At 73.9% G+C, this 113189-nt stretch carries 109 protein-coding genes and 1 pseudogene (2 of these 110 cut by a window edge); 70 read left to right on the top strand and 40 right to left on the bottom strand.

The window, feature by feature from the left end; all coding sequences use genetic code 11:
* From ABGB06_RS07595 to ABGB06_RS07530, 14 genes are all read left to right on the top strand, one after another.
* Window positions 1-210 carry the 3' portion of a gas vesicle protein gene (locus ABGB06_RS07595; RefSeq protein ID WP_347586521.1) on the top strand. Its footprint begins 99 nt before the window's first position, so only the last 210 of its 309 coding nucleotides appear in the window; the start codon falls outside the window, past its left edge; the stop codon is at window positions 208-210.
* Window positions 211-244: 34 nt separating this feature from the next.
* Complete coding sequence (gene gvpJ, locus ABGB06_RS07590; protein ID WP_347586519.1) at window positions 245-760, top strand: gas vesicle protein GvpJ; 516 nt, start codon at window positions 245-247, stop codon at window positions 758-760.
* A gap of 3 nt (window positions 761-763) precedes the next feature.
* Entirely contained in the window at window positions 764-1549 is a 786-nt protein-coding gene (locus ABGB06_RS07585) for a GvpL/GvpF family gas vesicle protein (protein WP_347586517.1), read from the top strand.
* A gap of 9 nt (window positions 1550-1558) precedes the next feature.
* The gene (locus ABGB06_RS07580) at window positions 1559-1828 is read left to right on the top strand and encodes a gas vesicle protein GvpG (RefSeq protein WP_347586515.1); all 270 of its coding nucleotides are present in this window, start codon (window positions 1559-1561) and stop codon (window positions 1826-1828) included.
* 9 nt (window positions 1829-1837) lie between these two features.
* Window positions 1838-2428, top strand: a complete 591-nt coding sequence (locus tag ABGB06_RS07575) for a hypothetical protein (RefSeq protein WP_347586513.1) — start codon at window positions 1838-1840, stop codon at window positions 2426-2428.
* 6 nt (window positions 2429-2434) lie between these two features.
* On the top strand, window positions 2435-3382 hold the full coding sequence (locus tag ABGB06_RS07570) for an SRPBCC family protein (protein ID WP_347586511.1): 948 nt from the start codon (window positions 2435-2437) through the stop codon (window positions 3380-3382).
* A 17-nt stretch (window positions 3383-3399) separates the two neighbouring features.
* Window positions 3400-3714, top strand: coding sequence for a gas vesicle protein (locus ABGB06_RS07565; RefSeq protein ID WP_347586615.1), 315 nt, complete (start codon window positions 3400-3402; stop codon window positions 3712-3714).
* On the top strand, window positions 3711-4580 hold the full coding sequence (locus ABGB06_RS07560; protein WP_347586509.1) for a GvpL/GvpF family gas vesicle protein: 870 nt from the start codon (window positions 3711-3713) through the stop codon (window positions 4578-4580). Before ABGB06_RS07565 ends, ABGB06_RS07560 begins: the two co-directional genes overlap by 4 nt.
* Complete coding sequence (locus ABGB06_RS07555; RefSeq protein WP_347586507.1) at window positions 4567-4797, top strand: gas vesicle protein; 231 nt, start codon at window positions 4567-4569, stop codon at window positions 4795-4797. The genes ABGB06_RS07560 and ABGB06_RS07555 overlap by 14 nt, the downstream gene beginning before the upstream one ends.
* Window positions 4794-5102: a gas vesicle protein K gene (locus ABGB06_RS07550; protein ID WP_347586505.1), complete on the top strand. Its 309-nt coding sequence runs from the start codon at window positions 4794-4796 to the stop codon at window positions 5100-5102. The genes ABGB06_RS07555 and ABGB06_RS07550 overlap by 4 nt, the downstream gene beginning before the upstream one ends.
* Window positions 5103-5231: 129 nt before the next feature.
* A complete protein-coding gene (gene lanKC / locus ABGB06_RS07545; protein WP_347586503.1) occupies window positions 5232-7964 on the top strand; it encodes a class III lanthionine synthetase LanKC in 2733 nt (910 codons plus the stop codon).
* Window positions 7965-8062: 98 nt separating this feature from the next.
* Window positions 8063-8209, top strand: coding sequence for a SapB/AmfS family lanthipeptide (locus tag ABGB06_RS07540; protein ID WP_347586501.1), 147 nt, complete (start codon window positions 8063-8065; stop codon window positions 8207-8209).
* Window positions 8210-8324: 115 nt separating this feature from the next.
* Window positions 8325-10016, top strand: a complete 1692-nt coding sequence (locus tag ABGB06_RS07535; RefSeq protein ID WP_347586613.1) for an ABC transporter ATP-binding protein — start codon at window positions 8325-8327, stop codon at window positions 10014-10016.
* Window positions 10013-12331 (top strand): ATP-binding cassette domain-containing protein, encoded by a 2319-nt coding sequence (locus tag ABGB06_RS07530; protein ID WP_347586499.1) that lies wholly within the window; start codon window positions 10013-10015, stop codon window positions 12329-12331. The genes ABGB06_RS07535 and ABGB06_RS07530 overlap by 4 nt, the downstream gene beginning before the upstream one ends.
* On the opposite strand, the pseudogene ABGB06_RS07525 reads toward ABGB06_RS07530, so the two are convergent.
* From ABGB06_RS07525 to ABGB06_RS07515, 3 genes and pseudogenes are all read right to left on the bottom strand, one after another.
* Window positions 12254-12742, bottom strand: a pseudogene (locus ABGB06_RS07525) (response regulator transcription factor); the annotation flags it as partial. The gene ABGB06_RS07530 and the pseudogene ABGB06_RS07525 sit on opposite strands and share 78 nt — an antisense overlap.
* Before the next feature lie 367 nt (window positions 12743-13109).
* Window positions 13110-13352, bottom strand: coding sequence for a DUF6411 family protein (locus ABGB06_RS07520; RefSeq protein WP_347586497.1), 243 nt, complete (start codon window positions 13350-13352; stop codon window positions 13110-13112).
* 77 nt (window positions 13353-13429) lie between these two features.
* Window positions 13430-14503 carry a glutamate--cysteine ligase gene (locus tag ABGB06_RS07515; RefSeq protein ID WP_347586495.1) on the bottom strand — a complete coding sequence of 358 codons (1074 nt, stop codon included), beginning with the start codon at window positions 14501-14503 and terminating at the stop codon, window positions 13430-13432.
* Between the two features lie 378 nt (window positions 14504-14881).
* On the opposite strand from ABGB06_RS07515, the gene ABGB06_RS07510 reads away from it, so the two are divergent.
* Both ABGB06_RS07510 and ABGB06_RS07505 read left to right on the top strand, forming a co-directional pair.
* A complete protein-coding gene (locus tag ABGB06_RS07510; protein ID WP_347586493.1) occupies window positions 14882-15715 on the top strand; it encodes an alpha/beta hydrolase in 834 nt (277 codons plus the stop codon).
* A gap of 106 nt (window positions 15716-15821) precedes the next feature.
* Window positions 15822-16439 (top strand): SAM-dependent methyltransferase, encoded by a 618-nt coding sequence (locus ABGB06_RS07505; protein ID WP_347586491.1) that lies wholly within the window; start codon window positions 15822-15824, stop codon window positions 16437-16439.
* Window positions 16440-16502: 63 nt separating this feature from the next.
* Here the strand turns inward: ABGB06_RS07505 and ABGB06_RS07500 are convergent, their stop codons facing one another.
* From ABGB06_RS07500 to ABGB06_RS07485, 4 genes are all read right to left on the bottom strand, one after another.
* Entirely contained in the window at window positions 16503-17735 is a 1233-nt protein-coding gene (locus ABGB06_RS07500; protein WP_347586489.1) for a HAMP domain-containing sensor histidine kinase, read from the bottom strand.
* A complete protein-coding gene (locus tag ABGB06_RS07495; protein WP_347586487.1) occupies window positions 17732-18388 on the bottom strand; it encodes a response regulator transcription factor in 657 nt (218 codons plus the stop codon). Before ABGB06_RS07495 ends, ABGB06_RS07500 begins: the two co-directional genes overlap by 4 nt.
* A 327-nt stretch (window positions 18389-18715) precedes the next feature.
* Window positions 18716-19192 carry an MSMEG_6728 family protein gene (locus tag ABGB06_RS07490; RefSeq protein ID WP_347586485.1) on the bottom strand — a complete coding sequence of 159 codons (477 nt, stop codon included), beginning with the start codon at window positions 19190-19192 and terminating at the stop codon, window positions 18716-18718.
* An 8-nt stretch (window positions 19193-19200) separates the two neighbouring features.
* Window positions 19201-20526: a PP2C family protein-serine/threonine phosphatase gene (locus ABGB06_RS07485; protein WP_347586483.1), complete on the bottom strand. Its 1326-nt coding sequence runs from the start codon at window positions 20524-20526 to the stop codon at window positions 19201-19203.
* Between the two features lie 142 nt (window positions 20527-20668).
* Between ABGB06_RS07485 and gndA the strand changes: the two genes are divergently transcribed.
* The 8 genes from gndA to ABGB06_RS07445 all read left to right on the top strand — a co-directional run bounded on the left by gndA (window position 20669) and on the right by ABGB06_RS07445 (window position 28961).
* On the top strand, window positions 20669-22120 hold the full coding sequence (gene gndA, locus ABGB06_RS07480; RefSeq protein ID WP_347586481.1) for an NADP-dependent phosphogluconate dehydrogenase: 1452 nt from the start codon (window positions 20669-20671) through the stop codon (window positions 22118-22120).
* Window positions 22121-22310: 190 nt separating this feature from the next.
* Complete coding sequence (locus tag ABGB06_RS07475; RefSeq protein ID WP_347586480.1) at window positions 22311-22454, top strand: hypothetical protein; 144 nt, start codon at window positions 22311-22313, stop codon at window positions 22452-22454.
* 160 nt (window positions 22455-22614) lie between these two features.
* Window positions 22615-23367, top strand: coding sequence for a hypothetical protein (locus ABGB06_RS07470; protein ID WP_347586478.1), 753 nt, complete (start codon window positions 22615-22617; stop codon window positions 23365-23367).
* A complete protein-coding gene (locus ABGB06_RS07465; RefSeq protein ID WP_347586476.1) occupies window positions 23364-24287 on the top strand; it encodes a hypothetical protein in 924 nt (307 codons plus the stop codon). The genes ABGB06_RS07470 and ABGB06_RS07465 overlap by 4 nt, the downstream gene beginning before the upstream one ends.
* 704 nt (window positions 24288-24991) lie before the next feature.
* Entirely contained in the window at window positions 24992-26119 is a 1128-nt protein-coding gene (locus tag ABGB06_RS07460; RefSeq protein WP_347586474.1) for a serine hydrolase domain-containing protein, read from the top strand.
* Between the two features lie 59 nt (window positions 26120-26178).
* Window positions 26179-26442, top strand: a complete 264-nt coding sequence (locus tag ABGB06_RS07455) for a GlsB/YeaQ/YmgE family stress response membrane protein (RefSeq protein ID WP_347586472.1) — start codon at window positions 26179-26181, stop codon at window positions 26440-26442.
* A 132-nt stretch (window positions 26443-26574) separates the two neighbouring features.
* Window positions 26575-27573 carry a glycosyltransferase family 2 protein gene (locus tag ABGB06_RS07450; RefSeq protein ID WP_347586470.1) on the top strand — a complete coding sequence of 333 codons (999 nt, stop codon included), beginning with the start codon at window positions 26575-26577 and terminating at the stop codon, window positions 27571-27573.
* Entirely contained in the window at window positions 27573-28961 is a 1389-nt protein-coding gene (locus tag ABGB06_RS07445; RefSeq protein ID WP_347586468.1) for a polysialyltransferase family glycosyltransferase, read from the top strand. The genes ABGB06_RS07450 and ABGB06_RS07445 overlap by 1 nt, the downstream gene beginning before the upstream one ends.
* 93 nt (window positions 28962-29054) lie before the next feature.
* Here ABGB06_RS07445 and ABGB06_RS07440 read toward each other — a convergent pair whose 3' ends face one another.
* On the bottom strand, window positions 29055-30062 hold the full coding sequence (locus ABGB06_RS07440; RefSeq protein ID WP_347586466.1) for a sulfotransferase: 1008 nt from the start codon (window positions 30060-30062) through the stop codon (window positions 29055-29057).
* A gap of 149 nt (window positions 30063-30211) precedes the next feature.
* On the opposite strand from ABGB06_RS07440, the gene ABGB06_RS07435 reads away from it, so the two are divergent.
* Window positions 30212-30994, top strand: a complete 783-nt coding sequence (locus tag ABGB06_RS07435; RefSeq protein ID WP_347586464.1) for an SGNH/GDSL hydrolase family protein — start codon at window positions 30212-30214, stop codon at window positions 30992-30994.
* Window positions 30995-31038: 44 nt separating this feature from the next.
* Here the strand turns inward: ABGB06_RS07435 and ABGB06_RS07430 are convergent, their stop codons facing one another.
* From ABGB06_RS07430 to ABGB06_RS07390, 9 genes are all read right to left on the bottom strand, one after another.
* A complete protein-coding gene (locus tag ABGB06_RS07430; RefSeq protein ID WP_347586462.1) occupies window positions 31039-32094 on the bottom strand; it encodes a tartrate dehydrogenase in 1056 nt (351 codons plus the stop codon).
* Window positions 32095-32172: 78 nt separating this feature from the next.
* Window positions 32173-32853, bottom strand: a complete 681-nt coding sequence (locus ABGB06_RS07425; RefSeq protein WP_347586460.1) for a dual specificity protein phosphatase family protein — start codon at window positions 32851-32853, stop codon at window positions 32173-32175.
* 198 nt (window positions 32854-33051) lie between these two features.
* Window positions 33052-33315, bottom strand: coding sequence for a hypothetical protein (locus tag ABGB06_RS07420; protein WP_347586458.1), 264 nt, complete (start codon window positions 33313-33315; stop codon window positions 33052-33054).
* A gap of 60 nt (window positions 33316-33375) precedes the next feature.
* The gene (locus tag ABGB06_RS07415; protein WP_347586456.1) at window positions 33376-34050 is read right to left on the bottom strand and encodes an HAD family hydrolase; all 675 of its coding nucleotides are present in this window, start codon (window positions 34048-34050) and stop codon (window positions 33376-33378) included.
* A 48-nt stretch (window positions 34051-34098) separates the two neighbouring features.
* Window positions 34099-35346: a cation:proton antiporter gene (locus ABGB06_RS07410; protein ID WP_347586454.1), complete on the bottom strand. Its 1248-nt coding sequence runs from the start codon at window positions 35344-35346 to the stop codon at window positions 34099-34101.
* Window positions 35347-35585: 239 nt separating this feature from the next.
* Window positions 35586-36197 (bottom strand): response regulator transcription factor, encoded by a 612-nt coding sequence (locus tag ABGB06_RS07405; RefSeq protein ID WP_347586452.1) that lies wholly within the window; start codon window positions 36195-36197, stop codon window positions 35586-35588.
* Between the two features lie 295 nt (window positions 36198-36492).
* On the bottom strand, window positions 36493-36717 hold the full coding sequence (locus ABGB06_RS07400; protein WP_347586451.1) for a hypothetical protein: 225 nt from the start codon (window positions 36715-36717) through the stop codon (window positions 36493-36495).
* Between the two features lie 132 nt (window positions 36718-36849).
* Window positions 36850-37029 (bottom strand): hypothetical protein, encoded by a 180-nt coding sequence (locus ABGB06_RS07395; protein ID WP_347586450.1) that lies wholly within the window; start codon window positions 37027-37029, stop codon window positions 36850-36852.
* A 200-nt stretch (window positions 37030-37229) separates the two neighbouring features.
* Window positions 37230-39653, bottom strand: coding sequence for a D-alanyl-D-alanine carboxypeptidase (locus ABGB06_RS07390; RefSeq protein WP_347586449.1), 2424 nt, complete (start codon window positions 39651-39653; stop codon window positions 37230-37232).
* A 233-nt stretch (window positions 39654-39886) separates the two neighbouring features.
* On the opposite strand from ABGB06_RS07390, the gene ABGB06_RS07385 reads away from it, so the two are divergent.
* From ABGB06_RS07385 to ABGB06_RS07375, 3 genes are all read left to right on the top strand, one after another.
* Window positions 39887-40681: a GPP34 family phosphoprotein gene (locus ABGB06_RS07385; RefSeq protein ID WP_347586447.1), complete on the top strand. Its 795-nt coding sequence runs from the start codon at window positions 39887-39889 to the stop codon at window positions 40679-40681.
* 304 nt (window positions 40682-40985) lie between these two features.
* A complete protein-coding gene (locus ABGB06_RS07380; protein WP_347586446.1) occupies window positions 40986-41912 on the top strand; it encodes a helix-turn-helix transcriptional regulator in 927 nt (308 codons plus the stop codon).
* Between the two features lie 139 nt (window positions 41913-42051).
* Window positions 42052-42261 (top strand): DUF397 domain-containing protein, encoded by a 210-nt coding sequence (locus ABGB06_RS07375; protein WP_347586445.1) that lies wholly within the window; start codon window positions 42052-42054, stop codon window positions 42259-42261.
* Between the two features lie 39 nt (window positions 42262-42300).
* On the opposite strand, the gene ABGB06_RS07370 is transcribed toward ABGB06_RS07375, so the two are convergent.
* The 3 genes from ABGB06_RS07370 to ABGB06_RS07360 all read right to left on the bottom strand — a co-directional run bounded on the left by ABGB06_RS07370 (window position 42301) and on the right by ABGB06_RS07360 (window position 44605).
* The gene (locus tag ABGB06_RS07370) at window positions 42301-42795 is read right to left on the bottom strand and encodes a nucleoside deaminase (RefSeq protein ID WP_347586444.1); all 495 of its coding nucleotides are present in this window, start codon (window positions 42793-42795) and stop codon (window positions 42301-42303) included.
* Between the two features lie 82 nt (window positions 42796-42877).
* Entirely contained in the window at window positions 42878-43567 is a 690-nt protein-coding gene (locus ABGB06_RS07365) for an endonuclease V (RefSeq protein ID WP_347586443.1), read from the bottom strand.
* 153 nt (window positions 43568-43720) lie between these two features.
* Window positions 43721-44605: a GNAT family N-acetyltransferase gene (locus ABGB06_RS07360; protein ID WP_347586442.1), complete on the bottom strand. Its 885-nt coding sequence runs from the start codon at window positions 44603-44605 to the stop codon at window positions 43721-43723.
* A 137-nt stretch (window positions 44606-44742) separates the two neighbouring features.
* Here ABGB06_RS07360 and ABGB06_RS07355 point away from each other — a divergent pair, with 137 nt between their 5' ends.
* Entirely contained in the window at window positions 44743-44991 is a 249-nt protein-coding gene (locus ABGB06_RS07355) for a hypothetical protein (RefSeq protein ID WP_347586621.1), read from the top strand.
* A 40-nt stretch (window positions 44992-45031) separates the two neighbouring features.
* Here the strand turns inward: ABGB06_RS07355 and ABGB06_RS07350 are convergent, their stop codons facing one another.
* Window positions 45032-45991 carry an inositol monophosphatase gene (locus tag ABGB06_RS07350; protein ID WP_347586441.1) on the bottom strand — a complete coding sequence of 320 codons (960 nt, stop codon included), beginning with the start codon at window positions 45989-45991 and terminating at the stop codon, window positions 45032-45034.
* A gap of 195 nt (window positions 45992-46186) precedes the next feature.
* On the opposite strand from ABGB06_RS07350, the gene ABGB06_RS07345 reads away from it, so the two are divergent.
* Complete coding sequence (locus ABGB06_RS07345) at window positions 46187-47257, top strand: LLM class flavin-dependent oxidoreductase (protein ID WP_347586439.1); 1071 nt, start codon at window positions 46187-46189, stop codon at window positions 47255-47257.
* A gap of 112 nt (window positions 47258-47369) precedes the next feature.
* Window positions 47370-47774, top strand: coding sequence for a hypothetical protein (locus tag ABGB06_RS07340; protein ID WP_347586437.1), 405 nt, complete (start codon window positions 47370-47372; stop codon window positions 47772-47774).
* Window positions 47775-47813: 39 nt separating this feature from the next.
* Here ABGB06_RS07340 and xth read toward each other — a convergent pair whose 3' ends face one another.
* A complete protein-coding gene (gene xth, locus ABGB06_RS07335; RefSeq protein WP_347586436.1) occupies window positions 47814-48626 on the bottom strand; it encodes an exodeoxyribonuclease III in 813 nt (270 codons plus the stop codon).
* A 127-nt stretch (window positions 48627-48753) separates the two neighbouring features.
* Between xth and ABGB06_RS07330 the strand changes: the two genes are divergently transcribed.
* Together ABGB06_RS07330 and ABGB06_RS07325 are read left to right on the top strand one after the other, a co-directional pair.
* Window positions 48754-50130, top strand: a complete 1377-nt coding sequence (locus ABGB06_RS07330) for a serine hydrolase (protein ID WP_347586434.1) — start codon at window positions 48754-48756, stop codon at window positions 50128-50130.
* Between the two features lie 83 nt (window positions 50131-50213).
* Entirely contained in the window at window positions 50214-50681 is a 468-nt protein-coding gene (locus tag ABGB06_RS07325; protein WP_347586432.1) for a GNAT family N-acetyltransferase, read from the top strand.
* A 17-nt stretch (window positions 50682-50698) separates the two neighbouring features.
* Here ABGB06_RS07325 and ABGB06_RS07320 read toward each other — a convergent pair whose 3' ends face one another.
* On the bottom strand, window positions 50699-51034 hold the full coding sequence (locus ABGB06_RS07320; RefSeq protein WP_347586430.1) for a glyoxalase superfamily protein: 336 nt from the start codon (window positions 51032-51034) through the stop codon (window positions 50699-50701).
* Window positions 51035-51076: 42 nt separating this feature from the next.
* Here ABGB06_RS07320 and ABGB06_RS07315 point away from each other — a divergent pair, with 42 nt between their 5' ends.
* Window positions 51077-51739 (top strand): class I SAM-dependent methyltransferase, encoded by a 663-nt coding sequence (locus ABGB06_RS07315; RefSeq protein WP_347586428.1) that lies wholly within the window; start codon window positions 51077-51079, stop codon window positions 51737-51739.
* A 42-nt stretch (window positions 51740-51781) separates the two neighbouring features.
* On the opposite strand, the gene ABGB06_RS07310 is transcribed toward ABGB06_RS07315, so the two are convergent.
* Window positions 51782-53236 carry a BNR repeat-containing protein gene (locus tag ABGB06_RS07310; RefSeq protein ID WP_347586426.1) on the bottom strand — a complete coding sequence of 485 codons (1455 nt, stop codon included), beginning with the start codon at window positions 53234-53236 and terminating at the stop codon, window positions 51782-51784.
* A gap of 363 nt (window positions 53237-53599) precedes the next feature.
* On the bottom strand, window positions 53600-53956 hold the full coding sequence (locus ABGB06_RS07305) for a GNAT family N-acetyltransferase (RefSeq protein WP_347586611.1): 357 nt from the start codon (window positions 53954-53956) through the stop codon (window positions 53600-53602).
* Between the two features lie 240 nt (window positions 53957-54196).
* On the opposite strand from ABGB06_RS07305, the gene ABGB06_RS07300 reads away from it, so the two are divergent.
* Window positions 54197-54697 carry a GNAT family N-acetyltransferase gene (locus tag ABGB06_RS07300; protein WP_347586424.1) on the top strand — a complete coding sequence of 167 codons (501 nt, stop codon included), beginning with the start codon at window positions 54197-54199 and terminating at the stop codon, window positions 54695-54697.
* Here the strand turns inward: ABGB06_RS07300 and ABGB06_RS07295 are convergent.
* Window positions 54679-55818, bottom strand: coding sequence for an ABC transporter permease (locus tag ABGB06_RS07295; RefSeq protein ID WP_347586422.1), 1140 nt, complete (start codon window positions 55816-55818; stop codon window positions 54679-54681). The genes ABGB06_RS07300 and ABGB06_RS07295 overlap by 19 nt on opposite strands.
* A 148-nt stretch (window positions 55819-55966) precedes the next feature.
* Between ABGB06_RS07295 and ABGB06_RS07290 the strand changes: the two genes are divergently transcribed.
* Genes ABGB06_RS07290 through ABGB06_RS07275 form a run of 4 tightly spaced genes read left to right on the top strand, consistent with a single transcriptional unit; the run spans window position 55967 to window position 60086 of the window.
* Entirely contained in the window at window positions 55967-56578 is a 612-nt protein-coding gene (locus ABGB06_RS07290) for a TetR/AcrR family transcriptional regulator (RefSeq protein WP_347586420.1), read from the top strand.
* 22 nt (window positions 56579-56600) lie between these two features.
* Window positions 56601-58097 (top strand): NAD(P)/FAD-dependent oxidoreductase, encoded by a 1497-nt coding sequence (locus ABGB06_RS07285; RefSeq protein WP_347586418.1) that lies wholly within the window; start codon window positions 56601-56603, stop codon window positions 58095-58097.
* Window positions 58094-59107 (top strand): alpha/beta hydrolase, encoded by a 1014-nt coding sequence (locus tag ABGB06_RS07280; RefSeq protein WP_347586416.1) that lies wholly within the window; start codon window positions 58094-58096, stop codon window positions 59105-59107. Before ABGB06_RS07285 ends, ABGB06_RS07280 begins: the two co-directional genes overlap by 4 nt.
* Window positions 59108-59132: 25 nt before the next feature.
* The gene (locus ABGB06_RS07275) at window positions 59133-60086 is read left to right on the top strand and encodes an SDR family oxidoreductase (protein WP_347586414.1); all 954 of its coding nucleotides are present in this window, start codon (window positions 59133-59135) and stop codon (window positions 60084-60086) included.
* Here the strand turns inward: ABGB06_RS07275 and ABGB06_RS07270 are convergent.
* On the bottom strand, window positions 60074-60598 hold the full coding sequence (locus tag ABGB06_RS07270) for a pyridoxamine 5'-phosphate oxidase family protein (RefSeq protein ID WP_347586412.1): 525 nt from the start codon (window positions 60596-60598) through the stop codon (window positions 60074-60076). The genes ABGB06_RS07275 and ABGB06_RS07270 overlap by 13 nt on opposite strands.
* A 143-nt stretch (window positions 60599-60741) precedes the next feature.
* On the opposite strand from ABGB06_RS07270, the gene ABGB06_RS07265 reads away from it, so the two are divergent.
* Window positions 60742-61866, top strand: coding sequence for a DUF4037 domain-containing protein (locus ABGB06_RS07265; RefSeq protein WP_347586410.1), 1125 nt, complete (start codon window positions 60742-60744; stop codon window positions 61864-61866).
* Window positions 61867-61939: 73 nt separating this feature from the next.
* On the opposite strand, the gene ABGB06_RS07260 is transcribed toward ABGB06_RS07265, so the two are convergent.
* The 3 genes from ABGB06_RS07260 to ABGB06_RS07250 all read right to left on the bottom strand — a co-directional run bounded on the left by ABGB06_RS07260 (window position 61940) and on the right by ABGB06_RS07250 (window position 66700).
* Window positions 61940-62479 carry a cupin domain-containing protein gene (locus ABGB06_RS07260; protein ID WP_347586408.1) on the bottom strand — a complete coding sequence of 180 codons (540 nt, stop codon included), beginning with the start codon at window positions 62477-62479 and terminating at the stop codon, window positions 61940-61942.
* A 156-nt stretch (window positions 62480-62635) separates the two neighbouring features.
* On the bottom strand, window positions 62636-62833 hold the full coding sequence (locus tag ABGB06_RS07255; protein ID WP_347586406.1) for a hypothetical protein: 198 nt from the start codon (window positions 62831-62833) through the stop codon (window positions 62636-62638).
* Between the two features lie 93 nt (window positions 62834-62926).
* Window positions 62927-66700, bottom strand: coding sequence for a S41 family peptidase (locus tag ABGB06_RS07250; protein ID WP_347586404.1), 3774 nt, complete (start codon window positions 66698-66700; stop codon window positions 62927-62929).
* 248 nt (window positions 66701-66948) lie between these two features.
* On the opposite strand from ABGB06_RS07250, the gene ABGB06_RS07245 reads away from it, so the two are divergent.
* From ABGB06_RS07245 to ABGB06_RS07230, 4 genes are all read left to right on the top strand, one after another.
* Window positions 66949-69210, top strand: coding sequence for an MMPL family transporter (locus ABGB06_RS07245; protein ID WP_347586402.1), 2262 nt, complete (start codon window positions 66949-66951; stop codon window positions 69208-69210).
* Between the two features lie 141 nt (window positions 69211-69351).
* Window positions 69352-70446: an energy-coupling factor ABC transporter permease gene (locus tag ABGB06_RS07240; protein WP_347586400.1), complete on the top strand. Its 1095-nt coding sequence runs from the start codon at window positions 69352-69354 to the stop codon at window positions 70444-70446.
* Between the two features lie 166 nt (window positions 70447-70612).
* A complete protein-coding gene (gene cbiQ, locus ABGB06_RS07235; protein ID WP_347586398.1) occupies window positions 70613-71362 on the top strand; it encodes a cobalt ECF transporter T component CbiQ in 750 nt (249 codons plus the stop codon).
* Window positions 71350-72138 carry an ABC transporter ATP-binding protein gene (locus tag ABGB06_RS07230; protein ID WP_347586396.1) on the top strand — a complete coding sequence of 263 codons (789 nt, stop codon included), beginning with the start codon at window positions 71350-71352 and terminating at the stop codon, window positions 72136-72138. The genes cbiQ and ABGB06_RS07230 overlap by 13 nt, the downstream gene beginning before the upstream one ends.
* A 64-nt stretch (window positions 72139-72202) precedes the next feature.
* Here the strand turns inward: ABGB06_RS07230 and ABGB06_RS07225 are convergent, their stop codons facing one another.
* From ABGB06_RS07225 to ABGB06_RS07215, 3 genes are all read right to left on the bottom strand, one after another.
* Complete coding sequence (locus tag ABGB06_RS07225) at window positions 72203-73147, bottom strand: ribose-phosphate pyrophosphokinase (protein WP_347586394.1); 945 nt, start codon at window positions 73145-73147, stop codon at window positions 72203-72205.
* 46 nt (window positions 73148-73193) lie between these two features.
* Window positions 73194-74888: a penicillin-binding transpeptidase domain-containing protein gene (locus ABGB06_RS07220; RefSeq protein ID WP_347586392.1), complete on the bottom strand. Its 1695-nt coding sequence runs from the start codon at window positions 74886-74888 to the stop codon at window positions 73194-73196.
* A 98-nt stretch (window positions 74889-74986) separates the two neighbouring features.
* Window positions 74987-76714 carry a phospholipid carrier-dependent glycosyltransferase gene (locus ABGB06_RS07215; protein WP_347586390.1) on the bottom strand — a complete coding sequence of 576 codons (1728 nt, stop codon included), beginning with the start codon at window positions 76712-76714 and terminating at the stop codon, window positions 74987-74989.
* A 61-nt stretch (window positions 76715-76775) separates the two neighbouring features.
* Between ABGB06_RS07215 and rsmI the strand changes: the two genes are divergently transcribed.
* From rsmI to ABGB06_RS07150, 13 genes are all read left to right on the top strand, one after another.
* The gene (gene rsmI / locus ABGB06_RS07210; RefSeq protein ID WP_347586388.1) at window positions 76776-77789 is read left to right on the top strand and encodes a 16S rRNA (cytidine(1402)-2'-O)-methyltransferase; all 1014 of its coding nucleotides are present in this window, start codon (window positions 76776-76778) and stop codon (window positions 77787-77789) included.
* Window positions 77790-77862: 73 nt separating this feature from the next.
* Entirely contained in the window at window positions 77863-78129 is a 267-nt protein-coding gene (locus tag ABGB06_RS07205; protein ID WP_347586386.1) for a hypothetical protein, read from the top strand.
* Window positions 78130-78190: 61 nt separating this feature from the next.
* A complete protein-coding gene (locus ABGB06_RS07200) occupies window positions 78191-79051 on the top strand; it encodes a TatD family hydrolase (protein ID WP_347586384.1) in 861 nt (286 codons plus the stop codon).
* A gap of 86 nt (window positions 79052-79137) precedes the next feature.
* The gene (gene rsmA / locus ABGB06_RS07195) at window positions 79138-79995 is read left to right on the top strand and encodes a 16S rRNA (adenine(1518)-N(6)/adenine(1519)-N(6))-dimethyltransferase RsmA (protein ID WP_347586382.1); all 858 of its coding nucleotides are present in this window, start codon (window positions 79138-79140) and stop codon (window positions 79993-79995) included.
* Between the two features lie 551 nt (window positions 79996-80546).
* Entirely contained in the window at window positions 80547-81467 is a 921-nt protein-coding gene (locus ABGB06_RS07190) for a 4-(cytidine 5'-diphospho)-2-C-methyl-D-erythritol kinase (RefSeq protein WP_347586380.1), read from the top strand.
* On the top strand, window positions 81460-83292 hold the full coding sequence (locus tag ABGB06_RS07185; protein ID WP_347586379.1) for an ABC-F family ATP-binding cassette domain-containing protein: 1833 nt from the start codon (window positions 81460-81462) through the stop codon (window positions 83290-83292). Before ABGB06_RS07190 ends, ABGB06_RS07185 begins: the two co-directional genes overlap by 8 nt.
* A 239-nt stretch (window positions 83293-83531) precedes the next feature.
* A complete protein-coding gene (locus ABGB06_RS07180) occupies window positions 83532-85490 on the top strand; it encodes a PQQ-binding-like beta-propeller repeat protein (protein WP_347586377.1) in 1959 nt (652 codons plus the stop codon).
* A 36-nt stretch (window positions 85491-85526) separates the two neighbouring features.
* Window positions 85527-86258: a response regulator transcription factor gene (locus tag ABGB06_RS07175; RefSeq protein ID WP_347586375.1), complete on the top strand. Its 732-nt coding sequence runs from the start codon at window positions 85527-85529 to the stop codon at window positions 86256-86258.
* A 110-nt stretch (window positions 86259-86368) separates the two neighbouring features.
* Window positions 86369-87430, top strand: a complete 1062-nt coding sequence (gene galT / locus ABGB06_RS07170) for a galactose-1-phosphate uridylyltransferase (protein ID WP_347586373.1) — start codon at window positions 86369-86371, stop codon at window positions 87428-87430.
* Window positions 87427-88425 (top strand): UDP-glucose 4-epimerase GalE, encoded by a 999-nt coding sequence (gene galE / locus ABGB06_RS07165; protein ID WP_347586372.1) that lies wholly within the window; start codon window positions 87427-87429, stop codon window positions 88423-88425. Before galT ends, galE begins: the two co-directional genes overlap by 4 nt.
* The gene (gene galK / locus ABGB06_RS07160; RefSeq protein WP_347586370.1) at window positions 88422-89627 is read left to right on the top strand and encodes a galactokinase; all 1206 of its coding nucleotides are present in this window, start codon (window positions 88422-88424) and stop codon (window positions 89625-89627) included. The genes galE and galK overlap by 4 nt, the downstream gene beginning before the upstream one ends.
* A gap of 277 nt (window positions 89628-89904) precedes the next feature.
* On the top strand, window positions 89905-90678 hold the full coding sequence (locus ABGB06_RS07155) for a response regulator transcription factor (protein WP_347586368.1): 774 nt from the start codon (window positions 89905-89907) through the stop codon (window positions 90676-90678).
* Window positions 90679-90794: 116 nt separating this feature from the next.
* Complete coding sequence (locus tag ABGB06_RS07150; RefSeq protein WP_347586366.1) at window positions 90795-93023, top strand: MMPL family transporter; 2229 nt, start codon at window positions 90795-90797, stop codon at window positions 93021-93023.
* A gap of 98 nt (window positions 93024-93121) precedes the next feature.
* Here the strand turns inward: ABGB06_RS07150 and ABGB06_RS07145 are convergent, their stop codons facing one another.
* On the bottom strand, window positions 93122-93958 hold the full coding sequence (locus ABGB06_RS07145) for an undecaprenyl-diphosphate phosphatase (RefSeq protein ID WP_347586364.1): 837 nt from the start codon (window positions 93956-93958) through the stop codon (window positions 93122-93124).
* Between the two features lie 232 nt (window positions 93959-94190).
* Here ABGB06_RS07145 and ABGB06_RS07140 point away from each other — a divergent pair, with 232 nt between their 5' ends.
* The 3 genes from ABGB06_RS07140 to ABGB06_RS07130 all read left to right on the top strand — a co-directional run bounded on the left by ABGB06_RS07140 (window position 94191) and on the right by ABGB06_RS07130 (window position 96556).
* Complete coding sequence (locus tag ABGB06_RS07140; RefSeq protein WP_347586362.1) at window positions 94191-94613, top strand: VOC family protein; 423 nt, start codon at window positions 94191-94193, stop codon at window positions 94611-94613.
* Window positions 94614-94802: 189 nt separating this feature from the next.
* The gene (locus tag ABGB06_RS07135; RefSeq protein ID WP_347586360.1) at window positions 94803-95612 is read left to right on the top strand and encodes a serine protease; all 810 of its coding nucleotides are present in this window, start codon (window positions 94803-94805) and stop codon (window positions 95610-95612) included.
* A 134-nt stretch (window positions 95613-95746) separates the two neighbouring features.
* Entirely contained in the window at window positions 95747-96556 is an 810-nt protein-coding gene (locus ABGB06_RS07130) for an arylamine N-acetyltransferase (protein ID WP_347586358.1), read from the top strand.
* A 19-nt stretch (window positions 96557-96575) separates the two neighbouring features.
* On the opposite strand, the gene ABGB06_RS07125 is transcribed toward ABGB06_RS07130, so the two are convergent.
* Window positions 96576-97385, bottom strand: a complete 810-nt coding sequence (locus tag ABGB06_RS07125; protein WP_347586356.1) for an SAM-dependent methyltransferase — start codon at window positions 97383-97385, stop codon at window positions 96576-96578.
* Between the two features lie 109 nt (window positions 97386-97494).
* Here ABGB06_RS07125 and ABGB06_RS07120 point away from each other — a divergent pair, with 109 nt between their 5' ends.
* The 5 genes from ABGB06_RS07120 (at window position 97495) to ABGB06_RS07100 (ending at window position 102844) form a co-directional block, all read left to right on the top strand.
* Window positions 97495-97896, top strand: coding sequence for a small secreted hydrophilic protein (locus ABGB06_RS07120; RefSeq protein WP_347586354.1), 402 nt, complete (start codon window positions 97495-97497; stop codon window positions 97894-97896).
* Between the two features lie 40 nt (window positions 97897-97936).
* A complete protein-coding gene (locus ABGB06_RS07115; RefSeq protein WP_347586609.1) occupies window positions 97937-99343 on the top strand; it encodes an ATP-binding protein in 1407 nt (468 codons plus the stop codon).
* Window positions 99340-100038, top strand: a complete 699-nt coding sequence (locus ABGB06_RS07110; protein ID WP_347586352.1) for a response regulator transcription factor — start codon at window positions 99340-99342, stop codon at window positions 100036-100038. Before ABGB06_RS07115 ends, ABGB06_RS07110 begins: the two co-directional genes overlap by 4 nt.
* 134 nt (window positions 100039-100172) lie before the next feature.
* Window positions 100173-101588 (top strand): SLC13 family permease, encoded by a 1416-nt coding sequence (locus ABGB06_RS07105; protein WP_347586350.1) that lies wholly within the window; start codon window positions 100173-100175, stop codon window positions 101586-101588.
* Between the two features lie 80 nt (window positions 101589-101668).
* Entirely contained in the window at window positions 101669-102844 is a 1176-nt protein-coding gene (locus ABGB06_RS07100; RefSeq protein ID WP_347586349.1) for a glycerate kinase, read from the top strand.
* Window positions 102845-103017: 173 nt separating this feature from the next.
* On the opposite strand, the gene ABGB06_RS07095 is transcribed toward ABGB06_RS07100, so the two are convergent.
* The gene (locus ABGB06_RS07095) at window positions 103018-103515 is read right to left on the bottom strand and encodes a MarR family transcriptional regulator (RefSeq protein WP_347586607.1); all 498 of its coding nucleotides are present in this window, start codon (window positions 103513-103515) and stop codon (window positions 103018-103020) included.
* Between the two features lie 84 nt (window positions 103516-103599).
* On the opposite strand from ABGB06_RS07095, the gene ABGB06_RS07090 reads away from it, so the two are divergent.
* From ABGB06_RS07090 to ABGB06_RS07080, 3 genes are all read left to right on the top strand, one after another.
* Window positions 103600-104475 (top strand): trans-aconitate 2-methyltransferase, encoded by an 876-nt coding sequence (locus tag ABGB06_RS07090; RefSeq protein WP_347586347.1) that lies wholly within the window; start codon window positions 103600-103602, stop codon window positions 104473-104475.
* Window positions 104472-104858 (top strand): glyoxalase, encoded by a 387-nt coding sequence (locus ABGB06_RS07085; protein ID WP_347586605.1) that lies wholly within the window; start codon window positions 104472-104474, stop codon window positions 104856-104858. Before ABGB06_RS07090 ends, ABGB06_RS07085 begins: the two co-directional genes overlap by 4 nt.
* A 112-nt stretch (window positions 104859-104970) precedes the next feature.
* Window positions 104971-105384: a rodlin gene (locus ABGB06_RS07080; RefSeq protein ID WP_347586345.1), complete on the top strand. Its 414-nt coding sequence runs from the start codon at window positions 104971-104973 to the stop codon at window positions 105382-105384.
* Between the two features lie 146 nt (window positions 105385-105530).
* Here the strand turns inward: ABGB06_RS07080 and ABGB06_RS07075 are convergent, their stop codons facing one another.
* Window positions 105531-106241: a TetR/AcrR family transcriptional regulator gene (locus tag ABGB06_RS07075; protein WP_347586603.1), complete on the bottom strand. Its 711-nt coding sequence runs from the start codon at window positions 106239-106241 to the stop codon at window positions 105531-105533.
* A gap of 64 nt (window positions 106242-106305) precedes the next feature.
* Entirely contained in the window at window positions 106306-107325 is a 1020-nt protein-coding gene (locus tag ABGB06_RS07070) for a fatty acid desaturase (RefSeq protein ID WP_347586601.1), read from the bottom strand.
* Between the two features lie 374 nt (window positions 107326-107699).
* Between ABGB06_RS07070 and ppc the strand changes: the two genes are divergently transcribed.
* Entirely contained in the window at window positions 107700-110459 is a 2760-nt protein-coding gene (ppc, locus tag ABGB06_RS07065; protein WP_347586343.1) for a phosphoenolpyruvate carboxylase, read from the top strand.
* 127 nt (window positions 110460-110586) lie between these two features.
* Window positions 110587-111462, top strand: a complete 876-nt coding sequence (locus ABGB06_RS07060) for a serine protease (protein WP_347586341.1) — start codon at window positions 110587-110589, stop codon at window positions 111460-111462.
* A 100-nt stretch (window positions 111463-111562) separates the two neighbouring features.
* On the opposite strand, the gene ABGB06_RS07055 is transcribed toward ABGB06_RS07060, so the two are convergent.
* Together ABGB06_RS07055 and dnaE are read right to left on the bottom strand one after the other, a co-directional pair.
* Window positions 111563-112222: a helix-turn-helix domain-containing protein gene (locus ABGB06_RS07055; protein WP_347586339.1), complete on the bottom strand. Its 660-nt coding sequence runs from the start codon at window positions 112220-112222 to the stop codon at window positions 111563-111565.
* 25 nt (window positions 112223-112247) lie between these two features.
* On the bottom strand, window positions 112248-113189 hold the end of the coding sequence (gene dnaE, locus ABGB06_RS07050) for a DNA polymerase III subunit alpha (RefSeq protein WP_347586337.1). 2601 nt of this gene lie beyond the right edge of the window; 942 of the gene's 3543 nt are visible here — the last part of the coding sequence; the start codon falls outside the window, past its right edge; it ends in the stop codon at window positions 112248-112250.

Genomic DNA, 113189 nt, shown 5'->3' with positions numbered 1-113189 from the left:
GAGCGGCTCACCGGCCATCCCGTGGACGGCGTCGTCGCGATCTCCCGCGGGGAGGACGGCTGGCGCGTCGAGGTCGACGTGATCGAGGTGGAGCGCATCCCGGACACCACGAGTCTGCTCGCGACCTACCAGGTGGAACTGGACGGGGACGGAAGGCTCGTCGAGTACCACCGGGTGCGCCGTTTCCGTCGCTGCGCGACCGACGACTGACGACTGACGTCAGTCCGCGAAGGAGGCCCCCGCCATGACCGTCACCACGACCTACCGGGACGACGTCGCCTGCGTGCCCCGCGCCGGCACCCTCTACGACGTCATCGACATCATCCTCGACCGTGGCATGGTCATCGACGTCTTCCTGCGGGTCTCGCTGGTGGGCATCGAGATCCTCAAGATCGACGTACGCGTCGTCATCGCCAGCGTCGACACCTACCTGCGGTTCGCCGAGGCCTGCAACCGCGTCGATCTGGAGGCCGACTCCCGCAGCCGCACCGTTCCCGAGCTGTTCAGCGGCTCCGGGCTGGGCGGCGGCGTGGCCAGGGCCGGGGCGAAGCGCGGCCTGAAGAAGGCCGCGGAGAGCACGGGGCGCAAGGCCAAGGAGGCGCTGACCAGCGGCGACTCCGACGACGAGGACCAGGACTGGGACCAGAACTGGGCCGAGGAGGACGAGGGCGACGAGGAGCCCCGCGCCGAGTCCAGGGAACGCAGGGGCCGCGGCGAGCGGTCGGGCAAGCGCTCCGCGCGCCGCTCCCGGGAGGGCTGACCGGTGACCACAGAGTCCAGGAACGCCAGAGACTCCGGGGATGCCCGGCTGTACGTCTACGGCATCGTCCGCGCCGACCACCCGCTTCCGGCCGGCCATCCCGGCGTCGGCTCCCCGCCAGGACGGCTGCGCTCGTTGCCCGCAGGCGCCCTCGCCGCCGTCGTCAGCCGGGCCCCCGAGCGGCTGCTGGCCCGCCGCCGCGACCTGCTGGCGCACCAGCGCAGCCTGCTCGCGCTGGCGGCGGACGGTCCGGTCGCGCCGATGCGGTTCGGGATGATCGCCGCGGACGCCGACGCGGTGCTCGGCGAGCTGGCCGGCGCCGAGGCGGAGCACCTCCGGACGCTGGAACGGCTCGACGGGCGGTGCGAGATGAACCTCAAGGTCTTCCCGCGCGAGGACGCGCTGGCGGATCTGCTGCGCGTCGACCCCCGGCTGCACCGGCTGCGCGCCGCCGCCCGGCGCCGGCCCGGATACGAGTCCAGCGTGCGGCTGGGCGAGGCGATCGCCAGGGGACTGCACCGGTGGGCCGCCGGCGCGGCGGCCGAGGCGCTGCGCACCCTGGCGCCGTTGGCCGACGCGGCCGTCGCCGGCCCCGAGGTGACGGGCTGCGTCCGCAACACCTCCTTTCTGGTGCGGCGGGAGGCGCTCGACGACTTCGTCGCCGAGGCGACGCGCCAGACGGCCGCCGCGAGCCGTCGCGCCGAACTGCGGCTCAGCGGGCCGCTGCCCTGCTTCAGCTTCGTCTCCGCGGCGCGTCAGGACGCGCCCACCCCGACCGGGCGCGGCTGAGGAGACGCCATGGGTCTGTTCTCCGAGCTCCTGTTGCTACCGCTGACCCCGGTGCGCGGCGCCTGCTGGGTGGCCGGCCAGATCGCGGACGCGGCCGAACGCGAGCTCTACGATCCGGCGACGCTGCGCGACCGACTGGCGGCGCTGCACCGGGCGCTGGAGGAGGGCGAGATCGAGCTCGCCGAGTTCGAGCGCGAGGAGGAGTCGTTGCTGCTGCGGATCCAGGAGCGGCAGCTCGCCGCCGGCCAACCCCCATCCGACGAGGTCCGAAAGGTCTGAGAGGCACCGATGGCATCAACGAACGACCGAACGAAGGCGGCGCTGGCGGCCGGCATCGCCAGCGGCTACCTGATGGGGCGGACGCGGAAGGCCAAGCTCGCGTTCGCCCTGGCCACCTTTGTCGTCGGCCGCAGGTTCCGGCTGCATCCGATGGGGGTGGCGGAGGAGGGGATCCACAAGCTCAAGGACAGTGCGCCCGTGTCCAAGCTGGGTGGTCAGCTCGGCGGCCAGCTGCTTCAGGCCGGGCGCACCGCGGCCACCACGGTGGCCAACCGCCGCCTCACCTCCCTCGCCGACACCCTGCAGAGCCGTACGGCGGCGCTCGGCGGCGGACGGCAGGAGGACGGGTCGGAGGAGCCGGAGAAGCCGGACGAGTCCGACGAGGAGGGCTCGGACGAGGGAGAGGGCAAGGGCTCGGAGGAGGGCGGGGACGGGTCGCGGGAGGAGCGACGCTCCGCGCGGTCCGCGGCCAGGTCCCGCAAGGCGGCGAGCTCCGGGAAGTCGGGGCAGTCGGCGAAGTCGGAGGGGTCGGACGGGCGGTCGGACACCGCGAAGAAGAAGGCGGGGTCCTCGGGCTCCCGCTCGGCTGAGCGGAGGTAGCAGGCGATGGCAGAGAAGCAGACTCCCGGCGGCTCCGACCTGCTCTCCCAGAGCGTCGACCGGCTGCGCAAGGAGCTCATGGACTTTGCGGCGGCCCAGATTCAGAAGGCGGTGAGCAACGCCGGCGGGCGGATCACCGAGCAGGTGGGCGAGGCGGCGGGGGGCGCCACGTCGCTGCCGAAGATGGGAGCCAAGATGGTCGGCAAGAACGTCAAGGACAAGGTCGGGGACGCGGCCAAGAAGGTCACCGGCGGTGGCGACGGCGACGGCAAGAAGAAGGGCAAGAGCACCGGCGGCAAGTTCACGACGATCATCGAGACGCTCGACATCGGCATGCCGCTCCGCCTCTGCTACGACCACTGGTGCGAGTTCGAGGGCTTCAGCGACTACATGAAGGGCGTGCAGGGAGTCTCACGCTCCGACGACGTCACCACCGACTGGAAGCTCAAGATCGGTCCCTCCGCGCGGGGCTGGAAGGCCACCGTGCAGGAGCAGGTCCCGGACGACCGGATCGAGTGGTCGTCCGAGGGGGCCCAGGCGAGCACCCGCGGTGTGGTGTCGTTCCACGAGCTGACGCCGAAGCTGACCCGGATCGTGGTGGTGGTCGAGTACTACCCGGCCGGCTTCTTCGAGAAGACCGCCAACCTCTGGCGCGCCCAGGGCCGGCGGCTGCGCCTGGACCTCAAGCACTTCCAGCGGTTCGTCACGCTGATCGCGGACGAGCCACCCGAGGGCTGGCGCGGCGAGATCCGCGACGGCGAGGTGGTGCGCAGCCACGAGGACGCCCTGGCGGAGGAGGAGCGGGGCGGCGACGAGGACCGAGAAGGCGCGGACGAGGACGAGGACGAGTACGACCGCGACGAGGACCGGGACGAGGACGAGGACGAGGAAGGCGAGGGCGAGGAGGAAGAAGAGGAAGAGGACGAGGACTACGAGGAGCGGGGACGCAGGTGACACACGCCGTACAGCCCATCGGCACCATCGACCCCGTGGAGCCGTGCCCGCCGCGCACGGCGACGCTCGCCGACATCCTGGAACGCATCCTCGACAAGGGCATCGTGATCGCGGGCGACATCAAGATCGACCTGCTCGACATCGAGCTCCTGACCATCCGCCTCCGGCTCTTCGTCTCCTCCGTCGACACCGCGCGGAAGGCCGGCATCGACTGGTGGGAGACGGAGCCCTCGCTCTCCACCCGGGCCGCCCGCGACGCGCTGACCGACGAGAACGAGCGGCTGCGCCGGCAGATCGCCGAGCTGGAACGGAAGGAGCCCGAGCAGGCATGACGGAGTCCGCCACCCTGCACAAGCCGGTCCACCCGCGGCCGCCCGAACCCGACGGACCCGCCGTCTGCGTCTTCGCGGTCTGCCCCCGGAACGCCGCGCCCGCGCTCGCCGGCGTCGCCGGGCACGCGGAGGGCATCGGCCCGGTCCGCACCGTGCCGGTGGGCCGGCTCGCCGTCGTCGTCCAGGACGTGCCGGCCGCCGCGTTCAGCCCGGAGGAACTGCGCCGGCGGCTCGCCGAACGGGACGCCCTGGAGCGCCACGCCAGGGCCCACGACGCGGTGGTGGCCGCCGCCGCCGACGCCGGACCCACGGTGCCGCTGCCGCTGGCCACCCTGTACCTCAGCGAGGAACGCGCCTGCCAGGCGGTGGCCAGGGACGCCGAGCGCTTCCTCGCCGTCCTGGCCCGGGTCGCCGGCCGGGCCGAATGGGGCGTCAAGGTGTCGGCCGTCGACCCCGCACCGCCCGCACCCGCGGCGGCGCCCGGATCGCCCGGGTCGGGCACGGCCGCCGCTCCGGTCTCCGGACGCGACTACCTGGACCGGGTGCGGAACCGGCAGCGGGCCAGGGAGGACCTCAGGCGGTCCGCCGTCGTCGCGGCCGAGCGGGTGGACGCGGAACTGCGCCGGATCGCCGCGGCGGCCCGCCGGCTGCGACCGCACGACGGCGGGTCAGGCGAGCCCGAGCGCGGCCGGCAGGTGCTCAACGCCGCCTATCTCGTCGAGACCCACCGGGCCGTGGAACTGGCCGCCCGGGTGGCCGAGTTGCGCCGCGATCCGGAGGTCGGCGGCCGGGTGCGGGTGGAGGTCACCGGGCCGTGGGCGCCGTACTCCTTCGCGGGCGGGAGCGACGCCGATGCCGACGGCTGAGCCGGTCCCCTGGCGGGGCGACGACGAGCTGCACGGGCCGCTCGGCGTGCCCCTGGTCGACCTCCTCGACCGGGTGCTCGCGGCCGGCGTGGTGATCACCGGCGATCTGGTGATCGCCATCGCCGAGGTGCCGCTGGTGCGGCTCTCCCTGCACGCCCTGCTGTCCTCGGTCACCGACCGGGTGCCGGCGCCCTGGGCCGACAGCGGGCCGCTGTGAGCGTCCTGGGGGTACCGGCCGGCCCGCCCTGCCCCGGGCGGGTGGATCTCGACGCGGACACCGTGGGCCGCGATCTCGCCGCGCTGGTGCTGACGGTCATCGAGCTGCTGCGGCAGCTGATGGAGCGCCAGGCGCTGCGCCGGGTGGACTCGGGTGAGCTGCGCGAGGAGCAGGTGGACCGCATCGGCGAGACGCTGATGCGTCTGGACTCCTGCATGCACGAGCTCTGCGAACGGTTCGGCCTGCGCGTCTCCGACCTGAACCTGGACCTCGGGCCACTCGGTTCGCTGCTCCCCAGGGACTAGCGGCCGTTGCTGACACCAGTGTTACTACCGGCTTCAACTATGCGTTCTGCACAATAATCCGGTGACATGCATGACTATCGCCCTGCTCGGCCGCGTGAAATTCTCTTCGCAGTCGCCGAGGGGATGTCGATGGACAAGCGGTACGAGGTCTTCTGTCTTGCCGACAGATACTTCTACGAAACTCCCGACCGCATCGCCACGCGGTCCAACGGGGGAGAGGCCGCGCAGGAGCTGTACGAAACGGCTCGGCGGCCGGTGCCGGACGGCTGGCTGACCCAGCGTTCCGGCGACTGGCTGCATGTCCAGCCGACGGGCGGGGAGATGCTGCTCCAGGGCTGGAAGATCCACGTCTCCGCCTGCCTGGACAACGCCGACGCGATAGCCGCGAAATTATGGGACTATTGTGTTCCCCGGCGCATTCCCTTCAAGTTCGTGCCGAGTAAGCACCTGCTGTACCTGCGGAATTCGAAATACGCGAAGCGCGATAACAGCGGCAAGTTCGCCACCCTCTATCCAAACGGCGAGAAGCAGCTCCGCGACATTCTCGAGGAACTGCACCCGCTGGTGGCCGGCGAGCCAGGCCCGTACATTCTGACCGACCTGCGCTGGCACGAGGGCCCGCTCTTCGTCAGGTACGGCGCCTTCGCCGTCCGGCACTGCGACGACGGCAAGGGCGCGTTGGTCGGCGCCATCGAGGACCCCGAGGGCCGGCTGGTGCCCGACCGCAGGGATCCCAGCTTCAGCCTGCCCGACTGGGTGACGCTGCCGGAGTTCCTGGCGCCGCACCTCGCGGCCCGCAACACCACCACCGTCGCGGACCTGCCGTACCGGATCACCGGGGCGATGCACTTCTCGAACGGCGGCGGCGTCTACGACGCCACGGACACCCGCACCGGCGAGCGGGTCGTGCTCAAGGAGGGCAGACCGCACGCCGGCCTGGCCGCCGACGGCGCCGACGCGGTGGCCCGCCTGGAGCGCGAGAGGGCCGCACTGGAGCGGCTCTCCGGGCTGGGCGTCGCGCCGGAGGTGCGCGACTGGTTCACCCTCGGCGACCACCGCTTCCTGGTGATGGAGCGGCTACCGGGACGGCCGCTCAACTCCTTCTTCGCCGAACGCCACCCGCTGCTCGCGGTCGACCCCGACCCGGACGCCGTCTCGGCCTTCACCCGCTGGGCGCTGACCGTGTACGGCGCCGTGGAACGGGCCGTCGACGCGCTGCACGGGCGCGGGCTGGTCTTCAACGACCTGCACATGTTCAACATCATGGTCGACCCCGACGAGGAGTCGGTCAGGCTGCTCGACTTCGAGGCGGCGGCCTACCTCGGCGACGACCCGGACGCGGGCGCGGACGTCCGGCAGATCGTCGCCCACCCCGGCTTCGTCGCGCCGCCGGACCGTACCGGCTTCGGCATCGACCGCTACGCCCTGGCCTGCCTGCGGCTGGCGCTCTTCCTCCCGATGACGACGCTGCTCGCGGTGGACCGCGGCAAGGCGGCGCATCTGGCCGAGGTGGCCGCCGAGCAGTTCCCCGAGATACCCGCGGACTTCCTCGCCGAGGCGGTCGCCGAGATCGAGCGCGGCGGCCCGACCGACGGCGGGGACGCCGTGACCCCCGTCCCCCCGGCGCCCGACGCGGCGGAGGCCGGTGCCGGCACGGCCGCGCCGGACGCCGGGCGCGACGACCGGGTGCGGGCCGACGACTGGCCGCGCAGCCGGGACGCGATGGTCCGCGCCATCCTCGCCTCGGCGACCCCCGAGCGTGACGACCGCCTGTTCCCCGGCGACGTCTCCCAGTTCGCCCCCGCCGGCGGGCTCTGCCTCGCCTACGGCGCGGCCGGCGTGCTCTACGCGCTGGCCGAGACCGGTGCCGCCCGCTACCCGGAGGGCGAGGAGTGGCTGCTGCGGGGGGCCGGGGCGCCGCCGACGGCGTCGCCGCTCGGCCTCTACGACGGACTGCTCGGCGTGGCCTTCGTGCTGCACCGCCTGGGGCACCACCAGATCGCCCTCGACCTGGTCGACCGGTCGCTGGGCGAGCGCTGGGAGCGGCTGCCCGCCCACCTCTTCGGCGGCCTGGCCGGCGTCGGCCTGGTGTACGACGAACTGGCCGCCGCCGACGGGGACGGCTCCCTGGACAAGAAGGCGGCACGCGCCACCGAGCTCGCCGCGCAGCGCCTCGACGAGCCGCCGCCGGCGCCGGGACGCAAGTGCGCGGGGCTGCTGTACGGCGCCAGCGGCTCGGCCCTGCTGTTCCTGCGGCGCTACGAGCGGACCGGCGACCGCGACCTGCTCGACCTCGCCGCCCGCGCCCTGCGCCGCGACCTGGACCTCTGCGTCACCGGCCGGGACGGCTCGTTGATGGTCGACGAGAAGGTCCGCGCCATGCCGTACCTCGGCGAGGGCAGCGTCGGCATCGCCGCGGTGCTCGACGACTACCTGGCGCACCGGCCCGACGAGGACTTCGCCCGCGCCCGGGAGCAGATCCTGATCGCCGCCCGGTTGCGCTACTACGCCCAGCCTGGTCTGTTCCACGGCCGGGCCGGCATGGTCTGGAACCTGGCCCGCACCGCCCCGCCGGGGGCCACCGACCCGGGGCTGGCCGCGCAGGTGAGGCACATGGACTGGTACGCGATGCCGTACCGCGACGGCCTCGCCTTCCCGGGGAACCAGATGATGCGCCTCTCGATGGACCTCGTCACCGGAACGGCCGGCTGCCTGCTGGCGCTGGGCAGCGCGACCCGGCACCGCGTCGGCGCCGCCGACGGTACGACCCACGAGGAAGGCCCGCCACCGGGCGCCGGGGGCCCGGAAGGCGCCCCCACCGCCCGGCTGCCCTTCCTCCCGCCGCCACCCGTGCGGCCCTGAGACCGGTCCCCACCTGGGGATCGTGCAAGAAGAAATCCACCGGACGCCGGAGACACGTCGTAGTGACGCCCTCCGGCAGAACAGGAAAGGACACCACCATGACCCTTCTCGACCTGCAGACCATGGAGCGCACCGAGGAGTCCCTCACCGGCGGCGGCGACGGTGGCGGCGGCGGCGACACCAGCAGCGTCTCGCTCCTGATCTGCGACACGCACAGCTCGAACAGCTTCCTGGTCTGCCTCTGATCTCCGCTCCGGTGGAGCAGGCGGTCCCGGGCGTCACGCCCGGGACCGCCCCGTCGTAGGACCGCCCTGTCCCAGGGAAGAGGAGACGGACCGCCTCGTGCAGCCGACCGATCGGATGCTGCTGGACGCCGCCCGCCGCAACGCCTCGCGGGTGGCCGCGCTCGCCCTGCTCACGCTGGCCCAGGCCGCCGTCCTGCTGGTGCTGCCCGCCACCCTGGGCCGCGCCGTCGACGCGCTGCTGTCCGTCGACGCCGGGCCCGAGGCCGCCCGGGCCGCCACCCGTTGGACCCTGGTCTGCTGCGGCCTGATCGGCGCCCAGGTGGCGTTCGCTGCCGTCGAGCCCGTGCTGGTCGGCAGCACCGACGCCCGCGCCACCGCCCGCCTCCGGGAGCGCCTGGTGCGCCGGGTGCTGGCCGTCGGCCCGCGAGCCACCGACCGGTTCTCCCGCGGCGACCTGGTCACCCGCGGCACCAGCAACGCCGCCCAGGCCGGCACCGTGCCGGCCGCCGCCGCGAGCGCCGCCACCATCATGCTGACCCCGCTCGGCGGGATCGTCGCCCTGACCCTGATCGACTGGCGGCTCGGGCTCGCCTTCGCGCTCGGCCTGCCGCTGCTCGCGACGCTGCTGCGGGCGTTCACCCGGTCCGCCGCCGACTGCGTCGCCCGCTACCAGACCCTCCAGGCCGACCTCGCGGGCCGGTTCGTCGAGGCGCTCGCCGGCGCCCGCACCATCGCCGCCGCCGGCACCGAGGACCGGGAACGCGCCCGGGTGCTGGCCCCGTTGCCCGGAATGAGCCGGCAGGGCCACCGGATGTGGCGGGTCAACGCCCGCGCCACCGCCCAGGCCGCGCTCCTCGGCCCGCTGCTGCAGCTGTCGGTCGTCGCCGTCGCCGGCCTGCTGCTGGCCGCCGACCAGCTGTCCGTGGGCGGCATGCTCGCCGCCGCCCGCTACGCCGTGATCGCCACCGGCATCGGCACGTTCGTCGGCTTCCTCAACCGGCTGGTGCGCGGCCGTGGCGCCGCCGCCCGGCTCGCCGAGGTGCTCCGGGTGCCGCCCGTGCGGCACGGCGTCCGCACGCTGCCCGCGCCGGGACCCGGCCGCCTGGAGTTCCGCGACGTCACCGCCCGGCGCGGCGACCGCACGGTGCTGCGCGGCCTCGACCTGGTGGTGCCCGGCGGCACCACCGTCGCGGTGGTGGGCCGGTCCGGCGCCGGCAAGTCGCTGCTCGCCGAACTCGCCGGCCGGCTCGCCGACCCCGACTCCGGCGAGGTGACGCTCGACGGCGTGCCCCTCGGCGCCCTGGACCCGGCGGAGCTGCGCCGCGAGGTGGGCTACGCGTTCGAACGCCCCGTGCTGCTGGGCGAGACGCTCGGGGAGGCCATCGGCTACGGACCCCACCCGACCACCCGGAAGCAGATCGTCGCGGCGGCCCGCTCGGCCAGCGCCGACGGTTTCGTCCGCACCCTGCCCGACGGCTACGAAACCCGCTGCGCGGACGCCCCGCTGTCCGGCGGCGAGCTGCAACGGCTCGGCCTGGCCCGGGCGTTCGCGCACGGCGGGCGGCTGCTGATCCTGGACGACGCCACGTCCAGCCTGGACACGGTCACCGAGCTGCGGGTCGGCCGGGCGCTGCTGACCGACTGCGGCGCCCGCACCCGGCTGATCGTCGCGCACCGGCCCGCCACCGCGGCCCGCGCCGACCTGGTGGCCTGGCTGGACGACGGCCGGATCCGCGCGGTCGGCCCGCACCGGGTGCTGTGGCGGCGCGCGGACTACCGCGCCGCCTGGGACGGGGTGGCGGCGTGACCCGCGGCGGACCGCGCCCCGGGCCGGTCGCCGAGGGGCTGCGGTTCCTGCGGCGGCGCCGGGGCGCGGTGGGGGCACTCGCCGCGTTCTCGGCGCTCGCGGCCCTGCAGACGTTCCTGCTCGGCTACGGGCTGGCGCGCGGCCTGGACGACGGCTTCCTCGCCGGGCGGCCGTGGACCGGCCTGGGCTGGCTGGGCGTCGCCGGGCTCGGCGTGCTCGCCGGCTCGGTCGCCATGGGCGGCGTGTACCGGGCCGTGGCGCGGCTGGTGGAACCGCTGCGCGACGCGCTGGTGCGGGAGGTGGCGGGCGGCGGCCTGCGCCGGGCGGTCGCGGGCGGCGCGACGCGCTCCGCGCCGACCGGCACGGCGGTCGTCTCCCGGCTGACCCACCAGGTGGAGATCGCCCGGGACAGCTTCTCCGGCGTGGTGCTGGTGGCCCAGACGTTCCTGGTCAGCCTCGTCGGCACGCTGGCCGGGCTGCTGTGGCTGGCGCCCGGCCTGCTGGTTCTCGTGCTGCCCGCGCTGCTGCTCGGCCTCCTGGTCTTCGCCCTCGCGCTGCGCCCGCTGGCCCGCCGGCAGCGCGCCGTGTTGCGCGCCGACGAGGCGCTCGCCCAGGCGCTGGGCGACACCGCCGCGGGCCTGCGGGACGTCGTCGCCTGCGGTGCGGAGGCCAGGGTCGCGGGCGAGCTGCGGGCACTGATCGACGCGGAGGCGCGCGCGGCCAGGGCGCTGGCCAGATGGGCCGTGACCCGGGTGCTCGCCCTGGCGCTCGGCGGCCACCTGCCGATCGTGCTGCTGCTGTTCCTGGCGCCGTGGCTACTGGACCGTGGTCTGACGGCGGGCGAACTCGTCGGGGCGCTGACGTACCTCACGCAGTCCCTGCTCCCGGCGCTGCGCAGCCTGGTCGACGGGTTCGGCGGGGCGGCGGCCCGGCTCGCGGTGGTCGTCACCTGGCTCCGTGGCGCGCCCGACGGAGGGTCCGGGTCGACGGACCGGACGAGAACAGAAACAGACGGGCCGGGGACGGACGGGGCGCCGAACGGCGCGGCCGAGGAGCCGGCGCGGCTGGTCCGCGGCTGGCACGGTCCGGTCCGGCTGTCCTCCGACCCCCACACGCAGGCGGCGTCGTCCACCGACGGGAACCGTGGGCCGGTACTGCCGGGCTCGGGCGCGGCGACGGTCTCCGGCGGACCGTCGCACGGCGCGGGTGCCCCGGCCCACGGTGGCGGGCGGGCGGCGCCGCCGCAGGAGGCCGGGGCAGTCGGGGCGCCGCCGGCCGGGAGGGCGAGGGCGAACGGGGAGCGCGGCGCGGCCGCTCCCCCGCCGGGCGGGGAGCGGGGGGAGCCGTCGCGCGCGGCGGGGGAGGTCGACGGCGTGCCGCCGCACGCCGGCGCCGCCCCCAGGCCGCGGGACCCGGGCCCACGTCGCCGGGCGGTCGAGGCGGTCGAGGCGGCCGTGTCGTTCCGCGGGGTGAGCTTCGCGTACGGGGGGCGGGCGGATCCCGTGGTGCGCGGCCTGTCGTTGGAGGTGCCGGCCGGCGGGCACTGGGTCGTCGTCGGACCCAGCGGCGTCGGGAAGTCGACGGTGGCCGGGCTGACGGCCGGGCTGCTGCGGCCCACCGCCGGTGCGGTGCTGCTCGGCGGCCGGCCGGTCGCCGGGCGGAACGCCGCCGACCTTGCGCGGCAGCGCACCCTGATCCCGCAGGAGGCGTACGTGTTCTCGGGCACCGTCGCGGACAACCTCGGCTACCTGTGTCCGGGACCCACGCCGCCGGCGGCCGCCCTGCTGTCGGCCGCCGAGTCCGTGGGCGCCGGCGAACTGGTGGATCGACTGGGTGGTCCCGACGGCCGCGTGGACCCTGCCGCCCTGTCCGCCGGGGAACGGCAGCTGCTGGCCCTGGCCCGCGCCCTGCTCGCGCCGGCGCCCGTCGTGCTGCTCGACGAGGCCACCTGCCACCTGGATCCGGCCGCCGAGCGTCATGCCGAGTCGGCGTTCGCCCGCCGGCCCGGCACCACCCTGCTGGTCATCGCGCATCGCGTCAGCTCCGCCCTGCGGGCCGACCACGTGCTGGTGCTCGACGGAACGGAGACGGTGGGGGGTACCCATCGCGAGGTGATGGCCCGCTCCGCGCTCTACCGCGAGCTGGTCGGCGGCTGGTCAGACCCAACCGGCGTGCCGCGCGATGCGGATGGCGTCCAGGCGGTTGCGGGCTCCCGTCTTGCGGATGACGGCGGCGAGGTAGTTCCGCACCGTGCCCTCGGCGAGCAGCAGCCGGCCCGCGATCTCGGCGACCGGCGCGCCGTCGGCCGCGAGTGAAAGAACGTTACGCTCGCGGGCGGTGAGCGGAATCTCCGCCGCCTGGAGAAAGTCGAAGGCGAGCGCGTCGTCGACGAAGCGCTCGCCCCTGGCGACGCGCCTTATGGCGGTGATGAGCCGCTCCGGCGGCGCGTCCTTGCTGACGTAGCCCAGTGCCCTGGCGTCGTAGGCCTCCCGTAACTGTCCCGGTCTGCCGGTCTCGGCGAGCACCAGTAACACCGTGCTGGCCGACGCCTCCTGGCGGACGAGCTTCGCCGCGACGGACAGGGAGACCGGACCGCGATCGTCCGCGTCTATAAGACAGACGTCGTTCCGGCGACACCGCGCTTCCTCGGCCGCGTCGTCCCAGGAGGCTGTCTTCACATCGATGTCCTCCGCGACTCCGACCAGCGACGCCAGCGCCGAGCGCATCAGGCAGGCGTCGTGCACGAGCAGTATCCGGATCACGTGACGTCCTCTCTTGGAGACCTCGTCTATAACTCTTCGAACAGGTCTCTTCACCCAACAGACCATCGTCACGCGTACAAGGGTGTGCGCACGACACGAATCCGGTCGGCGAAGAAGCCTGCGCTGAGGACGGGACGCGTCACCGACCTGCTACGCCACGTCGTTTCCGCTGGTCCCGTCCATGTCCGATTAGCGACGGTCCACACCTGACGACCACGTATCGTTCGCCACTTCGTCACGTCCTTCACCTCTTCGCCCAGCCCTGAGGGCCGGCGCCCGACCGCGCACGCAACGTGACGGTCAGGCGCCGGCCTGTTTCGGTGACGTCGGATCAGAACGGGAACCGCCGGCGGGTGCGGCGGCCGGCCGCGCCGCTCCGGCCGAGCGCGCGCGAACTGCTCCGGAACGGCTTGCTGAACAGCCGCCCCAGCGGGCCTGGCGCCCGGCCCGCGGTTCGGGTGCCGGTCCCGAGCGAGCGTTGCATGCCCCGCTCCGGGTGTCGGGACAACCGGGGCAGCAGGAACGCCAGGATGGCCAGCACCACACAGGCGATCACGATTCCGGCGACGAACATGTCTGACTCCTTCCGTACGAATGTGCTGGGACGGGCACCGGGCGACGACCGCCGCCGGACTTCCCGTCCCGGGCCGCTCACTCCCGGGTCCGGGCCACCGCCTCCCGGATCACCGCGGCCGGCCCCTTGCGCGCGAAGAGCTCGCGCTGCCAACGGGCGCCGCCACCGCCGGACAGCAGCCGTTCCGCGCCCTCGCGGACCGTGTCCAGATCCCCGGTCGCCGCGAGCGCCGGCGCGACGTGCTCGACGAGCGCGCCCACCACCTCGCGGGCCGCCGCCTGGCGGAGCGTGTCCGGATGGACCAGCGACTCCTCCAGGCCCGAGCGGCTGGCGCGCCAGGCGGCCAGCCGAAGCAGCGGGGCGCTGGCGCGCGGCGGCGGCTCGCCGTCCCGCCAGGCGCGGGCGGCCGTCTCGACCAGACCGCGCACCAGCAGCGCGAGCACCGCCGTGTCCCTGGCGTCCGGGCACACGTCGCAGACGCGGATCTCCACCGTCGGATGGGCGGCGGACAGCCGGGCGTCGAAGTAGACCATGCCCTGGTCGAGCAGCGTGCCGCTGGACAGCAGGGACGACACCAGGCCGCGGTAGCCGTCGGCCGAGCCGAAGACCTCCTGCGGCCCGGTACACGGCCAGCGGCCGAAGACCTGGTAGCGGTAGCTGGCGTAGCCCGAGTCCTGGCCCTGCCACACCGGGGAGTTGACACTGAGCGCCAGCAGCGGCGCCAGCCACACCCGGACGCGGTCGAGCACCGCGACGCCCTCGTCGTCGGACTCGACGGCGACGTGCACGTGGCAGCCGCAGGTGAGGGCCTCCTGCGCGGTGAGGCCGAACGCCTCGGCCATCCGCTGGTAACGCCCCTTGGGCATGACCTCGGGCGCGATCGGCAGCGGGGAGGTGCCGAGGGCGGCGACGTCCGCGCCCTCGGCGTTGGCCAGTTCCGCGGCCCGCCGGCGCCACGTCCGGATCTCGGCCAGCAACTCGTCCCGCGTGGTACAGGGGTTGCTGTTGGTCTCCAGTTGTTGCGCCTGCAGCTCCGACACCACGGCGTCCGCCGGCGCGTCCGCCAGCACGGCGCCGGCGACCGCCCGCGGTGTCGCCGTCTCGGCGTCCACCAGCAGGAGTTCCTCCTCCACCCCAACCGTTCTCGTCATCCGCTCCGGGTACCCGGGCCGTCGCGCCAGACACTCCCCGACTGGGCGGGCGGGGCAACTGCGGGCCGTCCGGGGCTCCGACGTCCCCGCCCGACGGCAACACCGGGACATCCGGGGCGGGACGGCCGCGGTCGCCGCGGCCGTCCCGCCCGGCCGCGGCGACCGGGCGCTCCCGGCGGCGCGGGCGCGGCGCGTGGTCGGCGTAGCGGTGCGTGAGCGCCCGCTCACTCCGGCGGACCGGGCGGTTCGGGGCGAAGTTGCGAGGCTCCGAGCCGGTGTTTTCACTGGAACGGAGGAGCTCGCCGTGCCGAAAGCGAGGGCGACGAGAGGACGAGAAGGACGAGAGCCCGAGAGAGGCCGAGAAAGCGAGGCGCACCGATGCCATTCGTCACCGTCGGACAGGAAAACAGCGGTCCCATCGACATCTACTACGAGGACCACGGAACCGGTCAGCCGGTCGTGCTCGTCCACGGCTATCCGCTCGACTGCACGTCGTGGGAGAAGCAGACCCGGGCGCTGCTGGAGGCGGGTTTCCGGGTGGTCGCCTACGACCGTCGCGGCTTCGGAAAGTCGAGCCAGCCGACCGTCGGCTACGACTACGACACGTTCGTCGAGGACCTGCACGCGGTGCTTGAGCACGCCAACCTCAACAACGTCATTCTGTGCGGGTTCTCGATGGGCACCGGGGAGGTCACCAGGTACATCGGAACGCACGGCTCGATGCGGATCGACAAGGCCGTGCTGCTGGGCGCGATACCGCCGTATCTGCTGAAGACGGAGGACAATCCCGAGGGCGTCGAGAAGTCCGTCTTCGACGACATCAAGAAATCCGTGCTGGCCGACCGCCCGGCGTACTTCAAGGCCTTCCTCGACGACTTCTACAACGTCGACAAGTTCGGCGGCAACCGCATCAGCGACCAGGCGTGGACGGCCAGCTTCAACTCCGCGCTGCACGCCTCCCCGTACGCCGCGCACGACTGCGTGGACGCCTGGCTGACGGACTTCCGCGAGGATCTGCCGCGGATCGACGTCCCGACGCTGCTGGTGCACGGCACGGCGGACCGGATCCTGCCGTACGAGAGCACGGCGAAGCGGCTGCCGCCGCTGATCAAGGACCTGACGGCCGTGACCGTCGACGACGGTCCGCACAACATCGCCTGGACCCATCCGGAGATCGTCAACCCGGCCCTGCTGGACTTCGTCAGGAACTGACGCCGGCCCCCGGCCGATCCGGACGACTCCCCCGGGGAGACGCCGGATCGGCGGGTCGTCCGGGCGTTCAAGGAAGCGCTCCCACAGCCGCGTTTCCGCCGCTGGCTTGACGCGGCGCGGCAGGGCATCGATCCAGTTCCTCGACGTCGGCTCGGGGCTGCCGACCGTGCGGAACACCCACCAGGTGGCGCAGGAGATCAATCCGAAGGCCAAGGTCGTCTACGTCGACCACGACCCGATCGTCCTCGCGCACGGCCAGGCCCTGCTCGCCAAGAACGAGGGCACCGTCGTGGTCACCGCCGACATCCGGGACCCAGCGGACCTGCTGGCCCACTCGCACGTGGCCGGCCTGTTGGACTTCGACCGGCCGATCGGCCTGATCCTCGCCGCGGTGGTGCACCACCTGCTGGACGAGGAGGACCCGACCGGCCTGGTGGAGACCTACAAGAGGCGCCTGGCGCCCGGCAGCTACCTGCTGATGACGCACTTCTGCTCCTCGACGTCGGTGGCCCGCGGCCTCGAGTCGGTGCTGCGGCGGGCCCCGGGCCGCGGCCAGCTGCGCAGCATGGCGCGGATCGCCGCGTTCTTCGACGGCCTGGAGATGGTCGAGCCCGGCGTGGTGTACCTGCCGTACTGGCACCCGGACGAGCCGGTGACCGGGCCGCTGGGCATCGCGGGACTGCTGTGCGCGGGCGGCGTGGGCCGGAAGCCGCGGGAGGCGTAGCCGAGCGCAGGGCCGCGGCCCGGCAGCCCGGCCGATCCGCGGCGGCCCTCGGACCGCCGCGGATCAGCCGGGGCAGGCCGGGAGGGTGACGACCACCACCAGGCCGCCGCCCTCGCGGGGCCGGGCGGTGGCCTCGCCGTCGTGGGCGCGGGCGACCGAGCGGACGATGGACAGGCCGAGGCCCGCGCCCCTGGCCGTGATCACCCGGTCCTGGCCCAGCCGGCGGAACGGCTCGAAGAGGGCGGGCACCTCGTACGGCGGCACCACGGGCCCGGTGTTGCTCACCTCCAGCTCCGCCCGGCCGTCGGCCAGCCGGCGGCTGGTGATCCGCACCCAGCCGCCTGGCTCGCCGGTGTTGTGCCGGATGCCGTTCTCCACGAGGTTCTGCACCAGCCGTTCCAGCAGCAGGGCGTCGCCGGCGGTGGGCGCCTCGTCCGCCTCCTCGCGCAGCGCCACCCCGGCCAGCCGCGCCTCCTTCTCGGTCTGCGTGGCCACGTGCGCGGCGATGTCGGCGAGGTCCACCGGAAGCCGCTCGGGTATCTCGCGGTCCGAGCCGGCGAGCAGCAGCAGGCCGTTGATCAGCCGCTCGTGTCGGGTGTTGATCTCCAGCAGGTGCTCGCCCAGCCGCCGGACGTCCGCCGAGGCCGACGTCCGGTGCATGGCCATCTCGACCAGCGCCCGGCCCACGGTCAGCGGCGTGCGCAGCTCGTGCGAGGCGTTGGCGACGAAGCGGCGCTGCCCGTCGAACGAGCGGTCGAGGCGCTCCACCATGACGTCGAAGGCGTCCGCCAGGTCCCTGACCTCGTCGTCGGGCCCGGACAGCGAGATCCGCTCGTGCAGCCCGCGGTCGGCGGCCGGGGCCGCGGCGATCCGCCGCGCGGTCTCGGTGACGCGGCGTAGCGGGGCCAGGACGCGGCCGGCGACGAGCCAGCCGAAGCCCGCGGCCACGCCCCCGACCACCAGCAGCGCGAGGCTGCCCTGGGTGAGCAGGGAGGCGGCGGCGGCGTCCTCCAGCCGGTCGGTCTGGGCGTTCGACCACTCGTCGACGGCGGCCTCGTCGGTCAGCGGCGGCCGCGACCCCTGTTCGTCCGCCGGGGCGCCGTTCGTGGCGTTCTCCGAGCCCTCCGCGGTGAGCGACGCCTCCCCGCCGAGCCGCTGCTGGAACAGCGCGTAGGTGGCGCCGAGCAGCACCACCCCGGCGGCGAGGAACATCCCGCCGTAGATCAGGGTCAGCCGGGTGCGCAACGTGATCCGGCGCCGCGCGTCCGTCGGACGCCGCCTCGTCTGACGCCTCATCGGATCCGGTACCCCACGCCCGTGACGGTCTCCACCACCGGCGGGTCGCCCAGCTTGCGGCGCAGCTTCAGCACGGTGAGCCGGACCACCCCGGTGAACGGGTCGGCGTGCTCGTCCCACACCTTCTCCAGCAGCTGCTCGGTGGAGACGGCCGCGCCGTCGCCGCGCAGCAGCTCGGTGAGCAGCGCGAACTCCTTCCGCGACAGCGGCACGTAGCGTTCGCCGCGGAACACCTCCCGCCGGCCCTGGTCCAGGGTGAGGCCGGCGCGCCGCAGCACCGGCGGCGCGGCGGGCCGACAGCGCCGTCCCAGCGCCAGCACCCGGGCGGCCAGCTCGGGGAAGGCGAACGGCTTGGTCAGGTAGTCGTCCGCGCCCAGGCCGAGCCCGGCCACCCGGTCGGTGACCTCGGACGCGGCGGTGAGCATCAGCACCCGCGTGGTGCCACCCACCGCGACCAGCTCCCGGCACACGTCGTCGCCGTGCACCACCGGGAGGTCCCGGTCCAGCACCACCACGTCGTAGTCGTTGACGGCGACGCGCTCCAGCGCGGCCTCCCCGTCCCCCACGACGTCCACGGCGTGCGCTTCCGCGCGCAGCCACTCGCCGATCGCCTCCGCGAGCATCGGCTCGTCCTCCACCACCAGCACGCGCATCGTCGGCTCCTTCCCCCACACGTTCCCCGGCCATCGTCCCGACCGGGCCGTTTCCTCCGCGTCAGGACGCGGGGCCGCGGGCCGGTCGGCCGAACGGAAACCGCGGGGAAAACGGCCCGCCCGGTTCCGTTCGGTCGTCGGGCGCGGCATCCGGCCGAGCCCTCAGGAAGGAGACGTGGACGATGCGGACCGGGATCCGTGGCGCGCTGGCGGCCCCGCCGGGCCGTCCGCGTGCGGCCTGCTCCGGTTCCCGGCCCGCGGCCGGTGGTGCGGGCCCAGCGGCCGGGTTCGGGGCGGCCGGGCACGCGGTGTGCCGCCGAGGAGCGGCTATGGGCTGGCGGTCTCCCGGTCGGAGGCGGGCCAGACGTAGGGGAGGTCGGCGGGGACGTCGGGGAAGAGCGGTGCGTAGGCCGCCGGGTCCTTGCGCACCAGCGCGGACTGGTGGCTGACGTGGAAGGCCGGGTCGCCGAGCCACGGGGGCAGCTCGCCGGCCGCGGCCAGCGCGTCCTGGTTCCGCGGCTTCGCGATGCCGGTGAGCGACCGCAGGTCGGCCAGCAGCGTCGCCGCGCACGTGTCGGCCCGGCCCTCCCGGCACCATTCCGCGCAGACGTCGAGCCCGTAGCGCACCAGCGCCTCCTGGTAGCCGGCCCATATCCGGACCGCCGGATGCCGGCGCCAGCCGTAGCCGGGCACCAGCAGGCCGCGCAGCACCTGCACCGTCTCCACCCGCTGCTTGCCGAGCCGGCGGGCGTCCAGCACCCGGGCGGTCGCCGGGAAGTCGGGGTACGGCAGGAACGTCTGCACCCGCCGGATCACTTCGGTACGGGCCGGATCGCCGGCTCGGGCTCCGGCACCCCGACGAGGTCCGCCGCCTCCCCGGGCCGGTACGGCTCGGGGCCGTGCCACTCCAGCACCAGGACGGTGGCGTCGTCGCCCAGCTGGCCGTGGTGGTAGTGCAGGTGGTGCCTGATCAGCCGGCGCAGCGTCTCCGGGACGGGCAGACCGTCGGTCTGGTGGCGGATCAGGAAGTCCGTGAACCGTTCCAGGCCGAACTCGCGCCCGCCGGGCCGGCGCGCCTCGGTGATCCCGTCGGTGTACAGCACCAGGCGGTCGCCGGGCTGCAACTGGCTCTCGCACACGGTGATCGGCAGGTTTCCGCCGATGCCGATGGGCAGCCCGGGCGCGCAGGACAGCGACACCGCCGTCCGGCCCCTGATCAGGATCGGCATGTGGTGGCCGCAGCTGATCCAGCGCATCAGGCCGGTGTCCAGCTCCAGGTCGGCCAGGATGCTGGTGACGTAGCGGTTGCCACCGAACTGTTCGAAGAGCAGCGCCTCGGCCGCCTTGGCGCTCTGCACCAGGCTCGCGCCCTGTCGCCGGGAGTTCCGGCAGGAGGCGAGCGCCAGGTTGGCGGTGAGGCCGGCGGCGGTGTCGTGCCCCATCGCGTCGAAGATGCTCACGTAGACGTTGCTGGCCGTCAGGCTGTAGTCGAACGCGTCGCCGCTGACCTCGTAGGCCGGCTCCATGACCGCGCTGATCACCACCCGGTCGGTGGCGAACGTCTGCGGCTGCATCAGCCGCCACTGGAGCTCGGCCGCGACGTTCATCTGCCGCCGTCGCACCAGCCGCGCGTGCGTCTCGCTCGTGCCGCGCTTGGCGACCACCAGCAGCGCGACCAGGCCGGCCAGGACCCGCATGTCGTCCATGTTGGTCGGGCTGTCGGCCGTGGTGCTGATCCGCATCACGCCCAGCCGTTCCACGCCGTCCAGCAGCGGCACCCACCACTGGTTGGGATCCTGCTGGACCGAGGAGGCCGGGAGGATCTCGCCGCGCTGGAAGGCCCGGCCGGCCACGGTGCCCTCCAGCGCCAGCTCGCGTGGCTCGCCGTCCTTCCCCGGAGGCGGCTCGTGCTCGGTCAGCAGGACGCACGACCGCTGTTGGAGGTCGGCCAGGTAGATCAGCACGTCCCGCATGCCGACCCGGGCCGCGTGCTTCGCCACCACGCCCGGCAGCTGTTCCAGCATCGTGAAGTGGACGGCGAGGATCAGACCGGTCAGCATGGCGGCGAAGTCGGCGGCCGTGACGTCCTCGGCTCCGCCGCGAGGCGGCTCGTCCTCCTCCTGCTGCTCGTGTCCCATATCGGGATTCTGACAGAATGCGTACTTCTGGGTGGATAGGGACACGTGCCCTGGGATTCCCCGGCGGGATGCCGGGGCAGGCGGCCTGGGGTGACCTGGAGTGAGTGCTGGGGCTTCAGCGGACGGACGGGAGTTGAGTGACATGGCGCGGCAGGCTCAGATCGGCGTCACCGGGCTCGCGGTGATGGGGCGGAACCTGGCCCGCAACCTCGCCCGGCACGGGCACGTCGTCGCGGTGCACAACCGGACCGCCGCCCGGACCCGGGAGCTGGTCGAGGAGTTCGGCCACGAGGGCGACTTCCGGCCCGCCGAGTCCGCCCGCGACCTCGTCGGGTCCCTGGAGCGGCCGCGCCGGCTCGTCGTCATGGTCAAGGCGGGCGCGCCGACGGACGCGGTGATCGACGAGTTCGCCCCGCTGCTGGAGCCGGGCGACATGATCATGGACGGCGGCAACGCGCACTTCGCGGACACCCGGCGGCGCGAGGCGGCGCTCCGGGACCGCGGGCTGCACTTCGTCGGCTGCGGCATCTCCGGCGGGGAGGAGGGCGCGCTGCACGGCCCCAGCATCATGCCTGGCGGCTCCGCCGAGTCCTACGCCGCGCTCGGCCCGCTGCTGGAGAGCATCGCCGCCAAGGTGGACGGCGAGCCGTGCTGCACCCACATCGGCCCGGACGGCGCCGGGCACTTCGTCAAGATGGTGCACAACGGCATCGAGTACGCCGACATGCAGCTGATCGCCGAGTCGTACGACCTGCTGCGCCGGGTCGCCGGCTACCGCCCCGACCGGATCGCCGAGATCTTCCGCGGGTGGAACACCGGCCGGCTGGACTCGTACCTGATCGAGATCACCGCCGAGGTGCTGGCGCACACCGACGCCGCGACCGGCGGCCCGTTCGTCGACGTCGTCGCCGACCGCGCGGAGCAGAAGGGCACCGGGCGGTGGACCGTGCAGTCCGCGCTCGACCTCGGCTCGCCGGTCTCCGGGATCGCCGAGGCGGTCTTCGCCCGCTCGCTGTCCGGGCACGTGGACCTGCGCGAGGCGGCGCACGACCTGCCGGGCCCGGCGCGCCCCGAACTGCATCCGGACGACGCCCGGCAGTTCACCGACAACGTCGAGCAGGCGCTGTACGCGTCCAAGATCGTCGCCTACGCCCAGGGCTGGCAGCTGCTCGCCAGCGGCAGCGAGGAGTACGGCTGGGACATCGACCCGGCGGGCGTCGCGGCCATCTGGCGCGGCGGATGCATCATCAGGGCGCGTTTCCTGGAGGAGATCAGGGCCGCGTACCGGGACGGCGGGCGCGGCGCGGGTGGCGCGCCGGTGACCCTGCTGACCGACCCGACCTTCCGGGAGGCGCTGCTCGGGGCCCAGAACGCGTGGCGCCACGTGGTGGCCACGGCCACCGAACTCGGCGTCCCGACACCGGGGTTCTCGGCCGCGCTGACGTACTACGACGCGTTGCGGGCGGACCGGCTGCCGGCCGCGCTGGTGCAGGGGCTGCGCGACTACTTCGGGGCCCACACCTACCAGCGGACGGACCGCGAGGGCACGTTCCACACCCTGTGGGGAGGGGACCGCTCCGAGGTGACGGCCTGACGGGGGTCGCCCGAACGGCGGTACGGAGGGGGTCTCCTCCTCGTTGGCGCGTTTGTCCGTATTTGTCTACCTTTGGACCGTGGGGTCGTGAGTGACGGCCCACATCTGGAAGGAGAGACCTATGGCCAACCGTCAGATGACCCGTCCGGCCGGTACCGAGCTAGCGGGCCCCGCGGAGCAGGGCGCGGTGATGAGGCTCGCCATACAGCCCGAGGCCGGCGTCAGCGACGCGCCGCTGTTCGTCCCGCAGGCAGCCGCGCTGACCCTACTGCTCGGCCTGCTGCTCGCCGCTCCCAAGGAGCCGCAGGAGCCGAAGGCGCCCAAGAAGGTCTGAGGGTTCGCGGAGGCTCCACGGCGTTGGTGGCGATGCGATCTCCGGGTGGCCACCCGGAGGGGCATCGCCACCACGTCGCCGTGACCGCGCCCGTCCCCCCACCACCCGTTCCACCACCCGTTCCACCACCCGTTCGGAACCCACCGAAGGCGAGCCCTGGATGGCAAACGCTGACACCGTCGACACGGACTTCGCGGCGGCCACGGCCGACCTCGCGAACCGCGTGCTGACCGCCCTGGACCATCCGCGCGACGCGGACTCCCTCACCCACCACGTCGAGTCCGCGGCCGATCCCAAGGCCGCGCTCGCGGCCGTCCGGGTCCTCGCCGGCGACGCGCTGGCCGCCCATGTGCTGGCCGGCGCCGCGGTGCCGGAGGACGACGCGGCCACCGCCGTCGAGGCCATGCGGCTGTTCCCGCTGGCCCCGGCCGTTCCCGGGACCGACCCGGACACCGCCCGGGTGGCGGCCTGGCGCGACTGGGGCCTGCTGCAGATCGTGACCCGGCAGGGTGGCCTCTCCCTGGACACGCCCCCTCGTCCGGCGGTCGAGTCGTTCGCCGGCGGGCCGGCGGACGGCGACGAGGCGATCACCTGGCGCCCGTGGTGCGTGCAGCTGGCCCAGCTCTCCCCGCTGGCCCTGCCGGGGCTCGACGGCCCGGTGCACGAGGCGGCGCGCCGCAACACCGTCCCGCTGGTCCGGGGTCTGACCTGGGCGATGCTCCGCCGGGACTTCCCGCTGGCCGCCCGGCTCGGCCGGTGGCTGGCCCTGCTGACCGGCCAGGGGCTGCGGATGCCCGTGGAGGCCGGCCCGCTGCTCGACCACATCCAGCTCTTCGGGGCCGTCGAGTCCCGCACGGTGCTCGACGTCGAGATCGGTCGACGTCTGCTGCACCGCAGGGAGGCACCAGCATGACCGCGTCAACCGACTCCGTCGCCACCACCGCCCACCGGATGGCCAGCCGCGCGCTGGACTGGCTCGCCCAGCACCACCAGCTGGGCGCTCTCAACATGGAGAGCACGGTGGACATGCCCAAGCCCGATGAGACCTACAAGCCGCTGGGAGAGACGGCGCTGGCCGCCTCCCTGATGCTGCGCGAGGGCGTCGCCGGACCGGGGGAGGCGCAGACGGCCCAGCGACTGCTGGACTTCGCCTGGGAGGAACTGCGCGAGGGCGACCTGCTGTACGCCCGTCAGCTCCGGCACCCGATGCTGAGCGACCCGCTGGAGCTGTACGCGCACTTCGCCCGCGCCGGCTACCGGCACCGCAAGCTCGACGAACTCCTGCGGCACCTGCTTCGGCTGCGTTCCCCGCGGGTCTCCGAGGTGCTGCCGAACCGTCAGCTCGCGGTGGCCAACGCCGCCCGCGTCGTCGGGCTCGACGACCAACGGGACTGGGCGGCGCTGACCGACTTCACCTGGCTCGGCGCCACCCCCGAGCCCTGGTCGATGGACTGGATGGCCGCCTACAACGTCACCCACACCGTCTTCCACCTCACCGACTGGGGAGGCGACCGGGACGGCCTGCCCCCGCGGATCCAGGAGTACCTGGCCACCTGGCTGCCCGCCTGGGTGGAGACCTGGCGGGAGGTCGGGCAGTGGGACCTGATCGGGGAGCTGCTGCTGACCGACAACTGCCTGCCGGAGCCGGTGTGCGGGGTGGAGAACTGGGAGCGGTTGGCCGCGGTGCAGCACGAGGACGGGATGCTGCCCCGGGACGACGAGCCGCTGCCCGACGATCCGGCCGAGGTCTACCGGGCGCATCACCACCCCACCGTGGTCGCCGCGGCCGCCGGCACGATCGCCCTCTCCCGCGCCCTGGGCGCCGCGGCGTGAGCGCGGCGCCTCCCGCGCGCGTGCCGTCGGAGGGCGGCCGACCCCCGAGGCCGCGGCGGTGGGCCACGCGGCCCGCTCCCTGCCGCCGGGCACGCGGCACTGCCGGCTGGGCTGCCGCCGGCAGGTGGGCGGCGGCGCGAGAGCCGCTGGCGCTCCCGGCGCCGGGAGGCGCGTCGGTCCGGTGCGACACGCTCGGCGCTTGCCGGGTGCGGGGCGCCCTGTGGTGCGTGGTCCGGTCGTGGCGTTCGGGCTCATGGTGCCGTCCGCGGGGTGCCGCGGCATGAGTCCCGCGCCGGGCTTGCCGGATGCGGGGCGCCTCGCGGCGCCGGATGGGCTCGCGGCTTCGCCGGTGTGGCCGCTGCCGGGCCGTGCTCGCCGCCGGCCCACCGGCGTTCCGGGCGTTCCGGGCGTTGGGCGGCGTGCTTGGCCGGTGCGAGGCGCTCGGTGCGTGCCGGGTGTGGGACATCCTGCGGCGCGTGGCCCGGCGGTGGCGCGGCCCACCGGGGTTCCGGGCGTTCCGGCCGTTGGGCGGCGTGCCTGGCCGGTGCGACGCGCTCGGTGCTCGCCTCCTCCGGGGCAGCTCGCGGCGTGCGGCCAGGGCCCGGCCGGAACCGCGGTGCCGCCGGGGCGGCGGCCCGGGGCGGGTGGCCGCCGGCCGGCGTGCCGCAGGCCCGCCCGTGCTCGGCGGGGCGGGACGGGCCGCAGTGGCTGAGCTGGTGCCCGAGCGGGCGGACGTGGGGGCGCCGGCGGCTCCTGCGGAGCCGGCCGGCAAGGCCGACGTGCTCGGGTTGGGGGAGGCGGCGCGGCGGCTGGTCTCCGTCGCGGTCGGCGCGACCGCCGTGGCCGTCGCCGCCACCCGGGGCGACGAACGCGGCACGGTCTGCCTGGGCAGGACCGCCGCCGTGGGGGGCGCGGCGGCCGGACCGGCCACCGGCTTCGACCTGGCCTCCCTCAGCAAGACCTGCACCGCCCTGCTGCTGGCCGACGCGCACCTGCGCGGCGAGGTGCGGCTCGACGAGCCGATCGCCCGCCACCTCCCGCCGGGCGAACGGCCGCACCGGGGGGACGGCGGGCGGATCACGCCGCTGCACCTGGCCACCCACACCGCCGGACTGAGCCGGCAGCCCCTCGGCCTGCTGCTGACGGCGCTGCCCCGCTGGACGACGCTGCCGTACTCCCGGTTCACCGCCGACCACCTGCGCCGGGCCGCGGCCCGCAGTCGCCCCTGGCCCGCGCCCGGGCGGTACGTGCGCTACTCCAACCACGGCGTCGGCCTCCTCGGCACCGTCCTCGCCGAGGCGACGGGGGAGAGCTACGAACACCTCCTCGCCACCCGGGTCTGCGCGCCCCTGGGTCTGCGCGACACGGTCGCCGTGCCGGCCCCGCCGGCCGAGACCGTCGCCCGCCCCGGCTGGGCGACCGGCCACCGAAACGGGCGTCCCCTCCCGCCGATGACCGCGCACGGCCTGCCGGCCGCCGGCGGTGTCGTCAGCTCGGCCCGCGACATGCTGCGTTTCCTGGAGGCCCACCTCCGCCCCGCCACCAGCCCGCTCGCCGCCGCGCTGGCCGAGGTCCGCCGGCCGCGCCTGGCCCTGCCCCGCCTCGACCAGCACCTCGCGCTGGTCTGGAACGTCCGCCGTTTCCCCGACCACGACATGTACTTCCACTCCGGCGGCGACCGAGGTTTCGCGACCTTCGCCGGGTTCTCACCCCAGGCGGACGTCGCCCTCGTCGCGCTCGCCAACGCCGGGCCCGGCCGCCGCGCCGAGGTCCCGAAGGTCGCGTACGGCCTGCTCAGGGGCCTGGTCGACGAGGCGCTCGCGGCCCGCTGAGGAGTGCCCCGGAGGGAACGGGACACTCGAAGCGGCACATCACACGAAAGGGCTCGTACATGGATATCTCCGGCATCATCAGCGCGATCATCATCGGTCTGGTCATCGGCGCCCTGGCCCGGCTGGTGCTGCCGGGTCGCCAGCGCGTCGGCATCCTGTGGACGATCGTCGTCGGCATCGTCGCCGCCCTCATCGGCACCGCCATCGCCGAAGGGCTCGACGTCGCCGACACGAACGGCGTGGACTGGATCGAGTGGCTGATCCAGATCGCCCTGGCCGCCATCGGCGTGACCGCGGTGGACCGCGCCAGAGTGCACCGTTAGGGCCGGCCGCGACGCCGCCGGACGCGAGGGGAACGCGGGAGAAACGACGTACGCCGACCCGTCGCCTAGCGTTCACCCCGGCGTTGGGTGACCGACAGAACTGAGGACGGCCACGAACCTACGATCACCCCAATGGTCAGGCTCTCCGTCATCGTTCCGTTCTACAACGTGCAGTCCTACGCCCCCGAGGCGATCAGGAGTCTGCACGCCAACGCGACTGAGGAGATCGAGTTCCTCCTCGTCGACGACTGCTCCAAGGACGACACACCGCGCATCCTGGAGCGCGCCGCGGGCGAACTCCCCAACGCCACCTTCCTGCCACGCGAGCGGAACGGGGGACTGGCGACCGCGCGCAACACCGGTCTCGACCGGGCCCGGGGCACGTACGTCACCTTCCTCGACGGTGACGACTGGCTGGCGCCCGGCTACTACCGGCAACTGCTCTCCGCCATCACCGAGTTGGACTGCGACTTCGTGCGAACCGACCATGTGCAGTGCGCCGCCCGCGCCCGCACCATCCACCGCGTGCCGCACGGCCGGCGCGGTGTGGTGCTGAACCCGCGCGAGGCGATCCTGCCGGTCGACACCACCACGTCGGTGGACTACGCCTACGCCTGGGCCGGCATCTACCATCGCCGGCTGCTGGACGACGGCCTGTTGCACTTCACCGACGGCCTGCGCACCGCCGAGGACCGGCCCTGGATCTGGCGACTGCACCGCGAGGCGCGCTCGTTCGCCGTCGTCGGCCTGCTCGGCGTCTTCTACCGGCGCGGCGTCGCCTCCTCGTTGACCCAGATCGGGGATGTCCGACAGCTCGACTTCATCCGCGCCTTCGACCAGGTCGTCGAGGAGACCGCACGCGATCCCGACGCCGACCGGCTGCTGCCCAAGGCCGTCCGCACCTACTGCGCCATCATCTCCCACCACCTGAACAACAGCGAGAGGTTCGAAGCACCCGTGGCCCGCAAGCTGCGCGCGATGAGCGCCGCCGCCCTCAAGCGCATGCCGAAGGACGTCCTCGCGGAGGCGCTGGACGAGATGGACTACGAGCGCGCCGGGCGACTGCGCTGGCTGCGCCGCCGGCTCGGCCAGCCGGCCCCCGGCACCTCCCCCGCCAAGGCGGCCGTCTGATGAACTGTCCGAGCGACGCCCCACGCATCCAGCTCTTCGTCGCCTCCACCCTCTACGGCGCCGCCACCCTGGCCGCCGCCCTGGACAGCGAGCTGTTCCCCGCCGCGCGGCGCCGGCTGCTGCTGGTCTGCAACAACGCCGCGAGCCCGGAAACCACCCCGGCGCTCGACGAGACGCCGGGATTCGACCGGCTGCGCGGCCGGTTCGACGCGGTGCTGTCCTGGAACGACGCGATAGCCCCGATGCACCCCGGATCCTGGGAGCCGCGCGCCGTCGACGTCCCGATGTGGGAGCGGCACCTGCGGATGCTGTGGGACCTCGGCGACGACGAGCTCGACCTCGTCGTCGAGTCCATCCAGGTCAACCCGTCGCGCGCGCTGGCCCGGCTGTTCCCCGCCGCCCCGATACAGGTCTACGCGGACGGGCTGATGAGCTACGGCCCCACCCGGAACAAGCTCGAACTGCTCATCGGCACCCGCATCGACCGGCTGCTCCACCCCGACCTGCTGCCCGGTGTGCGGCCGCTGCTGCTCACCGAGTTCGACGTGCCGCCGTGCACCGTGCCGACCGCGGCGATGCGGAAGGTGCTCGCCGATCTCGCCGACGCCGCCGTGCCGGCCGCGCCCGACCAGCTGGCCCCGTCGGAGGATCCGCCGGCGCTCGTGCTCGGCCAGTACCTCTCGGCGCTGGACATCCTGCAGCCCGCCGAGGAGCAGGAGCTGCATCTGCGGATGCTCCGCGGCGTCGCCGAACTCGGCCACCGGCACGTGGTGTTCAAACCGCACCCGACCGCGCCCGTGGGCTGGTCGCGGCGCCTGGAGGAGGAGGCGGAGGCGCTCGGCGTCGAGCTGACCGTGCTGGACGTCCCGGTGCTCGCCGAGGTGCTCTACGAGCGGCTGCGCCCGGCGCTCGTCGTCGGCGCGTTCTCCACCGCGCTGCTCACCGCCTGCGTCTTCTACAACCTCCCGGTCGCCCGGCTCGGCACCGAGATGTTGCTGGAACGCCTCGCCCCGTACCAGAACAGCAACCGGGTCCCGGTGACCATCGTGGACGCGATGCTGCCGCCGCTCGACGACCCCGGCGCGGTGCGGGCCTGGCGGATGCCGACCGAGAAGGAGAACCGCGAGGCGCTCACCGGCCTGCTCGCGGCCGTCGGCTTCTCGATGCAGCCGCAGCTCTACCCGCGGCTCCGGCCGGTCGCCGAGCGCTTCCTGGCCGACTCGTTCCACGGCGAGACCCGGCGCTACTTCAAGCGCCGCCGGCTCACCGCGCTGGCGCTCCCGGGCGCCGTGCCGCAGCGCCTGGCGTTCATCCCGCGGAACCGGACGGTGCGCAGCGCGGCCCGTAAGGTGCGGGCCCTCCAGCGCCGGCTCGCCCGAACGGCCTGACGCGTCGGGCCTCCTGCCCCGACCACCGGGCTGGGGCAGGAGGCCCGACGCGTGCCGCGCGGGACGACGGATCAGCGGGGGTGCGGGCCGGGCTCAGCCGCGGCGGTAGCCCCAGGTCTCGGCGATCTCGGCCAGCCGGTCCGACAGGCCGGCGAAGTGGTCGCCCTCCCTGGCCGGCTGTATCTTGCCGGACTTGATCTTCTCGCTCCAGTCGCCCATGTGCGGCCGGAACGTGCCGTGGTCCTGCTCCCCGTACTGCAGCATGCCCGCCTCCCACTCCACGCCGAGGTAGTGGCAGATCTCCCGGGTGGTCTTCTCGGGGTCGGCGGTCAGCTGCTCGTACGTCAGCACATGCCCGTCGAGGCCCTGCCTGGCCTCCTCCAGCGTCTCCGCGTAGCGCGACACCTCGGCGTGGATCGCCTCCAGGTCCGGGTCGGTGCGCCGGTTCACCAGGGAGCTCATCACGGCGCCCGGGTGGCGCAGCAGGAAGAGATAGCGGGCGTTCGGCCAACACTCGTGCAGGCGCCGCCAGACCAGGGTGTTGGCCGGGGTCTTGTCGGCGATGATCTCCTTGCCGCTGCGCTCCAGCTCCACGTGCAGCACCCGGTCCCAGAGCAGGTGCTCCAGCTCCGGCCGGTCCAGCTGGAGGCCCTTCATCGCGTCGCCGGTGAACGGCCGGGTCAGCTGCACGTGCAGGGTGCGCAGATGCATCTCGTGCGGGGCGCGGATCTTCGAATGGCTGTTCAGTAGCACCCGCAGCAGGGTGGAGCCCGAGCGCACCGAGGAGAGCACGAAGACCGGCGAGTCGACGAGCCGGCCGGCGTGCGGCGCGACGTAGGCGGGCTGCTTCGGCTTGTCCGCCTTCTCCGCCTTCTCCGCCTTCTCCGCCGGCTCCGCTGACTTCCCGGGCCGGTCGGAACCGGTGTCCCTGGGCGCCGACGGGTTCTCGGCGCGGCCCGGGCCCGCGGCCTGTCGCGCCGCGCGCTCCGCCGGTCGGGCGACGGCCCCGGCGGGCCGCTGGCCGCGGCCCCGGCGGGGCGGGCTCAGCGCCTCGGCGAGCAGCCTGCCGCGCCGCCTGAGTCCCTTGCCTACAGCGCTCACTCGCACACCCCTGCCTTCGTCACGTCGCGATCGGCCATTCCATGCGACCGCGGCGAACGCAGGATGGCCACGAGGTTACGACCGCCCCATCACCTCGCTGGGTGCCCACCCGCCTGCTGTCCCCGCCCCGAACTAGCATGATGGGCGCCATGAACGACTCGCCACGCTTCCGCAGCTTCGTCGCCCTGGGGGACTCCTTCACCGAGGGCATGTCGGACGCGTTGCCGGACGGCACCTACCAGGGCTGGGCGGATCGGCTCGCGCGACGGTTGGCGGCGGGGCAGGTCGACTTCCGCTACGCCAACCTCGCGGTGCGCGGCAAGCTGATCGGGCAGATAGCGCGCGAGCAGGTCCCGGTCGCCGCCGCGATGAACGCGGATCTGGTCACCCTCGTCGGCGGGCTGAACGACGTGCTGCGGCCCCGCTGCGATCTGCGGGCCGTTTTCGAGCGGCTGGCCTGGTCGGTCGAGCGGCTGGCGCCCACCTGCTCGTGTCTGGTGCTGATGCGCTCACCGGCCCGCCGCGGCCCGGTGCTGGAGCGCTACCGCAACCGGCTGACGCTGCTGTACCGCTTCATCGACGACCTCGCGGCCCGGCACGACGCGCTGGTCGTCGACGTCTACGCGTCCAGGACGCTGGGCGACTCCCGGCTGTGGGCGGACGACCGGCTGCACCTGACGGGCGAGGGCCACCGGCGGGTCACCGAGGCGGTGTGGCAGGCCCTCGGGTTCCCGGCCACGTTCGACTGGGACGCGCCGCTGCCGGCGGCGATCCCGCCGCACTGGCTGACCCGGCTGGGCGCGGACGCCCGGTTCGCCAGGGAGCACCTGCTGCCCTGGGTCGGGCGCCGGCTCACCGGCCGCTCGTCCGGCGACGGCCGGCTGCCGAAGCGGCCCGACCTGTCGCCCCTGGCCTGGGAGGACAGCAGGTGACGGCCGGCCGCCGCGCCGGGCGCGGCGGCCGGCGACGGCGCGGCTCACAGCAGGGCGAGCAGGGCGTCGGTGAACTCCGCGGTGGAGGCCGTGCCGCCGAGGTCGGGCGTGCGGACGTCGGTGCCGGCCAGCACGGCCGCCATCGCCTTCTCGATGTCCGCCGCCGCCTGCTCCTCGCCGAGGTGGTCGAGCATCAGCGCGGCCGACCAGACGGCGCCCAGCGGGTTGGCGATGCCGCGCCCCGCGATGTCGGGCGCGGACCCGTGGACCGGCTCGAACATGGAGGGGTGCTCGCGTTCGGGGTTGAGGTTGGCGGAGGGCGCGATGCCGATGCTGCCGGCGACGGCCGCGGCCAGGTCACTGAGGATGTCGCCGAAGAGGTTGGAGCCGACGACGACGTCGTAGTGGCCGGGACGCAGCACGAACTTGGCGGCCAGCGCGTCGATGTGCTCCTGCTCCCAGACGACGTCCGGGTGGTGCGCGGCGCGTTCGGCCACCAACTGGTCCCAGAACGGCAGTGTGTGCACGATGCCGTTGGACTTCGTGGCCGAGGTGAGCCGCCCACCGCGCCGCTCGGCCAGCCGGAACGCGAAGGTCAGCACCCTGGTGACCCCGGCGCGGGTGAACACCGCCTCCTGGACGGCCATCTCGTCGGGGAAGCCGCGGTTGAGCCGGCCGCCGATCTCGCTGTACTCGCCCTCGACGTTCTCCCGCACCACCACGAAGTCCACCTCGCCGGGCACCGCCGTGCGCAGCGGGCTCTGCACGCCCTCGAAGAGCCGGATCGGGCGGAGGTTCACGTACTGCCGGAAGGCCCGGCGGATCGGGATCAGCAGGCCCCACAGCGAGACGTGGTCGGGCACGTCGGGGGAGCCGACGGCCCCCAGCAGCACGGCGTCGTGCTCGCGCAGCCGGTCGATGCCGTCCTCGGGCATCATCGCGCCGTGCCGGGCGTAGCGCTGGCAGGACCAGTCGAACTCCTGGTAGTCGAGGGTGAAGCCGTGCCGGCTGCTGACGGCGTCCAGCACGCGGCAGGCCGCGTGGACGACCTCGGCGCCGATGCCGTCACCGGGGATCAGGGCGATGCGGTGGTTGTTCATGACGCGATTGGAACAACCGAGGCGCACGCCTGTCCATGATCGGACCGTGGACGGCCAGTCAGTGAGACCGGGACCCGGTCACCAGAGCACGGAGCTGATCCGGCGCGGCGCGTCGAGCGCCCGGCTGATCGCCTGGACCGCGGTCGGCGGCTGGTCGGAGTCGTCCGCGTCGGCCGTCAGTACGTAGTACACCTGCTCGATCGACGGCGGCCCCACGGCCAGCGTCCGCAGCGCCGCCTGCTCGTTGTCGGCCTGCCCGGTCCGCACCAGGTACGCGGCGGTGATCGAGCCGGTGCGACCGACGCCGGCGCCGCAGTGCACGAACACCGGGCCCGGCGCGTCCCGGACGGTGGCGATGAACGCGTCGACCTGCTCGGGCGTGGGGGTCTGGCCGTCCCGGATGGGCATGCGCACGACGTTCAGGCCGGCGCGCTCCGGCTCCGCCAGCTCGTCCGCGGACAGGTCCTCGGCCCGCAGGTCGACGACCGTGTGCACGCCCCGCGCGACGAGCTCCTCGTAGCCCTCCGCCTCGGGCGCGGAACCGCGCCAGAGCGTGTCGTTCACCGCCTGGAGGTGGTTGATCCCGGCGACCTTCTCGCCCGAGGAGTAGTGCTGTCCGGCCCAGGCGGACACCCCGAGCATCCCCAGCACGGCAGCCAGCCACAGCACGACGTAGCCGACCGCGCACAGGCCGAGCACCTTGCCGGTCCGTCGGAGCGCCGGGCGTATCCGGGCGCCGAGGGCGTGGGCCGACGCCACGGGACCACCACCTGACTGGTCGTCTCCACGGAGGGGAGCGAAAGGGGAAACCGCACGCTATCCCGACATCGCCGACGGTCGGCCCGCATGCCCGCACGTGTGGCCAAGCCCACAGATCATCCGCACCCCGCCCCGCCCCCGCCCCGGCGACGCGACGCGGCCTGGTCGGGGTTCCTGGGCGAGCGGGCCGGGAAGGCCCTAGCGGGCCGTCGCCTGGCCCTGGCCGAGGACGGTGGCGAGGGCCCGGTTCGCGGTGACGTCGCTGAGGCAGCCGTGCAGCCGCCAGAGGTCGTGCTGGGGGAGCGCCGGGCGCAGCACGCCCGCGAAGACGCCGTCGCCGAGCGCGGCCAGCGACGACTCCCCCCGGAGCGCCGAGGTGGCGCGGTGGCAGCTCTCCCACAGGTCCCGGGCAGCGGAGCCGAGCGCCCTCGCGTCGTCCTCCGGGAGGTCGCGCACCTCCATCCGGAAGACGACGGTCGTGGCCGCCGAGTCGGGCGGCGTCTGGGAACGCGGCGCGAGCCGTCAGAGCTCGGCGTCGTTGACGTCGTGCACGTTGCCGATGAGCTGGCGGAGCGAGGTGATGCGCATCGTGGGCAGCAGATGGGCGTCGGGGTGGTGCTGGTGGATCACGCCCCACGGCCCGCGGACCACCAGGGCGGTGCGCAGGCCGAGCGCGGCGGCGGGGCGGATGTCGTGGTCCAGCCGGTCCCCGACGTAGAGGATCTCGTGCGGCGCGGCGCCGAGTTGGCCGCCGATCCGGGACACCAACCGCTCGAAGAACGCCGGATCGGGCTTCTCCACGCCCCATTCGCCCGAGGTGGCCGTCAGATGCACGTGGCTGGAGAACATGGTGCGCAGCACCCGGCCGATGCGTGCCGTGTGGTTCCCCGCGACGCCCAGGAAGAGGCCGGCCTGGCGCAGCTCCTTCCAGGCCAGCCGGACGTCCGGGTACAGGTCGTTCTCCCCGTACCACTCGGCCTCGCCGCACGCCTCCCGCTTGGCCCGCTCCTCCTCCATGTCGAAGCCGGGGCGGAACACCTGGAAGGTCTCGTGGTGGTCGCGCCCCTGCGCGACCAGCGCGCCGAACTGGGCGGCGAAGGTGTGCCGGGGGACGCCGAGCCAGTCGGCCCAGCCGGCGAACTCCCGGGTCTGGTCGATCACACACTCGCCGATGCCGAACACCACAGCACGGATCATGGGCGCAGCGTATAGATATCCACGGCACGGGCGAAACGGGGACGGGCGTCACTCAATAGGGTGAAGTGCGCGGTGCGGGGCGTCGGTTCGGGACTCCGGCGCCAGTCCCAGCCCGTGCAACACGGGCCCCGCCATCGCCGTGGTCACCAGGGCCATCAGCACCATCATGGTGAACAACTCGGGGCTGATGACGTCGAGTTGCCGCCCGACGTCCAGGATCACGATCTCGGTCAGCCCGCGGGTGTTCATCAGCATCGCGAACCCGGTCGACTCGCGCCACGACATCCCGCACAGCCGGGCCGGCAGCAGGGTGCCCGCGACCTTTCCGATCACCGCCGTGGCCAGGACCAGGGACAGCACCAGCGCGCCCGACCAACCCAACGCCCCGACGTCCACGGACAGTCCGGTGACGATGAAGAACACCGGCAGCAGCAGCGCCGCCACCCGGGCCAGCGGGGCCTGCAGTTGGCCGTCCTGGAGCTCGCGTCGCGGCAGGTCGCGGGGCATCACCAGGCCGAGGGCGAACGCCCCGAAGATCGCGTGGATACCGATCCAGGACGTCGCATAGGACGACAGGAACACCGCGGCGGCGAGCATCGCCGCGAGCGAGCCGCCGTACCCCCGGCGCCCCACCGCGCGGGTCAACAGCCGGCCCAGCAGCGGCCGCACCACCAGCAGCATGGCCAGCGCGTAGCCCAGGGTCAGCGCGAGCACCGCGACGAACCGGCGCACCCCGGTGGCCTCCGTCAGCGCCACCACCAGCACCAGCGCACACCAGGCGAGCACGTCGCCGACCGCGGCGCAGGCCATGGCCATCGTGCCGACCCGGGTGCGGGACAGCCGGCCGTCCGCGATGATGCGCGCCAGCACCGGGAACGCGGTGATGGAGAAGGCGGTGCCCAGGTACAGCGCGAACGTGCCGGGGCCCACCGAGCCGCCGCCGTACGACCCGTACAGCAGGACGGCGCACCCGGCGCCGAGCACGAACGGCATCGCCATCGACAGCACGGAGAGGCCGCCGACCGCCCGGCCGCGGCCGCCCAGCCGGGCCAGGTCCAGCTCCCAGCCCGCCAGGAACATGAAGAGCAGCAGCCCGAACTGCGCGATGGCCGACATCATCGGCCGCGCGTCCTCGGGGAAGAGCAGGCGTGGCAGGTCGCCGGGCAGCAACCCGAGAACGCTGGGGCCGAGCATGATCCCGGTGGCGATCTCCGCGACCACCGGTGGCTGTCGGAGCCGACCGCTGAACCGCACCATCGCCGCTCCCGCCAGGAGCACGAGCGCGACATCCGCCATGACGACGGTTTCCGGTGGTAGCCCGCCAGGACCTTCCATTTCGCCTCCTGACCGCTCAGGGGAGAGCCTCGCAGGGGGTTATTGCCCTGTCCATCGGTCGAGAGAGGGAAAAAGAAGGTGCCCGGAGGGCGGGAAACCGGCACCTGAGAACGAAAAACGTCGGGAATTCGGCAGAAGGGAGGAGTGGTGGGGCGCGTTCGCGCGCGACGGTGCCCGTTCGTTCGCCTCCGTGCGCGGGTTCACCGCGAGGCCGGGTCGCTCTGCACCAGTCCCGCCTCGTAGGCGTAGATGACGGCGTGCACGCGGTTGCGCAGTTCCAGCTTTTCGAGCATCCGCTGCACATGTGACTTCACGGTGCTCTCGCTCACGAGCAGCGCCGCCGAGATCTCGGCGTTGCTGAGGCCGCGGGCGATGAGCCGCAGCACGTCCGCCTCCCGCCGCGTCAGATGCCGGAGGCAGCAGGCGACCGCCTCGCCGTTCTCCGGCCGCTCGGTCGGCTCTCCCGGTGCGCTCGTCGAGCGCGCCTCGTACGAGGCGCGCGACCCGCCCGGCGGCAGCGCGCTCCCGCGCCGGCCGCTCGGCGGCAGGACCAGCGCGTACCCGGCGGCCACCAGGCGCACCCCGCCGACGATCTCCGCCGGGCTGGCCCGGTCGAGCAGCATCCCGCGCGCGCCGGCGCGCAGCAGCCGCCGGGCGCTGTCCTCCTCGAACCGGTCGAGCACCACCAGGATCGGCGCGCCGCCCTGCTGCCGGCGGCGGCTCTCCGCCCCCACCAGGCGCACGGCCTCCACGACGTCGAACGACCGCACGTGGGCGTCCAGCAGGACCACGTCGGGCTGCTCGTCCGCCATTACCGTGACGGCCCGCGGAACATCACCAGCGTCACCCGTCACCTCGAAATCAGGAATGCTCGCGAAGAGCGTCCGGTATCCGGCCCGGGTAACGGCTCGGTCATTCACGACGAGTATTCTGGTGACGGCACCCTGATTCACTGCACCCCCCGGCGGCGAGATATCCCGTCAAGCTAGCACGGGTCGCCGATTCCGAGGTCCGGCCGCGATCGCTCCCGGACATCGGAAAGGATCAGGCCTCACGGCCTCACGGCCTCACGGCCTCACGGCCTCACGGCCTCACGGGATCACGCGTTCACGGGATCAGAGGTCCCCCGCCGAGCACGGTGGCGCGCTCCAACACCTTCTCCAGCGGGTCGTCGATCTGGCCCGTCTTGACCAACGCGAACTGCGGTCCCAGAGGCGAATCCGTGTACGACTCGTCGGCGCTCGCGCCGCCCGCCCCCAGCACCGTGGTGATGCCCGCCGTCGCCGCCACCGCTGACCACCGCGCGATCGCGCGTGCTCGCCTGCCGTTCACCTGTGCCTCATCTCGTTCGGCCCACCGGCTGTTCGGTCTGTTAATCAGGCGGAAGCTCGAAAGGTTACGGGCTCAGCAGCTGTTCATACGTGTCATCAGCCCACGGTCACCCGGGCGGGTGAGGGGCGGCGCTCACAGCGGCGGGCGGTAGTTCTCCGCCTTGTCGAGAATCGCCGTCAGCCGCGCCCACTGGGCGGCGGCCTCCGCCGTGGGACCCACGGTGAAGTCCTCCGGATCGAGGAAGTCGAGCCGCTCGCGCGTGGCCGGGTCCAGGTCCCGCCACGCGGCCTCATCCTGCGGTGACCGAGCCACAGTCGTCGCACACCCAATTGCCGTTGTTCAGCCGGTGACCGTTGCTCGACCCGCACGACGGACATTCCATAGGGCTGCCCCCTCACGCATCCCTGGCTGTCGAGAGACCGACTGTAGCGTGCGACGGCCCGGCACGGCAGACCTCGACGCGCCGGGGAGGAGAGCCCTCCCCGGCGCGTCCGCGGCCGGTTCCGGTCGTCCTAACCGAGGCGCAGCAGCCGGGCGCCGAACCCGGGCTCGACGAGGTCCTCGGCGAGCGCCACGGGGACGCTCACCCCGCCGTCGCCGTCGCCCACCAGCAGCCGTCCCACCGGGGTGTCCGCGTCCGCGGAATGCGGGAGCGGGCCGGTCGCGTCGCCGTCCTCGGACTCCGGGTCCCGGTAGCTCTCCTCCAGCTCCACGCGGACCTCGAGGCCCGGCCAGCCGACCGCGGTGACGTCCTCGGTGACCGTCACCGGGGTGGTGCCACCGAGCCCGTCGTCCACCTCGCCGACCACGTCGCCCGCCTGGAACACCCGCTCCGACACCAACTCGTCCTGGGCGAAGTCCATCAGCTCCTCGCCCGCGGTGAGCGCGCCGGTCAGGATCGAGTTGTCCGTCGGGTGCGGCGGCTGGCCCAGCACCGCGCCGAGGATCAACCGGCGCTCTCCGTCGACCTCCTGCTCGGCGGCGAACATCAGGCAGCCGCCGGCGGCCGTCGTGGTGCCCGTCTTGATCCCCACGACGCCGTCCACGGGCACCAGGTAGTTCCAGTTCCCGTGCTCCTGGTCGTAGGAGTCCTCGTACATGGACACGCCCACGATCTCGCGGAACACCGGGTCGGCCATCGCGGCCTCGGCGAGCAGCACCTGGTCGGCGGCGGTGCTGACGGTCTCCGGCTCCAGACCGCTGGGGTCGGTGTAGGTGGTGTTCTCCATGCCCAGCTCCGCCGCGGTCTCGTTCATCTGCTCGATGAAGTCCTCCTCCGAGTCGGAGACCCAACGGGCCACCAGCCGGGCGACGTTGTTGGCCGAGGCGATGAGGATCGCCTGGAGCGCCTCGTACTCGCTGATGCTGTCGCCCTCGCGCACCTCCACGGTGGACTCGGAGTCCGACTCGCTGAGCCCGGCCTCCTCCTCGGCCCGCTGGTCGATCTCGATGCCGGGGCCCTGCTCGCCCGGCTCCAACGGATGCTCCTGGAGCAGCAGATACGCGGTCATCACCTTGGCCACCGAGGCGATGGGCACCGGCTCCGACCCGCCGGACTGGCCGAACGAGCCGATGCCCTGCACGCCGAGCGCGGCCTGGCCGGTTTCCGGCCACGGCACGGACGGGGACTCGCCGTCGAAGGTGAACGACTCGGCGGCGGTCACCTCCAGCCCCGGATCGGGCAGCGGACGCAGCGACTGGGCGACCACGAAGACGATCAACAGCAGCACCGCGAGCGGCGTCCAGATCTTGAGCCGGCGCAGCAGCACCCGGAGCGGGGTGGGCGGCGGCGCGGGGCGGTTGGTCAGCGCCGCGAGCAGCTCCATCGGGTCCCGGTCCGCGTCGGCGGGCGGCGGCGCCGCGGTCGGCCTCGGCGGCGCGGCGGGCGGGGGTGGCGCCGCCGTCCCGCTCCCGCCCACGCGGAGCGCCGTCGTCGGGCGGTCCACCACTCCGCCGGGTCGTCTGCCGCTCCCGGCGGCGGCGTCGTCCCGGCCGGCCTTCCGCGCGGCCTCCGAGCCGGCGGCGGGCGGGCCGCTGGGCGGGCCTGAGGGCGCGCTGGCCGGCGCCTCGGGGGGCTTGGCGGGGGTCGGCGGGGTCGCGCGCCGCTCGGCCGCTCCGGCGGCGCTGACGGCCGCGTCGGGGTCGCCGTCCTCCTCGCGAGCCGGTGCGCCGGTCTCCGGCGAGGGCTTCGGCGCCCCATCGCCCGTGTCGTCGCCCGTGTCGCCGTCCGTGCCGTCGGTGGGGCTCTCGGCGGGCTTCCGGGCCGGGGCCGGCTCCCGCGGGTCCCTGGGGGCGCCCGAGGGCTCCGCGGGCGCGGCGGGGGGCGCGGCGCCCGCGCCCGTGGCGCCGCCGGAGTCGTCCGCCGGGTCGGTCGAGTCGTCCGCCGGGTCGGTCGAGTCGTCCGCGTCGTCCACCGCGTCGTCCGCGTCGTCCGCCGAATTGTCCGTGTCGTCCGCTCCGTCGGCGGAGTCGGCCGTGTCGTCCGCCGGGTCCGCCGGGTCCTTCGGGTCCTGTGAGTCCGCCGAGTCGTCGGCGGGCTCTGCGGGCTCTGCGGGCTCAGTGGGGGCCTGGGGCGCCTCGTCGTCGTTCCCCGCGGCCGGCGGGGCCTCGGCGGAGTCGCCGCTCCGCTGGGCGCCGATGGTCCCGCTGGTCCCCCCGGAGGCGGCGCCGGGGGCCGGCTCCGCGCGGGGCACGGGTTCCCCGGCGTCGTCGGCCGGCGTGGCGGGTCCCGGTATCAGTTCTGCCGGTGACGCGTCGCGCGCGCCGTTCGCGCTCGGCGCGTCCGCCGCGCTCTCGCTCGCGTCGTCCTCGGGATCCGTCGCTGCCCGGGGAACCCTGTCGGGGGTCTCGGGCGTCTTCTCCGGTGACTGCCCTCCCTCGATCGTCGACGCTCGCTCCCGATCCCGTCCCGAAATGTCCGGGGACTCGCCCGCCACCGTGCCTCCTTACAGATTCATGACTGCTGATGCGGTAAACCGGCCGTTGGCCCTACCAGTTTGCCCGGTCCTGTGCACCTCGGTACGCGGCGCCGGGCGTGGCGGAAAGCTGACCTGCTGTCTCAGGGACGTTAACGACATATCTACGGGTTCCATCACAAAACCACCACGCGCTCTCGACAGAACAATGTGAGAGGCGTCACCCTGTCTGTCATCCACGCGGGGAGGCATGGATGGGCAGGAGTCGTAGAACCATTCCGGAGGAGCTGTTGCTGCTCGCTCTGGACCCGGCCACGGGTACCACCGCGCAGCCGCAGTCTCTCGATCTCGGTCTTGCCGGGGCACAGCTCGTCGAGCTCGCCCTCGCAGGACGGATAGCCCCTGATGGGGACCGAATAGCCGTGATACTGCCACGGCCGACCGGTGATCCCACACTGGACTGCGCTCTGGAGCTGCTGCGCAGGCGCGGCAGCCCGGTGCGCGCGGTGAACTGGATCGGCGGGCCCCGGCTGGGGCTGCGCCAGACCTATCTCTCGCATCTGGAACGCTGCGGCATGGTGCACGCGGTGGAGAACCAGATGTGCGGGATTCTGCCGACCACGCGGTATCAGGCGACTGACACCGCGGTCAGCCGGCAGATTAGGGCACGGTTGGACACCGCGATCCGCACCGGCACCCCGCCGGACGCGCGGACCGCGGCCCTGGCGGCGCTCGCCCACGCGGTCGGTCTGGGCAAGCACCTGTACCCGGGGAACGAGGGGCGGTCCTCCCGCTCCCGGCTCCGGGACCTGATCCGGCACGACCCGATGGGCGGACTCGTGGCACACGCCGTGATGGACGTCCAGAACGGTGTGGCGGGCCAGGCGGCGGCGCGGCGCTCGCAGGCGGGCGCCCGCAAGGCGCCGGGCCGGGCTCACGCGCCCGCCGCGGCGATGGCTGCGGTCGGGCAGTCAGCCCAGGCGGTCCCCACCGAGACAAGGCGGAGAGGAGTGAGCCGCGCCGCGGTGCGTCCCTCGTTGTCCCACTGACGCGCGGCACCTGACACTGATGACGCACGACCTGGCGACGTGTTAACGGACATACGGAGAGTCAATCATCAACTGACCCTACCGGGAGCCGCACTCACCAGCAGGGGGTGTGGCGCCGGCCAGTGACCACCGGCCGGCGTCGCACCCCCTGCTCGCGTCCTGGCGCGTCCCGCCCGGCCCGTGCGGGCACCGGGAGTGGCCCGTTCCCGGTGGATTCTCCGGCGGATCCACCCCACTTCACCCCGCCGAGTGGCAGGCTGCACACAGCAGTTCACAGACTCGGGTTAACGGAGGTGCACGGTCCGTGGCGGGCAATGTCAATCCCACCGTTCGACGACGCCGGCTCGGCCAGGAGCTCAGGCGGCTCCGCGAGGACCGCGGCATGACCGCGGAGGAGGTCGCCGACCGGCTGCTGGTCTCGCAGTCCAAGATCAGCCGGCTGGAGAACGGGCGGCGCAGCATCAGCCCGCGGGACGTGCGTGATCTGTGCGGCGTCTACGAGGTGCAGGACAAGAAGCTGGTCGAGTCGCTGATGCAGATGGCGCGCGAGTCGCGCCAGCAGGGCTGGTGGCACGCCTTCGCCGAACTGACCCCCTCGTACAGCGTCTACATAGGCCTGGAGACCGACGCGTCGTCGCTGCGGGTCTACGAGCCGCAGGTGGTGCCCGGGCTGCTGCAGACCCCGGACTACGCGACCGCGGTGATCTCCGGCGCGCTGCCGGAGATCGGCGAGGAGGACGTGAACAGCCGGGTCCAGGTGCGGATGCGCCGCCAGCAGCGGCTCCGCGAGGAGCGGAACCCGTTACGCCTCTGGGCGGTTGTCGACGAGGCGGCGCTGCGCCGCACGGTCGGCAGCCCGGCGGTCATGGCCGAGCAGTTGGAGGCCCTCGCGGAGTACTCCCGGCTGCCGCACGTCACGCTCCAGGTGATGCCGTTCTCCGCCGGCGCGCACCCCGGCGTCAACGGGCAGTACGCGATCATGGAGTTCCCGGACGCGGGCGACTCGACCGTCATCTACCTGGAGGGCGGGACCAGCGACCTCTACCTGGAGAAGGGCCACGACGTCCAGCACTACAGCGTGATGTACGAGCACCTCCGCGCCCAGGCCCTCAGCCCGCAGCAGACGCGGGACTTCATCGTCGGGATCGCCGAGGAACAGGCCGCCGTGGTGCTCGGCGGAGAGCCGGACGAGATCGGGGACGAGGGCAAGGTACACCCCAACTCCCTCTGAAAGAAGGGGGTATGCGCCGAACCATCCGGTCGGGTGATGTGCGTCGTGCTCACCCCATCCGCACTAGTACGGTCGCGACCGAACTGACACCGCCGCGCCCCCGGGCGCGGCCCAGGGCCCACATCAGGGAGCAGCAATCATGGCGCTGAAGCAAGGCACCACGCACGGCTGGACCAAGTCCTCCTACTCGGGCGGCAACGGGGCCTGTCTGGAGGTGGCCTGTCCTGGCCAGGACCTCCTCGCGGTCCGTGACTCCAAGGTCCCGGCCGGGCCGCGCCTGCGTTTCCCGACCCGCGCGTGGTCGGCGTTCGTCGGGTACGTGGACGGGGCCGCGCCCGGCGCTGCCTGACGGACCCGCCGCCACGACCAGCCCGGGCCCGCGGCGCGGCTACGCGCCCTCGCCGCGGGCCCGGAGCAGGCGACGGCGGTGCAGCTCGCGCACCTGGTCGGCGAGGCCGGGGATCGGGCCGACCACGGTGGCGTCGGGCACCACCTCCCGGATCGGCAGCGTGCGCACGGGCGGCGCGGGCGCGCCCCATTCGGCGAGCCAGCCGGCCAGTTGTGCCGAGGAGCTGACGTAGACGATGCGCCCGAGCCCCACCCACCCGTGCGCGGCGGCGCACATCGGGCAGTGCTCCGTGGACGTGTAGACGGTGGCCGCCGCCCGTTCCCGGGGGCTCAGATGGGCCGCGGCCCAGCGGGCGAGCGCGAACTCCGGGTGCTGGGTGTGGTCGCCCGAGGCGACGTGGTTGTGGTCCTCGCCGAGCACCGTGCCGTCCCCGCCGACCAGCACGGAACCGAAGGGCTCGTCGCCCGCGTCCAGCGCCTGGGCGGCCAGTTCCACGCAGCGCCGCAGGTGCGCCAGTTCCGCCTCGTCGACCATGGTGCGCCTCTCCGCTCGCCGGGTACCGCCGGCGTTCGGCCGGCCGGACGTGTTCCGCTTCCGTGGCGGATGCTAGCCCGGGTCATCCGCGCAGGCGACGGAGTTCCGTGCGACACACGTGGTCGGCGTGCCGGGTGGTCTCGGGGAGCCGGAAGCTCGGCGTGAGCCGCAGGGTCAGCGCGCACGCCTCGGCGATGTCGACCAGGTGCCCGACCGACACGAAGACCGGCCTGACGCCGTCCCTGGTGCGCAGCGCCCGGCCGACCTGCTCCGCCCCGTCGCGTCCCGCGTCGACCAGCGGCGTCCAGGAGCCGCGTGGCGCGTCCGGCTCCTGGTAGGAGAAGGCGAACGGCGTCTTCGCCACGCCTAACGAGGGTGTGCCGGTGAGCACGCCGAGGTGGCTGGCCAGCCCGCAGCGGTTCGGGTGCGCGATGCCGTAGCCGTCGCAGACCAGCACGTCGGGGCGGACCGTGAGCCGTTCCAGGGCCCGGAGCACCGGCGGCAGCTCCCGGAAGGCCAGCAGCCCCGGCAGGTAGGGGAAGGTGATCGGCCCGGCGGCGGTGGCCTGGTCCCGCACGGCCAGGGTCTCGGCGTCCAGCACGACGACGGCGGCGACCAGCCGGCCGCGCTCGTCGTCGTAGGCCACGTCCACGCCCGCGACCGTGGCCGGTTCGGTCCTCCCGTCCGCCGGGGCCGCCGGGCGCACCAACGCGCGGATCCGGGACTGCTCCGCCACCGCCTCGGCCACGGTCGTCGGCCAGTTCTCGTTCATCCGTGGTCCGTTCGAGATCATCCGCACGTGCAGCTGGATCGTAGATCCTGCCCCCGCGGGACGCGCCGGGCAACCGGGAGGCGCCGTGACCGGACAGTTTTCCCCGGCGGGTCGGTGCGCGCGGACGGTTCCGCGGACGGTTCAGCGGACGAGTCAGAGGCGTTTCTCGAACCACAGTTGGCCGTGGGGGTCGTCGCCGTACGCCGGGATCTCCGCGTAACCCATGGCCCGGTACAGGCCCTTCGCCTCGTCGAGGACCCGGTGGGTGGACAGGCGGAGCGCGGCCAGGCCGCGCGCGGCGGCGAGCCGCTCCAGTTCGGCCAGCAGCCGGCGGCCGAGGCCGAGGCCGCGGGTGGCGGGGGCCACCCACAGGTGACGGAGCTCGCCGACCCCGGGCCGGATCGTGCGCACCGCGCCGCAGCCCGCCGGGAGCCCGTCGTCGTACGCCACCAGGAAGACCCCGGCCGCGCCGCTGACCTGCTCGGACGGCACCAGGTCGGCGTCGTCGTAGCCCTCGGGGAAGCGCGCCCTCAGCTCGGTCGTGTACGCCGCCAGGCAGCGGCGGGCGTCCGGCGCGTCCGGGTCGGTGACGGTGAACGTCACGCCCGCCACGTGCAGCAGGCGCTCCGCGGTGGTCAGCGCGGCGAGCAACTCGGCGCGCTGGGACGCCGCCAGGCCGGCCAGCAGCCCGGCGGCCGCGGCGTCCGAGCGGTCCTCCTGGGCGCCGCGCTCCCGGCGTCCCGCCTCGGTCAGCTCGGCCACCCGGCGACGCGCGTCGTCCGGGTCCGGGCGCAGCCGGACCAGTCCGGCCCGTTCCAGGGCAGCGAGCATCCGGCTCAGCTGGCCCGCGTCCAGGCCGAGCCGGCGGCGCAGCTCGCCGATCGGGGCGGCGTCCGGGCCGATCTCGTACAGCAGCCGGGACTGTCCCACCGGGCGGTCCTGGCCCAGGTACCGGTCGGAGAGCACGCCGGTGCGCTTGGCGAAGTAGCGGTTGAAACGGCGGAAGGTCGCCAGGTCGGCGGCGGTGGCCTGGGGCATGCGATCAGTATGGAAAATACTTGACCAAAGTCAAGGGATTCGCCGCCCGGCCGCCCGGGCACTCGGGTGCACCGGCATGTCCCGCGCACTACGCTGGCGGGACAGGGATGGGCAACCGCGACGTATGGAGGTGTCCCATGCCCCAGAGTGCAGAAGGTTCAGAAGGTACGGAAGACGCGAAGCAGAACGAAAGCGGCGCTTCCCTCGAGGCCGACGAGGGACGGCCGACGCCCGACCGGCTGCTGCACACCGGCGCCGAGCGGCCGATCGACCCCGAGGACCTGGTCCGGCTCACCGGCCGAGAGCCCACGCCGGAGCTGATCGAGGAGGCCCGCCGGCAGCTGGAGGAACAGGGGCCCGCGGCCGTCGAGCGGCACCTGCCGTAGCGGCGGTCTCCGGCGGTCGGCCGGACGCGGGTCGATACAGCTAGCGCACGACGTCGACGCTGCCGGCCCCGGTGTCCGTCGGTCCCCGGTGCAGCGCGGTCAGCCGGGCGACGGCCCAGCGCTCCAGCTCCGCCAGCCCGCGGTCGCCGTCGCCGTCCGGGCGAGGCCCGGTGGCCACGAAGCCCGGCGCGGCGGCCGGCTCCGGGGCGCCGACCGGGGTGTAGCGCCCGCCCGCCGCGCGGACCAGGGCGGCACCGGCCGCCACGTCCCACGGGCGTATGGGCACATTGCAGGCGAGATCGGCCCGGCCGGCGGCCAGCCAGGCCAGGGAGAGCGCCGTGGAGTACAGCCGCCGCACGTCGGCCCGCTCGATGAGCTCCAGGTAGAAGGCGGGCTCGGCCGTCCCGCTCCGACCGGTCAGCGGGATGTCGGTGAAGACCAGCGGCAGCCCGCCACCCGCGGGCGCCGGCGGCGGCGCGGCGCCGTCCACGCGCAGCGGCACGCCCTCGCCGCCCGTGAAGGACTCGTCCCGGAAGACGTCGTGCACGCAGCCCCCGACCAGCCGCCCGCCGACCGCGACGCCGACGGAGACGCAGGCCAGCGGCAGGCCGCGCAGGAAGTTGTGGGTGCCGTCGATGGGGTCGACGTACCAGGTCACGTCCTCGCCCGGGGAGACGGCCGTCCCCGGCGCGCGCGAGCTCCCGGCGGCGGGCCCGGCGGGCGGCAGTTCCTCGCCGATGACCGCGGAGCCCGGCACCGCCGCGCCCAGCGTGTCCCGCAGCAGCCTCTCGCTCTCCAGATCGGCGTCGCTGACCCGCTCGTGCGCGGTCTTGTCGCGCGCCGTGGTGCCCTCGGCGGCGCGGCGGCGGAGCAGCGCGGCGGCCTCCCGGCAGCAGCCGCGGGCGACCTCCACGAGGTGGTGAACGCGATCCCGAGCGCCGGCGTTCAGCGCTGCCTGCGCGGGCGTGTCATGCGTGGCCCGGATGGTGTCGTACGGCACGTCGTTCCCTTTCTCGGCGTTCGTCCACCGGGTCTCAGGCCTTGTGGCACATGACCTGTGCGGCGCTCGCGCCGGCTCCTCGACCCGCCCCACCGGGCCGGGGCGGCGCCCGGGACGGAATGCTCCCGCCCGGGGACTGGTTGCCCCTTCGTCGCCCATTGTCGGGCCAGGACGTTTCAGGGAGGCGAGCGGAACGTGATCAGGGGACGCAGTCAGGGGAACGCGCCGGCGGTGCTGTCGGTGCTCGACCTGGCCACCGTTGGCGCCGGGCACACGGCGACCGACGCGCTGCGCACCACGACCGAGCTGGCGCGGCTGGCGGAGCGGCGCGGGTACCACCGTTTCTGGGTCGCGGAGCACCACTCCATGCCGGGCGTGGCCAGCTCGTCCCCGGCCGTGATACTCGGCCATCTCGCCGGGCGGACCGGGCGGATCCGCCTCGGCTCCGGCGGGGTGATGCTGCCCAACCATCCGCCGCTGGTGATCGCCGAGCAGTTCGGCACGCTGGAGGCGCTCGCGCCCGGCCGGATCGACCTCGGCCTCGGGCGGGCGCCCGGGACCGACGGGCCGACCGCGGCGGCGTTGCGGCGCGGGCGGACGGACGGCGCCGACGACTTCCCGCGACACGTGGCGGAACTGGTCAGGTTCCTCGACGACGACTTCCCCGACGACCACCCGTACTCCCGCATCCACGCCGTGCCCGGCCCGGTGCAGGGCCGCGCGGCCGGCGGGGTGCAGTCGGCCGCCCGGCCGCCGGTGTGGCTGCTCGGATCCTCCGGGTTCAGCGCCGAACTGGCCGGCCGGCTCGGCCTGCCCTTCGCCTTCGCGCACCATTTCTCGGCCGCGAACACCGTCCCGGCGCTCGACCTGTACCGGCGCAGCTTCCAGCCCTCCGAGGCGCTGGACGCGCCCTACGCGCTGATCGGCGTCTCGGCACTGGCCGCCGAGGACCGTAAGGAGGCCCACCGCCAGGTGCTCACCGGCGCCCTCGCCATGGTCCGGCTGCGCACCGGCCGGCCGGGGCTGGTGCCCACGCCCGAGGAGGCGGAGAGCCATCCGTTCAGCCCGGTGGAGACCGACGTCGTGGACGGCTGGCTGGCCAACGTGGTCCACGGCACGCCCGACGACGTCCGCGACGGTCTCGACGCGCTGGTGAAGCGCACCGGCGCCGACGAGCTGATGATCACCAGCAACGCCCACTCCCCGGCGGCCCGGCTGCGCAGCTACGAGCTGATCGCCGACGCGTACGGGCTGCCGCCCGCCTGAGCCGTCCCGGCGCGGTCCCGGGGCGCGGGTCGGGCGTGGGACCCCTCCCACGCACCGGCGGTAGGACTGTGCCGCCCCGCCGCACGCGGCCGCGGGGCGGAATGGGACCGCGATGGACGGCACGGAGGCGGGCCGGGACCCGGTGAGTCAGGACGGCGCCAGGTGGTCGTATCTGGGAACGGCGCTGGTCGCGCTCACCGGGGTCGGGATCGTCATGATGTGGGTGGTACCGCTGGCGATGCGGAACGGCACCCGGGACCGGTGGATCCAACGGCACGCGACGGCGGCCCTCAACTTCTGCCGCACCCTGCTGGTCGGCTTCGTCGTGGCGTGGATCGCCGCCTCGGGGGTGCGGTCGTGGGAGGGCGTGCCGTGGCTCGTGGCCACGTTCGTGCTGTGGGGGTGGCTCGCGTACGCCCTCGTCGGCATGGTCGGGCTGCTGGTCGGCGCCTACCTGACCGGGCGGGGGAAGGACTTCACCTTCCTCGAGCGGATCTCCAGGGACTGGAGCGGATGAGCCGGTCGCGCGCGCCCCGTCGGGCAGCCGCCGGCCGTCTCACCCGTCGTAGACCACGGTGACCGGCGCGTGGTCCGACCAGCGTTCGGCGTAGCTCGGCGCCCGCTCCACCCCGGCCTTCACCGCCCGCCCGGCCAGGCCGGGGGTCGCCACGTGGTAGTCGATGCGCCAGCCGGTGTCGGTGTCGAACGCGCGGCCCCGGTAGGTCCACCAGGAGTACGGGCCCTCCTGGTCGGGATGCAGGGCGCGGACCACGTCCACGTATCCGGCGTCGCCGGAGCCGTCGCCGAACACCCGGGAGAGCCAGGCCCGTTCCTCGGGCAGGAAGCCCGAACGGTCGCGGTTGGCGCGCCAGTTCCTCAGGTCCGCCTCGCGGTGCGCGATGTTCCAGTCGCCGCACACCAGCACCTCGCGGCCGGCCGCGGCGGCGCGCGCCCGCAGCTCGACCAGATACGGCAGGAACGCCGCCATGAAGTGCTCCTTCTGGTCCTGCCGCTCGCTGCCGACGTCGCCCGACGGCAGGTAGAGGCTGGCGACCGTCAGGCCCGGCAGGTCCGCCTCCAGATAGCGGCCCGTCTCCTCGAACTCGGGCACGCCGATCCCGGTGCGCACCTCGTCCGGCTCGCGCCGGGTCAGCAGCGCCACGCCCGCCCGGCCCCGGGTGGCCAGCGCCGGCGCGTACACGGCGTGCCAGCCGGCCGGCGCCCGCACCTCGTCGGTCAGTTGGGACTCCTCGGCGCGCACCTCCTGGAGGCACACCACGTCGGCCTGGCTGCCGGCCAGCCAGGCCAGGTATCCCTTGCGCGCGGCGGCCCGCAGGCCGTTGACGTTGACGGTGGAGACGGTCAGCACGCGCACGACCGTAACAGCCGCTACGACCCCGGGCTGACGTGCGTCCGTCCGCGGTCCGACCCGAGGGCGACCCGGTGCGCCACCGTGGGCTGACGGCACGGGTCGCCCGCGTCCCTAGCGTCGGGCGGTGACCGCCACCGTGCCGAACACCGGAGACGCGATGCCCCGCCCCCACCGACCGCTGCCGCTCCTGCTCGCCCTGCTCGCCGCGCTCACGCTGCTGCCGCTCGCCGGCCCGGCGACGGCGACCGCCGCCGCGGCCCCGCCGGACACCCCGGTCGGGCGGCAGCTGACGTGGCTGCTGGACGCCTCGCACCGGCTGCCGCTAACGGAGCGGGAGATCGGCGCGCATCTGACGCCCGCACTCCTGGACGCGGTGGGCGGCGCACCCGGCTTCAACGACCTGCTGGCCGACGCGGCCGGCGACGACGGCCTGCGGCTGGACTCGTACCGGTCGCAACAGGCGCCGCGGGACGGTGTGGAGGCCTACGCGCTCGCCACCGGCGGTCCCGGGCGCAGCCACCTGGTCCTGGTCACCGACGCGAGCGGTGCCCTGGCCGCGCTGACCCTCACCCCGCTGCCGGAGTCCTGGGCGGAGCTGGACGAACGGCTGCGGGCCGTCGCGCCCGACGTCTCCTTCCTGGCCGCGCGGGTGGACCCGGCGGGGGAGTGCCACCCGGTGCACGCGCTCGCCCCGGACACCGCGCGTCCGATCGGCTCCGCGTTCAAGCTCTACGTGCTCGGCGCGCTCGCCGAGGCCGTCCGCGCGGGGAGCGCCTCGTGGGACGAGCCGCTCGCCGTCAGGGACGAGTGGAAGGCCCCCGGCGGTCCGGTCGCCGACCTGCCGGCCGGCACCCGGCTCACGCTGCGCGAGTACGCCGACCACATGATCTTCCACAGCGACAACTCGGCCACCGACCATCTGATGCACCGACTCGGCCGGGACGCCGTCGAGGCCCAGCAGACCCGCTTCGGCATGGCCGACCCCGCGGCGAACGAGCCGTTCCTCGGCACCCGGGAGCTGACCCAGCTCAAGGCCGTCGACTACCCGCGGCACGCCGACGCCTACGTGGCCCTGGACGAGGCGGACCGCCGCGCCTACCTGGCCGAGGTGCTCGCCGGGCTCCCGGTGCCCGACGCGGGGTGGGACGAGCCGCGGCACGTCGACTCCGTCGAGTGGTTCGCCTCGCCCGCCGACCTCTGCCGGGCGCTCGGCGGCCTCAGCGACCAGGCCGCCGCCCCCGGCGGGCAACCGGTGGACGACGCCCTGTCGTTGATGGGAACCCGGATCCTCGGGCTGGACGCCGAGGCGTGGCCGGTCGGCTGGTTCAAGGGCGGCTCGGAGCCGGGCGTGATGTCGCGCACCTTCCTCGCCGGCGCCGCCACGGGCGAGACGTACGTGGTCTCCGCGATGGCCAGCGATCCGGCCCGGGACGTCACCGACGCCGCGGGCGTCGCCGAACTCCTCGCCCTCTCGGCCGGCGCCTTCGCCCTGGTGCGGTAGCGGGGCGGTCGGGGCGGCGGTCGGTTCGGCGGGCGGGCGGGAGTCGGGCGGGACTGTCAGACCCGGGTGCCAGACTCCGGGGCATGAACGATGACGTGCGGCTGCGGGCCGTCGTGGAGGCCGATCTGGACGTGTTCTTCGAGCACGAGCACGATGCCGAGGCGGCGGCGCGGGTGCGGTGGACGCCCCGCGATCGCGAGCGGTTCATGACGCACTGGCACACCCGGATCCTGGGCGACGCCTCCGTGCTCGTGCGGGCCGTCACCGTGGACGGCGCGCTGGCGGGGAACGTGGTGTCCTGGTGGGACGAGGACGAGCGGCGCTTCCTCGGGTACTGGTTCGGCCGCGAGTACTGGGGGCGCGGCATCGGCACCCGGGCGCTCGCCCTGTTCCTCGACGAGGAGCGGGCCCGCCCGCTGCACGCCGACCCGTTCGCGGGGAACACCGCGTCCGTCCGGCTGCTGCGGAAGCTGGGCTTCGAGCACCGCGACACGATCCGGGACGGCGACGAGGAGCAGCTGCTGCTGATACTCCCGGCCGCGGACGCCTGACCGCGCCGCCGGCCGGGTCACTCCCTCGGGGTGCCCACCCGCAGCCGGTTGCCGTCGGGATCGCGCAGCTCGACCTCCCGCGCCCCCCAGGGAGCGTCCTCCGGTTCCACGCCGAACGCGCCGGCGACGGCGTCCACGTCACGGACCCGCAGGTACACCAGCGTGTCCGGGCGGGCGTCCCCCCGGTGCTCCGAGAGGAACAGCCGCACCCGGCCGCGGGCGACCTCGACGAACGCGGGAAGCCCGGGTTCGAAGCGGTGCTCCCACTGCGGGGCGAAGCCCAGGCGCTGGTACCAGGCGACCGCGACCGCCGCGTCCTCGACGTGGAGGATCGGGATGACTTCCTCGTCCATCCGGCCATCATCCCTCGTCCGAGCCGCGCTAGCGTCGCGGGTATGGCGCTCCTGTCCTCCCGAGTCCTCGCCGCGCTCCACCGGTTCAACGCCGCGCATCCGTGGGACCACAACGCCCACTACCACCGGTGGATCATGCGGCGGCTGCCCCGGCGCTTCGGCCGGGCGCTGGACATCGGCTCCGGCAGCGGCGACCTGGTCCGGCTGCTGGCCACCCGCGCGGAGTCCGTGCACGGCGTCGACGCGGATCCGGAGATCGTCGCCCGCGCGCGGCGGCTGACCGACCCCAGCGCGCCGGTGAGCTACACCGTCGGGGACGCGCTGGCCGACGCCCCGCCCGGGCCCTGGGACGTCATCACCTGCGTCGCCGCCCTGCACCACCTCCCGTTCGCCGAGGCACTCGCCCACCTCCGCGAGCGCCTGGCGCCGGGCGGCACCCTGGTGGTGGTCGGCTGCTACGCGGAGCGCACGGCGACCGACCGGCTGCTCGGGCACGTCTCCGTGCCGCTCAACGTCGCGACGGGCTGGCTGAAGAACCGGGGCCGCGGCGCGCCACGCCCCGACTCGATGACCGCGCCGACCCGCCCACCGACCATGAGCTTCGCCGAGATCACCGACGAGTCCCGCGGCCTCCTGCCCGGGGCCCGGCTCCGCCGCCGCCTGTTCTGGCGCTACACCCTGGTCTGGCGCCGCCCGGCGGCCTGACCGCGGCGCGGGCGGGGCGGGCCGGACGGCCGGGCCACGGGGTCAGGTGGGGAGTTGGAAGTCGATGACGTGCAGCGGGGAGGGCGTGGTGCCGGAGGAGGACTCCTGGTAGAGGAAGGAGAGCACGCCGTCGACGGCGACCCGGTGGTAGTCGGGGACGATCTCGCCGAACGCGTTGAGGTCGTCGTCGAAGAGCATCGTCCAGTCCGACCAGCCGCTGGCGGCCGAGGCCGCGGCGATACGGCCGTAGGGCATCACGACGTAGGCGTTGTCCGAGGCGTCGAGCAGCAGTTGCGAGCGCTGGCTGGAGTTCATCGCGAACGGCACCTCGGTCTTCTGCCAGGTGCCCGAGGCGTTCCGCCAGACGTGGAACGGGCGGGCGTAGGCGATGCGGCCCGCGACGTAGTCGGTGACGCACTGGCCGAAGCGTCCCGGCACGTAGGAGATCAGGGCGTGCGGGCGGCCGGCGGAGTCGACGGCCTGCGACTCCTGGTTCATCAGCGCGTGGTCCGGGCTCAGCGGGTCGGCGATCAGGCCGGGGGACGAGACCCCGACGAGGGTGCCGGAGCCGGTGCGGCCGACGACCGAGCCGGCGGCGTTGGTCCAGGTGCGGCCGCGGTCGGTGCTGCGGACGTAGACGGTGTCGTGGTTGGTGAGGTTCGCCCCACAGGTCACGGCGGTGCTCTGCTCCCGCCAGGTGCCGAAGACGTGCAGCGTGCCGTCGCGGCCGTAGTCGAGGCCGTGCAGGTAGAGGTTGCGGGCGCCGCTGGAGCCGTAGCCGGTGGTGTACGTGCCGGTGGCGCTGGACCAGGCGCCGAGGTTGGTCCATCGGTCGGTGCCCGCGTCGTACTCGGCGAGCGCGGCCTGGCCGTTCCCGGAGACGCCGGTGCGGTAGCTGAGCTGCAGCGCGCCTGAGGGCGAGACGACGAACTGCGGGTAGGTCATCGTCGAGGTGAGGGTGACGCCGTCCAGGCTGCGCTGCACCGGTCCGAACGCGTCGCCCGTCCACGCGTGGTCGTCCGGCGAACTGACCAGCCCAGGCACGGACTTGACGTAGAAGTAGCCGCTGCTGTGGGCGTCCATCACCAGGTGCAGACGGCCGTCGGCGGAGACACCGGCGCAGATGACGTTGTGCGAGTCGTTGATCGTCAGCGTGTGGCCGACGGTGACGGTCTCCCAGGTGTCGTCGCCGAGGGCGCGGCGGGCCACGGTGGCGTTCCGGTCGCCCGCGTACCAGACCGCGTACTGGTGGCCGCCCACGGTCAGCAGGCCGTTCTTCTGGAAGGCGTTGTTGTTGACCAGGCCGTCGTAGGAGACGAAGTACAGGGCGGTGCGGTCGAGCAGGGTGCTGCCGAGTGGCGTGACCGACGGGTCGGCCGCGGCGCTCGCACCGGAGGGCGCGGGGGCGCCGGCAGCGGAGACGTTGCCGAGCGAGGTGGCGCAGACGGCCGCGCCGGCGCCGAGGATCAGGCTGCGGCGGCTCGGTGCTGGGTGCATGGGGACTCCTCGCGATCATTGAAAGGTTTCACCCAGGCCCCACGGGGAGCCTATGAGTCCTCGGCGGACCGGGTCAATGACGCGGGAGAGGATTGCGCCCGCCGCACCGAAGGCGTCGCTGGGCGGTCCGCGCAGCGCGCTGAACGGACGCAGAACGCGCGGACGCGGATGGCGTGGAGGCGGAACGTGCGGACGCTGATGGCGCGGACGCCGAACGCGCGGGGAGCGGATGGCGCGGAAGCCGAACGGGCGGAGGTCGATGCCGGGAAGCCGAACGGGCGGCGGTCGACGCCGGGAAGCCGAGCGCACGGACGCCGACGGCGCGGACGCCGAAGGCGCGGAGAGCGAGGCGCGCCCCCGGGCTCAGAGCGCGATGAGCCCGGCGTTGGTCGGCCGGAAGCCGCAGGCGTCGAAGTAGAACGGCCGCAGGTGGTCCTCGAAGTCCACGTGCAGCCACTCGCAGCCGGCGGCCCGAGCCTCCCGCACCGCCACCGCGACCAGTTCCACGCCGATCCCGGAGCGCCGCAGGCCGGCGGCGACGAGGGTGTCCAGGACGAACGCGTGCCCGGCGCCGTCCCAGGCCACGTTGACGAAGCCGACGAGCCGGCCGTCCTCCCCGTGCCGGGCGCAGACCCAGCCCAGGCTGTGCCGGCGCAGCTGGGCCGGCCAGTCGTAGTCGACGGGCGCGTGCCCGAAGCCCTCCGCGTGCAGCGCCTCCAGCTCCGCGCCGCCGACCTCCCCGCGCCACGCGTACGCGACGGCACCCTCGCCGGTCGCGGCATCCCCACCGTCTGTCGTCGTCACGCCCGGGATGCTAGCCACGGTGTCCGGCCGACCGCCTCCCATTTCCCGCCCCCGTTCCCCGTCTCCGTTCCCCGCTTGCCCTCCCCGGCGGCCGGGGCCCGGTCACCGGGTGATATCCCGAGGAGGGAAGAGCCGCACCTTTGTACGATCTCGGACATGGACCTCGTCGCGAACCTCGTCACCCGCCGTTTCGACCATCCGGACGCCCGGCGACTCAACGATCTGGTGCAGGCCGAGTACCGGGAGCGGTACGACGGGGACGGCGACGACACGCCGCTCGACCCGGGCATGTTCGACCCGCCGGGCGGCCTGTTCCTGGTGGCCTACGACGAGGCGGGACTCCCCGTGGGCACCGGTGGCTGGCGCGGCCACGACGCCGTGGGGGCGGAGGGGTACGCGGACGGGGATGCCGAGATCAAGCGGATGTTCGTGGTGCGCGAGGCACGGGGCCGCGGGCTGGCCCGGCTGCTCCTGGGGCATCTGGAGGACTCCGCGCGCCGGGCCGGACGGACCCGGATGGTGCTGGAGACCGGCCTGGCGCAGCCCGAGGCGATGAGCCTCTACGCCAGCAGCGGCTACGCGCTGGTGCCCGAGGACCGGAAGTTCGGCTACTACCGCCACGAGCCGCTCAGCCGCTGCTACGCCAAGGCGCTCTGACCCGCGCCGCCGTCGGAGGCCTCAGCCGCCCGCCGCGGCCACGGTATGCCCTCGGCGGCGCCGCCGTTGTCCGGGGTGGGGGTACCTCCCGGGCCCCCAGGGCCTGAGGGAGGACTGGCTCCGGCGCGGCGCCGTCGGCCGCCCAGGGCGATCGCGGTGCCGCCGAGCACCGTCCAGCCGACCAGGACCAGTAGCGGGAAGCCGGCCGCGGCGCCGTCGAAGAACGCCACCGAGCGCAGCAGCGTCGCCCCCGCGCCGAGCGGCAGCCACTGGCCCAGCACCCCCACCGGGTCCGGCAGCATCTCGGGCGCCGAGGAGACGCCGGACCACGGGTTCCCCAGCAGCATCACCAGCAGCGCGCCGAGGCCGATGCCGGGGAGGCCGAGCAGCGCCGCGCAGCCGGCCACCGTCGCCGCCGAGGCCAGCACCACCAGGCCGAGCGCGCCGGCCACCGTCCACCAGTCGCCGTCCAGCGCCCCGAGCCAGCTGTGTCCGATTGCGGCGCTGACCAGGCCCACCAGGGCGGCGGCGCCGACCAGCGTCGCCAGCCCGTGCACCCGGCGCGTCGCCGCCAGGCCGGTCACGGTGGCCGCGGCACCGATGGCGATGCCGGCCAGGGCCAGCGGCAGCACGCTGGAGTTGAACACCGCGCCGCGTGGGTCGGCCGCGGGCGTCGGCACCACGTCGGTGACGCGCACGCCGGGTCCCCCGGGCGCCGTCTCCTCCGCCATCTCCGCCGCCAGCTGCTCCAGCAGGGCGGCGACCGTGGGCCCGCCCGCCGAGGCGACCAGCAACTCCGGGGCCTGGCCCGGCCGCTCCGCGGCGACCACCGCGCCGTAGACCTCGCGGTCCTCGATGCCGGCGCGGGCCGCCGCCGCGTCCGGGTACCGGTGCACCTCGAACGCGTCGCCGCGCTGGGCGAGCCGCTCCGCTATCGGCCCGGCCGCCTCGGACGGCCCCGCGACGCCCAACGGCAGCTCGTGTGGCGCGGTCCTGGCGGCGGGCCAGGTGAAGGCCCACAGCACCAGCGCGACGAACGCCGGGACCAGCACCAGGACGGCGAGGAAGGCGCGCGGGGAGGGCGGCGCCTGGCGGGCGGTGGGTGGCGACGAGACGGACACGGACAGGCCTCCACGAGAGAGCGCGAGAGAGGAACACAAGAGAGCGGGGAGAACGCGTATAGAGAATGATCGTTCGTTCTCTCCCGACCACCGTGCTCCACTCAGGGCGAGCTTGTCAAGAATGAATGTTCGTTTTACGCTCGTTCGCATGGCCCGTGTTTCCCAGGCGCATCTCGACGCCCGCCGCCGGCAGATCCTGGAGGGCGCCGCCCGGTGCTTCGCCCGGGACGGCTTCCACGCGACGTCCATGCAGGACGTGCTGCGGGAGACCGGCCTGTCCGCCGGCGCCGTCTACCGGTACTTCCCGAGCAAGGAGACGATGATCGCCGACCTCGCCCGCGAGGTGCTCGACGCGGTGCACGGGGCGTTGGACCAGGCGTCGCGGTTGCCGGACCCGCCGCCGCCGGACGAGATCCTGGTCGACGCCCTGACCCGGGTCGGCGGGATGCTGGAGCACCCCGCCTCGCTGGTGATCCAGGTCTGGGCGGAGACCCTGCGCAACCCCGAGCTCGACGCGTTGCTCAGGGGCTTCCTCACGGAGGTGCTCGCCGCCTGGACGCGAGTGGTGGAGGTCTACCAGGCGCGGGGCGAGGTCGACCCGGACGTGCCGGCCGAGCACGTGGCCCGCACGCTGATCGCCTGCTGCCAGGGCTTCCTGGTGCAACGGGCCCTCGGGTACGGGGACGTGGCGTGGCTGCGCGAGGGGCTGCGCGGCCTGATGTCCGGTGCGCGACGGTATGCGCCCCCTACCACCGGGTAGTTGACTGCCCTACCCTGGGCGCGTGGCGGAGCACGTGCGGGTCGCGGTGATCGGTTCGGGATTCGGTGGGCTCGGCGCGGCGGTGCGGCTGCGCCGCATGGGCATCACGGACTTCGTGGTGCTGGAGCGGGCGTCCGCGGTCGGCGGCACCTGGCGGGACAACACGTATCCGGGCTGCGCCTGTGACGTGCCCTCCCACCTGTACTCGTTCTCCTTCGCGCCCAACCCGCGGTGGCCGCGGACCTACTCGGGCCAGCCGCACATCCGGGAGTACCTGGAGCGGCTCACCGACACCTTCGGACTGCGCCCGCACCTCCGCTTCGACTGCCCGGCCGAGCGGCTGCGGTGGGACACCGAGGCGCTGTGCTGGTCCGTGGAGACCCCACGCGGCACGCTCACCGCCGACGTGGTGGTCTCGGCCACCGGGCCGCTCTCCGAGCCCCGGACGCCGGAGCTGCCAGGACTCGACGACTTTCCCGGGCGGGTCTTCCACACCGCGCGCTGGGACCACGAGCACAGCCTGCGCGGCCGGCGGGTGGCCGTGGTCGGCACCGGCGCCTCGGCCGCGCAGATCGTGCCGGCGATCGAGCGCGAGGTCACCGAGCTGACCGTCTTCCAGCGCACCCCGCCCTGGGTGGTGCCCCGCGGGGACCGGCGGATCACCGCGCTGGAGGGCTGGCTGCACAGCATGTTCCCGGTCACCGGCGCCGCCCGACGCCAGCTGCTGTGGGCGCTCAGGGAGGTGCAGGTCGGCTCGTTCACCCGGCATCCGAACCGGCTGCGGCTGCTGGAGCGGCTCGCGTTGCGGCACATGCGCCGCGCGATTCCCGACCCCGCGCTGCGGGCCCGGCTCACGCCGGAGTACCGGATCGGCTGCAAGCGCATCGTGGTGTCGGACGACTGGTATCCGGCGCTCGCCAAACCGCACGTCACGCTGGTGGACTCGGGGCTGCGCGAGGTGCGCGGTCCGGTGCTGGTCGCCGAGGACGGGCGGCGGGTTGAGGTGGACGCCATCGTCCTGGCCACCGGCTTCCGGGTCACCGACCCGCCGATCGCGCGCCAGGTCACCGGGAGCTACGGCACGACGCTGGCCGAGGAGTGGCGGGACGGCATGACGGCGTTGCGCGGCACCACGGCCGCCGGCTTTCCGAACTTCCTGACGATCATCGGGCCCAACACGGGCCTGGGGAACACGTCGATGCTGCTGATCATCGAGGCCCAGCTGAACTACCTGGCCGACTTCATGACCAAGCTCGCGCTGCTCGGCCGGAGCGGCGGCAGGACCGCCCTCTCGCCGCGCCCCGCGGCCGTACGGGCGTGGACCGAGCTGATGCGACGGCGGCTCGCGCGCTCGGTCTGGAACAGCGGCGGCTGCGACAGCTGGTACCTCGACGCGCGCGGCCGCAACAGCACGGTCTGGCCGGGCACCACCGCCGAGTTCGCGCGGGTGACCCGGCGGGTCGACCTCGACGAGTACGAGGTGCTGCGGGCGCGGACGGCCGAGCGGACCCCGGCATGAGGCGCGGGACGCCGGCCGGTCCACGGGGCGCGGCGGCGGGGCCGCGGCCGACGGAGGTGCGGGAGCTGACCGTCGTCTCCACCGGCGGCGCCCGGCTGCACACCCGGATCCACGGCCCCGACGGGGCGCCGACGGTGGTGCTGGTGCACGGCTGGACCTGCCAGGCCCGGTTCTGGAACCCGGTGCTCAGGCTGCTGCTCCCGGACCACCGGGTGGTGGTCTACGACCAGCGCGGCCACGGCCGTTCCCCGGCCACCCCGGGCAGCTGCTGCGCCGACGCGCTGGCCGACGACCTGTGCGCCGTGCTCGCCGCGAGTGTTCCGGCCGGGGAGCGGGCGGTGGTCGGCGGGCACTCGATGGGCGCGATGTCCGTCGTGGCCGCCGCGGGCCGCCCGGAGCTGGCCGAACGGGCCGCCGCCGGGCTGCTGTGCAGCACGGGCGTTGACCGGCTCGACGGCGAGTCCGTCGTGCTGCCGCTGCGCCCCGGCCCCTGGCGCGGGCGCGCCCAGCGCCTGCTGCTGCGCAACCCGCTGCCGTACGGCCCCGTCACGCCCCTGTTCCGCCGTATCGTCCGGCACGTCACGCTCGGGCCCGGAGCGGATCCCGCCCTGCTGCTCTGGACGTCCCGGATGGTCCGGGACTGCCCGCCGGGTGCCCGCGCCGAATGGGGCCGAGTGCTCGCCACGCTCGACCTGGCCGAACGGTTGCCGCGCCTCGACCTGCCGGTGACCGTGCTGCACGGGTCGGCCGACCGGCTCACCCCGCCGGTCCACGCGCGCCGCCTCGCCCAACGCCTACCGCGCTGCGCCGGTCTGATCGAGCTCCAGAACCTCGGCCACATGACCCCTTTGGAGGACCCGGCGGCCGTCGCCGAGGCGCTGCGCGGCCTGGTGCGGGAGCATGTGGGGGCGTCGGCAGCGCGGGCGCCGACGCCGGCGGTCGGCGACGGGCCGGGGACTCAGCCGGTGAATCCGCCGGTGAATCAGCCGAGGGACCGGCAGGAGAGATAGCCGAGGCGGGCGGAGGGCACTTCAGATGCGCGGAAGCGGACGAACGGCACGGCGCAGCGGGCTTTCGGGGAAGGTCGCGGTGGTCACCGGGGCCGCGCGAGGGCTGGGGGAGGGACTGGCCCGCGAGCTGTCCGCCCGCGGCGTCCGGGTCGCCCTGGTCGGGCTGGAGCCGGAGCGGCTCGCCCGGCTGGCCGCCGAACTGCCCGGCGAGGCGGAGCACTGGTCCGCGGACGTCACCGACGCGCCGGCCATGGCCGAGGTGGCCGCCGCGGTCTCGGCCCGTTTCGGCCGCGTGCACGTCGTGGTGGCCAACGCCGGGGTGGCGATGTCCGGCCTGTTCGACGGCTCGGACGAGGCGCAGTGGCGGCGCGTCGTCGAGGTCAACCTCCTCGGCTCCGTCACCACCTGCCGGGCCTTCCTGCCGGCGCTGAAGGACAGTCGCGGCTACTACCTGCAGATCGCCTCCCTGGCGGCGATCGCCCCGGCGCCGCTGATGTCCGCCTACTGCGCCTCCAAGTCGGGCGTGGAGGCGTTCGCCCACTGCCTGCGCCCGGAGCTCGCGATGCACGGGGTGGACGTCGGCGTCGCGTACCTGAGCTGGACCGACACCGACATGGTCCGCGGCACGGAGGAAGAGCCGGGGTCCGCCGAGACGCGCCGGAGGCTCCCCGGCCCCCTCGGCCGGGTGCACCCCGTCGCGCCGGTCGTCGCCCGGCTCGCCGACGGGATCGAACGGCGCTCGGCGCACGTCTACGCCCCCGCGTGGCTGCGTGCCACCCAGGGGCTGCGCGGCGCGCTCCCGCCGTTCATCGCCGCGTTCGCGGGGCGGCAGGTGCGGCGCATCGCGGACGACCTCGCGGCCGTCACCCGGCGCGGCCTGATCGGGCCAGGAGGAGCGGCGGCCGCCGGGGATACCCGCGCACGGGGTGTGGGGGAGGCTCGGACCGACGACGTCGGCGGGCCGGCTCAGAAGCGGTAACGCGTCTGCGCGTAGTCGCCCTTGCGGAACGCGAACGCGGTCGCCGGCGCCACCCGGAACACCAGGGCGACGGCGGTCTGGTCCCGGTGCCGGAACATGCCCTGGTCCACCCGGAACCGCCACTCCTCGCCGTACTTGGTCTCGTACAGGTCGGCGACCGGCCGCAGCGCCGCGTCGTCCGTCTCCCGCCGCGCCTCGCCCTCGACGACCAGGTCGAGCCCCGTCCCCAGCCGGTTGTCGCCCGTGGTGAGCACGCAGTGCGCGTTCGCCGCGAGGTTCCGCGCCTTGCGCTCCTCGGGACCCGTGCAGAACCACAGCGCCTCGTCCCGCCACACCGCGAGCAGCGGCGTGACATGCGGCCGGCCCTCGGGACGCACCGTGGTCAGCCAGAACACCTCCGCCTCCGCGAGCCGCATCCGCGCCTGCGCCCACGGCGTCGGCCCCGCCTCCGGCGCGCTGTACCGCGCGTCCACCTCCGCGACCGGCTCCCCGTTCCGTTGCGTGTTGGCCATGGTCCGTCCTTCCGTCGTGCTCCGCACGCCTCCGCGCCTCGGAGACGCACACCAGGAACGACCGGCCGGCGACCGGAAAGTCATCGACGTCCGCGCCGCAAATTCGGTGGCGCCCCTCGGACGGCCTTTACAGAGTGCTGCGTATGACGCACTCCGAAGCCCCCGCCTTCGCCGACTTCCTGCCCGGGCTCGAACTGTCCCGCGCCCTGTACGAGGAGGCGGTCCGCCCCCTCCTGGACGCCGAGTACCCGGGGCTGCGGTACGCGGCGGCCCGGATCGGGGCGGGTTCCGAGGTGCTCGGCTTCGACACCGCCCGCTCGGCGGACCACGAGTGGGGGCCGCGTCTGGAGCTCTTCCTCGACCCGGCGGACGTCGCCGCCCACGGGGAGGACCTGCGCCGGCTGTTCGCGGAGCGGCTGCCCAAGGAGGTGCGCGGCTGGCCCACCCACTTCAGCGGCACCGGGGACCCCCACGATCTGGTGGGCCTGATGGCGCGCACCGAGGGGCCGGTCGCGCACCGGGTCGGCGTCCACGACCTCGGGGCCTGGCTGACCGAGCGCCTCGGCGGGAACGTGGCGGCGGACCCGCCAACCGTCCGGGACTGGCTGGCGATGCCGCAGCAGCGGCTGGCGGAGGTGACCGGCGGCGCGGTGTTCCACGACGCGCCGGGCGAGCTCTCCGCGGCCCGGCGGCGCCTGGTCTGGTACCCCGAGCAGGTCTGGCGCTATCTGCTGGCCTGTCAGTGGCTGCGGATCTCCCAGGAGGAGGCGTTCGTCGGCCGCTGCGCCGAGGTCGGCGACGAGCTCGGCTCCGCGGTCGTCGCGGCGCGGCTGGTGCGCGACCTGATGCGGCTCGCCCTGCTGCTGGAGCGGCGCTACCCGCCCTACGCCAAGTGGCTCGGCAGCGCGTTCGCGCGGCTGGAGCTGGCCGAGTCGCTCACCCCGGCGCTCCGCGGCGCGCTCGCCGCGACGGACTACCCGACGCGGGAGCGACACCTCTGCGACGCCTACGAGGCGCTCGGGGCAGCGCAGAACGCCACCGGGCTGGCCGACCCGCGGGACCCGGCCCGCCGGACGTACCACGACCGGCCGTTCCTGGTGTTGCACGCCGAGCGTTTCGCCTTCGCGCTGGCCGACACCGTGACGGAGCCGGAGCTCCGGCGGCTGCCGCTGACCGGCGCCGTGGACCAGTGGGCCGACAGCACGGACCTGCTCGCCCAACACGGCGCCCTGCGCGGCGCGCTCGCCGGACTCGCCGCAGCCGGCTGATCCCGCTGGTGCCGCCGATCCGGCCGGCCCGGTCGGCCGGGCGGACCCGAAGGACCCGACGGCCCCGGCCGACTCAGCGCTGCCGGGGCGCCGGGCCCTTGTCCGGGTCCAGGAAGTACGAGTCGTGGCGGAGCAGGAACTCGGTGAACTCCTCCCCACCGCGCCGCGCCATCTCGCCGATCCGCTCGAAGTACTCCTCGCGCGGCGCGCCGGGGGAGAAGAGCAGCAGCATCGACGACGGCTCGTCGGACTCGTTGCGGAACGCGTGCAGACCGCCGACCGGCACGTACAGGAAGTCCCCCTCCCGTGCGGTGACCCAGCGGTCGCCGTCGAACAGCCGCACCTCGCCGGAGAGCACGAAGAAGGACTCCGAGATCGTCTTGTGGAAGTGCGTGTCGGGCCCGGGGGAACGCGGCGCCATGTCGAGCCGGTACAGGCCGAACTCGCCGCCCGTGGACGCTCCCCCAGACTCCGTCCGGGGGTGCCCCCCGGTCGCCAGGTAGTGTGTGCGGTTGCCGCCCGACGTGCCCAGCTCGGGTTCGGTGTCGGCGGGGCGGAAGGTGGCGTTGACCTCGCCGGTGTCACCGAAGTAGCGGGGGTCGGGATACGTCATGGCCGGGCTCCTCGTCGTCGGACTGGTGTGCCCAGTGTTACGCGACGGCGCGCGAACCGGCATCGGCCGCTGGACGCACGACGGCGCGTCCGCCGGGCGTAGGCCCGCGGGGGAGGCGGGCGGGCGCCCCCGGGGCCCGGGCCCCGGGGGCGCTGGTCAGTGGCCCTTGTCCTTGCGGGACTTCTTCGCCCGGTCCATGGCGTCCCGGGCCGCGTCCTTGGCGCGGTCGGTCATCTCCTCCCGGCCGCCGCCGCTCCGGCCGCGGTCCTGGCCGCCGCCCTTGCGCCTGCCCTTCTCGCCGCCCTTGCCGCCCATGGCGTCCATGGCGCGGCGCAACTGGTCTGCTATGCCCATCTCGCTCTCTCCTCATGGGTAGGGGTGGGCCCCGACCAGCCTGGCACGAGCGGGCATCCCTCGCATGTCGGACACATCTCGGGTGTCCGACCGCTACCCGGCGTCGTCGGGCCGGGGCGGCAGCAGCGGGCGGCGGCGGTCGGGAATGTCCTGGTAGCCGGGCGGCGAGCTGGCCGGCTCCCGCTCCAGAAGCTCCAGCGCGAGCCGCACCGCCTCGTCCAGCACCACGTACCTGCCCTCGGCCCAGTCCAGCGGCGAGCGCTCCGACTCGATGTCCGGGGCCACGCCCCGGTTCTCCACGTCCCAGCCGTACTCGGTGAACCAGGCCGCGTTCATCGGCACCGTGATGTGCGTGCCGTCGCCGAGCCGGTGGTTGCCGGTGATGCCGACCACCCCGCCCCACGTCCTGGTGCCGACCACCGGCCCTATGTTCAGCAGCCGGAAGGCGGCCGTGATCATGTCGCCGTCCGACGAGGTGGCCTCGTCCGCGAGCGCCACCACGGGCCCGCGCGGCGCGTCCGAGGCGTACGAGACGGGCTGCGCGTTGCGCGTCACGTCCCAGCCGAGGATCGTGCGCGAGAGCTTCTCCACCACCAACTCGCTGATGTGGCCGCCGGCGTTGCCCCGCACGTCCACGATGAGCGCCTGCCGGGCGAACTCCATCCGCAGGTCGCGGTTGAACTGCGCCCAGCCCGAACCGCCCATGTCGGGGATGTGCACGTACCCGCAGCGCCCGTCGCTCAGCTCCCGCACCACCGCCCGGCGGCGCGCCACCCAGTCCTGGTAGCGCAGCGGCCGGTCGTTGATCAGCGGCACGACGGCGATCCGGCGCCGCGGCCCGCCGTTCTCCCGGAACGTCAGCTCCACGCTGGTGCCGCCGGTCGCGGCCAGCAGCGGCCACGGCCCCGCGACCGGGTCCACCGGACGGCCGCCGACGTGGGTGAGCACCGCGCCCTCCCGCACCCCGGTGCCGGCCAGCGGCGAACGGGCCTTCGGGTCGGAGGACTCGCCCGGCAGGATCCTCGCCAGCTGCCAGCCGCCGGACTTCGTGCGGGTGAAGTTGGCGCCGAGCAGGCCGATGGCGCGCTGGTAGTGCCGCGGGCCCTCGTTGCGGCGGGCGGCGGTGACGTACGCGTGCGAGGTGCCGAGCTCGCCCACCGTCTCGCGCAGCAGGTCGGCGAACTCGTCGGGGGAGGCGACCCGCTCGACCAGCGGCCGGTACTGGTCCAGCACGCCGGACCAGTCGATGCCGCACATCTTCGGCTCCCAGTAGTAGTCCCGGATCAGCCGGCCCGCCTCCTCGAAGGACTGCCGCCACTCCGCGGCGGGGTCCGCCTCGTGGGTGATGCGGCGGGTGTCGAGGTCGACGGAGGCGTCCCCGTCGGAGCTGTCGGTGGCCGGGATGGCCCGCAGGTCGCCGTCCTCGCACACCACGAGCCGGCTGCCGTCGCCGCTGGGCGCGAACCAGTCCACGTCGTGGGTGAGCTCGACCCGTTTGGACTTGGCGAGGTCGAAGTACTCCAGCGTGGGCTTGCCGGACGTGTCGTCCGGATTCACGAACGTCTCGCCCAGCGCGCCGGAGATCGGCCAGCGCAGCCACACCAGGCCGCCGCCGCTCACCGGATAGAGGGAGGAGTACTTCGAGGCGGAGACGGGGAACGGCACGACGCGGCTGCCGAGCCCTTCGGCCTCCACCAGCACGGCGCCCTCGCCGCCGGCGTCCCCGCCGGTGCTGGTGTCGGCCGGATCGAGCCCGCCGGCGGCCGGCCGGCCCTCCGGCGTGATGGCGAACGGGGACCGGGTGGCGGAGGACAGCGGGACCAGGTAGGGGCGACAGCCCAACGGGAACGACAGGTCGCCGGTGTGCACGTCGTACACGGGGTCGAAGCCGCGCCACGACAGGAAGGCCAGGTAGCGGCCGTCCCGGGTGAACACCGGCTCCTCGTCCTCGAAACGGCCGTCGGTGACGTCGATGACGGTGCGCTCGCCCTCGGCGAGCCGGACGATCTTGATCTGGCTCAGGTAGTGCCCGATGCCCGGGTGCGCCCAGGCTAGCCACGCCGAGTCGGGCGAGAACGCGAGATCCCTGACGGGCCCGTTGACCGACCGGACCAGCTCCTCCAACCGCCCCGGGGCGTCCGGCTGCGCCGGGTCACTCGGGGCCGCGCCCCGGGCGCCGGCGCCTTCGAGGGGCGCGTCCGTCGGCTGCGCCGGTTCGTTCGGTGGTGCGCCCCGGTGGCCGGCGTCGTCCGGACGCGCCGGCGGCTCCGCGTCGGCCGGGGTCTCGTTTCGGCCGTTGTCGTCGGGTGCGGGGTCCGCGGCCTCCTCGGGTTCGGCCCGGGTGCCGCCGGGGACCGGTGGTTCGTCCGGCTGGCCCGTCCCGGGGTCCGGGGACGTCGGCTCGCGCTCCGCGTCTCCGTCCGCGCCCGCGTCCGGTGCGGACTCCGCCGTGCCGCCTCCGGTGGGCTCGGTCTCGGGGGCCTCCTCCGGTGGGAGCGGGACGCGGACGACCAGGAGTCGCCCGTCGTGGGAGGCCAGCGCCAGGGTCGTGCCGTCGGGGGAGGCGATCATCTCGCGGATCCGGCCGAGCTCTCCGGTGGCCAGCCGGACGGGGGCCTGGCCGCCGCTGACCCGCGGGAGGTAGGCGATCTCGATGGCGTCCTCGCCCTCCGCGTCCGTGAGATACGCCACCCGACCCGTGTCGCCGAGCATCACCGGCTGCCGCACCCGCACGCCCGGCGTGACCGCCAGAGCGCGCGCCGGTCCGTCGCGGTGCGCGAGCCAGTACAGGCCGCCGCGCACGCAGACCGCGCTGGCCCGGCCCGTCGTGTCCACGGACAGCGCGTCCACGTGGCGCGCGGCCGGCACCTGGTAGGCGCGCCGCCCGGCGCGCGGGCCGCCGAGCCGCACCGAGAGCCGGCGCGGCGTGGACCGCGGGCCCAGCTCGTCGACCACCCAGAGCTCGCCGGCGCACTGGTAGACGATCCGGCGCCCGTCGGTCGAGGCGTTGCGCGCATAGAACGCGTCGTGATCGGTGTGCCGCCAGAGCTGGCTGCCGTCCGCGCGGCACGAGTAGAGGTTGGCGACCCCCTCGTGGTCGGAGAGAAACGCGATCCGGTCGCCCACGATCATCGGCGAGTCCAGGTGCCCCTCCAGACCGGCCACGAGTCTGCCCCAGGCCCGGAAGTCCTCCGGACCGTCGGGGACCCCGGAGGAGCTCGCGTCCCCGGTCGCGGTGGTCTCCCCGTCGCCCGCCCGCGCGGCCTCGGCGGCGGCCGCCTGCCGGTGCAGCCACAGCTTGCCCATCGCGCCGCCCCGGTAGCGCTTCCAGGCCGCGGGTTCGTGCGGCGCCTTCGCGGTCAGCAGCAGCGTGCGACGTTCACCACCGCAACCCGCCACCGCGATGTCGGCGACCGGCCCCCACGGCTGCCGCTCCCCGGGCCCGCCCTCCACCGGGACGCCGTACGCCCAGCTGAAGTGCGACAGGGGCTGGTCGTGCGAGCTCACCGCCAGGATTCTGCTCCCGCGCGCGCCTGCCCCGTCCGGCGGAGTCCATCCGCACACCCGAGTGTCCGACGAGCCCCAGTGGGTCAGCTGCCGTGCCGCGCCGCCGTCCACCGGCACCAGGTGGATCTCGGGGTCCAGCGTGCGCCAGCTGACGAAGGCGATGTGCCGGCCGTCGGGCGAGAATCGGGGGGTCGCGATCCGGGTGCGGTCGACCGTCAGTCGCCAGGCCCGGGCGGGCTCCCTGTCCGCGGCGGCCGGGAGCGGCGCCAGCCACAGATCATCCTCGGAGACGAAGCAAACGAGTTCACCGTTCAGATGTGGAAAACGAAAGTAGCCGTCACATTCGTATGATGGGCTCATCGTCTCGGGGGACACGGGAGATGTGTTGAGGTTGTCGCTCACCGTTCCCATGCTTCAGCCCACGAAGGATGGCGGCAAGCGGCGGAATGTGGCGAGGAGTGAAGACTGTGATGTGAATCACAGATTCGACCGTCGACTCACCTTCTGACCCCCTCAGTGCGTCTCGTGTCATGAACTGACACATCTCTGTGCCGTCATTTCAGCCCCTTCACGCCCGTTCACACTCCCCGGACAGGAGAACCTGCCCCGTGGCTACGTTTCTGTACAAACTAGGTCGCCTGTGTTTCCGGCGCCGCTGGTGGGTGGCCCTGGTCTGGATCGCCCTCCTGTTCGGCATCGGCACCGCCGCGTCGTCCGCTGGTGAGGCGCCGCCGGACGAGTTCACCCTGCCCGGCACGGAGTCCCAGGAGACCCTCGACCTGCTGAAAGAGGAGTTCCCCGAGGCCAACGCCGAGGCGCTCGAGACCATCGTCGCCATCCAGGCCCCGGACGGCGGCCAGTTGGCCGGCGACGAGTACCGGCCGGCGATGGAGGCCCTGGTCGCCGACCTCGGCGAGGGCGACAAGGTGCTCAGCGTCTCCGACCCGCTGAACCAGGGCGGCGTCAACGAGGACGGCGACACCGCCTACATGATGGTCTCCTACGACGCGGCCTGGGAGGACATCACCGAGGAGATGACCGACCAGTTCAACGCCGCCGTGGACACCGCGGAGGACGCGGGACTGAACGTCGAGTCGAGTGGTGAGATCGCCGAGCCGGCGGCGGAGCCCGCGGGCGCCGAGATCATCGGCATCATCGTGGCCGCCATCGTGCTGGTGATCACCTTCGGCTCCCTGGTCGCCGCCGGGCTGCCGCTGATCACCGCCCTGATCGGCGTGATGGCCGGTGCCCTGGGCATCACCGCGCTGGCCAGCACGCTGGGGCTGTCCGCGACCACCGGCATCCTGGCCATGATGATCGGCCTGGCGGTCGGCATCGACTACGCGTTGTTCATCGTCTCCCGGTACCGCGCCGAGCTCGTCGCGGGACACAGTCGCGAGGAGGCCGCGGGGCGGGCCGTGGGCACCGCCGGCTCGGCCGTCGTCTTCGCCGGCCTGACCGTGATCATCGCGCTGGCCGGCCTGGCCGTGGTCAACGTGCCGCTGCTCACCAAGATGGGCATGGCGGCCGCCGCCAACGTGGGCATCGCGGTGCTGATCGCGCTCACCCTGGTGCCCGCCGCCATGGGCATCTGCGGCAAGCGGATCTTCGGCCGGCGGATGCGCAAGCAGAACCCGGAGACCGGCGTCCCCGTCTCGCTGAACAAGCCCGGCAAGGACAACATGGGCACCCGCTGGGCCCGCGGCGTGCTGCGCCGCCCCGGCATGGTGCTGGTGGCCTCGCTCGTCGGCCTCGGCGCCCTGGCCGCCCCGGTGGCCAGCATGGAGCTCGGTATCCCGGACAACGGGATGCGCGGCGAGGACACCACCGCCCGCCAGGCGTACGACATCCTCAGCGAGGGCTTCGGCCCCGGCTTCAACGGCCGCCTGATGCTGGTCGTCGAGGGTGACGAGGGCACCGATCTGGAGGCCGCCACCCAGACCATCAGCGACGAGCTCAACGGCATGGAGGGCATCGCCCAGGCGGCGCCGCCCAGCGAGCAGGGCTACAACGGCGACGGAACCGTGGCCCAGATGTACGCCTTCCCGACCACCGGGCCGGCGGACCACGAGACCACCGTGCTGGTCGAGCACCTCCGTGACGATCTGGTGCCCCAGCTGGAGGAGGAGACCGGCACCGAGATCCTGGTGGCCGGCCTGACCGCGGGCAACATCGACTTCTCCGAGGTGATGAACGACGCCCTGGTGCCGTACCTGGCGCTGGTCGTCGGCCTGGCGTTCATCCTGCTGATGGTGGTGTTCCGGTCCATCCTGGTGCCGCTGAAGGCCGCGCTCGGCTTCCTGTTCTCCGTGCTGGCCGCGCTCGGCTCCCTGGTCGCGGTGTTCCAGTGGGGCTGGCTCGCGAACCTGATCGGGGTCGAGGAGACCGGGCCGATCATGAGCATGATGCCGATCTTCATGGTCGGCGTGATCTTCGGCCTCGCCATGGACTACGAGGTGTTCCTGGTCACCCGGATGCGGGAGGCGCACGTCCACGGCGAGGACTCCCGGCAGGCGGTGATCACCGGCTTCAACCTCAACGCCCGGGTCGTCACGGCCGCGGCGATCATCATGATCAGCGTCTTCGCCGGCTTCGCGGTGGTCAGCGCCGAGTCGATGATCAAGATGATGGGCTTCGGCCTCGCCATGGCGGTCCTGCTGGACGCCTTCGTGGTCCGGATGACGATCGTCCCGGCCCTGATGGGCCTGATCGGCGAGCGGGCCTGGTGGCTGCCGAGGTGGCTGGACCGGATCCTGCCCAACGTGGACGTGGAGGGCGAGTCCCTGGAGCGGTACCTCAAGGCCAACGGCCGGGGCCGCGACACGGCCGAGCCCGAGCCGCAGCCACGCGAACCGCAGCCGGTTCCCTGACCAGCGGGTTCACTCTCCCGCCGGGCTCCGGCATCTCTGGCGCACATGTGAGGCCAACGCTCTTGCAACCACATCGCAATAGGGCTTTATTATCGAATGATTTGCCTGTGATCCGCCTTATGACGACGCTGGGAGCGCGGCATGCATGTCCCCGACGGTTTCCTCAACGCGCCGGTCTCGGTGGCGACCGGGGCGGTCGCGGCGGCCGCCGTCGCCGTCTCGCTGCGCGGCGCCCGCCGTGAGCTCGCCGGGGACGCGGAGGGATCCGGCCTCGGCGCCGAGCGCACCGCGCCGCTCGCCGGCCTCGTCGCCGCGTTCGTCTTCGCCGTGCAGATGCTGAACTTCCCCGTCGCGGCCGGGACCAGCGGCCATCTCCTCGGCGGCGCGCTGGCCGCGATCCTCGTCGGCCCGTACACGGGCGTGTTGTGCGTCTCCGTGGTGCTGCTGATGCAGGGGCTGCTCTTCGCGGACGGCGGGCTGAGCGCGCTCGGCACCAACATCCTGCTGATGGGCGTCGTCACCGTCGTCGTCGCCTACGCGCTCTTCCGCGGCCTGCTCCGCGTGCTGCCGGCCGGCCGCGGCTCGGTCGGCGTGGCCACCTTCGTCGCCGCCCTGGTCTCGGTGCCGGCCTCGGCGATCGCCTTCACCGGCCTGTACGCGATCGGCGGCACGGCCGACGTCTCGATCGGCAAGGTGTTCGCCGCGATGGCGGGGGTGCACGTGCTCATCGGCATCGGCGAGGCCGCGATCACCACGGCGACGGTCGGCGCGGTGCTCGCCGTCCGGCCCGACCTGGTCCACGGCGCGGCCGACGCGGTCAGGACCACGCTGGTGGTCAGGACGCCGGCCGGCGCGCCGGCCCGCCCGGCGACGCCCGAGCCCGCCCCGGCGGGCGCCCCGGCGCGCGGCTCGTTGCGTCCGCTGTGGCTCGGCGGCCTCGGCGTCACGGTGGTGTGCGCGGCGTTCGTCAGCTTCTACGCCTCCGCGAGCCCCGACGGCCTGGAGAAGGTCGCCACCGACGAGGGCATCATCGAGGAGGCCAGGGAGCACGACCTGGCCGACTCGCCGCTGGCCGACTACGGCGTCAGGGACCTGGACAACGAGCGGCTGTCCATCGCGCTGGCCGGCTCCGCGGGCGTCGCCGTGACCCTGGCCGCCGGCACCGCCACCTTCCTCGCCCTCCGCCGCCGCGGTTCGGGCGCGTCCGCGCCCGACGGCGAGCCGCAGCGTGCCTGACCCCGCCGGCCCCGAGCCCGCACCGGGCCGTTCGTTCCGGGCCGCCGCGATGCGGCCCGGCGGCCAGCCACCGGCCCGCCCGCCGGGCGGTGCGTTCGGGGCTGCCGCCCCGGGCCCCGTTCCCGACCCCGGTCCCGCCTGGGCCAGCCGGCCCGGTCAGGGGTCCGTGTTCGGTCGCGTGTACCAGCCCGGCCAGGGCCCGGTGCACCGGCTGCCCGCCCACTGCAAGATCGTCGCCGTGCTCGGCTTCGTGCTCGCCGTCGTGGCCACGCCCCGGGAGGCGGTCTGGGCCTTCGGGGCGTACGCCGTGCTGCTCGCCGCCGTCGCGGCGGTCGCGCGGGTGCCGGCCGGGTTCCTGCTCCGGCGGCTGCTGATCGAGGTGCCGTTCGTCGCCTTCGCCCTGCTGCTGCCGTTCGTCGCCGAGGGCCCCCGGATCGACTGGTTCGGCCTGTCGCTGAGCGAGTCCGGGCTGTGGGGGGCGTGGAACATCCTGGCCAAGGGCACCCTCGGCGTCGCCGCCTCGGTGCTGCTGGCCGCCAGCACCGAGATCCGGCAGCTGCTCCTCGGCCTGCAACGGCTGCGGCTCCCCCCGCTGCTGGTGCAGATCGCCTCGTTCATGGTCCGCTACGCCGACGTCATCGCCGGCGAACTGCGCCGCATGCGGATCGCCAGGGAGTCCCGCGGCTTCGCCGCGCGCGGTCCGCGCCACTGGGGCGTGCTGGCCAGGACCGCGGGCGCGCTCTTCATCCGCTGCTACGAGCGCGGCGAGCGGGTGCACCTGGCCATGCTCAGCCGCGGCTACACGGGCACCATGCCGGTGCTCGGCCAGCGGCCGGGCACCCGCGCCGAGTGGTCCCTGGCCGCCGCGCTCCCGGCCGCCGCCCTCGTCGTCTGTGTGCTGGGATGGATCCTGTGACCAACGCCGACGCCGACGCCGACGCCGCCCACGCCGAGCCGGACCCGCCCTCGTTGGAGGTCGCCGGCCTGGCCTACGCCTACCCCGACGGCCACCAGGCCCTGTTCGGCGTGGACCTGACCATCCCGCGCGGCCAGCGCGTCGCCCTGCTCGGCCCCAACGGCGCCGGCAAGACCACCCTGGTGCTGCACCTCAACGGCATCCTCACCGCCGGCCTCGGCGGCGTCCGGGTGGGCGGCCTGCCGGTCGGCCGGGACACCCTCGCCGAGGTCAGGCGCCGCGTCGGCATCGTCTTCCAGGACCCCGACGACCAGCTGTTCATGCCGAGCGTCCGGGAGGACGTGGCGTTCGGCCCGGCCAACGCGGGGCTGCGCGGCGCCGAGCTGGAACGCCGGGTCACCGAGGCGCTGGACCGGGTCGGCATGGCCGACCACGCCGAACGCCCGCCGCACCACCTGTCGTTCGGCCAGCGCCGACGCGTCGCGGTGGCCACCGTGCTGGCGATGCGGCCCGAGATCCTGGTGCTCGACGAGCCCTCGGCCAACCTCGACCCGGCCGCCCGCCGGGAGCTGGCCGACATCCTGCGGTCCCTCGACCTGACGGTGCTGATGGTCACCCACGACCTGCCGTACGCCCTGGAGCTGTGCCCGCGTGCGGTGATCCTCAGCGAGGGCGTGATCGCGGCCGACGGGCCCACCGCCGACCTGCTCGCCGACGCCGAACTGCTGCGCCGGCACCGGCTCGAGCTGCCGTTCGGCTTCCACGTTCCGGCCTGACCGCCGGGGCGGGCTCGGGGTCGGCCGGGACCCGTCAGGACGTGTCGGGGCGTGTCAGGGCGTGTCAGGGCTTGTCGAAGAGCGCGCTGACCGACTCGCCGTTGTGGATCCGGCGCACCGCCTCGGCCAGCGCCGGCGCGATGGACAGCACCCGCAGCTTGTCGGTGCGCTCCTCGGCCGGGATCGGCACCGTGTTGGTGCAGACGATCTCCAGCACGTCCGGCTCCGAGCTGAGCCGCTTCAGCGCGCCGCCGGAGAACAGCCCGTGCGTGCAGGCGATCCGCACCGAGTTCACTCCCAGCTCCCGCAGCCGGTCCAGCAGTTCGATGACGGTGCTGCCCTTGGCGATCTCGTCGTCCAGGACGATCACGTCACGCCCCGCCACGTCCCCGATCACCGAGCTGATGCTCACCCGGTCGTCGCTGTACCGCTGCTTCGCGCCGGCCGCCACCGGAATGCCCAGCAGCCGGGCGAACGCGGCGGCCTCCTTGGCGTTGCCCAGGTCCGGCGAGACCACGACGGCGTTGCCGAGCTCCTGCCGCCGGAAGTGCGCCGCGAGCTCGCGCAGCGCGTGCAGGTGGTCCACCGGAACGCTGAAGAAGCCGTGCACCTGCGGCGAGTGCAGCGTCATCGCCAGCACCCGGCTGGCGCCCGCCGTCACCATCAGGTCGGCGATCAGCCGCCCGCCGATGGAGATGCGCGGCGCGTCCTTCTTGTCGGACCTGGCGTACGAGTAGTGCGGCAGCACCACGGTGGTGCGGGCCGCCGAGGCGCCGCGGGCGGCGTCCAGCATCAACAGCAGCTCGACCAGATGCTCCTGCACCGGCCGCACCAGCGGCTGGATCAGGTAGACGTCGCGCTCCCGGCAGTTCGCCTCCAGCTGCACCTGCAGGCAGTCGTTGGCGAAGCGGTCCACCCGGGCGGGCCGCAGCGGAACCCCGAGATGGTCGCAGACCTCCGCGGCGAGCGCCGGATGGGCGCTGCCACTGAAGACGGCTATCTCCCGCATGCGTGAGCCCTCCGCGTCGTACCCGAGGCCGTTGTTCAGGAGAAGCCTACGGTGCGGCGTTGAGCACCTCCGCCACCACCGGGCCGGCGAACTCGCCGCCGTGCCCACTGTTCGGCACCACCGCGGCCACCGCCAGGTCGTCCGAGTACCCGGTGAACCAGGCGTTGGGCTTCTCCTGGCCGTCCACCTCGGCGGAGCCGGTCTTCGCGCCGATGTCGCCGCTGACGCCGGACATCGCCTCGGCCGCGGTGCCCCACAGCGCCGTGGTGTTCATCAGACCGCGCAGCTCGGCCGCCGCGGCCGGGTCCAGCGCGCTCGAGGCCTGCGCCAGCGTGCGGCCGTCGAAGGACGGCGGCACCAGGTAGGGCTGGAGGAACCCGCCGTTCTTGACGGTCGCGGAGACCGAGGCCATGGTCAGCGGGTTCATCCGGACGCCGCCCTGGCCGATCAGCGAGGCTGCCATCTGGGCGTCGGACTGGGTGGGCACCGAGCCGTCCAGCGTCTGCACGCCGACCTCCCAGGTCAGGCCCAGGCCGAAGACGTCCCGCGCGTGGTTGCCCAGCGAGTCGTCCTCCAGCTCCGGGGCCTGGCTGATGAAGGCCGTGTTGCAGGAGGCGGCGAAGGAGTCGGCGAAGGTGCCGTCCTTGATGTCGAAGTTGTCGTCGTTGTGGAACGGCCAGCCGCCGTACTCGAACTCCTTCGGGCACGGGTGCGACGCGCCGGCGGAGGCCAGGCCCTCCTCGATCAGCAGCGAGGAGGTGACGATCTTGAACGTCGAGCCCGGGGCGTACGAGCCCTGGAGCGCGGTGTCGAAGCCCTCGGCCGGCTTGTTGGCGACCGCCAGGATCTCGCCGGTGCTCGGCTGGATCGCGACCGCGGAGGCGCGGTCGCCGTCCGCGTTCCGCACGGCCTGCTCGGTCGCCGCCTGGACCGCCGGGTCGATGGTGGTCGGCACCTGGCCCGCGGTCGGCTCCGCCAGCTCGACCAGCTGCTCGACCCGCTTGCCCTCGGCGTCCACGATCCGGAGCTCGGTCCCCGTGCTGCCGCCGGCCTCCTCCGCGTACCGCTCCCGGACGTCGGCGATCACGCCGGCCAGCGTGGGGTGCTCCTCGGCGGTCAGCACGTCGCCGTTCCGGTCGAGCATCTCCACCGGCGGCAACTCGCTGACCGGGCCGGTCTCCAGGGACTGGCCCTCGCCCAGCCCCGGGTGCAGCACGGTCGGCTCCCACCGGACGACGGGCTGGTCGGAGCCCTCGTCCCTGACCACGGTCAGCTCGGAGTCGTAGCTCCAGTCCTGCTGCTGGGTCGCGCCGGCGTCCTCGTACTCCACCACGGCGTCCACGGTGAACGGCACCGAACCACCCGAAGGAGTGGATTCGTTGAGCGTCAGTTCGGACAGGGAGGCGCGTTCGGGCAGCGCGTCGAGGGCGGCGCGCGCCGCCTCCTCGTCGTCGGTGAGCGCGGCGGCGGCCCGGACGTCGCCCGCCTCCCACGCGTCGAGGAACGCGCCGGAGGTCTCCAGCACCTCCTGCTCGGTGGGCGGTCCGCTGTCCTCGGAGGGGTCCTGGCCCGACGGGTCGTCAGTCGCCGCGATGTTGCTCGGCTCCCCCTCGGCCTCGTCGTCCCCGAGCAGCGCGAAGCTGCCGAAGCCCACCACGGTCGCGACGGCCACGAACACGCCACCGACCACGGCCAGCCGCTGCCCGTTGCGCTCCCGCGCCCTACCCCTTGACCCTGTCACCGTGCCCCGCAACCACCCGTTAACGCACCGCAATGCCCTGGCGATCGCAGCCTACCGGCTGCCGGGCCCCCCACGGACTCCGTTCGGTCGCGGCCCGGTCACACCCAGGTATCGAGCCACATCCGGGCGCGCCAGGAATCGACGGGGATCTCCTGGCCGGTGTAGATCGGGTAGAAGTAGATGAAGTTCCACGCGATCAGCAGCACCAGCACGCCGCCGGCCACCACGCCCGTGGCGCGGCGGCGTTCCGTGCAGCCCGGTGGGCCGAGCAGCGCGCCGACCAGCATCGCCACCGCCAGGCACAGGTACGGCGTCAGCACCACCGCGTAGAAGTAGAAGATGGTCCGCTCCTGGTACACGAACCAGGGCAGGTAGCAGGCGGCCACCGCGCACAGCACAGCGCCGGCCCGCCAGTCGCGGCGGAACAGCCAGCGGTAGCCGGCGTAGACGAGCGCGAAGCAGCCGGCCCACCACAGCAGCGGGGTGCCGAGCGCGAGCACCTCGCGGGCGCAGCCGCTGGCGTAGGTGCAGCCGTTCTCGCCCGGGTCGGAGGAGGTGTAGTAGTACGTGACCGGGCGGGCGGCGACCAGCCAGCTCCAGGGGTTGGACTCGTAGTCGTGTTCCGAGGTCAGGTTGACATGGAAGTCGTAGACCTCGTTCTGGTAGTGCCACAGGCTGCGCAGCGCGCCCGGCACCCAGGTGAACGAGCTGTCCTTGCCCGCCGTCTCGGCCCAGTCGCGGTACTTGCCGCCCGAGGTGAGGAACCAGCCGGCGAAGGACGCCAGATAGGTGGCCAGCGCCACCGGCACCAGCGCGCAGAACGCCCAGGGCGCGTCCCGGCGCAGCATCGCGTGGTACGGGCGCCGCGCCCCCGCGGTGCGGCGCGCCGCGACGTCCCACAGCACGGTGAGGATGCCGAACGCGGCAAGCACGTACAGGCCGTTCCACTTCGTGGCGCACGCGAGGCCGAGGCAGAGCCCGGCAGCCAGCCGCCAGGGCCGCCAGCCGAGCCGCAGCCGGGCCCCGACGTCGGCGTCCGGGCGCAGCACCCCGTCGCCGCCGGTGGGCAGCGCGGCGGCCAGCCGGGCGCGGGCGGCGTCGCGGTCGATCAGCAGGCAGCCGAACGCGGCCAGCAACCAGAACATCAGCACCAGGTCGAGCAGCGCGGTGCGGCTCATCACGAAGTGCAGGCCGTCCACGGCCAGTAGCGCGCCGGCCAGGCAGCCCAGGATCGTGGAGCGGAACAGCCGGCGGCCGATGCGGCACAGCATCAGCACGGAGAGCGTGCCGAGCAGCGCGACCATGAAGCGCCAGCCGAAGGGGTTGAGGCCGAACATCCACTCGCCGAGCGCGATGGCCCACTTGCCGCCCGGCGGGTGCACGACGTACGCGGCGGTGTCGTCGAACGGCGTGGCACCGGCGATGATCCGCTCGTTGGCGTCGTCGGGCCACTCGGTCTCGTAGCCCTTCTGCAGCAACGACCAGGCGTCCTTGGCGTAGTACGTCTCGTCGAATATCACGGCGTCGGGCGAGCCGAGGTTGACGAACCGCAACGCCCCCGCGAACAGCGCGACCAGCAGCGGACCGCCCCAGCCGGTGAGCCGGGCCAGCCGGCCCGCGGTGTGGGACGCGAAGCCGAAGTACTGCCACAGCCGCGCGCCCGGCTCGGGGAACGCCGGCACCAGCCGCTGGCGGACCCCGGCGCCGCGTCTCCGCGCGTATCCGAAGCGGCGCAGCCGCTCCTCCCAACCGGGCGACTCGGCGCGCGGCGGGCCGGGCTCGGGCGGGGCGTCGCTCACGGTCTGGCTACTCCTCACGCGGGCCATCTTGACATCCGGACCCGGCCTCACCGCGAGCCCGCGAGGCGGACTGCGAGTATTGCCCGACATGAAGCGTCATGGCGGAGCCCCATCCGACGACCACCTCCACCCCTCGGACCGGCCCGACGCGCCGGACGGGCCCGCGGCCCCGCGGGCCCCAGGCGATCCGGACGAGGGCCCCGGGGTCCTGGTGCTGGCGGGGACGCCGATCGGGGACCCGGGGGACGCGCCGGCCCGGCTGGCGGCGGAGCTGGCCGCCGCCGACGTGGTGGCCGCGGAGGACACCCGGCGGCTGCGGCGGCTGGCCCGGGACCTGGACGTCCCGCCGCCCGACCGGGTGGTGTCGTACTTCGAGGGCAACGAGCGGGCCCGCACCCCGGAGCTCGCCGACGAGTTGGCCGGCGGCGCGCGGGTGCTGCTGGTCACCGACGCCGGGATGCCGTCGGTCTCCGACCCGGGGTACCGGCTCGTGGCCGCGGCGGTCGAGCGGGGCGTCCGGGTCACCGCGGTGCCGGGCCCGTCGGCGGTGCTGACCGCGCTCGCGGTGTCCGGGCTGCCGGTCGACCGGTTCTGCTTCGAGGGGTTCCTGCCGCGCCGGCCGGGCGAGCGCGCGGCCCGGCTCGCGGAGGCGGCGGGGGAGCGGCGCACGCTGGTCTACTTCGAGGCGCCGCACCGGCTGGCCGCGACGCTGGGGGACATGGCCGAGGCGTTCGGCGGCGCGCGGCGGGCGGCGGTCTGCCGCGAGCTGACCAAGACCTACGAGGAGGTCAGGCGCGGCCCGCTGGCGGAGTTGGCGGACTGGGCCGCGGAGGGGGTGCGCGGCGAGATCACGGTCGTGGTGGCGGGCGCGGAACGCCCGGACCCGGCCGCCGCCGACCCGGCCGGGCTGGCCGCGCTGGTGGCGGCGCGGGAGGCGGCGGGCGAGCGCCGCAAGGCGGCCATCGCCGCGGTGGCGCGGGAGGCCGAGGTGCCGAAGCGGCTGGTCTTCGACGCGGTGGTGGCGGCCAAGGGCGAGGCGGCGGCAGCGGTGGGGGCGGAGGCGGAAGCGGAAGCGGAGGCGGAGGACGAACAGGCGGGGTAGCGGGCCGCTCGATAGACTGTTCGGGACAGACCATGAGATTCCGGTGAATTTCGGAAGTTCCGGGTGGTCAGCGATGACGGACAGCAGCCGCACGACGACCGTGCACGAGGCGTACTCGTTCGCCTGCCTGAGCTGCGGGCACGGCTGGGAGCAGGAGTACGAGATCGAGCACCGGGTGGACCCGGCCGACCCGCACGGCCCGCCGCTGGTGCGCTACCACGCGGGCGGCCGGCAGGTGCCCTCGCCCCTGACCCACCCCCGGTGCGTGGACTGTGAAGGACGCCGGGTGCGCGTGATGCGGTCGGGCCTGGTCGCCGCCGCCGAGCGCGCCCGGCACTGACCGCGGGGTGGGCGGTGGCCGGCGGGCGGGCGGCCCGCGCGGTCCTCGTAGGATCGGTGCCATGCCCAAGTCCGCCAAGGCCAGGTCCCAGGAGGCGGTGCCGCCGCCGCTCCCGGAGCCGCTGGCCGTGCCCGTCGCCGACTCGCACACCCACCTCGACATGCAGCAGGAGCGGCAGGGCACCCCCGTCGCGGAGGCGCTGGAGCGGGCCGCCGCCGTCGGCGTCACCCGGGTCGTGCAGATCGGCTGCGACCTGCCGCGCGCCCGCTGGGCGGCCAAGATCGCCGCCGAGCACGAGGCGGTGTGGGGCGCCGTGGCGCTACACCCCAACGAGGCGCCCCGGATCGCCGCGGCGGAGGGCGACGCGGCGCTGGACGCCGCCCTCGCGGAGATCGCGGAGCTGGCCGCGCAGCCGCGGGTGGCGGCGGTCGGCGAGACCGGGCTCGACTACTTCCGCACCGGGCCCGAGGGCGTCGCCGTGCAGCAGCGGTCGTTCCGCGAGCACATCAGGATCGCCAAGGAACTGGACAAGGCGCTGGTCATCCACGACCGGGAGGCGCACGCGGACGTGCTGCGCATCCTGACCGAGGAGGGCGCCCCGCGGCGCACCGTGTTCCACTGCTTCTCCGGCGACGCCGCCATGGCCGAGGTGTGCGCCGCCGCCGGGTACTTCATGTCCTTCGCGGGCAACGTCACGTTCGCCTCGGCGCAGCCGCTGCGCGACGCGCTGGCGGCGGCACCGCCCGAGCTGCTGCTGGTGGAGACGGACGCGCCGTTCCTCACCCCCGCGCCCTGGCGCGGCCGGCCCAACGCGCCGTACCTGATCCCGGTGACGCTGCGCGCGATGGCCGAGGTGAAGGGCCTGCCCGAGGACGAGCTGGCCCGCCACGTCGCCGCCAACACGGCCAGGGCCTTCGGGTGAGCGTGCGCGACGCGGAGCACGGGGGCGGCGCGGAGCACGGCGGCGCGGAGCGTCCCCCAGGCCCCGGGGGCCCGGGCGGTGCCCCCATGCCGGACGACCGACTGCTCGGCCCCTCGGACGTCCGCGAACTCGCCGCGGCGCTGCGCCTGCGGCCCACCAAGCAGCGCGGGCAGAACTTCGTCATCGACGCCAACACCGTGCGGCGCATCGCCCGCGCGGCCGACGTGGGCCCGGCGGACGCGGTGCTGGAGATCGGCCCGGGACTCGGTTCGCTGACCCTGGCGCTGCTCGCCCGCGCCGGGCATCTGACGGCGGTCGAGATCGACGACGTGCTGGCCGCCGCGCTGCCCGCCACCGTCGCCGCCCGGCTGCCCGAGCGCGTCGACCGCTTCGCCCTGGTCCACGCGGACGCGCTGCGGCTGACGGCCGACGCGCTGCCCGGCCCGCCGCCGGACGCGCTGGTCGCCAACCTGCCCTACAACGTGGCCGTCCCCGTGCTGCTGCACATGCTCGCGACGTTCCCCAGCATCCGCCGCGCCCTGGTGATGGTGCAGGCCGAGGTCGCCGACCGGCTGGCGGCGGCGCCCGGCTCCCGGTCGTACGGCGTGCCGTCGGTCAAGGCCGCCTGGTACGCCGAGGCGCGGCGCGCCGGGTCGATCGGCCGCACGGTCTTCTGGCCGGCGCCGAACGTGGACTCCGGGCTGGTCGCGCTGACCCGGCGCGACCCGCCGCGCACCACCGCGAGCCGGGTCGAGGTCTTCGCCGTCGTGGACGCGGCGTTCGCGCAGCGCCGCAAGACGCTGCGCGCGGCGCTGGCCGGCTGGGCCGGCTCCCCGGCCGCCGCGGAGGCGGCCTGCGCCGCCGCCGGCGTGGACCCGCGGCTGAGGGGCGAGGCGCTGTCCGTCGACGCGTTCGCCCGCCTCGCCGAGGCCCGCCCCCGATGAGGCCGGCCTTGCCGGCCGCGACCCCCGGCATCCAGCGGGTCGGCCCCTTCCTGGCCCGACCCGGCCTGCCGGCCGGACCCGGCTCGGCAACGGGCGCCGATCCGCCGCGACGGCGGTCGGCGCGTCCGCCCGTCCGACGGCGACGTCGTCCCGGCCGCGACACCCCTCCGCCGGCCGGGCCCGTGCCTGGCGCCGAGGCCGTCGGTGTTGCCGGTCGCGCCGTCCCGGTGGTGGTCGGGGGCCCAGTATCGGCCGCGACAGCGGACGGCCCTGCCCGTGGGGTCGCCTCGCTCGGTGGCGACGGGCCCCGTGCGGCGCATTGCACGTGCCTGCGGTCCGCCGTCCCGGCCGCGACACCGCTCCGCCGGTCGTGCCGGGTGCCGGGTGCCGGGGGCGGCCGGCGTCGGGCGTTGCCGGCCGCGCTGGGCCGGCGGCCGTCGGAGAGCCGGGACATCGCCCGGCTCCCGACCGCCTGGGCTCCGTGGGGCCCTGGCCCAACCGTTCGTCGGGCCCGGTCGTGTCGGGCCCCGTATCGAGGAAATGAGCTCGCCGTGTCCTCCGTCACCGTTCGCGTCTCCGGCAAGGTCAACGTGCAGCTGGCCGTGGGCCCGCCGCGCCCGGACGGGTTTCACGATCTCGCCAACGTCTTCCTCGCCGTCGCGCTGCACGACCGGGTCACCGTGACCCCGGCCCCGCGCCTGACGGTGAGCTGCGCGGGCCCCGGCGCCGAGCAGGTGCCGCTGGACGGCGACAACCTCGCCGCCCGCGCCGCCACCGTGCTCGCCGCGCACCACGGCCGGGCCCCCGACGTGCGGCTCGACATCGCCAAGGACATCCCCGTGGCCGGCGGCATGGCGGGCGGCAGCGCGGACGCCGCCGCCGCGCTCGTCGCCTGCGACGCGCTGTGGGGCACGGCCACCCCCGCCGCCGAACTGGCGGAGCTGGCCGCCGGCCTGGGCTCCGACGTGCCGTTCGCGCTGCTCGGCGGCGCGGCGCTGGGCGAGGGGCGGGGCGAGCGGCTCACCCCGCTGCCCGTGGGCGGCACCTTCCACTGGGTGTTCGCGCTGGCCGACGGCGGCCTGTCCACCCCCGAGGTGTACCGCGAATGCGATCGGCTGCGCGCCGCCGCGGCGGACGACGTGCCCGCGCCGCGCCCGGACGGGGCGCTGCTCGCGGCGCTGCGCGCCGGTGACGCCGCCGCGCTCGCCGCCCGGCTGGACGCGGCCAACGACCTCCAGCCGGCCGCGCTCTCGTTGCGCCCCGCGCTGGCCGACACCCTCGCCGCCGGGCGGGCGGCCGGCGCGCTGGCCGGACTCGTCTCGGGTTCGGGACCCACCTGCGCGTTCCTCGCCGCCGACGCGCCGGGCGCCGCGGCGCTGGCGGCCCGGCTGTCCGCCTCCGGCACCTGCCGGACGGCCCGCGCGGCCACGGCCCCCGCCGCCGGTCCGACTACCATCGAGTCCCATGCCTGAGTCCCCCGCCGCACCCCGGAAGAACCTGGTCAGCCTGGAATCCGTCAGCAAGGACTACGGCACCAGGACCGTCCTCGACCGGATCTCGCTCGGCGTCGGCGAGGGCGACCGGATCGGCGTCGTCGGCCGTAACGGCGACGGCAAGACCACCCTCATCAGCATCCTGGCGCGCCAGCGGGAGCCGGACGGCGGGCGGGTCACGCACGCCGGCGGCCTGCGGCTCGGCGTGCTCACCCAGGGAGACTCGCTCGACCCGGCGGCCACCGTCCGCGAGGCGGTCATCGGAGATCTGGCGGACCACGAGTGGGCCGGCCAGGCCCGCGTCAGGGACGTGCTGACCGGCCTCTTCGGCGGCCTCGACCTGCCGGGCCTGCCGCAGGGCCTGGACACGGTGATCGGCCCGCTGTCCGGCGGCGAGCGCCGCCGGGTGGCGCTGGCCGCGCTGCTGATCGCCGAGCAGGACCTCATCGTGCTGGACGAGCCGACCAACCATCTCGACGTCGAGGGCATCGCCTGGCTCGCCGAGCACCTGCGGGCCCGCCGTTCCGCGCTGGTGGTGGTCACCCACGACCGCTGGTTCCTCGACCAGGTCTGCACCCGCATGTGGGACGTGCAGCGCGGCGCCGTGCACCACTACGACGGCGGCTACAGCGACTACGTCTTCGCCCGCGCCGAGCGGGAGCGCATCGCGGCGGGCGAGGAGGCCAGGCGGCAGAACCTGATGCGCAAGGAGTTGGCCTGGCTGCGCCGCGGCGCGCCGGCGCGCACCAGCAAGCCGCGGTTCCGGATCGAGGCGGCCACCGCGTTGATCGCGGACGTGCCGCCGCCCCGGGACAGCGGCGAGCTGGTCAGGTTCGCCAGCGCGCGGCTCGGCAAGACGGTGTACGAGCTGGAGGACGTCACCCTCCGCGCCGGCCAGGGGCCCGACGCCCGGACGCTGCTGTCGCGGCTGACCTGGCAGCTGGGGCCCGGCGACCGGGTGGGCCTGGTGGGCGTGAACGGCGCGGGGAAGACGACGCTGCTGCGCGCGCTGGCCGCCGGCCGGGCCGACGCCGGCCGGGTCACCGTCGGCCGGACCGTGCGGCTGGCGTACCTGTCGCAGGAGGTCGCCGAGCTGAACCCCGAGTGGCGGCTGCTGGAGGCGGTCGAACAGGTGCGCTCCCGCGTCGACCTGGGCCGTGCTCGGGAGATGACCGCCTCGCAGCTGTGCGAGCGCCTGGGCTTCACCAAGGAGCGGCAGTGGACCCCGGTCGGCGACCTGTCCGGTGGTGAACGGCGGCGGCTGCAGATCCTCCGGCTGCTGATGGACGAGCCCAACGTGCTGTTCCTCGACGAGCCGACGAACGACCTGGACATCGAGACGCTGGCGCAGCTGGAGGACCTGCTGGACGGCTGGCCGGGGTCCCTGGTGGTCGTCAGCCACGACCGCTACTTCGTCGAGCGGGTCACCGACCAGGTGTTCGCGCTGCTCGGCGACGGCACGCTGCGGATGCTGCCGCGGGGCATCGACGAGTACCTGGAACGGCGCGCGGGGCTGCGGCAGGCGGAGGGGCGGGCACCGGCCCCGGCGGCAGGGAAGGCCGCGGCGGCGGCCGCCCCGGCCAAGCCGGCGGCCCGGCTGGCCCGCGCGGCGCAGAAGGAGATCCAGCGCATCGAGCGGCAGTTGGACCGGCTCGGCGAGCAGGAGTCGGAGCTGCACGGCGAGATGGCGGAACACGCCACGGACTTCGAACGGATCGCGGGGCTCGACGCCCGACTTCGGGAACTCGGCGAACGGCGCGACGAGTTGGAGACGCGTTGGCTGGAGCTGGCCGAGGAGGCGTGAGCCGGTCGGCCGGCATGGGGCACCTCCCAGGCCCTCAGGGCCTGGGGGAGGGCCGCCGCCCGGGGAGATCTCGGACGGGTCACGACCGGGTACCGGACGGAACCGGCCGGGCCAGTGTCACAGTCCGGTGGTAAAAAGGGCTTTGCTCACAGAGATCTGATCGCGCCGATCCCACCGGTCGCGCCGATCACCGGGCCAGCACCGGGTGTTCCTTCCAGCGTCCGGTTCAGGGGGAAGTCATGTCGCAGCCACCGCCATCGCACCAGCCTCAGCATGGCGCGTCCCCGGGTGGCGGCTTCGGCCCGCAGACCCCGCCGCCGGCGCCCAACACGCCGCCGTCCGCCCCGCCGCTGCCGCCCGCCGGCCAGCCGGGCCAGCCGGGCTACGGCTACCCGCAGCAGACGCCCCCGCCGTCCCCGCAGCCGGTGCGGAAGGCCCCGGAGCCGCCGAGCCAGCCCGCGCAGCAGCCGGCGCCGCACCCGGCAGCGCCGCAGGGCCCGTACGGCTATCCGCAGCAGCCGGGGCCGGGCCCGCAGCCGGCACCGCCCGGGCCGCAGCAGCCGCACGCGCAGGGCCAGCCGCCCTACGGGTACCCGCAGCCGCCGCCGCCCGGCGGCCAGGGCTTCGGCGCCGCGGCCCCGCCGGGACCGTACGGCCCGAGCCACACGCCGCCGCCGGGGGCCATGCCCCCCGGTTGGGGTCCTCCCCCAGGCCCTGGGGGCCTGGGAGGTGCCCCCATGCCCGGCATGGCGGGCCTGCCGGGCACGCCGCCGCCCGGCCAGGGCAAGGCCAACGGCTCGCGCATCGCCCTCATCGTGGCCGCCGTGCTCGTGCTGCTGCTGGCGGCCGGGGGCGGCGCCGTGCTGGTGTTCTCCGGCGACGACGAGAAGAAGCCCAGCGCCGACCCCACGACGGGCGACGGCGACGGCGGCGGGGGGAACAGCGGGGAGGGCGACCTGCCCGCCGAGCCGGTCGCCGCCGCCCTGGCCTGGCAGACGGCCGGGCCCGACGTCAGCGCGGAGGACATCATCCTCGGCGCCCGCGGCAGCTGGATATCCGGCGACACCCTGGTGCGGACCCTGGACGACGCGGTCGCCGGGTACGACCTGGAGACCGGCGAGGAGGCGTGGCGCATTCCGCTGGAGCTGAGCGGCGGCGACTGCAACGCTTCGCCGACCGCCTCGGCGGACCGCATCGCGGTGCTCCAGGGCCGGGACTGCGAGGTGCTCACGGTGATCGACATAGCCGCCGGCGAGGAGATCAACACCATCCCCCTGGAGCTGGACGCCGGCTATCTCACGGACACCACGTATCCCGCGTTCCTCGGCGACACCATCGCGCTCGGCTGGGGCACCGGAGGCGCCGGATACGACGCCGCCTCGGGCGAGCAGCTGTGGACCACGTCTTCCGAGGAGGACTGCCCGGAGGTGGCGTACGCGGTGTTCGACGACCTGTTCGTCTCGCAGACCTCGTGCGGTTTCGTCGGCGACGAGGGCGGCAGCATCCGCGCCACCGACGAGGCGGGTGACGAGCTCTGGGAGTGGGAGTACGGCCCGGAGTACCAGGGCAGGGAGCTGAGGGTGCACTCCGTCGTCTCGATCGATCCGCTGGTGGTCACCGCCTGGCTGGACGACGACATCGAGCAGGAGAGCATCTTCGTCATCGACGAGAACCACCAGGAGATCTCGCACGCCCTGGACTACGACATCGACCACTACAAGTCGCCCTGCATGATCAACACGCTGAACGACTGCAAGATGTCCGTGGTCCACGACGGCTTCCTGTACCTGGCGAGCAGCACGTCGGGCGAGGAGAACGCGGTGGTCGCCTTCGAGTTGAGCAGCGGTCAGCCGCTCTACGAGGTCGGGCCCGACGACTCGGACGGTGGCCCGTCCTCGGACGCCTTCCGGGAGATCCGGCCGTTCGCGGTCGAGGACGGCAGGATCCTGGCGTACCAGCGGGACACCTGGGACGACTCACGTCCGGGCATGGTGGTGGCCATCGACCCCGCGACGGAGGAGGCCACCCCGCTGATGACCCTCGATCCGGCCGCCTCGGCGGTGGAGTCGGCGGCGGGTTCTCCGACCGATCCGCAGGAGCTGCGCCTGATCTGGCACGACAACACCCTCTTGATGCTCACCGAGGCCTTCTACGAAGGTGACCTGGAGGAGCGCGAGGCCACTCTGGTCTATCGCTGAACCGGCTCCGACGGCGGCCACGATGGGTGAGGCGTGATGAGCGTACGTGTCGTGGTCGTCGACGACCGACGGCTGGTGGCCGAGGCCCTGGCCTCGGCGCTGCGGGTGCGCGGGCACCGGGTGCTGGGCGCCGGCGCGCCGGTGTCCCGGGCCGCCGAGCTGGTGGTCAGCAAGCAGCCGGAGGTCTGCCTGCTGGGCGCCGCCCACCCGGAGGAGCCCGGGGCGCTGGAGCCGCTGCCGCGGATCCGGCGCGAGGCGCCGCGGGTCGCGGTGGTGGTGCTGGGTCCGGTGCCCCAGCCGCTCGGCGTCGCGGCCGCGTTCGCCGCGGGGGCCCGCGGCTACGTCAGGCACGACGAGCGCATCGAGGGTGTGGAACGCGCCATGGTGAAGGCGCGGGCCGGGGAGGCGGCGGTGTCGCCGCAGCTGCTGCGCGAGGCGTTCGCGGAGCTGCTCAATCCGCGTAGCGCGCCGGACGCGGAGGGCGCCAGGCTCGCGGGGCTGCTGACGGACCGCGAGGCCGACGTGCTGGTGCGGATCGTGGAGGGCGAGGACACCCGGCGGATCGCCGCGGGTCTCGGCGTCGCGCCGAGCACGGCGCGCACCCACGTGCAGCGGCTGCTGACCAAGCTGGGCACCGCCTCCCGGTTGGAGGCGGCGGCGCTGGCCGTGCGCACCCGGCTGCTCGACCATCTCCCCGCGGTCCCGCCGGCCGCCCCGGTCACTCCGGTCACTCCGGTCACTCCGTTCCCCTCCGATCGCCGCGACTGAAGCCTCATCGATCTTCTTTTCTGCACCCCACCCTTTGACGAATGCTGTAGTCGCATGCTTCATTATGTTTAATTCTGTTCGAGTGGCGCCCCAGGGGGCAGGCGAAAGACATGAAGCGAACCGCGACCCGACTGGCGGACGGCCGTGAGCTCATCTATTACGACTCACACGACGGAGCGGCCCGTGACGCCATCGACCGGCGGCCGCTCACGCCCGCGGCCACCAGCTCCGAGGTGCGGTTCAACGCACTCCTCGGGGAGCATGTTGGCTACGCCGCGCACCGGCAGGGCCGCACCTACCACCCGCCCGCGGACCAGTGCCCGCTCTGCCCGTCCCGGGGCGACCGGCTGAGCGAGATCCCGGCGGAGAGCTACGAGGTCGTGGTCTTCGAGAACCGGTTCCCGTCGTTCAGCGGCGATCTGGGCCGTTGCGAGGTCGTCTGCTTCACCTCCGACCACGAGGCGTCCTTCGCGGGCCTGACGGAACCGCAGGCCGCGCTCGTGCTGGACGCCTGGATCGACCGCACCGCCGAGCTCAGGGAGCAGCCGGGCGTCCGCCAGATCTACTGCTTCGAGAACCGCGGCCCGGAGATCGGCGTGACCCTGGGTCACCCGCACGGCCAGATCTACGCCTACCCCTACGTCACGCCCGTCACCGAGCGGATGCTGCGCCGGGTCGCCGAGCACCGCCGCGACACCGGGGGCAACCTTTTCGACGAGGTGCTCGACGCCGAACGCGTCGCCGGCCGTCGCGTCGTGCTGGACGGGCGGCACTGGACCGCCTTCGTGCCGGAGGCCGCCCGCTGGCCCTACGAGGTGCACCTCTATCCGCAGCGCCGGGTGCCCGACCTGCTCGCGCTGGACGAGGCGGAACGCGCCGAGTTCCCCAAGCTGTACCTGGATCTGCTGCGCAGGTTCGACCGGCTCTTCGGCCCCGAGGCCCCGCCCACCCCGTATATTTCCGGCTGGCACCAGGCGCCGATCGGCACCGAGGGCGTTCCGGCGGGTGCGCGCGACGACTTCGCGCTGCACCTGGAGCTGTTCACCATCCGGCGCAGCCCCGGAAAGCTCAAGTACCTGGCCGGCTCGGAGTCGGGCATGGGTGCCTTTGTCAGCGATGTTCTGCCGGAGGCGGCGGCCGACCGGCTGCGAGAGGTGGCGAGCGGGCAGTGAAGTATCTCGTGACGGGCGGCGCAGGGTACGTCGGCGGTGTGGTGGCCGGGCATCTGCTGGCCGCCGGGCACCAGGTGACCGTCCTGGACGACCTCACCACCGGATTCGCCCAGGGCGTGCCGCCGGGCGCCGAGTTCGTCGAGGGCCGGATCCAGGACGCCGGCAAGTGGCTGGACCGCAGCTACGACGCCGTGCTGCACTTCGCCGCCTGCTCCCAGGTCGGCGAGTCCGTGACCAACCCGGAGAAGTACTGGCGCAACAACGTCGGCGGCACCCTGGAGCTGCTCCGCGCGATGCGCGACGCCGACGTGCGCACCCTGGTCTTCTCCTCCACCGCCGCGGTCTACGGCGAGCCGGCCGGCAGCCCGATCACCGAGGACTTCCCGACCGCCCCGACCAACCCGTACGGCGCCTCCAAGCTCGCCGTCGACCACATGATCACCAGCGAGGCCGCCGCGCACGGCCTGGCCGCCGTCTCGCTGCGCTACTTCAACGTGGCCGGCGCGCACGCCCCGGAGGCCGCGAGCGGCTCCGGGTGGCTGGGGGAGCGGCATGACCCGGAGAGCCACCTGATCCCCATCGTGCTCCAGGTCGCCCAGGGCCGGCGGGAGTCGATCTCCGTCTACGGCACGGACTACCCGACCCCGGACGGCACCTGCGTGCGCGACTACATCCACGTCGACGACCTCGCCGAGGCGCACCTGCTGGCCCTGGACGCGGCCACCCCCGGCGAGCATCTGATCTGCAACCTCGGCAACGGCAACGGCTTCTCGGTCCGCGAGGTGGTCGCGGCCGCGCGCCAGGTGACCGGCCACCCGATCCCGGAGACCGCCGCCGACCGCCGGGCCGGCGACCCCGCCGTGCTGGTGGCCTCGGCCGACCGGGCCCGGCAGCGCCTGGGCTGGCGTCCCAGCCGCACCGACCTGGCCACGATCATCGCCGACGCCTGGGCCTTCGCCCAGCGCGTCGCCACCGAGGGAGACCGCACCCCATGACCACCACCCAGGACGACCGCGGCGAGCTCGACCGGGCGGCGCACGCGGCCGCCCGGCACCGGGAGCTGTTCGGCACCGAGCCCGAGGGCTTCTTCGCGGCCCCGGGCCGGGCCAACCTGATCGGTGAACACACCGACTACAACGACGGCTTCGTCATGCCGCTGGCGCTGCCGCACATCACCACCATCACCGCCTCGCGCCGCGCCGACCGGCTCCTGCGGGTGCACTCCCGGGACGTGCCGGGACCCACGGTGGAGCTCTCGCTGGACGGCCTCACCCCCGGCACCGTGAAGGGCTGGGCCGGCTACCCGGCCGGCGTGGCCTGGGTGCTGCTCGGCGCCGGCCACCGGCTCGGGGGCGCCGACCTGTACGTCGAGTCCGACGTGCCGACCGGCGCGGGACTGTCCTCGTCCGCCGCGCTGGAGGTCGTCACCGCCCTGGCGCTCAGCGAGCTGAACGGCCTCGGCCTGACCCCCGAGGAGTTGGCCCGCCACTCCCAGCGCGCGGAGAACGACTTCGTCGGCATGCCCTGCGGCATCCTCGACCAGATGGCGTCCGCCTGCTGCGCCGCCGGGCACGTGCTGTACCTCGACACCCGCGATCTGAGCAGCCGGCAGGTCCCGTTCGACATGGCCGCCGAGGGACTGCGGCTGCTGGTGATGGACACCCAGGTGAAGCACGCGCACGCCGACGGCGCCTACGGGCAGCGGCGCGCCGAATGCGAGGCGGGCGCCGTCGCCCTCGGCGTGCCGGCGCTGCGCGACGTGGCGTACCCGGACCTGGACGCGGCCCTGGCCCGGCTGGACGCCACCGGGCTGGACAACGGCGTGATCCGGCGCCGGGTCAGGCACGTGGTCACCGAGGACCGCCGGGTGGAACGGGTCATCGAGCTGCTGGAGGCCGGCCGTCCCCGGGAGATCGGCCCGGTGCTGACGGAGGGCCACGCCTCGCTCCGCGACGACTTCGCCGTCTCCTGCCCGGAGTTGGACCTGGTGGTGGCGGCGAGCACCGAGGCGGGCGCGCTCGGCGCCCGGATGACGGGCGGCGGCTTCGGCGGCTCGGCGATCGTGCTCGTGGAGGCGGACGCCACCGCGGCGATCGGCGAGGCGGTGACGGCGGCCTTCGACGCGGCCGGTCATCGTCGGCCACGCATCTTCGAGGCGCTTCCCTCGGCGGGCGCCCGCAGGGGCGCCCTACCCTGATCGCCCGGCCTGAACACCCGTTCCGGATTGTGACTTTATCGATACGACCACTTTGGCGAAATCCCTTCCGCCATCGGCCCGCGGCCGTAGTCTGAGATCAGCACCGGTGGGGGCTGGTGCTAATCATCAGGGGGCGAGACAGGTGGGTGCGACGCCCACGGCCCGACGCCGATGCCGGACGGCGGCGGCCGTGCGGTTGAGCGGAGTCGAGGTACGGTGCGCCGCGCCCACCGAGCCCCAGCGCGTTTCCCGTATCAGGCGCGTCCCAGGGGTCGCTGTGGATCGAGTCCGGGTGCTCGTGGTTGACGAGCACCGCATCTTCGCCGAATCGCTGGCTACCGCGCTCACCGCGGAGCAGGACGTGGAGGCGACGGCCGTGGGCAGCGTGCCCGCCGCGCTGCACCTGATGGAGCGGGCCCGCGCGGCCAACGAACACCCCTTCGACGTCCTGCTGATGGACGTGGACCTGGACGGCGCGATCCTTTCCGCACCCGACGGGCGGGGTGACCTCCAGTCCGGAGGCCCGGCGTCCGTGGGCGGCGAGGCGGCGACCGGCGGCGTGGGCGGCGAGTCGGGCGGCGGCCCCTCGCTCCTGGCCGCGGCGCACCAGCGTTATCCCGGCATCCGATCTGTCATGCTCGCGGCATATGACGACCCGTTCCGGGCCGCCCAGGCGCTCGCCGCGGGCGCCTGCGGCTGGGTCGCCAAGGACAGCTCGCTGGCCCGTCTGCTCCAGGTGCTGCGCGGCGTGCTCCGCGACGAGACGCACGTGCCGCCGGCGCTGCTGACCGGCGTGCTGCGCGAGTTGACCCGCGAGCGCCGGCACCGGGACGAGCACGAACGGCTGGTGGAGTCCCTCACCCCCCGCGAGCTCGAGGTGCTGCGCTGCATGCTGGCGGGCCTCGGCCGCAAGGCGGTCGCCGAGCGGCTCTACCTCTCCCCGCACACCGTCCGCACCCACATGCAGAACGTGCTGAGCAAGCTGGGCGTGCACTCCACCCTGGCCGCCGTGGCCCTGGCCCGGCGCGCCGGGATCCCGCCGGCCGAGTAGGGGAGCCCCACCCCCGGGGGTGTACCTCGCACCACCCCCGTCCGTCGCCCTGCCTCCCGCCGACCGGGGTCCTGACCGGCTGGGGAGCGCGCCGCCGTGTTTCTAGCGTCAGGGGCATGACGAACGGACTTGATTCAGGGCCCCCGCAACGAGGGCTGGCCACGCGCCTGGGTGGCTGGAGCACGCGGCACCGGAAGACCGCGATCTTCGGCTGGCTGCTCCTCGTGGTGCTCGCCGCCGTGGTCGGCGGCGGCTCGGGCTTCAGCGAGATGTCGGACTCGGAGAACGGCGCGGGGGACTCGATGCGCGCCGCCGAGATCCTGGAGGAGGCCAACCTCACCCCGCCGTCGAGCGAGTTGGTCATGCTGCGCAGCGACCAGCCGGACGGCTGGCGGGCGGCGGCAGACGATCTGGCGGGCCGCCTGGTGGAGACCGGCGAGACGGAGCGGCTGGCCGATCCGGTCCGGTCCGAGAACGGCCGTGAGGCGCTGATCTCCTTCGACATGGCCGGCGACCCCGACACCGCGGCGGACCGGGTGGAGCCGGTGATGGAGGCCGTGGCGGCCACCGAGGAGGCGTTCGCGGACCAGGGCGTGGAGATCCACCAGTTCGGCGACGCCACCGGCGAGAAGGCGCTCGGCGACCTGCTCTCCGAGGACTTCAGGACCGCCGAGATGACGGCCGTGCCGCTGGCGCTCGGCATCCTGCTGGTGGTCTTCGGCGCGGTCGTCGCCGCGCTGCTGCCCGTCTTCCTGGCGCTGACGGCCTGCGTGGGCACGTTCGGGCTGCTGGCGCTGGCCAGCCACCGGGTGCCGATGTTCGAGACCACCAACTCCGTGATGTTCCTGGTGGGACTCGCCGTCGGGGTCGACTACTGCCTGTTCTACCTGCGGCGGGAGCGCGACGAGCGGGCCGCGGGCCGGGACGCCCAGACCGCGCTGCGGATCGCGGCGGCCACCAGCGGCCGCGCGGTGCTGATCTCCGGGCTGACCGTGGCGGTCGCCATGTCCGGCATGTTCCTGTCCGGGCTGCTGCTCTTCCACGGTTTCGCCGTCGCCACCATCCTGGTGGTGCTGGTGGCCATGCTCGGCTCGGTCACCGTGCTGCCCGCCATGCTCTCCTGGCTCGGCGACCGCATCGACGCCGGCCGCATCCCGCTGCTGAACCGGCGCGGGCGCGGCAGCCGGCGGGCCCACGCCAGCGGCGGGATCTCGGGGCGCCTGATGCGCCCGGTGCTCGCGTCGCCCAAGGCGTTCGCGGTGGTGTCGGGCGCCGCGCTGCTGGTGCTGTGCGCCCCCGCGTTCGGCATGAAGACGGAGAACCTCGGCCTGGAGAAGCAGTTCGGCTCCGAATCGCCGCTGACCGTGGCGTACACGGAGATCACCGGCGCCTTCCCCGGCGGCCCCGAACCGGCCGAGGTCGTGGTCCGCGCCGACGACGTGACCTCGCCCGAGGTGCGGGCGGCGGTCGCCGACCTCGAGAACGCGGTGGCGTCCTCCGACGCGTTCGGCACCCCGACCACCACCGTGCACGAGTCCGTGAACGTGACCGTCATCGACGTGCCGCTGGACGGCAACGGCTCGGACGACGTCTCCCGGGACGCCCTCGACACCCTGCGCGACGACCTGGTCCCCGACGCCTTCGCGCAGGTCACCGACGAGGCGTACGTCGGCGGGGCCCTGGCCGAGTCGATCGACTTCACCGACCAGCTCAGCGGCGACATCGCCCCGGTGCTGCTCTACATCGCCGCCGTGACGTTCGTGCTGATGCTGCTCTGCTTCCGCTCGGTGCCGATCGCGCTCGTCTCGATCGTGCTCAACCTGCTGTCCGTGGGCGCGGCGTACGGCGTGATGACCGCCGTCTTCCAGCACGGCTGGGGCGCGGAGACGCTCGGCATGGAGCCGGCCGGCGCGATCGAGGCGTGGATGCCGCTGTTCGTGCTGGTGATCCTCTTCGGCCTGTCCATGGACTACCACGTCTTCGTGGTCTCCCGGATCCGCGAGGCGCACGACCGGGGCCTGGCCACCCGGGAGGCCATCCGCGAGGGCATCCGCGCCACCGCCGGTTCGGTGACCGGCGCGGCGGCCATCATGATCGCGGTGTTCTCGGTCTTCGCCCTGCTGCAGATGCAGGACATGCAGCAGATGGGCGTCGGCCTGGCGGCCGCGGTGCTGGTGGACGCGACGCTGGTGCGGATGGTGCTGCTGCCCTCGGTGATGGCGCTGCTCGGCGAGCGGAACTGGTACCTGCCGCGCTGGCTGGGCTGGCTGCCCCGCCTGGAGCACGGCGAACAGCCGCGGCCCGCGCCCCAGCCCGACCGGACCCCGGTCTCGGCCGGCCGCTAGGCGCCGTCTGACCCACAGCGCCCGAGCACCGAACCGAGAACGGGGGGATGCCCCGACGCCGGCCACCGCCGGCGTCGGGGCATCGGCGCGTCGCGGGCTCAGGTGGCGCTGAGCGTGCCGGTGGCCAGCAGGACGAGCAGACCGGCGCCCAGTATCACGCGGTAGTTGATGAAGAGCGTGTACCTGTGCCGGGCGATGAACTTCAGCAGCCAGGCGACGGCGACGTAGGCGACGGCGAAGCTGGCCACCGTCGCGACGATCGTCGCCCGCCAGCCGACGCCGTGGGTGATGGCGTCGAACTCGGTGACGAACTGGAATCCGCCCGCCGCGGTGAGCGCGGGCACGGAGAGGAAGAACGACAGCCGGGTGACCGTGACCCGGTCGAGCCCGCGCAGCAGACCGGCCGACATCGTGGCGCCCGAGCGGGACACGCCGGGGACGAGCGCCAGACACTGCACGAGCCCGATGACCAGGGTGTCCTTCCAGGTCACGTCCTTCTCGACGCGGTTCTGGGCGCCCCTCCGGTCGGCGTACCACATGGCCGCGCTCCACAGCAGCAGGGCGGAGCCGACGAACCACAGGCTGCGCAGGGTGGTTTCGATCGTGTCCTTGAAGAGCAGGCCGACGATCCCGATCGGGACCGCGCCGAGGACGACGGCCCACGCCAGCGCGTAGTCGGGGTCGTTCCGCCCCTGGGCCCGCAGCACGCCCCGGAACCACGCGCCGATCAGCCGCCGGAAGTCGGCGCGGAAGTACAGCAGCGTGGCCAGGACCGCCCCGACCTGGATGATCGCCGTGAACGCGGTGATGTCGGGGTCGTCCGTGGAGTACCCCAGGAGGCGCTCCAGGATGGTGAGATGCCCGGTGCTGGAGACGGGGAGGAACTCGGTGAGTCCCTCCACGACACCGAGAAGGAGCGCTTCCGCAGTGCTCACGTGGCCTCTTCGTCGCAGGTCTTCGATGTCCCGTGTCCCACGCCGGGCGGCGGCCGGCGGCGGAGACTCCAGAGACCGTACTGGATCGCCGGGCGCGGACCGCGCACCGGCCGCCCGGGCCGCCGTGGCCCTAGGTCCGGGGCCCGAGGGCGGTCAGGGTCCGGGGCCCGATGCGGTGCCGGCGGGGGCGCTCCTACGCTCGACCGGCAGCCGCACCGCACGAAGGAGCACCATGCCCGCCGACGCCGCCAGCCTCGCCCAGGCCCACGTCCGGATCGCCCGCCCGTCCCGCGACCTCGCCGCGGCCGAACGCTTCTGGTGCGCGGGGCTGGGCCTCTCGGTGCTCTGGCGGATCGAGGGTGGCGACCAGCCGGGCGAGCACTCCCTGCTGATGCTGGGCTGGCCCGAGGCCACCTGGCATCTGGAACTGGTGCACGATGTGGCCGAGCCCGTGGCACCCCGGCCCACCGAGGAGGACCTTCTGGTCATCTACCTCGACGGCCCGGTTCCCGACGACCTCGTCGCCCGCCTCACCAGCCACGGCGGCGCGCGGGTGGCGCACTCCAACCCGTACTGGAACACCTGGGGCACCACGATCCTGGACCCCGACGGCTACCGCCTCGTCCTCTGCACCCGTGCCTGGCCCATGACCTGACGGCGCGTTTCCGATCATCGCCCGGGCCCACCGTGCTCTCGGAACAGCCCAGATGGTGGCACGTTCGTACATTTTCGCACGCAAAACGCGCAACTAGCGTCCTCACTGCCTGGCCGCCGCCGCCCAGCGGCGTCGCCAGGCGCAGTCGTGACCACAGCGTCACGCCTCGAACCACAGTGAGGGAGCAGCATGACAGTCCAGTTCCGACGCCGCGCCAGGGCAGCGTTCGCCCTGGCCGCCGCCGTCTTCTCCGCCGTCATCGCCACCACGGTCGCCGTGCCCGCGGCCGCCACCGAACAGCCCACCACCCGCGTGGTGGGCGGTACCCCGGCGACCACCGACGACTACCCGTACGTCATGCAGGTCTCGACCGGCGTGGTGCCGCGGTGCGGCGGCGCCCTCGTGGCGCCGACGAAGGTCGTCACCGCCGCCCACTGCGTGAGCGGCCTGTCGCCCAGCCAGCTGATCGTCGTCGGCGGGCGCGACGAGCGCCAGGGCACCAGCGGCACGGAGGTGCAGGTCGGCGACTTCTGGATACACCCGGACTACGACGGCGACACCAACGTGGCCGACGTGGCCGTGATCACCCTCACCGAGGAGATGCCGTACGAGCCGGTGCCGTTCGTCGCGCCGACCGACACCGGCCTCTACGCCCCCGGCACCATGACCCGCCTCCTGGGTTGGGGCCGGCTCGGGGAGAACGGGCCCGTCGCCGACCAGCTGATGACCGCCGAGGTTCCGGTCGTCTCGGACGCGGACTGCGAGGCCGCCTACGAGGACTTCACGGTGCAGTACGACGCCGCGACCATGGTCTGCGCCGGCCTGCCCGAGGGCGGCGTGGACACCTGCCAGGGCGACAGCGGCGGGCCGCTGGTGATCGACGGCGTGCTGGCCGGCGTCGTCTCCTGGGGCGAGGGCTGCGCCCGCCCCGACGCCCCCGGCGTCTACGTCCGACTGACCACCTACTCCGCCGACGTGGCCGCGCAGATCGCCGCCTAGCACCTCCGATCCGTCCCGCCCGGGAGGCCACCCCGGGCGGGACCGCCTTCGGCCGCCGGTCGACCACGGAGGTAGGTCGAGGCGTAGGTCCCGGGGGCGATGACGGGGACGCGGGAGGATGAGATAACGGAGGCATGACGGATCTTCGGGTGGGTGCCGGGCAGGTGGCCGCGTATCTGGTGCGGCTCGGGGTGGAGCGTCCCGCCGCGGCGGACGCGGCGGCGCTGCGGGAGCTGCACGAACGGCACCTGCGCGGCGTGCCGTTCGAGAACCTGAGCATCCATCTCGGCGAGGAGATCGTGCTGACGCCGAAGGACCTGGTGGACAAGGTGACGGTGGCCCGGCGCGGCGGGTTCTGTTACGAGCTGAACGGCGCCTTCGCCGCACTGCTCACCACCCTGGGGTACCGGGTGACGCTGCTCGCCGCCGGCGTCTTCGGCGGCGAACGGCTGGGCCCGCCGTTCGACCACCTCGCGCTGCGCGTCGAAGCCGCGGACGGCAGCGGGCCGTGGCTGGTGGACGTGGGCTTCGGGCGGCACAGCACCCATCCGCTGCTGCTCGACGAGCGCGGCGACCAGCGCGATCCCGGCGGGGTGTTCCGGATCGTCGAGGGCCCGGACGGCGACCTGGACGTCCACCGGGACGGCGAGCCGCAGTACCGGCTGGAGCGACGTCCGCGCGCGCTCTCCGACTTCGAGATGGCCTGCTGGTGGCAGCGCACCTCGCCGCGTTCGCATTTCACACGGTCGCCGGTGTGCACGTTGCTCACCGAGACCGGGCGGATCACGTTGAGCGGTCGCACGCTGGTGACGACGGACGCCGGCGGCCGGCGCGAGGCCGAACTCGCCGACGACGCGGCCGTGCTGGCCGCCTACCGCGACCGTTTCGGCATCGTGCTGGACCGGGTGCCGTCGGCCGACGTGGTGGCGTCCCGCGCCCGTTGACCTCGCGCGCGGGGTGCGGTCAGGGCTTGCGGCCGACGCCGCAGAAGGCGTCCACCGCGTCGGGCGGCCCGAACGGCGTCGGCTCCGGCCGCCAGTGGGAGCAGGAGACGATGCCCGGCTCCACCAGCTCGAGACCCGAGTTGGTGAAGAACCGGCCGATGGCCTCGGGCGTGCGCAGCACCAGCGACGCGGAGCCGCTGGCGTTCCACAGCTCGACGATCCGGTCGGACGCCTCCTTGTGCACCACGTTGGTGCCGTCGTACAGCGTCAGGAAGCTGCCGGAGGGCAGCGCGTCGAGCAGCGCGCCGACGATGCCGTACGCCTCGTCGTCGTCGGTGACGAACTCCACGATGCCCATCAGCATCAGCGCGACCGGCCGGTCGAGGTCCAGGGTCCGGGCGGCCCGGCGCAGGATGGCGGCGGGGTCGCGCAGGTCGGCGTCGATGTACGCGGTGACGCCCTCGGGCGTGCTGGTGAGCAGCGCGCGGGCGTGCGCGAGCACCAGCGGGTCGTTGTCCACGTAGACGACGCGGGACTCGGGCGCCACCCGCTGCGCGATCTCGTGGGTGTTGTCCACCGTCGGCAGGCCCGTGCCGATGTCCAGGAACTGGCGGATGCCCGCCTCGCCGGCCAGATAGCGGACGGCGCGGGCCAGGAACGCCCGGGAGGTGCGGGCCAGCGTGGCGACCTCGGGGAGGATGGCCAGGATCTGGTCACCCACCTCGCGGTCCACGGCGTAGTTGTCCTTGCCGCCCAGCCAGTAGTTCCAGATGCGGGCGACATGCGACACGCTGTCGTCGATCGCCTGGGGCGCTTCCTCGGCAGTCACAGGACCATACAAGCACAGCACGTGACGTCACCGAGGGCGGGATCCAGATGAGAACTCCTTCATCTTCCCTTCATCCGGCGGCACGCAGTCGACCAGCAGCCTGGTGGGCATGACCTTCTCGCACCGCATGGCGACCCTGGCAGCCGTCGTCCTGATACCCGTCGGCATCGCCGGCACCAGCTACCTGCTCAGCGACGAGCCCGAGAAGCCGTCGGTACCCTCCGAGGTGGAGTTGGAGGACCCGCGGGACGGCACCCCCACCGGCGGCGACGCCGAGTCCACCGCGCCACCCGACGGCGACGCGTCCACCGGACCGTCATCCGACCCCAGCGAGTCACATCAGCCCGATGAGTCGAACGAGCCCCATGAGGAAGTCGTGCCGGCGCCCTCCGCCACCGAGGGACCCCTCGGCGACGAAGGAGACGACACGGACGACGGCAACGACAACAACGACGACACCGCCGACGACGGCAACGACGGAGGCGACGAGGACGCCGACGACGACGGGTGACCGTGCCCGGGGGCCCTCGCCGCTCTCCGCCCGGTTCCGCATTCTGCTCTGGCTGGTGGCCGTCATGGCGGTCGCCCTCACCACCGTCGTGCTCACCACTCGCTCGATCCTGCTGAGCGACGTGAACGAGCGGGTGGCGCAGATACTCGCGCAGGAGGCCTCGGAGTTCGACAACTTCGTCGCCCGCGGCCTCGACCCCGACACCGGCCAGCCGTTCACCGAGGCCCGCCGGCTGCTGGCCGTCTACCTGGAACGCCAGTACCCCGACCCGGACGAGGAACTGCTCGGCCTGATCCGCCACGAGCCGAGCCCCACCGTGATCAGGCAGCCGCGCGAGATCCCGTCGGACCTGCCGCTGTACCAGGACGCCGCCTCGCTGGAGCTGATCGCCGACGACCCCGCAGGCTCGGGCACCCTGCACCGCCCCAGCGGCGAGGTCCGCTGGGTCAAGGTCGAGATCGCGGCGGACGCCGACGAGCCCGAGGCCATGTTCATCGTCGCCTACCACAGCGACCACAGCCGCGCGGAGGCCGAGGACGTGGTCAGCGTGCTGCTCGCCATCTCCGGCGTCGCGCTGCTGATGACCTGCGTCATCGGCTGGGCCGTCGCCGGCGGCATCCTGGCGCCGGTCCGGCTGGTGCGGACCACCGCCGCCCAACTGACCGAACAGGACCTGACCCGGCGCATCCCGGTCCGCGGCCGGGACGACATCTCCGCCCTCGCCGAGACGTTCAACGGCATGCTCGACCGGCTGGAGCGGGCGTTCACCGCGCAGCGCCGCTTCGTGGACGACGCCGGGCACGAACTGCGCACCCCCATCACCATCGTCCGTGGCCACCTGGAGCTGATGAGCCTCGGCGAGGGCCCGGAGGGCGCCGCCGAACGCCGCGAGACGCTGCGCCTGGTCACCGACGAACTGGACCGGATGAGCCGCATCGTCGAGGACCTGCTGCTGCTCGCCAGGGCCGAGCGGCCCGACTTCGTGCAGCCGGCGCCGGTCCAGCTCGCCGAGCTCACCGCCGACGTGTTCGTGAAGGCCAGGGCGCTGGGCGCCCGCCGCTGGGAACTGCCCGAGGTCGCCGGCTGCGAAGTGGTGCTGGACGCCCAGCGCATCACCCAGGCCATGGTCCAACTCGCACAGAACGCCGTCCAGCACACCGCCCAGGGGCAGACGGTGCGGATCGGCTCCCGACTGGTCGGCGGCGCCCGCGGCCTGGTGGAGCTGTACGTGGCCGACAGCGGCACCGGCGTGCCGGCCCAGGAGGCGTCCGTCATCTTCGAACGCTTCCGCCGCGGCGGCGCGGTCCGGCGCGGCTCGCGCGGCGCCGGGCTCGGCCTGTCCATCGTCAAGGCGATAGCCGAGGGCCACCGCGGCCGGGTGGAACTGCGCCCCACCCCCGGCGGCGGGGCCACCTTTGTACTCGTCCTGGAAGGGTCACCCCCGTGAACCGGATTCTCATCGTCGAGGACGAGGAGCGCATCGCCTCCTTCGTCGAAAAGGGCCTCAAGGCCAACGGCTTCATCACCACCGTCGCCGCCGACGGCGACACCGCGCTCGACTACGCCTGCACCGGCGGCTTCGACCTGATCGTCCTGGACATCGGGCTGCCGGGCCGGGACGGCTTCACGGTGCTGCGCGAGATGCGGGAGGCGCGGGTGACCACGCCGGTGATCGTGCTGACCGCGCGGGACTCGGTCAGGGACACCGTCGCCGGCCTGGAGGGCGGCGCGGACGACTGGATGACCAAGCCGTTCCGCTTCGAGGAACTCCTGGCCCGGGTGCGGCTCCGGCTGCGCACGGCGGCCCGGGCGCCGGAGATCACGGTGCTGCGCAGCGGCGACCTCAGCCTGGACCTGCGCACCCGGCAGGCGCGCGCCGGCGACGCGGTGGTGGACCTGACCGCACGCGAGTTCGTGCTGCTCGAACTCTTCCTGCGGCACCCCGGACAGGTGCTGTCCCGGGAGCAGATCCTGTCTCACGTCTGGGGCTACGACTTCGACCCGGGGTCGAACATCGTGGACGTGTACGTGCGGGCGCTGCGCAAGAAGCTGGGCGTGCACCGGGTGGAGACGGTGCGGGGCATGGGCTACCGACTCCCGCACCGACCCGAGGTGGACGAACTGACGCCCTACCGCCGGTAGCCCGGGCGCCAGCCGCGAGCGGTCGCACGCCAGGCCGCCGTGGGACGGACGCGCCGGGGACGCCGCCTGCCGGGATGAAGGCGCCCTCATGAACGGTTCATCCGCGGCTCACCCCGCGTTCGGACGATGGTCGCGTGACACTCACCACCCGTCAGGCGATCACCCTCTGCGCGGCCCTGACCGCCTGCGGGCTGCTGCTCGTGCCGAGCAACTTCCCCGGACTCGAGGGCGACGCGCGCATCACGCTCGGCGTCTTCGTGCTGGCCACCTGCGCCTGGGTCGGCACGCCGATCGACGACACCTACGTGGCGCTCGGCGCCGGGGTGGCGCTCACCGCCACCGGCGTCACCAGCGCGGAGGCGCTGTTCAGCACGCTGGGTGACGAGACCGTCTGGCTGCTGATATCCGCCTTCGTGCTGGCCGCCGCCGTCGCCCGCAGCGGGCTCGCCGGGCGGGCCGCCGCGTTCCTGGTCACCGGGGCCCGCACGGTGCGGCAGCTGGTGCACCTGACCACCGCGGCCCTGGTCGTCACCGCCTTCGCCATCCCCGCCACCTCAGGACGCGCGGCGCTCGCGCTGCCGGTCTTCCTCGCGCTGGCCAGGGCGCTGGCCGACCGCAAGCGGCTCGTGGTGGCGCTGGCGCTGCTGTTCCCGACCGTGATCCTGCTGTCCGCCATGGCCACGCTGATCGGCGCCGGCGCGCACCTGATCACCGTGTCCGTGCTGTGGGAGACCACGGGTGAGCGCATCGGCTTCCACGAGTGGCTGCTGCTCGGGCTGCCGCTGGCCGTGGTGTCCTCGCATCTGGCCGCCGAGGTCGTGCTGCTGACCACCACGCGGCGGGCCGACCGCCGCGGCCCGGTGCGGGTCACCGCCGACGACCTCCAGGCGCACAGCGAGCAGCCGGTGACCGGGCCGCTGGAGCCGGGCGAGGCGCGCTGCGCGGTGCTGCTCGCCACGGTGGTGGCGCTCTGGTGCAGCGAGCCGCTGCACGGCGTGCCGCCCGCGCTCGTCGCGCTGATCGGCGCCGTGGTGGCGACCGCGCCCTCGCTCGGCACGATACGGCTCAAGGACGCGCTGGCCACCGTGCCCTGGTCGCTGCTGCTCTTCATGGCGATGACGATGGCGATGGGCGTCGCGCTGTCCGAGTCGGGGGCGGCGGGATGGCTGGTCGGCGGGCTGCCGGGCGGCGAGGGGGTGCCGGCCTGGCTCTTCCTGCTCGTCGTGGTCGCGATCAGCACCGCGGCCCATCTGGTCCTCCAGTCCCGCTCCGCGCGGTCCAGCGTGCTGGTGCCGCTGGTGGTCGCCTCCGCCCTCGCCTCCGGCGTCGATCCGGTGGCCGCGGCGCTGGCCTCGACCGCGGCCGCCGGCTTCTGCCACACACTGCCCGCCTCCGCCAAACCGGTGGCGCTCTTCGCCGACGTGCCCGGCACGCCCACCTACCGGCCGGGCGATCTGCTACGGCTCTCCGCGGTGCTCGGCCCGTTGAGCGCCGCCCTGGTGCTGCTGTTCGCGCTCGGCGTCTGGCCGCTGTTCGGCGTGTCCCCCTGATGCCGCCCCGACCCCGTCCCATCGCCGTCCGCGACGCCGCCACAGGGGCGGCGGGGCCGCCGGCCCCCGAAGGAGTGACCGTGATTCCTGTCCGACCCCCCCACCGCTTCCTGGTCGCGCCCAGCGGCCTGAAGGAGTCGCTCTCCGCCGCGGGCGCCGCCGAGGCCATCGCCGAGGGACTGCTCCGGGCCGCGCCCGGCGCCGAGATCGACCTGCTGCCGCTGGTCGACGGCGGCGAGGGCACCGCGCGGGCGCTGGCCGCCTCGGCCGGCGGGCGCCTCGTGGCGCTGACGGCCACCGGACCGGTCGGCGAGCCGGTGGACTCCCATTTCGCGCTACTCCCCGGCGCGACGGCGGTGGTGGAGATGGCGGCGGTCGCCGGGCTCTCGCTGGTGCCCGCCGACCGGCGCGACCCGGGCGCCACCACCACGTACGGCGTCGGCGAGCTGATCCGGACCGCGCTGGACGCGGGCGCCCGACGGATCCTGGTCGGCTGCGGCGACTCCGGCACCTCGGACGGCGGAGCCGGGGCCCTCCAGGCCCTGGGCGTCCGGCTGCTCGACCACGCCGGCAGGGACCTACCGGCCGGCGGCCGGGCGCTGCTGAGGCTGGCCCGGATCGACCCGGCGGGACTCGACCCGCGACTGGCCGGCACGGAGCTCACGGTGGCCTGCAACCCGTTCAACGTGCTCTGCGGCGCGCGCGGCGTGGCCCGCGTCTTCGGGCCGCAGAAGGGCGCGGACCCGGCCTCGGTCGAGGAGCTGTCGACGGCCCTGGAACGCTGGGCGGCGATGCTGCACCGGGACCTGGGGCCGATCGCGACCGACCTGCGCGGGGACCCGGGCACGGGTGCCTCCGGCGGGCTCGGCGCGGGGCTGGCGGCGCTCGGGGCCCGGCTGCGGCCGCGGTTCGAGGTGCTGCTCGACCAGCTGGACCTGGACGCCCGGCTGGCCAGGGCCGATCTGGTGGTGACGGCGGAGGGCTCGCTGGACGGGCAGACCCCGCTGGGCAAGGTCCCCGGCGAGGTGGCGCGCCGGGCCAAGACGCTGGGCGTTCCGGTGCTCGCGCTGGCCGGCACGATCGGGGAGGGCGCCCACGAGACGCGCCGCATCGGCGTGGACGCCTACAGCGGCATCCTGCCCGCGCCCGTTCCGCTGCCCGAGGCGCTGGCGCGGGGGCGCGAGTTCCTCGCGGACGCGGCGGAGCGGGCGCTGCACATGGTGCTTCTGGGGCGGCGCATGGCCCTCCGGGCGTAGGCCGCGGCGGCCCTCCGGGCCGCACCCCCTCCGGGCCTCCGGCCCGCACCCTCTTTGCCCTCCGGCCCCGCCTCCGGGCCTCCGGCCCGGGCCCTTTGGCCTCCGGCCCGTTGTTCCGGCCCTCCGGGCCGGTGTGTGGGGCCGAGGGCCCACGCCCCCGATCACCGGGTCGGCTAGGCCGGTGTGTTGTCGAAGGGGGCGGTGAGGGCGCGGAGGAGGGTGGCGAGTTCGCGGCGTTGGGTGGTGGTGAGGTCGCCGAGGATGGCGCGCTCGTGTGCGAGGAGTTCGGCGAGGGCCTCGTCCGCCTGCCGTTTGCCGGACTCGGTGAGCCGGACCAGCACGCCGCGCCGGTCGGTCGGGTCGGGCATCCGCTCGACCAGGCCCTTGCGGGCCAGCCGGTCGACGCGGTTGGTCATGGTGCCCGAGGTCACCAGCGTCTGTTGGAGCAGCTGTCCGGGTGAGAGCTGGTAGGGGCTGCCGGCCCGGCGCAGCGCGGTCAGCACGTCGAACTCCCAGGATTCCAGGCGCTGCTCGGCGAAGACGAGGCGGCGCGCCCGGTCCAGGTGCCGGGCCAGTCGGCTCACTCGGCTGAGCACCTCCAGCGGCTCCACGTCGAGATCGGGCCGCTCCCGCCGCCAGGCGGCGACCAGCCGGTCCACCTCGTCCTCCATGGGGCCCTCCATGCGCCCCAGTGTAGTAGTTGTGTCGACATGAAGTCTCTTGACATCAAGAGAAATGGCGAGCAGGATCGCCGCATGACATGGGATCCCGACCAGTACCAGCGTCACCTCGGGCTTCGCAGCCGTCCGTTGTACGAGCTGCTCGCCCGGATCCCGCCGCTGCCGGGCGCCGCGCCCCGGATCGCGGACCTCGGCTGCGGTCCGGGCCGGCCCAGCCTGCTGGTCACCGAGCGCTGGCCGGACGCCCGGCTGACCGGCTACGACAACTCGCCCGAGATGCTGGCGCGGGCGCGGCGGCACGCGGGGCCCACCGAGGGCGGCGGCAGCGTCGACTTCGTGCACGTCGACCTCGCGGACTGGCGGGCGGAGGAGCAGCACGACCTGATCGTGTCGAACGCCGCCCTGCAGTGGGTGCCGCGCCACGCCGACCGGTTCCCCGACTGGGTGTCCTGGCTCCGCCCCGGCGGCGTGCTCGCGTTCCAGGTGCCGGGGAACTTCTCCGCCCCCAGCCATCTGCTGCTGCGGGAGCTGGCGGCGGACCCGCGCTGGCGCGACCGGCTCGCCGGCGTGCTGCGCGCGGACGAGCCCGTGCTCTCCCCGGCCGGATATTTCGCCGCCCTGGCGCCGCTGGGCTGTTCGCTGGACGTCTGGGAGACCACCTACCTGCACGTCCTGCCCGGCGAGGACCCGGTGCTGGACTGGACCAAAGGCACCGCGCTGCGTCCGGTGCTCACCGCGCTGCGGGACGATCCGGCGGCCCGCGACGCGTTCCTGGCCGCCTACCGGGACGCGCTGCGCGCCGCCTATCCGCCCGGCACGCACGGCACGGTCTTCCCGTTCCGCCGCGTCTACGTGGTGGCCCAGCGCCGCCACGCCGCCCAGCCCTCGCCCCAGCCCCAGTCCTCGTCCTCGCCCCAGCCCCCCGAGGAGTCCGGATGGCCGTCTCGCTGATCAGTGCCCTGCACCACGTCCAGCTCGCCGCACCACCCCTCAGCGAGGACCGGCTGCGCGCCTTCTACGGCGGCGTGCTGGGCATGATCGAGCTGCCGAAGCCGCCGGAGCTCGCGGCCCGCGGCGGCTGCTGGTTCCAGGCCGGCGGCTGCCAGCTGCACCTGGGCGTCGAGGAGGACTTCCGCCCGGCCCGCAAGGCGCATCCGGGGATCCTGGTGGCCGAGCTCGACGCCCTGGCCGTCCAGCTCACGGCTCACGGCTCCCCGGTGACGTGGGACGAAAGTCTGCCCGGCTACCGCCGCTGCTACGCCTCCGATCCGGTGGGCAACCGGTTGGAGTTCCTCGAACCCACGAGGTCCACCCGCGGCCCGGCTGCCGCCTGAAAGTGGCACCCGATTAGGCGGAACGAGTGAACGGTGACAACCGAATCCTCCGAGACGCGTTGTGCAGGTCGCTCCACTGACAGGGCACCCCAGAACTCGGAAGGACACGCTAGTGATCAAGAAGACGCTTGCCACGGTCGCGGTGGCGGCCTCCGCCGTCGGCATGGCCGGTTTCGCGGCGACCCCCGCCCTGGCCATCGGTGGCGATGACGAGGGCGCGACCACCGTCAACGGCAACGGCTCGAAGAAGTCCTACGGCAACACCACGACCGGCGGGTACATGAGCCCGAACCTGTCGCTGGTCAACGGCTCGCTCAACGACCCCTGCATCGTCGTTCCGCCGAACGTCGAGCTGCAGAACGTGGTCAATGTCATCGCGATCCCGATCGGTCTGCAGGACATCGCCACCAGCAAGAACTCCCAGGCCTGCGCGGAGAACTCCACGCAGGTGGATGGCGACGACCCGCTGTCGCACATCCTCTCGGACCTGTCGCTGCTCTCCGAGAACGGCGTCTCCGAGCACTGATGCCGCGGAGCCCGCGACGCATGGCTCCCTGTGGCCAGCGGACTCCGGGTTCTTCGGCCTTCTGACCGGTGCTCCGCAACCTGGCCCCCTCCCCGGACACACCCCCCGGGGAGGGGGCCCCGCGCTGTCCCGGTCGCCGGCCGGCGTCAGGAGCGCCGGTGGCCGACGAGCTGGGGGCGGTGCTCCAGGCCCTGGAGGCCGTGCCAGGCCAGGTTCACCAGATGCGCGGCGACCTCCGACTTCTTCGGCTTCCGCACGTTCAGCCACCACTGGCCGGTCAGCGCGACCATGCCCACCAGCGCCTGCGCGTACATCGGCGCGAGCTTCGCGTCGTACCCGCGGGCCTTGAACTCCATGCCGAGGATGTCCTCGACCTGGGTCGCGATGTCGCCGATCAACGACGCGAACGTGCCGGTGCTCTGCGCCACGGGCGAGTCCCGGACGAGGATGTGGAAGCCGTCGGTGTGCTGTTCGATGTAGTCGAGCAGCGCGAACGCGGCCTGTTCCAGCAGCTCCCGCGGGTGGCCCGCGGTGAGCGCGCTCGTGACCATGTTCAGCAGCCGGCTCATCTCGCGGTCGACCACCACCGCGTAGAGGCCCTCCTTGCCGCCGAAGTGCTCGTACACCACCGGTTTGGAGACGCCGGCCTTGGCCGCGATCTCCTCGACCGAGGTGCCCTCGAAGCCGCGTTCGGCGAAGAGGGTGCGGCCGATGTCGAGCAGCTGCTCCCGGCGCTCGGTGCCGGTCATTCTCCGCCGGGTGCGCCGTGCCGAGCGCGCCGCGGCCCGGCCGGAACGCCCGTTCCGGCCGGGCCGCTCACCCGGTGTCTGGGCGTCGGGATCCGACGCCTCACTCAGTGGGTCCCGCGTGCCTTGCGGGCCGTCCCTGCCGTCTTCGCCGCTCTCCTGGGTCGCCACATGCTTATGATGCCGTGCCGGCGGCCGACGGTTCCTCCCGGTTTTCGCGACCCGTTCCGCGACCCTTGCCGTCCGCGTCGCCATCCCCCATGACGACCTCGTTCAGGGCCTCGTCCGGCACGATGCGCTTGGCGTCCAGCCGCTCCTGCTTCGGCCAGCGCACGTCGTACGCCCAGCCCGCCTTCTCGAACCAGCTGATCAGCCGGGCGCTGGAGTCGATCTGCCAGCGGTCCACGCCGTGCCGGGCGCAGGTCGGGTCGGCGTGGTGCAGGTTGTGCCAGGACTCACCGCAGGACAGCACGGCCAGCCACCACACGTTGCCCGAGCGGTCGCGGGACTTGAACGGCTGCTTGCCGGTGGCGTGACAGATGGAGTTGATCGACCAGGTGACGTGGTGCAGCAGCGCGACCCGCACCAGCGAGCCCCAGAAGAAGGCGCTCAGCGCGCCCTCCCAGGACCAGGTGGCCAGGCCGCCGATCGCCGCGGGCGCCAGCAGCGTGACCGCGGTCCACAGCGCGAACTGCCGGGAGACCCGGCGGATGTCGTTGTCCCTGATCAGGTCGGGCGCGTACTTCTGCTGCGAGGTCTGCTCCCGGTCGAACATCCACCCCATGTGCGCCCAGAACAGCCCCTTGATCAGCGCGGGCACGGTCTCCCCGTAGCGCCAGGGCGAGTGCGGGTCGCCCTCGGCGTCGGAGTGCTTGTGGTGCCTGCGGTGGTCGGCCACCCAGCGGACCACGGGGCCCTCGACGGCCATCGACCCGGCGATCGCGAGCGCCACCCGGAGCGGGCGCTTCGCCTTGAAGGCGCCGTGCGTGAAGTGACGGTGGAAGCCGATGGTGATGCCGTGGCAGCCGATGAAGTAGAAGCTCACCAGCAGCGCCAGGTCCAGCCAGCTCACCCCCCAGCCCCAGGCCAGCGGCACGGCGGCGATCAGCGCGAGGAACGGGACGGTGATGAACAGCAGCAGCGTGATCTGCTCCATGGAACGCCGCTGCTCGCCGCCGAGGGTGGCTGTCTGCATCGACGCGTCACCGTCCGCGGACGCGGACCCGGCGACCCGGGGCGGGGGCACGAGATCAGGGCTAGTGGTCATGGGCGGTTCCTCGCGGATCCAATCGGGGGAAGCTGGCATCAGGAGGCGGGCTGTGGAGACGGCACAGCTCACCTACGGGACCGTAACCTACGGCATCGTAAGTATCGCAGTTCGCGGCGATGTCACAAGGCCCCCAGCTCGACGTCGTGGCCCGCGATTACGATGGCAGGGTCGGACAGCGCGGTCCGTGAGCTGCGCGACCGTGCCACGGGGGCCGGGGGGCGCAGCTTCGAGAAGTCGCACCCGTCAAGTCGCAGACCAGCCGCCCACCAGGCCGCACCAAGCCGCGAGGAGCCGAGCCCGTGAGCAGTCCTGACAGCCAGCCGGATGCCCCCAACCAGGCAGCTGAGAGCGGGAGCCCACTGCGTAGCGACATCCGTCGACTCGGCGATCTGCTGGGCGCGACCCTGGTCCGGCAGGACGGCCCTGACCTGCTGGATCTGGTCGAACGGGTGCGCGCGCTGACCCGCACCGACGGCGAGGCCGCCGCCGAGCTGCTCGGTGAGACGGATCTCACGACGGCGGCCAAGCTGGTGCGCGCCTTCTCGATCTACTTCCACCTCGCCAACGTCACCGAGCAGGTGCACCGCGGGCGCGAGCTGCGCGAGCGCCGGGCCGCCGAGGGCGGGGCGCTGTCCCGCACCGCGGACATGCTGAAGGACGCTGACCCGGGCCATCTCCGCCAGACCGTGGCGAACCTCGGGGTGCGGCCGGTCTTCACCGCGCACCCCACCGAGGCCGCGCGCCGGTCCGTGCTCACCAAGCTGCGCAAGATCGCCGAGTTGCTCGACCATCCGGAGGCCGGCGGCGACTCGGGCGACCGGCGGCGCACCGACCTGCGGCTCGCGGAGAACGTCGACCTGGTCTGGCAGACGGACGAGCTGCGGGTGAGCCGCCCCGAGCCGACCGACGAGGCGCGCAACGCCGTGTACTACCTGGACGAGCTGCACGCCGGCGCGGTCGGCGACGTGCTGGAGGACCTGGCGGACGAGCTGGACCGGGCCGGGGCGCCGCTGCCGCCCGGCTCCCGGCCGCTGACCTTCGGCACCTGGATCGGCGGCGACCGCGACGGGAACCCGAACGTCACCCCCGACGTCACCTGGGACGTGCTGAAGCTGCAGCACGAGCACGGCATCCAGTCCGCGCTGAAGCACATCGACGAGCTGCGCGGCGCGCTGTCCAACTCGATCAGGAACAGCGGCGCCAGCCAGGAGCTGCTCGACTCGCTCCAGTCCGACCTGGACGCGCTGCCGGAGATCACCCCCAGGTACAAGCGGCTGAACGCCGAGGAGCCGTACCGGCTCAAGATCACCTGCATCCGGCAGAAGCTGCTGAACACCCGGGCCCGGCTCGCCAGGAGCACCCAGCACGTTCCGGGGCGGGACTATCTCGGCACCGGCGGCCTGCTGGCCGACCTGGCCGTGGTGCAGACCTCGCTGCGCGAGCACCGCGGCGGCCTCATCGCCGACGGGCGGGTGGAGCGGCTGATGCGGACGGTGGCCGCGTTCGGGCTCCAGCTGGCCACCATGGACGTGCGGGAGCACGCGGACGCCCACCACCACGCGCTGGGCCAGCTGTTCGACCGGCTGGGCGAGGAGTCCTGGCGGTACGCGGACATGCCGCGCGAGTACCGCACCCGACTGCTGGCCAAGGAACTGCGCTCACGCCGTCCGCTGGCGCCCACCCCGGCGCCGCTGGACGAGGCGGGCGCCCGGACGCTGGGGGTCTTCGCGACGGTGCGGCGGGCGCTGGAGGCGTTCGGCCCCGAGGTCATCGAGTCGTACATCATCTCCATGTGCCAGGGCGCGGACGACGTCTTCGCGGCGGCGGTGCTGGCCCGCGAGGCCGGCCTCCTCGACCTGCACGGCGGCTGGGCGAAGATCGGCATCGTGCCGCTGCTGGAGACCACCGACGAGCTGCGCATCGCCGACGAGCTGCTGGACTCGATGCTCTCCGACCCGTCGTACCGGCGGCTGGTGGCGCTGCGCGACGACGTGCAGGAGGTCATGCTCGGGTACAGCGACTCGTCGAAGTTCGGTGGCATCACCACCTCGCAGTGGGAGATCCACCGCGCCCAGCGGCGGCTGCGCGACGTCGCGCACCGGCACGGGGTGCGGCTGCGGCTGTTCCACGGCCGCGGCGGCACGGTGGGCCGCGGCGGCGGGCCGACGCACGACGCGATCCTGGCCCAGCCCTGGGGCACCCTGGAGGGCGAGATCAAGGTGACCGAACAGGGTGAGGTCATCTCCGACAAGTACCTGGTGCCCTCCCTGGCCAGGGAGAACCTGGAGCTCACCGTGGCCGCCACGCTCCAGGCGTCCGCGCTGCACACCGCGCCCCGGCAGTCGGTGGAGGCGCTGGCCCGCTGGGACGCGGCGATGGACGCGGTCTCCGACGCGGCGCACGCCGCGTACCGGCGGCTGGTGGAGGACCCGGACCTGCCGGCGTACTTCTTCGCGGCCACGCCGGTGGACCAGCTGGCCGACCTGCACCTGGGCTCCCGCCCGTCCCGGCGGCCGGACAGCGGCGCCGGCCTGGACGGGCTGCGGGCGATCCCGTGGGTCTTCGGCTGGACCCAGTCGCGGCAGATCGTGCCCGGCTGGTTCGGCGTGGGCTCGGGCCTGCGGGCGGCGCGCGAGGCGGGGCTCGACAGCGTCCTGGCCGAGGCGTTCGACCAGTGGCACTTCTTCCGGAACTTCCTGTCGAACGTGGAGATGACGCTCGCCAAGACCGACCTGCGGATCGCCCGGCACTACGTGGACACCCTGGTGCCCGACGAGCTCCGGCACATCTTCGACACGATCGTCGCCGAACACGAGCTGACCGTGGCCGAGGTGCTGCGCATCACCGGCGAGGCGGAGCTGCTGGACGCCAACCCGGCGCTGCAGCGCACCCTGCGGATCAGGGACGCCTACCTGGACCCGATCTCCTACCTCCAGGTCACGCTGCTGCACCGGCAGCGCGAGGCGGCACAACGCGGCGAGGAGGCGGATCCGCTGCTGTCCCGGGCGCTGCTGCTCACGGTGAACGGGGTGGCCGCCGGCCTGCGCAACACCGGCTGACGGGCGCCGTGTCGAGGGCCGCGTCGGGCGTTGTATCGGAGATGTATCTCCGATATACGGGCGGGCCCTAGCCTCCCTGCCGCTGTGCTCACGGGGAGCACCACGACACGGCAGGGGACAACGCACGGTGAGTTGGCTGAAGAGGACGAAGTCGTCCGCGGGGTCGAGCGGTTCGGGCAGGAAGGCGCTGCTGCGCGGCGGCCTCGCGGTCGCGCTGGCCGCCGGGACGCTGGTGGCGTTCCAGGTGGGCGGCGCCCAGGCGGGGGAGGACGACGGCGACGGCACCGCCGTGCCGATGATCATCGGCGGCGAACCCGCCTCCGAGGAGTACGGGTTCGCCGCCGCCATCGAGCGGGATCGCGAGGACGGCACCACCCGGTTCAGCTGCGGCGGCTCGCTCGTCGACGAGCAGTGGGTGCTGACCGCGGCGCACTGCGTCGTGGACAAGGAGACCGGCGAGTCGTTCGACGCCTCGCTGTTCCACGTCAGGGTCGGCTCCAACGACCGCACCACGGGCGGCAGCACCGCGGACGTGGCGGAGATCGTGGTCCACCCCGACTACCCGACCGCCCCCGACAACCGGGCCGACATGGCGCTGTTCCGGCTGGACCAGCCGGTGGACGTGACGCCGATCGAGCTGACGGACGAGGTGGGCGGGGTCGGCACGCCGCTGCGGGTCGTCGGCTGGGGCTACACCTCGGCCGACGCCACCGAGCTGCCCACCCAGCTTCAGCAGCTGGACACCTCGGTGATCCCGGACGAGGAGTGCGTGGTCGGCGACGAGTGGGACATCGCGGAGGGCGACTTCTGCGTGGACAACCCGGGTGACGTCGCCGGCACCTGCGGCGGCGACTCCGGCACCCCGGTGATCGTCCGGGTCGGCGACCGCTGGGAGCTGGCGGGCCTGGACAGCCGCGGCGTCAGCGACTGCGCGGTGGCGCCGAGCGTCTCGCCCAGCGCGGTCTACCACCAGGACTGGATCAGCGGCGTGGTGAACGGCTGAGACCGGTCCGCTCCAGCTCCGCCTGCCGACCCGCAGGCGGACCCCGGCCGCCCGTGCCCTCCCCCCGAGGCGCGGGCGGCCTCGCCGTTCCCGACCGGGATCAGCCCGCGGAGGGCGCGGAGGGCGCGGAGCGCTCGGAGTCCGCGGAGTCCTGCTCCAGGGTCCGGGCGATGGCCCGCAGGCCGGCGACCACCTGGCGGCTGTCCGGTGCCCGTTCGGGGTCGACCAGCCACTGCTGGGTCAGGCCGGCGACCAGCGCCGAGTACACCGAGCCGACGGCCCGCCGGGTCTCCTCGTCACCGAGACCGTCACCGAGATCGGTCCCGAGGTCGGTGCCGTCCTGCTCCGTCCCGTGCAGGGTGGCGGCCAGGCGCGGGCGCGCCTCCTCGAGCGCGTCGGCGATCTGCCGCCGGACCTCCGGCGCCCGCTCCGCCTGGGCGAACGCCTCGACCGACGCCACGAACATCGGCCGCTCCGCGGCCACCGACTCCCGCATCTGGGACCACATCGCCTGGAGCCGCTCCGCGAGGCCGCCCTCCGCGTCCTGGGCCGTGCCGGAGGGCAGCATCCGGTCGCCCCACTCCCTGATCGCCTCCAGCAGGGCCGCGTTGAGCAGGCCCTCCTTCGAGCCGTAGTGGTAGTTGATCGTCCCCAACGGGGCGTCGGCGGCGGCCGCGAGGTCCCGCGAGGTGGTCCGCGCGTACCCGCGCTCCTCCAGGCAGCGCCTGGCGCCCCGCAGCAGCTGTTCCCGGTGTCCCATGGGCGGCGATCCTATCCGTGGCCGGTCAGCCGGCCCGCCTGACCGGGACCGCGGCCTTCAGGTCCGCCCAGAACTCGGTGCGGTCCGTCACCCGGAAGCCGAGCCGGAAGACCGTCGTCCGCTCCCGGCCGCGGACCCGCAGATGCACCTCGGTCGGGCCCGGATGGGCCAGCACCACCTCCTTCAGCCGCCGCACGGACTCGGGCGTCACCTGGGTCTCGGCCATCTCCAGCCGGACCGGGGCGTCGGCGCCCACGGTGCTGAGGTCGGGAACGGCCAGCTCCATGGCGACGAGCCTCGGCACGTCCTCCCGCCGGTCCAGGCGGCCCCGGACGAACACCACCGCGTCCTCCACCAGCTGCGTCGCGACCGGCTGGTAGGCCGCGGGGAAGAACATGCAGTCGAGGGAACCGCCGAGGTCCTCCACGGTGGCGACGGCCCACACGTTGCCCTGTTTGGTCATCTTCCGCTGCAGCCCGGAGACGATGCCGCCGACGGTGACGACGGCGCCGTCCGGGTGGCCCTCGGCCAGCGAGGCGATCGGGGCGTCGGCGCGCTCGGCGAGCACGTGTTCCAGGCCGAGCAGCGGGTGGTCGGAGACGTACAGGCCGAGCATCTCGCGCTCCTGGGCGAGCAGGTACGACTTCTCCCACTCGGCGTCGTCGAAGGCCACGTCCAGGCCCAGCGCCCGGCCGGCGCCGCCCGCCCCGCCGCCCGTTCCGTCGTCCAGGGCCCCGAAGAGGTCGAACTGCCCCTCGGCCGCGCGGCGTTTGACGCCCACCACGGCGTCGACCATCGGCTCGTAGCGCTCGGCCAGCGCCCTGCGGGTGTGGCCGAGCGCGTCGAAGGCGCCCGCCTTGATCAGCGACTCGATGGTCCGCTTGTTGCAGACCGCGGCCTCCACCTTGTCCAGGAACTCGGGGAACGAGGCGTACTTCCCCCTGGCCTCCCGGGTGCCGATGAGGGA

The organism is Streptomyces sp. B6B3, assembly GCF_039871525.1.
In the GTDB taxonomy this organism is placed as follows: domain Bacteria; phylum Actinomycetota; class Actinomycetes; order Streptomycetales; family Streptomycetaceae; genus Streptomyces.
Note: the sequence above shows the minus strand (reverse complement) of the source record. Positions and strands in the feature narration are given on the sequence as shown.

Excerpts from the sequence above, each read along its gene's own strand:
- gvpJ (WP_347586519.1), top strand. The coding sequence starts at position 245 with ATGACCGTCACCACGACCTACCGGGACGACGTCGCCTGCGTGCCCCGC.
- ABGB06_RS07580 (WP_347586515.1), top strand. The coding sequence starts at position 1,559 with ATGGGTCTGTTCTCCGAGCTCCTGTTGCTACCGCTGACCCCGGTGCGC.
- ABGB06_RS07575 (WP_347586513.1), top strand. The coding sequence starts at position 1,838 with ATGGCATCAACGAACGACCGAACGAAGGCGGCGCTGGCGGCCGGCATC.
- ABGB06_RS07570 (WP_347586511.1), top strand. The coding sequence starts at position 2,435 with ATGGCAGAGAAGCAGACTCCCGGCGGCTCCGACCTGCTCTCCCAGAGC.
- ABGB06_RS07560 (WP_347586509.1), top strand. The coding sequence starts at position 3,711 with ATGACGGAGTCCGCCACCCTGCACAAGCCGGTCCACCCGCGGCCGCCC.
- ABGB06_RS07555 (WP_347586507.1), top strand. The coding sequence starts at position 4,567 with ATGCCGACGGCTGAGCCGGTCCCCTGGCGGGGCGACGACGAGCTGCAC.
- lanKC (WP_347586503.1), top strand. The coding sequence starts at position 5,232 with ATGGACAAGCGGTACGAGGTCTTCTGTCTTGCCGACAGATACTTCTAC.
- ABGB06_RS07540 (WP_347586501.1), top strand. The coding sequence starts at position 8,063 with ATGACCCTTCTCGACCTGCAGACCATGGAGCGCACCGAGGAGTCCCTC.
- ABGB06_RS07535 (WP_347586613.1), top strand. The coding sequence starts at position 8,325 with ATGCTGCTGGACGCCGCCCGCCGCAACGCCTCGCGGGTGGCCGCGCTC.
- ABGB06_RS07520 (WP_347586497.1), bottom strand. The coding sequence starts at position 13,352 with ATGTTCGTCGCCGGAATCGTGATCGCCTGTGTGGTGCTGGCCATCCTG.
- ABGB06_RS07515 (WP_347586495.1), bottom strand. The coding sequence starts at position 14,503 with ATGACGAGAACGGTTGGGGTGGAGGAGGAACTCCTGCTGGTGGACGCC.
- ABGB06_RS07510 (WP_347586493.1), top strand. The coding sequence starts at position 14,882 with ATGCCATTCGTCACCGTCGGACAGGAAAACAGCGGTCCCATCGACATC.
- ABGB06_RS07500 (WP_347586489.1), bottom strand. The coding sequence starts at position 17,735 with ATGAGGCGTCAGACGAGGCGGCGTCCGACGGACGCGCGGCGCCGGATC.
- ABGB06_RS07495 (WP_347586487.1), bottom strand. The coding sequence starts at position 18,388 with ATGCGCGTGCTGGTGGTGGAGGACGAGCCGATGCTCGCGGAGGCGATC.
- ABGB06_RS07485 (WP_347586483.1), bottom strand. The coding sequence starts at position 20,526 with ATGGGACACGAGCAGCAGGAGGAGGACGAGCCGCCTCGCGGCGGAGCC.
- gndA (WP_347586481.1), top strand. The coding sequence starts at position 20,669 with ATGGCGCGGCAGGCTCAGATCGGCGTCACCGGGCTCGCGGTGATGGGG.
- ABGB06_RS07475 (WP_347586480.1), top strand. The coding sequence starts at position 22,311 with ATGAGGCTCGCCATACAGCCCGAGGCCGGCGTCAGCGACGCGCCGCTG.
- ABGB06_RS07470 (WP_347586478.1), top strand. The coding sequence starts at position 22,615 with ATGGCAAACGCTGACACCGTCGACACGGACTTCGCGGCGGCCACGGCC.
- ABGB06_RS07465 (WP_347586476.1), top strand. The coding sequence starts at position 23,364 with ATGACCGCGTCAACCGACTCCGTCGCCACCACCGCCCACCGGATGGCC.
- ABGB06_RS07455 (WP_347586472.1), top strand. The coding sequence starts at position 26,179 with ATGGATATCTCCGGCATCATCAGCGCGATCATCATCGGTCTGGTCATC.
- ABGB06_RS07450 (WP_347586470.1), top strand. The coding sequence starts at position 26,575 with ATGGTCAGGCTCTCCGTCATCGTTCCGTTCTACAACGTGCAGTCCTAC.
- ABGB06_RS07445 (WP_347586468.1), top strand. The coding sequence starts at position 27,573 with ATGAACTGTCCGAGCGACGCCCCACGCATCCAGCTCTTCGTCGCCTCC.
- ABGB06_RS07435 (WP_347586464.1), top strand. The coding sequence starts at position 30,212 with ATGAACGACTCGCCACGCTTCCGCAGCTTCGTCGCCCTGGGGGACTCC.
- ABGB06_RS07430 (WP_347586462.1), bottom strand. The coding sequence starts at position 32,094 with ATGAACAACCACCGCATCGCCCTGATCCCCGGTGACGGCATCGGCGCC.
- ABGB06_RS07420 (WP_347586458.1), bottom strand. The coding sequence starts at position 33,315 with ATGGAGGTGCGCGACCTCCCGGAGGACGACGCGAGGGCGCTCGGCTCC.
- ABGB06_RS07415 (WP_347586456.1), bottom strand. The coding sequence starts at position 34,050 with ATGATCCGTGCTGTGGTGTTCGGCATCGGCGAGTGTGTGATCGACCAG.
- ABGB06_RS07410 (WP_347586454.1), bottom strand. The coding sequence starts at position 35,346 with ATGGCGGATGTCGCGCTCGTGCTCCTGGCGGGAGCGGCGATGGTGCGG.
- ABGB06_RS07405 (WP_347586452.1), bottom strand. The coding sequence starts at position 36,197 with ATGGCGGACGAGCAGCCCGACGTGGTCCTGCTGGACGCCCACGTGCGG.
- ABGB06_RS07385 (WP_347586447.1), top strand. The coding sequence starts at position 39,887 with ATGGGCAGGAGTCGTAGAACCATTCCGGAGGAGCTGTTGCTGCTCGCT.
- ABGB06_RS07375 (WP_347586445.1), top strand. The coding sequence starts at position 42,052 with ATGGCGCTGAAGCAAGGCACCACGCACGGCTGGACCAAGTCCTCCTAC.
- ABGB06_RS07370 (WP_347586444.1), bottom strand. The coding sequence starts at position 42,795 with ATGGTCGACGAGGCGGAACTGGCGCACCTGCGGCGCTGCGTGGAACTG.
- ABGB06_RS07365 (WP_347586443.1), bottom strand. The coding sequence starts at position 43,567 with ATGAACGAGAACTGGCCGACGACCGTGGCCGAGGCGGTGGCGGAGCAG.
- ABGB06_RS07360 (WP_347586442.1), bottom strand. The coding sequence starts at position 44,605 with ATGCCCCAGGCCACCGCCGCCGACCTGGCGACCTTCCGCCGTTTCAAC.
- ABGB06_RS07355 (WP_347586621.1), top strand. The coding sequence starts at position 44,743 with ATGCCCCAGAGTGCAGAAGGTTCAGAAGGTACGGAAGACGCGAAGCAG.
- ABGB06_RS07340 (WP_347586437.1), top strand. The coding sequence starts at position 47,370 with ATGGACGGCACGGAGGCGGGCCGGGACCCGGTGAGTCAGGACGGCGCC.
- ABGB06_RS07325 (WP_347586432.1), top strand. The coding sequence starts at position 50,214 with ATGAACGATGACGTGCGGCTGCGGGCCGTCGTGGAGGCCGATCTGGAC.
- ABGB06_RS07320 (WP_347586430.1), bottom strand. The coding sequence starts at position 51,034 with ATGGACGAGGAAGTCATCCCGATCCTCCACGTCGAGGACGCGGCGGTC.
- ABGB06_RS07315 (WP_347586428.1), top strand. The coding sequence starts at position 51,077 with ATGGCGCTCCTGTCCTCCCGAGTCCTCGCCGCGCTCCACCGGTTCAAC.
- ABGB06_RS07310 (WP_347586426.1), bottom strand. The coding sequence starts at position 53,236 with ATGCACCCAGCACCGAGCCGCCGCAGCCTGATCCTCGGCGCCGGCGCG.
- ABGB06_RS07300 (WP_347586424.1), top strand. The coding sequence starts at position 54,197 with ATGGACCTCGTCGCGAACCTCGTCACCCGCCGTTTCGACCATCCGGAC.
- ABGB06_RS07290 (WP_347586420.1), top strand. The coding sequence starts at position 55,967 with ATGGCCCGTGTTTCCCAGGCGCATCTCGACGCCCGCCGCCGGCAGATC.
- ABGB06_RS07280 (WP_347586416.1), top strand. The coding sequence starts at position 58,094 with ATGAGGCGCGGGACGCCGGCCGGTCCACGGGGCGCGGCGGCGGGGCCG.
- ABGB06_RS07275 (WP_347586414.1), top strand. The coding sequence starts at position 59,133 with ATGCGCGGAAGCGGACGAACGGCACGGCGCAGCGGGCTTTCGGGGAAG.
- ABGB06_RS07270 (WP_347586412.1), bottom strand. The coding sequence starts at position 60,598 with ATGGCCAACACGCAACGGAACGGGGAGCCGGTCGCGGAGGTGGACGCG.
- ABGB06_RS07265 (WP_347586410.1), top strand. The coding sequence starts at position 60,742 with ATGACGCACTCCGAAGCCCCCGCCTTCGCCGACTTCCTGCCCGGGCTC.
- ABGB06_RS07260 (WP_347586408.1), bottom strand. The coding sequence starts at position 62,479 with ATGACGTATCCCGACCCCCGCTACTTCGGTGACACCGGCGAGGTCAAC.
- ABGB06_RS07255 (WP_347586406.1), bottom strand. The coding sequence starts at position 62,833 with ATGGGCATAGCAGACCAGTTGCGCCGCGCCATGGACGCCATGGGCGGC.
- ABGB06_RS07250 (WP_347586404.1), bottom strand. The coding sequence starts at position 66,700 with ATGAGCCCATCATACGAATGTGACGGCTACTTTCGTTTTCCACATCTG.
- ABGB06_RS07240 (WP_347586400.1), top strand. The coding sequence starts at position 69,352 with ATGCATGTCCCCGACGGTTTCCTCAACGCGCCGGTCTCGGTGGCGACC.
- ABGB06_RS07230 (WP_347586396.1), top strand. The coding sequence starts at position 71,350 with ATGGATCCTGTGACCAACGCCGACGCCGACGCCGACGCCGCCCACGCC.
- ABGB06_RS07225 (WP_347586394.1), bottom strand. The coding sequence starts at position 73,147 with ATGCGGGAGATAGCCGTCTTCAGTGGCAGCGCCCATCCGGCGCTCGCC.
- ABGB06_RS07215 (WP_347586390.1), bottom strand. The coding sequence starts at position 76,714 with ATGGCCCGCGTGAGGAGTAGCCAGACCGTGAGCGACGCCCCGCCCGAG.
- rsmI (WP_347586388.1), top strand. The coding sequence starts at position 76,776 with ATGAAGCGTCATGGCGGAGCCCCATCCGACGACCACCTCCACCCCTCG.
- ABGB06_RS07205 (WP_347586386.1), top strand. The coding sequence starts at position 77,863 with ATGACGGACAGCAGCCGCACGACGACCGTGCACGAGGCGTACTCGTTC.
- ABGB06_RS07200 (WP_347586384.1), top strand. The coding sequence starts at position 78,191 with ATGCCCAAGTCCGCCAAGGCCAGGTCCCAGGAGGCGGTGCCGCCGCCG.
- rsmA (WP_347586382.1), top strand. The coding sequence starts at position 79,138 with ATGCCGGACGACCGACTGCTCGGCCCCTCGGACGTCCGCGAACTCGCC.
- ABGB06_RS07185 (WP_347586379.1), top strand. The coding sequence starts at position 81,460 with ATGCCTGAGTCCCCCGCCGCACCCCGGAAGAACCTGGTCAGCCTGGAA.
- ABGB06_RS07180 (WP_347586377.1), top strand. The coding sequence starts at position 83,532 with ATGTCGCAGCCACCGCCATCGCACCAGCCTCAGCATGGCGCGTCCCCG.
- ABGB06_RS07175 (WP_347586375.1), top strand. The coding sequence starts at position 85,527 with ATGAGCGTACGTGTCGTGGTCGTCGACGACCGACGGCTGGTGGCCGAG.
- galT (WP_347586373.1), top strand. The coding sequence starts at position 86,369 with ATGAAGCGAACCGCGACCCGACTGGCGGACGGCCGTGAGCTCATCTAT.
- galK (WP_347586370.1), top strand. The coding sequence starts at position 88,422 with ATGACCACCACCCAGGACGACCGCGGCGAGCTCGACCGGGCGGCGCAC.
- ABGB06_RS07150 (WP_347586366.1), top strand. The coding sequence starts at position 90,795 with ATGACGAACGGACTTGATTCAGGGCCCCCGCAACGAGGGCTGGCCACG.
- ABGB06_RS07140 (WP_347586362.1), top strand. The coding sequence starts at position 94,191 with ATGCCCGCCGACGCCGCCAGCCTCGCCCAGGCCCACGTCCGGATCGCC.
- ABGB06_RS07135 (WP_347586360.1), top strand. The coding sequence starts at position 94,803 with ATGACAGTCCAGTTCCGACGCCGCGCCAGGGCAGCGTTCGCCCTGGCC.
- ABGB06_RS07130 (WP_347586358.1), top strand. The coding sequence starts at position 95,747 with ATGACGGATCTTCGGGTGGGTGCCGGGCAGGTGGCCGCGTATCTGGTG.
- ABGB06_RS07120 (WP_347586354.1), top strand. The coding sequence starts at position 97,495 with ATGACCTTCTCGCACCGCATGGCGACCCTGGCAGCCGTCGTCCTGATA.
- ABGB06_RS07095 (WP_347586607.1), bottom strand. The coding sequence starts at position 103,515 with ATGGAGGACGAGGTGGACCGGCTGGTCGCCGCCTGGCGGCGGGAGCGG.
- ABGB06_RS07090 (WP_347586347.1), top strand. The coding sequence starts at position 103,600 with ATGACATGGGATCCCGACCAGTACCAGCGTCACCTCGGGCTTCGCAGC.
- ABGB06_RS07070 (WP_347586601.1), bottom strand. The coding sequence starts at position 107,325 with ATGCAGACAGCCACCCTCGGCGGCGAGCAGCGGCGTTCCATGGAGCAG.
- ABGB06_RS07055 (WP_347586339.1), bottom strand. The coding sequence starts at position 112,222 with ATGGGACACCGGGAACAGCTGCTGCGGGGCGCCAGGCGCTGCCTGGAG.